We start from the raw sequence: 113,923 nt of genomic DNA, 5'->3' as shown, positions 1-113,923 counted from the left end.
AGCGCAAACATCACCGCGCCGCCGCCCGGCAGATAGAGGAAGGCCGGAATGAAGATCCAGTTCAGCAAGGCAAAGAGCAGGAAGTTGCGCCGGCGGCCGATGGCATCGCACAGATAGGCGGCGACGATATAGCCCACGAAGGAGCCCACGGTGAGGACGAACATGTGATAGCCCACGCCCACCGTGGAGATCTCCCGCACCGTCTTCAGGAAGGTCGGCAGCCAGATCACCATGGAAAAGCCGCCGGCCTGCACGCCGAAGGCCAGGAGCGAGGTCAGGCTGGTGGTGCGCAGATAGCGCCGGTGGAAGATCATCAACGGGCTGACGGGCGCTTCGCCGGCCTTCACCCTCTTCTCCCGGGCCGCCAGGAAGACGGCCGGCTCGGGCACGCCACGCAAGGCGAGCAGGACAAGGATGGCCGGCGCCGCGCCGAGCCAGAACATCCAGCGCCAGGCCTGCGTATCCGGCAGGGTCGCGAACAGGATGGAGGAGAGGATCGCGGCAATGGCATAGCCGATCGCATAGGCGCTCTGCACGGTGCCGACGGCCTTGCCGCGATATTCGGAACGGATGATCTCGCCCATCAGCACGGACCCGGCAGCCCATTCACCGCCGAAGCCGATGCCGGACAGGATGCGGGCGGCGAGCAGTTGTTCGAAGGAGTTGCAGAATCCGCTCAGCACGGTGAAAAATGAGAACCAGAGGATGGCGAGCTTCATGACGCGCACGCGCCCGATGCGGTCGCTCAGGATGCCGGCCGCCCAGCCGCCGATGGCGGAGGAGATCAGGGCCGAAGTTCCGAGAAAGCCGGCCTCGGCATTGGTCATGCCCCACACCGCGATCAGGGTGGGGATGAGAAAGCTGTAGAGCTGGGTGTCGAGCGCATCGACGGCCCAGCCGCCGAAACAGGCATAGAGCGTCTTGCGCTCGGTACGATCGAGACTGGTGAACCAAGTGAACATGCCTTCCTCCCTGCTTCCGGCCTTGTGATTGGGGCTGCACGTCCGGCCCGATGGGCAAGGCGCGAGCGATGGGGGCCGGTTATGTCTGTACGCATAGATCGACACGGCGCGGATGCAGGACAGGCGCCTGCCTTCGGCGGCCGGAAGGCGCCGCAGAGACAGACCACGCCTCAGGGCCCGCGCCTTAAGCCGCCTGGGCCACGAGTTCCTCCAGCCCGAGCACGCGTGCCGTGTTGGTCGAGACCATCCGGCGGACTGCCTCGTCGGAATAGCCGAGCTCCAGGCACAGGCGCACGCCGCGCCGGAACCCTTCCAGCGGGCGGAACACGCCGACCTGGCCGAGATCCGAACACAGGATGGTGCGGTCGATACCGGCCGCCTCGATCTGCTGGCGCAGGTCCTCCCCCGAGCGGGTCTTGAACTTGGATCCTTCCAGGAACATGCAGAGCGAATGCTCCACATAGGCTCCCATGGCGGCGATCCCCTTCACATCCTCCAGGCTCGCGCCGACGATGTCCTCGGGGTGGGTGAAGATCAGGCGCTCGACACCGCGGCGCCGCGCTTCCTCGAACAGGATCCAGGTTTCGCTGACATGCAGGTGGCCGCTGGCAAGCGCCATGCGATTGCGGGCGATGACGTCCAGAACTTCCTTCACGTCATCCAGCACCCGCCGGTTGGCATCGAGAACCGGGACCGCCCGGGCCGGCCGCATCTTCTGGGTCGAGGCCGGATGCGACCAGGCGGAGGTCTTCTCCCATTCGAGATGGTTCTCGGCGGCCAGAGTCGGCATCCAGACGATCTTGCCGCCCATCGCCGCAGTATGCTCGACGGCATAGGGGTTGATGCCCCCCACCACATTGTTCAGCACGATGCCCGAAAAGATCTTGGTGGTCAGGTCCGGATGGTGGCGGGAAATCAGGGCAGCCGTCGCCACGCCGGCATAATCGTGATCCTTGGTGACCACCGCCGCAAAACCGGCCTCCGACATCTCACGGGCCAGTTCCAGGTGGTCGAGGCCGCGCGGCGCGATCGAGGGACCGCTATGCACATGGGGATCGATCGCGCCCTTGAGCAGCACGTCGATACGCCCGTTATCCCCGGCCGATCCGGTATCGATGGTGAGTGCATCCATGCTCGTGGCTCCTTGCCTGTCGGTTCCGCCATGCGATCGCTGCTCTAGGAGCCGACGCCAGTACCCTCGGCCGGCATGGGATAGTCTGCGGCGTTCAGCACCCAGCCGGGCTTCAGCGAAAAATCCAGGCGCGGCGGGCAGAAGATGTCGACCAGCTGGTTCACCCCGGCCAGCATGCCGCGGGAGGTATGGATCGCCGGCGGCGGGATCACCATCACCGACGGCGCTTCGCAATATTCGTGCTGGTCGTCGCGCCAGGCGTTGAGATCCGTGGTCCAGGGCCAGCGCAGATGATGGGTGAAGGCTCCCTCGAGTGCGAGGGAGATCTGTTCGAAATCGTCATGGTGATGCGGCGAGAGCTTGGTGACGTCGCGCGGGCCGTGCTGTGCCGGCAGGACGTTGACCATCATGGTCGAGCCGCGCCAGATGCGCCCGAACCGCCCCGGCTCGTCTGGCACGTCGAGCGAATAGACATGAAGCCGGGGCCCGTCCGTGGCTTCCGGCCAGGGCTGGAACGGTGCGACATTGGGATGCGGCGCGGCATAGGATGCCGTGTTCGCGCAGCGCGCCACGAGATCCTCGGCCCTGGTGGTGAACAGCCGCACGACCGGCCCCGATCCCGCGATCCGGATGGCACTCGGGCCGGGCGGAACGAAGGCGATGGAATAGCCCGGCACGAGTTCCTTGCCGCCGGCGGTCTCGACCTCGGCGCTCGCGCCGGCATCGGGCAGCAGCAGCACATATTCGTCCGGCTGAGCGGAACGGATAAAACAGGCGCCATCCCGCGCTTCGCTGTAGGCGACCACGCAATGCTGGCTGCGGATGAGCCAGCTGCGGCCATTGGCATCGTCCTCCTGAGGCGCAGTCTCGTAGAACTTGCCGCAATCGGCGCCGGCGAACGCGGTCGCCACCGGCCCGGGCTGGACCGACGCCAGCGTCGAACGCGGATCCGAAGCGTCATACATGGCAACCTCCCATGAGCCGGACGCAGCTCGCGCCAAATCGGCTATTTCTTTTTTGTTTCACTAGTTGAAACGATGTTCCATTTATTTTTGAAGCAAAGTCCTCCCTTGTCAAGAGGGCCGCCAACGGCCGTCAATCGAGCACGTAGCCCAGCGCTTCGGAAACCTGCCTTGCCGCCCTGACCGTCCGCTCGATCTGCTCGGCGGTGGGCGTTTCGGTGATGTATTGCACGGAATCGACGATCGCCAGCGTCCCGACCAGGGATCCGGCGGCATCGAAGACCGGGGCAGCCAGCGCGTTCAGGCCGATCAGGATCTCGTTCGGCGCGATCGCCCAGCCGGCCTGGCGCACACGCTCGATCTCCTTGCGCAAGCCGCCGGGCGTAACGATCGTCGCCTGCGTACGGCGCTCCAGGCGCATGCCGAACACGGTGGCCCGCAAGGCGTCGTTGCCGAAGGCAAGGGCGATCTTGCCCTGAGCCGAACTGTGAAACTCCAGCAGCGATCCCGGCCGTACGCCGATTTCGACCGCGGATTTGCCCGGCACGGTGGTGAGCACGCGCACCCCATCCGCCTCGAGCTGGGCGATGACGGCGGAATGACCGAGACTGTCGCGCAAGTCCCGCAGGGCCCGCGCGCTGGCCGAGACGATGTCGCGCCCCTCCCCCACGGCCTGCCCTAGTTTGATCAGGCGGCTGCCGAGCTGATAGCGCTCCGTCTCCGGCAGCTGGACGATGTAGCCATGCTGCACCAGCGTCTGCAGATAGCGCCAGATCCGGCTCTTGGTGGTCTCCAGGGCAGCGGCCATGGCCGATACGCCCATCGGCCGCCCCTCCTCCGCCAGCAACTCCAGGATACGCATGGCCAGAACCACCGCCTGCACACCGTCACCGCCCGGACCGCTGACACGAGGCATTCTTCATTCCCTCACGAGGAAGGGCGCGCTTGGCCATTGACAAGGGTGCCCTTTGGGTTGAACCTAATTACAGAAACAATGTTTCGACTAACGAAACAAGAGAAAATGATCGCCATGCACGACAACGTCCCCGCACGCCCGGCCGAAGCCTTCCGCCAGCGCCTGCTGTCGCGAAAGGCCCTGCTCGGATCGTTTATCAAGACCCCCACCGTCCACGCGACTGAGATCCTCGGCGATCTCGGTTTCGACTTCGTTGTCGTGGACGAGGAACATGCGCCCTTCGACCGCGGCCAGACCGAACTGATATTGCTGGCCGCACGCGCGGCGGCTACCGCCGCGATCGTCCGCGTGCCCGAGATCGACCGCATCCTCGGCGCCCTCGACGACGGAGCGGCTGGGGTGCTCGTCCCGCACATTTCCACCGCAGGCAGGGCGCGGGAAGCCGCCGCGGCCTGCCGTTATCGCGGCGGCCGGCGCGGCTTTTCCAATTCGCCGCGTGCCGGGCGCTATGGCGGCCTCGGCATTTGGCCGCATGTCGACCGGCAGGACGCGCATGTCAGCCTGATCGCCATGATCGAGGATCCGGAAGCGTTGGGGGAGATCGATGTCATCCTGGCAACCGAGGGGCTCGATGCCGTCTTCATCGGTCGGGGCGATCTCACCGTGGCCCTGCAGGCCGAGAGCCCCGACGCGCCCCCTGTCCAGGCCGCCGTCGAGACGATCTGCGCCGCGGCCGGGCGGGCCGGCAAACCCGTCTGCATGATGGTGGCCAGCGCCGCCGAAGCGAAGCGCTACCATGCCCTCGGCGCCTCCGCCTTCATCATCGCTTCGGACCAGGCCTTCATGCGCAAGGCAGCGACCGAAAGCCTGGGCAGTTTTTCCAAGGAATTCGCCGCGTAACGGCGGCGCACCGCAAGGCTCCAGCCTCTTATTTGCGCCCGCCCGAGGGCGCGGATTTCAGCAGGCGCAGCACGAGCCAGACCGGAATCACGATCACCGCGCCGAGCAGGAAATAGCCGAACAGGTCCTTGATCATGCCGAAGCCCTGCGCCGACAGGCGCTCGAGGAAGTGCCGAAGCCTGGCAAGGAGCTCCCAGGGCGTCAGGTCGAGCCAGGCCAGCACGAGCCCGACGGCAACGGAAACCACCACCAGCTTGATGATCGTGCCCATCACCGAACCGCCCATGAACTTCTCCAGCCCAGCCATACCTAGCCTCCAGTCGTGTCCGCCCCTATTTCGGGCGTGACGGCCGCGCGGTCAAGCATGGCGGTGAGGCTTTCCAGCCTGTCCGCCTCGCCCGGCGGCTTGTCCCAGCGCAGGCGGGCCAGGCGAGGAAAGCGCATGGCGACGCCGGATTTATGGCGGCTGGAACGCGCCAGTCCCTCGAAGGCGACTTCCACCACCAGGCCTTTTTCGGCCGTGTGGACGACTTCCCGCACCGGCCCGAAGCGGTTCACCGTATTGTTGCGGACGAAACGGTCGATGTCGCGCAATTCCTCGTCGGTGAAGCCGAAATAAGCCTTGCCGACCGGGACCAGCTCCTCGCCCTTCCACACGCCGAACGTATAGTCGGAATAGAAGGAGGAGCGCTTGCCATGGCCGCGCTGGGCATACATCAGCACGGCGTCGATGCGGAACGGCTCGCGCTTCCATTTGAACCACAGCCCCTTCGGCCGGCCCGGCACGTAGAGGCTGTCGCGCCGCTTCAGCATCAGCCCCTCGACCGCTGCCGCATCGGGACCGGCGCCCGCACCGGCCGGATTCTCGCGAGCCAGGGCCAGGGCATCAGGCGTCGCGAAGGTTACCAACGGCGAGAGGTCGAGGCGCGGCGAAGCGAGGCGGGCCACGAAGGCTTCCAGCCGGGCTCGCCTTTCCATGAAGGGGCGGCCGCGCAGATCCTCACCCCCTTCCGCCAGCAGATCATAGGCCCTGATATGGGCCGGATAGTCGGCGATGAGCTTGGGGGTCACGCTCTTGCGATTGAGCCGCTGCTGGAGAGCGTTGAAATTCTCGATGCGGCCTTCGCCATCCTCACCGAAACGTCGCACCAGCAACTCGCCATCAATGGCGCCTTCGAAGTTGAGAGCCTCGACGAGATCGGGAAAGGCGGGCGCGATATCCTCCCCGGTGCGCGAATAAAGGCGAAGCACGGGCCCGTTGGCGGTGAGCGCTCCGACGGCCTGGACGCGAATGCCGTCCCATTTCCATTCCGCCACATGGCTGTCCGGCAGGATGGCCGCGAGGTCGCCCTCTTCCAGGGCATGGGCCAGCATCACCGGCCGGAACGGGGCGGGATTGCCGCTTTCCGGCCGCTCCCCCTTTCCTTCCGCCCAGGCGAACAGCCCCTCATAGGGCGGCTGCAGGCCCGGCCAGGCAAGCTCGATATCGTCGGCAGACAGGGAGCCCAGCGCCGCCACCGCACTCTTGGCGAGGCGGGCGGAAGCACCGATCCGGAGTGCACCCGTGATCAGCTTGAGGAAGGCCCAGCGCCCCGTCTCGTCCAGCGCGTCGAGATGGCGGGTGATCAGGGCAGGCATCTCAGAGCGCCCGGCCTGGCTGAGGGCCTCCACCACCTCCGACAAGGTGGGCGCATGATTCATGCCTGGCCGGACCGGCCACATCAGGGCGATGGTTTCGGAGAGGTCGCCGACATAGTCGTAGGACAGCGCGAAGAGTTCGGGATCGGCGCGCTCGCCGATCAGCTCGCGCAGCAGGGCCGGCTTGGCATTGCGGAAGGACAGTGCCCCGGTGATCGCCGCCAGCGCATAACCGCGGTCCGGATCGGGGGTCTCGCGGAAATAGCTGGTCAGCAGGCGCAGCTTGGCGTTGCGCCCCGGCTCATAGGCCAGGCGGTCGAGCAGTTCGGCGAAGCGGTTCATGCCTCTTCGCCCTCCTCGTCGCCATAGCCGATCATATGCAAAGGCTGCGCCTTCAGCCCCCGGCTGCGGGCCCAATGCACCAGCGCGTCCTCCTGGCCATGGGTGACCCACAGCTCCGAGCAGCCCGTCTCCAGGATGGAGCGCTGCAGGTCTGGCCAATCGGCATGGTCGGAGATCACCAGCGGCAGCTCGGCGCCGCTCTGGCGCGCCCGTGCCCGGATGCGCATCCAGCCCGACGCGTAGACGCTGAGGGGCTCCGGCATCTTGCGTGACCAGACCTCCTGGGCCGCGCTGGGCGGACAGAGAACGATGGCGCCGGCCAGCACGGCCGGCTTGACGTCGCGCACCAGCTGCAGCGCGCCGAGCTCGATGCCGAAGTCCTGGTAGAGGCGCGTCACCTTTTCCATGGCGCCATGCAGATAGATCGGCGCCTGATGCCCGGCCTGGCGGGCCATGGCGATGATGCGCTGGGCCTTGCCGAGGGAATAGGCGCCGACGAGATGAGCCCGCTCGGGAAAAAGCGCCAGCGAATCCATGAGCTTGCCGATCTCGTGCCTGGGATCGGGATGGTGGAACACCGGCAGGGCGAAGGTGGCCTCCGAAATGAAGACATCGCAGCGTATCGGCTCGAAGGGCAGGCAGGTCGGATCGGCCTGGCGTTTGTAATCCCCGGAGGCCACGATGCGCAGGCCCTGCGCCTCGAAGGCGATCTGCGCCGAGCCCAGCACGTGGCCGGCGGGATGAAAGGTCACATCAACGCCGCCGAGACCGAGCGTCTGGCCGAGGATGGCGGTCTGGCGGGTCTCGCAAAAATCATCACCATAGCGCGCCGCCATGATCGCCAGCGTCTCGGCGGTAGCCAGCACCTGGCGATGGCCGGCGCGGGCGTGATCGGAATGGGCATGGGTGATCAGAGCCCGCTCGACCGGCCTCACGGGATCGACATGGACGTCCGCCGGCGGGCAGTACAGCCCCGACGGCGTCGGAATAAGCAAGTCCGAAGGCCGCATGGCGAGAACATAGGGTGGAACAGGCAGAGGGCCAAGATGTCACCGGCAGTGCGCCTCGATCTTCGCTGGGTATGGCGTCCCGAACAGGATGACACGGCTGCGGCCATGCGATACCGGAAGAGACACTCCTGGAGGTCAAATCCCGATGCTGCTCAACCCGACGCCGACGCTGATCAATGCCCGATCGCCGGCACCGTCCGTGCGCAAACATTTTGTCGGCGTAGGCCTTGCGGCAGCCCTCGCCGTCTTCGGCAGCGGCCATGCCAGCGCCGCCGAGCGCATCGCCCCCAAGGTGATGGTGATCACCATGTTCGGCGAGGAAACCAAGCCCTGGCTGGAAGCCCGCAAGCTGACGACGAAGATCAAGGTTCCCGGCCTGTCCAAGGACTATCCCGAAGTCGCCTGCGACACGCAGGGCCTGTGCGTGATGACGACGGCCATGGGCTATGCCAACGCGGCCAGCTCGACGGCGGCGCTCGTCCTCGGCGACAAGTTCGATCTGAAGCAGACCTATTTCCTGATAGACGGCATCGCCGGCGTCGATCCCAGGGACGGTACGCTGGGATCGGCGCTGTGGGCGCGCTATGTCATCGATGGCGGGCTGCGCCACGATATCGATCCGCGCCAGATCCCGTCAGACTGGCCCGATGGCATGCTGCCGCTCGGCGCCGCCAAGCCGGGCGACAAGGCGGGCTGGAATGCCGGCACCGAGGTCTATGCGCTCAATCCGAAGCTCGCGGAAAAGGCCTTCGAGCTTACTCGCTCCGTCGAACTCGCCGACGGTAAGGAGGCCGAGACCTATCGCGCCCGCTACCAGGACGAGGCTGCCCGCGCCAAGCCGGCGGTGAAGCTGTGCGACACCGTCTCGATCGACACCTATTGGCATGGATCGAAGATCGGCGATGCCATGGAACGCTGGGCCAAGCATGCCACGGATGGCAAGGCGAACTATTGCACCACGCAAATGGAAGACAATGCCACGTTGACCGCCCTCAAGCGTGGCGCCGATGAGGGCCTGCTCGACTTCGAACGCATCGCCGTGCTGCGCACAGCTTCCAACTTCGATCGCGAAGCGCCCGGCCAGAGCGTGGCGGAATCTCTCTCGGCCAAGTCCGGCGGCTTCGGCCCGTCCGTCACCAATGCCTATCGCGTCGGTTCGGCTTTCGCCGACGCGGTCATCAAGAACTGGCCATCATGGTCGGCGGGAAAGCAATAAGCGCCTTCTGGCGCGTCCTGGGACGTCGTGGTGCTCGCAACCTTGATGAGGGCTGTGGGCATCACGATCTGTATAGGGCCCGACAGGCCGTTCTGTCCGCCCGGCTTTTTCCTGCAGCCATACCATGCTCAAAGCCCGTTCCTCCGGCAACGCCATTGCCGATCGGCGTTTCGCCTATGCCATGGACTACAAGGCGGGGGGTGATCCCCTCTCCGCTGCCGAATTGGTGATGCAGGCCCTCGATGAAGCGCCGGATTGGGCCGCCGGCTGGCTGGCTCTCGGCGATCTCAACGAAACGCTCGGACGCCGGGGCGAAGCCATCGACACCTATCGCAAGGCGCTTCATCTCGATCCGGACGATGAAGCCGGCGCCGGCGCGCGCCTGGCCCGGCTTGGCGAGATACCGGCGGATGGTGCCATGACGCCGGCCCACATCACCGCCCTGTTCGACGAATATGCCCCACGCTTCGAGCGCTCCCTGGTGGATAATCTTTCCTATCGCGGGCCTGCGCTGTTGCGCATGGCTCTGGAGAGGTCTGGACGGGACGGACCGTTCGAACGCGTCCTCGATCTGGGCTGCGGCACAGGCCTGGTGGCCGAGACCTTCCGCTCCATCTGCCGGGACATCGTCGGAGTCGACCTGTCCGCCGCCATGCTGGCCAAAGCGCGGGCCAAGCAGATCTACCGGCATCTGGAGCAAGCAGAGATCGGCGATTTTCTCCTGCGGCAGGACGCCGGCAGCGTCGACCTGATCCTGGCAGCCGACGTCTTCATCTATTTCGGTGATCTCGACGCCGTCTTCCGGCAGGCCGCGCGCGTGCTGGCGCCCGGCGGGCGTTTCGCCTTCACGGTCCAGAGCCAGGACGGACCTGCCGCCTTCATTCTCAATCACGATTTGCGGTACGCCCATTCACGCCAGGGCATCGAGGGCTGGGCGGTCGCGGCCGGCCTGCAGCTGCGCCATCTCGACGATGCCTGGGCCCGCACCGACCGAGGCGCGCCGGTGCCGGGCCTTGTGGCCGTGCTTGGGCGATAGCCGCGCCTGAGGGAAAGACAGCGGCGCCGCTCCCGGTACGCCAAGCGACTTGGCGAAATGACTTCCCCAGCGTAAGGAGGGCTCGGGGGACTTGGCCGCTTGCCGGCCAGAGGAGAGTCACGCGCTAGAGCAGGGTGATTTTTGGTTGAATCGTTGGATTCCCAAATCGATTGAGAAGTGATTCAAGATAGCTGCGGCGGAGGAGGCCGCAGCGAATGGCAGTTCCTTATTCGATGGACCTTCGTGAGCGGGTTGTTCGAGCGGTCAAGGAAGAAGGGTTTTCGCGCAACCAGGCGGCGCTGCGTTTTGGCATAGCGGTTTCGACGGCGGTGCTTTGGCTGCAGCGGGACAAGGCAAACGGCAGTGTGGCGCCGGGGAAGATGGGGGGCCATAAGCCGCGCGCGATCAGCGGTGAGCATCATGACTGGCTGGTTGGGCGCTGCCGAGACGGAAGTGCCTTCACGATCGCCAAGTTGATCAAGGAATTGGCCGAGCGCGGGCTCAAGGTCGACCATCACAGTGTGTGGAATTTCCTGCACGAGCAGAAGCTGAGTTTTAAAAAAGGACGCTGGTCGCCAGCGAGCGCAGCCGGCCCGACGTCGCCCGGCGCCGGCAGCAATGGATCAAATACCGTCCCCTGATCACCCCCGAGCGGCTTGTGTTCATCGACGAAACTTGGACCAAGACCAACATGGCCCCGCTCCGCGGCTGGAGCAAATGCGGCGAGCGGCTCGAGGCCGTCGTTCCCCATGGCCATTGGAAGACCCAGACCTTCATTGCCGCTCTGCGCCATGATCGGGTGGAAGCACCCTGGGTCCTGGATGGTCCGATCAACGGCGAGAGTTTCCGCACCTATGTGGAAACCCAACTGGTTCCAACCTTGAAGCCGGGCGACATCGTCGTCATGGACAATCTTGGCTCCCACAAGGGAAAGCAGGTACGCCAAGCCATCCGAGAGGCAGGAGCAAAGCTGCTATTTCTGCCCAAATACTCCCCCGATTTGAACCCAATCGAGCAGTTCTTCGCCAAACTCAAACACTGGCTGCGCCAAGCCGCCGCTCGTTCTCTCGATGAGCTCACGCACGCCATCCAGCACATCTTGCAGCAGACCAAACCCTGCGAATGCGCGAATTTCTTCGCTAACGCAGGATATGATCGAACCTAATTTCATAATGCTCTAGAAGGGGGTATTATGTTTTCGAGAATTTCCGTGGTCGCCTTGGCGGGTCTTGCCTGCGCAAGCTGCGCCACCAGCGATGGCCTGCAGACCCTGACGAGGACAACCGATCAGACCTCGCGCGGCCGGGTCATCAAGAACACCACCCGTATCACCAGCGGCATCCTGGCCGGCAACTTGATGGTGTCGAATTTCTACTACTGGAATCGGCCGCAACCGGTAACGGCGCCAATCCTGCGTGACATGGACATCCGGGCCCGCCGCGCCGGTTGCCTCGACGGCAATGCCCCGACGCGCAGCAGCGTCAGCGCCCGCTGGGGCACCTACACCTCGGCCTACCGCATCATCGGCCACTACGACTGCGACTGATGCCCTCGCCAGATCGCGGCAAGGCGCCTCGGGCCAAGGAGCGTGAGTAAAACTGCGTTTTCACCCAAACGCACCTTGCTTCATTCAAGCCGGCAGTGGACATCTGACCCCGGCACGCCAATATCTCCGCAGGAATCGGCGATAGTGGCATGAATGAACAGACCGGGATGCAGGAGACAGGAAATCCGGCCTCCAATGCTCCCCTCCCAACTCTTCCGGCGATCTTCGCGAACTGGTTTGCGGCCCGCGGCTGGACGCCGCGGCCGCATCAGCTCCAGCTCGTCGAGAAGGCGCGCAGCGGACGTTCGGCCCTGTTGATCGCCCCCACCGGCGCCGGCAAGACTCTGGCTGGTTTCCTGCCGAGTTTGATCGATCTCGCTCCTCGCCGCGCCAACGCCCCCTCCGCGCTCCATACCCTCTACATCTCACCGCTGAAGGCCCTCGCCGTCGACGTCGCCCGCAATCTGGAGCGCCCGGCCGGTGAGATGGGACTGCCCATCCGGATCGAGACCCGCACCGGCGACACGCCCCAGGCCAAACGCCAGCGCCAGAAGCGCGACCCGCCCGACATCCTGCTCACCACGCCCGAGCAGCTGGCTTTGCTGCTGGCAAGCCGGGAAGCCGCCGACCTGTTCGGCAGCCTCAAACGCGTGGTGCTCGACGAACTCCATTCCATCGTCACCTCCAAACGCGGCGACCTGCTTGCCCTCGGCCTGGCGCGCCTGAGACATTTCGTGCCGGACCTCGAAGTCGTCGGCCTCTCGGCCACGGTGCGCGACCCGGATGAACTCCGGCGCTGGATCGTGCCCCAGCATCCCGGGCGCCCTGATATGGCGGACCTGGTGGTCGCCGAGGGCGGTGCCGCGCCCGTGCTCGATATTCTCGAAACCGCCGAGCGTCTGCCCTGGGCCGGCCACACCGCCCGCCACGCCATGGCCGAGCTCTACGCCCTGATCAAGGCCCACAAGACCACGCTCGTCTTCGTCAACACCCGCATGCAGGCCGAGTTCGTGTTCCAGGAACTGTGGCGGGTGAACGAGGAGAGCCTCGCCATCGCACTCCATCACGGCTCGCTGGAAGTCGGCCAGCGCCGCAAGGTCGAGGAGGCCATGGCCGCCGGGCGGCTCAAGGCGGTGGTCTGTACCTCAACCCTCGACCTCGGCATCGACTGGGGCGACGTCGATCTCGTCATCAATGTCGGCGCGCCCAAGGGCGCTTCCCGCCTGCTGCAGCGCATCGGACGCGCCAATCACCGCCTGGACGAGCCCTCGCAGGCTATCCTGGTGCCGACCAACCGCTTCGAGGTGCTGGAATGCAAGGCCGCCGTCGATGCGGCCAAGGCGGGCGAGCAGGACACGCCGATCGCCCGTACAGGCGCCCTCGACGTGCTGGCCCAGCACGTGCTCGGCGTCGCCTGCGGGTCGCCCTTCGACGCCGATGCGTTGTTTCAGGAAATCGCATCCGCCGAAGCCTATGCCGGGCTCGATCGCGCGACCTTCGACGACGTGCTCGCTTTCGTGGCCACCGGCGGCTACGCCCTGAAGACCTATGACCGCTTCGCCAAGATCCGCCAAGGCAAGGATGGCCTCTGGCGGGTCGCCAATCCCATGGTGGCGCAGGCCTACCGGCTGAATGTCGGCACCATCGTCGAGGAAGCCCTGCTCAAGGTACGCCTCTCCAATCGCGGCCCGCGTGAGCCGACGCGCATGGCCGCTGACAGGCCGACGCCTTATTTGCCCTGGTTCATGGATCCGAAAGCCTCAGGCCCGCCCAAGCGCAAGCCAGGCGAGACGACGGCCCGGCGCGGCTTCGGCCGGGTGCTCGGCGAGGTCGAGGAATATTTCGCCGAGGGGCTGTCGGTCGGCGACACCTTCCTGTTCGCCGGGGAGATCCTGCGCTTCGAGGGCATCCAGGAGGAGGATGTGCTGGTCACCCGCGCTCCGCCCGGCCGGGACCCGAAGATCCCCTCCTTCGCCGGCGGCAAGTTTCCGCTCTCCACCCATCTCGCCAGCCGCGTTCGCTCGATATTGGCCGACCCCGACAGCTGGGGCGGCCTGCCCGATCAGGTCGCCGACTGGCTGCGCCTGCAGCGCGATATCTCCCGGATGCCGCCGGCCGGCGACCTTCTGGTCGAGACCTTTCCGCGCGGCAACCGCCATTACCTCGTCTGCTATCCCTTCGAGGGCCGCCTCGCCCACCAGACGCTCGGCATGCTGCTGACCCGCCGGCTGGAACGGGCGAAGCTGAAGCCCATGGGCTTCGTCGCCAACGACTATGCGCTCGCCGTGTGGGGCGTCTCGGACATGCACAGGGCCGCCATGGACCAGCTCTTCGACCAGGATATGCTCGGCGACGATCTCGAGGAATGGCTGGCGGAATCCGCGCTGATGAAGCGCATGTTCCGGACCTGCGCCATCATCTCCGGCCTGATCGAGCGCCGCGCTCCCGGCAAGGAGAAGACCGGGCGCCAGATCTCGGTGTCGACCGACCTTGTCTATGATGTGCTGCGCCAGCACGAACCCCATCACATCCTGATGCGCGCCGCCTGGGAGGATGCGCGCACCGGTCTGCTCGACCTCCAGCGTCTTTCCACCATGCTCTCGCGCATCAGGGGTCGAATCATCCATAAGAAGCTGGATCGCATTTCGCCCCTGGCGGTGCCGATCATGCTGGAGATCGGCCGGGAGCCGGTCTATGGCGAGGCGACGGACAGCGTCCTCGCCGAGGCAGCGGATGATTTGATCGCGGAGGCCATGGTTGGACGGCAGGATCGAGCCGACGATAGAGAAAGCGCCTGAGATGATCCGGCGGGACGAAGCCGTGCTGGCCGTCGCCGGCGTCGAATTCCTCGCCACCGCCGACGGCGCGCTGGTCTGGCCGGAGGAAAGCCTGGTCGTCGTATCGGACCTGCATCTTGAAAAGGGATCCTCCTTCGCCGAGCGCCGCGTGCTGCTGCCGCCCTACGATACGGCCGAGACCTTGAAGCGCCTGATACGGCTCCTGTCCCGCTTCGGCGCCAGGCGGCTGATCTTTCTCGGTGACAGCTTCCATGACCGCCGCGCCGATGCCCGCCTCGCCCCGCGCGATCGGGAAGCACTGCAGCGCTGCATCCACGGGCGCGACATATTCTGGATCGCCGGCAATCACGATCCCGATCCCCCGGCGGGCCTCGGCGGCACCGCAACGCCGGAGCTGGCGATCGGGCCGGTGCTGTTCCGCCACGAGCCGTCGGCGAGAGCCGAGCCGGGCGAGATCGCCGGCCACCTGCATCCGGTTGCGCGGGTGGCGACGCGCGGGCGCTCGCTGAGGCGGCGCTGCTTCGCCGGTGATGGCCGGCGCGCCATCCTGCCGGCCTTCGGCGCCTATGCCGGCGGGCTGAATGTGCGCGACGCCGCCTTCGCGCCGCTCTTTCCCGACGGTTTCACGGCCCATCTGATGGGCGATGAACGCGTCTTCGCCTTTCCGAAGGCGCGCTGCCTGGGCGGGTGAGAGGGTGCCATGTCCTTCCCCCTTGCGGGAGAAGGCTCGCTGCATCCCATTGTGCTGCAATAACGCCACCCTCAGCAGGGATGATGCGCAGCTTTGCCGCTATCGAGCGCTGCACGCTGCGACGGGGTCAGGCGCGGCTCGATCTCCGCCAGCTTCATCAGGGCATCGGCATCCCCCGCTGCAGCGGCCAGCGCGAGGAAGCGGTAGGAAACGGCGAGGTCCCGCGGCGTGCCGAGGCCCCGTGCGGCCAGCAGGGCATAGTTGTACTGGCTGGCGACATGGCCCTTTTCGGCGGCCTGGTGGAACCAGCGGGCCGCCTGTTCGTAATCGGGAGCGCCCATCACGGAACCATTGGCATAGAGCACGGCCAGATTGTACATCGCATTCACGGAGCCGTGCTCGGCCGCGCGCTGATACCACAGCCCCGCGAGCACGGCGTCCTGGCCAACGCCCCTGCCCTTGTCATAGGCCCGCCCCAGCAGGAACAAGGCCGGCGTATAGCCCATCTGGGCAGCCTGGCGATAAAGCCCGGCCGCCTTGGCGAGATCCTGGGTGGGAGCATCGGGCCGATCGAGCCGGCGCGCTTCTTCGAACCAGGCCAGAGCCTGACCGGCCTGCTCGGGTTTGGGAATGGCGATTGCCGGACGCATCTGGGGAGCAGCCGACGTGCTCAGGCGCGTCACGGGCCGGCTGCTGGGTGCCGCGCCGGCCTTGCCGCCCTGCAGCGCGCCCAGCATCATGGTCACGGCCGCCAGGCCCAGCAGGATCGGGCGCTTGTGCCGTTTGTAGAAAGGTTCACCGCCGGTCACGGGATCGTTCTCCTCGCGCGTGATGGCCCCCTCGGCCTCGTTTGCAGCTCGCGCCGCCCGCCGCGCTGCGGCTATGAAGGCGCTGCGTGTTCCGCCCGGTGGCGGCGAACCGCCTGCCCCGAGTGCGGAAACCTGGCTGGGGCGGCTGGAATTGTGCGGCGTGTCGGCGAATGAGCTGCGGAGCCCGTCACCCGCAAGGGACCGCGGCAAGTCATCCGACCAGGTGACGTCGTCGGGGCGTTCGCGGCCGAACAAGGGCGGGACCTCCGACAGATCCGGCGGCCCGGCCACGACCGCTCCCCCGCGGCTCCTGATCAGGTCCTCGACGGCGCTCAGACGAGTGCCGAGCTGGTGCAGCAGCGATTGCAAGGCGTCGAGAGCCGCCCGGGTGTCTCGGACATCGTCCTGCTGATACTGGCGCAGTTCGCGATAGATCCGCTGCAACTCCTCCGGCAAGGCGGCCAGCGCCGATCCAGCCAATGTCTCGCCGAATGCCTCCCGCATCTGCGCGGGACCGGGCCCGCCACCGGCGAGCCCCTCGATGCTGCCGGCCATGGCTGCGATCTGCCGTTCCAAGGCGGAGAAGGCCGCCTCGTCGACGACACGCCCATTCAGACCTTCGAGCCTGGCCATGAGCCCCGTCAGCGACGCATCGGTCGAGGATTGCATATCGTCCACGACCTGACGCAGAGCATCGATCTTCTCGTGAAGATCGTGGGCGCTCTCGGGGTGGCGGACGAGATCGCCGAGGCGGGCACGGATGTCGGCCGTCTCACGCTGAAGCGCGGCTAGCACGGCCGGATCCTGGGCCTGGCGCGCCAACAGATCGAGCTTCTTGTCGAGACGCGCAAATTGTTCCGGGGAACGGATGTTGGCAACGTGCCGACTGAGATCCGCCACCTCCGCGCGCAAGCCGGCGAGATCCTCCTGGCTGGATGCAGCCGGAGGATGACTGCGCCTGAGTTCTGCGACCTCCCGCGTCAGCGCCGCAATCTGCTCACTCAGATCATCGCGGGGCGCAGGCGAGGCCGATGGCGCGGCTACGGACGAGCCGATCCTGTCCGCCATGCCGGCAATGCGCTGCTCGAGATCCCGCGTCAAGGCATCGAGAGCGTCGTCTGCGCCGGCCGGCGCCGCAGAGGCGGGCCGGCCCGCGAAACCATCCACGAGGGCATCGACCAGGGCGGCCAACTGGGCTTCGCTCTGCTCCTGCCTGTGGATAAGCTGCTCGATCAGCCCCGCCATTCTGGCTTCGCTCGCGCGGATGTGGCGGGCGAGCACCGCCGCGCTGACTTCTACCGTCCGGCTCCCCAGCATCGGCTTTTCGGAATCACTACCTGAATACCTCCCCTCAGTCTTGGCCAGCCGCCGTGCGATCGCAGCCAAAGGCGATTCCGGCAGGTCGCTCTGCGCCTCAAAAAGCGGTGGTTCATGCAATTTCTGCTCGGCAACAGTGGTTTTGAGCCATTGCGCAAGCGTCATGCCCGAGCGGCGCGCCAGGATGGTGGCAGCCTCGCGCGTCTGGGAATCGACGCCCTCGACACTCCATGACGCTACTTGGCTCATTTGGCTTCCCATGCCGGCGAACGGCCTGATTCTCACGCCTCTCCCAGTTTTTTTCCCCGGAAAACCGGGCTGGAAACGCATGGAGAGGGCGGTACGCAGTGCCCGCAACAGCAGGTTTCGCGCAACAGGGTAAATATCCTGTTAACTCCCACTGCCCTAACGCTCTTCCCGGAGGCAACAACATTATAGAGCATCCAAAGCGCTTTTTTTACTAAAAACCTTGCTATCCAAGCTGCAAAGCAGACAGGAAAGTGGGATACCTTGCTGGAAGCGGCATTAGACTTTGCGACAGGGTCAGAATTCTGTTGATGTCCGTGTTGTTCGAAACGCTCAACGCGCCCTAATTTAATACGTTACCCTTGAAAGGAAGCAGAGCGAGGGCTATGATCTCCAAGCTGGAGATTTGGGCGTTCGCTTGGTAATATATTAATTGCTGACGCCCCCCGGATTTCGTATTATGGTACCTGTTGCAACGAATGAGTAGCGGCGCTGCTAGCCTGTAACGGGCGCGAGAGAGAGACCATGTCAAAGTTGGAAGCCAGGTCGGCGACAAACACAAAAGGCCAACCGGTGACGGTATTCGTAGCAGAAACAGAAAACGCTACGAATAGTACGACCACCTATACAATAGGTGACCTTGCGCGAGAGTTTGGCGTCACCTTGCGAACCCTGCGTTTCTATGAGGACAAGGGCCTTCTCAATCCTACGCGCGACAACCTGACTCGGCTTTATAGTGCACGTGATCGTGAGCATCTGCAACTTATCCTTAAGGGTAAGCGGCTGGGTTTTACCCTGGTGGAAATCGGCGAGATGATCGCCCATCACGGTGAAGGCAAGACGGCGAGTCTCGACATCAGCGCCAGCACCGTCCGCGAGCAGATCGAGCATCTGGAACGCCAGCGCCGTGAAATCGATGAGGCCCTGGCCGAATTGCGCCGCAGCTATGACGGATTGGCCAACGCCCTGCCGCGCTAGGTGGCCGCATTCCAGCGTCGAAAGTACCTGATCGGCAGCGCAGCCTTCCTGGTGTTTGCCGGTCTTGGTCTATGGGCTCTCTTCCTGTCCCAGCACAGGCCCATCGGCCTGATCGACAAGCCGTTCAAGCTGACGGATGCCGAGGGCCGCATTTTTGACTCCAGGGAATTGCAGGGCAAGCCGAGCCTGGTCTATTTCGGCTTCACCCACTGCCCCGACATCTGCCCGACGACCTTGTTCCTGCTCGCGCAGGTCCTGAAGAAACTCGGGCCGGATGCCGCGCGGATCAACGCCCTCTTCATCACCGTCGACCCCGACCGGGACACGCCCGAGCAATTGAAGGCAAGCCTCGCCGCTTACGACCCTCATCTGCGCGGCCTGACCGGCGATCCCGCACAACTCGCCGCGCTGCGTGTTATTTACGGCATAGATGCAAGAATTCTGGCTGGGACGGGCAGGAATTACAATATCGACCACACCAATACTGTATTCGTGCTCGACAGGGGCGGCCGCGTGCGGTCGAGCTTCGACTTGCATGCTTCTTCGGACGAAGTGGTTGCACTCCTGGAAGCTGTCATGCAGGGTCGATAGAGTGCGGGATCGAGGATCGGTCTTGCAACCGATCGCCCGGAGCGGGCCGGACGCCCCCGGCCCAGACGATGGCCGACCGAAGCCCAGCATGAACCTCGCCCGGAAACGCTGCCGGCTCCTGCTGCAATAGGAACACGAGCTGTTGAAATTCGGCGCCCTTTCGATACCCCTCTTCGCATTGATGCTCGCCATCCCTTTTCAAGGCGACGCCATGGCGGCCCAGACTTCCACCGGCCCCTTCGGCCTGTGGGATCCGCATCGGCGGCCGGAGCGGCCGGACCTGAAATCGGTACGCCGGATCCGCTTCCTGACCGAGGACGATTTTCCGCCTTTCGACTTCCAGGGCTCCAGCGGCGCCCTGGAAGGCTTCAATGTCGACCTTGCCCGCGCGGTCTGCCGGCAGTTGAAGGTCCCCTGCACCATTCAGGCCCGGCGCTGGGACACCATCGTCGCAGCTCTGGAGGAGGGCCAGGCGGATGTCATCGCCGCCTCGCTCGTGCCGAGCAAGGAAGCCCGTGAACGGCTGCAATTCTCCCAGCCCTACTATATGCGCCCCGCCCGTTTCGCCATGCGGCGCCAGGATCCGCTGCCGGCCTTCACGCCGGAGGGACTGGCCGGCCGCCGCATCGGCGTCGTCGCCGACACGGCGCATGCCGCCTATGCCAAGGCCTATCTCAAGACCGCCAGCCTTGTATCCCTGGCCAATGACACCGCACTGCGCGAAGCTCTCAAGCGCGGGGAAATCGACCTGGCCTTCGCCGACGGCATCGGCCTGTCGCTCTGGCTCAACGGCTCGGATGCCGGCAATTGCTGCACCTTCGCGGGCGGCCCCTATCTCGACAGCCACTTCTTCGGCGACGGTATCGGCATGGCGATGCGGCGCGAGGACGGTGACCTCAAGCAGGCGATCGACTACGCCCTTTTCCAGATCTGGGAGCAGGGCATCTATGCCGACCTCGTCCGCCGCTGGTTTCCTGTCGATCCCTTTGCAGACCTTCCGTGACGTAAACGGAAACTTATCGACCCTCCGCTGTTACCGAAAAGACTCACTTTGGCGCCGAAGCTGGGGAAAACGCACCCCGCCTCAGCAGGACTCTTGCGCGAGAGTCACTGCCTATTGTAGTTAAGGCTTCGTTAAGCACGACATCTCGTGCGGCGTCTCGTAACTCCTGTCAGCTCATGGCGTGCATGCGCAACGATGTTCTGTCGACATCGTGGCTGATGGGAAAGGATTCGGCGTAGCGAATTCGGGCGAAAACAAGGCGGAAGGCAGGAGAGGCTGATGCACTGGACAGACGAGCGGGTAGAACTTCTGAAAAAGCTGTGGTCAGAAGGTCTGTCTGCTAGCGCCATTGCCACAGAACTTGGCGGCGTCACACGCAATGCCGTGATCGGCAAGGTGCATAGACTCGGTTTGTCTGGCCGGGCCAAAGCTCCCGCGCCGGCACCACAGCGTCGTATCAAGCCCACGCGGGCCCCTTCGCATCCGCTCCGCACCCAGACCTCCGCACCGGTGGTGCGGGGCAACACCGCTCTCGCTCCGCAGATCATGCCGCTCGTCGCCATCGAAGAACGCCCCGAACCTGCCCTGCGCCCGGTCGAGGAAGTCGTCATCCCGATGTCCGAGCGCGTCACCATCATGGAGCTGCGCGAGCATATGTGCCGCTGGCCCCTGGGCGACCCCGGGCGTGAGGATTTCCGTTTCTGCGGCAGCCGTGTCGGGCCTTCCGGCCCCTATTGCACCCATCATGCCTCGATCGCCTATCAGCCGGTGCTCGACCGCCGGCGCGAGCGCGACAAGGAGCGGCGTGCCGCCCGCGCCTGATCGCGCCATTCCATCCGATCCATTCAGAGGCAGGGATTACCCTGCCTTTTTCTTTCCCGGCGATCGGGCCTTCTGTACCGGGACAGGCCGTGCCCGTCCGAGAGCATCGATCGTCGGACACCGAAATCGGCTCCCCGGCGCTGCCGTCAATGCCCGTTGAAAAAGGCGATCTCGGCGGCGAAGGCCTCGTGCGCCATCGGAAAGTCGAAGCCCTGGAAGACATGGCAGCCGCCCGGCCACAGCTTAAGGCTCGTGGCATTGCCGGCAGCCTCCCAGCGCGCGGCCATGAACATGCTGTCGTCGAGTACGGCGTCGTAGGTACCGACGGAAAACAGGGCCGGCGGCATGCCCTCGAGACTGCCATAGAGCGGGGAGACATCGGGCGAGCGCAGATCGACGCCGGCAGGCACGCAGGCCCGCACGAACAGCGCGATGTCGCGCGGCGTCAGGATCAGCTTGCCCCTGTCGAAACTGCGCGCGCTCGGGGTCATGCCGAGATCGTAGCAGCCGGCGATGAGGTTGGCTCCCGCGAAGGGCCGGAGGCCGTGCCGATCGCGCAGCCGCTGCAGCGTCAACACGGAGAGATGGGCGCCGGCACTCTCGCCGCCGATGAAAAAACGCTCGGTGGCAAAGCGCTTGCGACCCTCCGACACCAGCCACAGCGCCGCCGCCTCGCAATCGTCCGGCCCGGCGGGAAAGGGATGTTCCGGCGCCAGGCGGTATTCGACCGAAATGCAGGCCATGCCGGTGGCCGCGACGATCTTCTCCAGGCTCTCATCCTGGAAGTCGGACTGGTTGAACATCCAGCCGCCGCCATGGATATGCATGTAGACGCCGGTCGCAGCTTCCGGCGCGATGACACGGATCGGCACCTTGCCCTGCTTGCCCTCGATTTCCAGCACCTGCGCCCGCGGGCTCTTGGCCTGCAGCGGGAAGATCCCCCGGCCCTGGCGCCGGGTCTCGCGGATCAGTTCGGGCGGGAAGGACCACAGATCCGGCAAAGCGCTCATCTTGGCGACGATGTCGGCATTGAGGGCCGCGGTGGTCTCGGCCACGGCATCGGGAGCAAACACGGCGGGATCGACAGATGGCATGAGCTTGAATCGCCTCGATGGGATGGGGGCACAGTGCCGGGATCGCATCGGGTCGGCAAGGGCCAACCCATCCGGCCGGCCGTCTCGTCGCAAACGCCCACCAACAGGAAGGGCCGGGGCGCGGCAACTCAACCCTTCTCATCAGGCCGGAAAACCGCTATCCCTAGCACCTTGAAAGGTGGCAATAGCGAGACCCATGATTCCTGACGAGACCGAGATCGAACGCCCGCAGAACCCGCATGGTGACGCCGGCTCCGGGGACACTCGCGCCAAAACCGTCTTCATCAAGTCCTATGGCTGTCAGATGAACGTCTATGACAGCCAGCGCATGGCCGACTCGCTGGCGCCGACGGGCTATGTGGAGACCTCCAATCCCGACGAGGCCGACCTCGTCATCCTCAACACCTGCCATATCCGCGAAAAGGCCGCCGAGAAGGTCTATTCGGAGATAGGTCGCCTGCGCGTGGCCCGCGACGAGCGCCGCCGCCAGGGCGGCGACCTCAAGATCGCCGTCGCCGGCTGCGTCGCCCAGGCCGAGGGCCAGGAGATCCTAAGGCGTGCGCCCGCCGTCGACCTCGTCGTCGGCCCCCAGGCCTATCACCGCCTGCCGGACCTGCTCGCCAAGGCCGATGGCACCAGCAAGCCCGTCGACACCGATTTCCCGGTCGAGGACAAGTTCTCCATCCTGCCGCCACCGCGCCGGGACAAGACCCTCGCACGCGGCCCGTCCGCCTTCGTCACCGTGCAGGAAGGCTGCGACAAGTTCTGCACGTTCTGCGTGGTGCCGTATACGCGCGGCGCCGAGACCTCGCGTCCGGTCGCTGCCATCGTCGCCGAGGTCGAGCGCCTGGCGGAGGCCGGCGTGCGCGAGATCAGCCTGCTCGGCCAGAACGTCAACGCCTATCACGGCGAAGGCCCGGACGGGCGCGCCTGGACGCTGGGCCAGCTCGTGCATCGCCTCGCCCGTATCGAGCCGGTGGTGCGGCTGCGCTACACCACCTCCCATCCGCGCGACATGGACGACACCCTGATCGAGGCCCATCGCGATTTGCCGGCGCTGATGCCTTTCCTGCATCTTCCGGTGCAGTCCGGCTCCGACCGCATTCTGGATGTCATGAATCGCAAGCATACAGCAGCCGAATATCTCAAGCTCATCGAGAAGATTCGGCATGTCCGGCCCGACATGGCATTCTCCTCCGACTTCATCGTCGGCTTCCCCGGCGAGACCGATGCCGATTTCGAGGCGACCTTGCGACTGATCGAAGAGGTCACCTATGTCTCGGCCTATTCGTTCAAATATTCACCGCGCCCGGGTACGCCGGGGGCCGGCATGACGGATCAGGTCGACGAAGCGGTGAAGGCCGCGCGCCTCGCCAGGCTGCAGGCCCTGACCGAGGGCCAGCAGAAGACCTTCAACCAGGCCAGCATCGGCCGCACCATGGATGTGCTGTTCGATCGCAAGGGCAAGCGCCCGGGCCAAATCGCCGGCCGCACCCCCTATCTCCAGGCCGTGCAGATCGAGGCGGACGACAGCCTGATCGGCACGGTGGCTCCCGTCGAGATCACGGCCACGGGTGCCTGGTCGCTGCATGGCGTATTGGCCGGCGCCGATTTGCGGGAGGCCGTTGCTTGAAAGTGGACGAGGAACGACGGACACGCATGACAACGCAAACCCCATCTTTGCCGACGGCAGACGCCACCGCGGAAATCGTCACCGCCTTCGAGGATAATCGCCTGGCCACGCTCCTGTTCGGCCAGCATGACCAGAACCTCGCCTTCATCGAGCGCAAGCTCGGCATCGAGGCGACGGCCCGGGGCAACCATGTCGCCTTGCGCGGCGCCCGGGACAGCGTCGAGCAGGCCAAGCGCGTGCTGGAGAGCCTTTATCAGCGCCTGCGCTCCGGCCAGCAGATAGCGCTGGGCGATGTCGACGGCGCCCTGCGCATGGCCGGCTCGCAAGGCGTGCTGTTCACGCCGGAGGGCAAGCCGAAGGTGGCGCCGACCGGTGGCGCGGCCTCCGTCGGCACCCGCAAGAAGACGATTGCCGCCCGTACCTTGGCGCAGGACGCCTATATCAGGGCGCTGCAGAAGCACGAGCTCGTCTTCGCGACCGGCCCGGCCGGCACCGGCAAGACCTATCTGGCCGTCGCCCATGCCGCGGCGCTGATCGAGAAGGGCGAAGCCGACAGGCTGATCCTGTCCCGTCCCGCCGTCGAGGCGGGCGAAAGGCTCGGCTTCCTGCCCGGCGACATGCGCGAGAAGGTCGATCCCTACCTCAGGCCGCTCTATGACGCCCTCTACGACATGATGCCGCCGGAACGCGTCGAGCGCGGGCTGACTTCGGGCATGATCGAGGTGGCGCCGCTCGCCTTCATGCGCGGGCGCACGCTCGCCAATTCGGTGGTGCTGCTGGACGAGGCGCAGAACTGCACCTCGATGCAGATGAAGATGTTCCTCACCCGCCTGGGCGAGGGTTCGCGCATGATCATCACCGGCGACCCGACCCAGATCGACCTGCCGCCCGGGCAGAAATCGGGCCTGATCGAAGCGATCGACCTGTTGAAAGACATCCCCGAGATCGCCATCTGCCGATTCAACGCCGCCGATGTCGTGCGCCATGAACTGGTTGCCAAGATCGTGCGGGCCTATGAGGCCAGGGATTCCAGCAAGCCTTCGGGCGAAGCCAAGTCATGAACGATGCCATTACCATCGAGATCGCTCTCGAGAGCGATCTCTGGCAGGATACCGATGCCATCGAAGCCCTGATCACGCGCGCCGTGGCCAGGAGCGTCGATGTCGCGGCGCTTGCCCATGCGCCGGGAGCCGAACTCTCGATCGTCCTCACAGACGATGCCTCCATCCGACAAATCAATGGCGAATGGCGCGGCAAGGACAAGCCCACCAACGTGCTCTCCTTCCCGCAGGCCGTGGGAGAAGCGGTCGCGACGGCGCCGATGCTGGGCGACATCATCTTTGCCCATGAGACGATCGCGCGGGAAGCCGAGGAGGCGTCCGTGAGCTTTGCCGACCATCTCAGCCACCTCACCGTGCATGGCCTCCTGCATCTGTTCGGCCATGACCATTTGACCGATGCCGAAGCCGAGGTGATGGAGGCACTGGAAGTGCGCATTCTCGCCGATCTCGGTATCGCCAACCCCTATGCCGACGCGCCCTTGTTGCGCGAAGCCAGCTAGCGCGCAGAGCCATGTCCGACAGCAACGATCGAAGTAGCAGCCAACCCGGCGTTTCCCAGGAACCCCAGCATGAAGGCCTGTTCGGACGGATCAAGTCCGCGCTCGGGCTGAGGTCCGCCCCCTCCATCCGCGAGGACCTTGCCGACGCCCTCGAGAATACCCGCGCCGGGGAGGATTCCAGTTTCTCTCCGGAAGAGCGCGCCATGCTCAAGAACATCCTCGGCCTGCGCGGCAAGCGCGTCGACGATGTGATGGTGCCCCGCGCCGACATCGTGGCCGTACCGCTCGACATTTCCCTGGGCGACCTGCTCAAGGTGTTCCAGACCGCGGGCCATTCGCGCCTGCCTGTCTACAACGAGACGCTGGACGATCCGCGCGGCATGGTGCACATCCGCGATTTCGTGGCCTGGCTGGCGTCACGGGCCGCCATCGCCGCACGCCGGAGCCGCAAGGTCCGTGAGAGCGAAGCCGCCAGGGACGGCGAGACCGCCAAGCCCTCGCCCAAGGAAGCGGCCCTCGCCCTGGGCAACATCACCCTGTCGACCCCGCTCAGTTCTGTGAAATCCCTCACGCGCAACGTCCTGTTCGTGCCCCCTTCGATGCCTCCGATCGACCTGCTCGCCAAGATGCAGGCCACCCGCACCCAGCTCGCTCTGGTGATCGACGAATATGGCGGCACGGACGGTCTGGTCTCGATGGAAGATATCGTCGAAATCGTGCTCGGCGACATCGAGGACGAGCACGACGAGGACGATGGCGACATGATCGTCGCCTCGGGCGAAGGCATCTTCACCGCCGATGCCCGCGCCGATCTCGACGACGTCGCCGCCGCCATCGGCCTGGAGATGCACGAGGACGAGATCGAGGCCGACGTCGATACGCTCGGCGGCTGGCTGGTGACTCTGGCCGGCCGCGTGCCGGTGCGCGGCGAGATCGTGCAGGGACCGGGCCAGCTCGAATTCGAGATCCTCGACGCCGATCCGCGCCGGGTGAAGCGGGTCCGCATCCACACGGCCGGCAGCGGCATCGCCCGGCCGCGCGACGGACGAAAGCGCGAGAAGAAGGCGGCCTCCCCCGTCGGTGAAGCGGCGACTGCCGCCGGCGAGGAAAGGAGTCCGGCAAGCGAAACCAGCGGTGACGGCGCCACGTGATTGCTGCGTTTGCGTCTCGTCTGGCCGGACTGAGAGGCTGGCGGCGCATGGCCGGCGCCTTCCTGGCGGGTGCCCTTGCGTCACTGGCCATGGCTCCGTTCAATGCCTTCCCGGTGCTGGCCGTCAGCTTTCCGGTTGCGATCTGGCTGCTGGACGGTATTGCCGTCCCCACTCCGGAGAACCCGGCGCCCAGGCTGTGGCGCAGCATCGCTACGGCCGCCCGGCTCGGCTGGTGCTATGGCTTCGGCTATTTCCTTGCCGGCTTGTGGTGGATCGGCAATGCCTTCCTCGTCGATGCCGACCAATTCGCCTGGCTGCTGCCCTTCGCGGTGGTTCTGCTGCCCGCCGGCCTTGCTTTCTTCCACGCCGCCGGATTTGCCCTGGCGCGGCTCCTATGGTCGCGAGGCATGGCCCGCATCTTCGCCTTCGCCGTCGCCATGGCCGCCTTCGAATGGCTGCGCGGCCATATCCTGACCGGCTTTCCCTGGAACCTGTTCGGCTATGCCCTCGCCGAGGAACTTCATCTGGCCCAGAGCCTGTCCCTGATCGGGGCCTATGGGCTCACCCTCGTGGCACTCGTCCTGTTCTCCACGCCGGTGGCTCTCGTGCGGCGGGGCGGCTGGCGCTGGCCGGCCTTGTCCGTCGCCGTCCTGGCCGCGATGGCCGGCTTCGGCATGTGGCGCCTTGACCAACACCCCACCGGCTTCGTCGACGGGGTGCAGCTGCGCATCATGCAGCCCGATCTGCCCCAGGATGCCAAGTTCAACCCGGCCCTGCGCAATGAGGTGCTCACGCGCTATCTGGCGCTGTCGCGCCAGCCGGCCGCCGACGGCAGCGACGGCCTTGCCAAGGTCACCCATCTGATCTGGCCGGAATCGGCCTTTCCCTTCCTGGTGGCGCAGGATTCCGAGGCCCTCAAGGTGCTCGGCGATCTGGTGTCGCCCAAGGCCGTGCTATTGACCGGTGCCGGCCGGGCGGAGGAGAATCTCGACGACGGCAGCTGGCGTTTCTTCAATTCCCTGCATGTCATCGATGCCACCGGCACCATCATCGGCAATTACGACAAGGTGCACCTCGTCCCCTTTGGCGAATATCTGCCCTATCAATCCCTGCTCGAATCCCTCGGCTTCGAGCAGTTGACCCAGCAGCGCGGCGGCTTTTCGACCGGGCCCGGCCTGCGCACGCTCGACATTCCCAACGCGCCGCCCGCCGGCATCTTGATCTGCTACGAGGCGATCTTTCCGGGAGAGGTGATCGATCCGGCGAACCGCCCCGGCTGGCTGCTCAACGTCACCAACGATGCCTGGTTCGGCATGACCCCTGGCCCCTACCAGCATTTCGCCGAGGTGAGGGCGCGTGCGATCGAGGAAGGGCTGCCCGTGGTCCGTGCCGGAAACAATGGCATTTCCGCCGTGATCGACCCGGTGGGACGCATCGTCGCCAGCCTGCCGCTGGGCACCAGCGGCGTCCTCGATTCGCGGCTGCCAACCACCCTGCCACCGCCGGTCTTCGCCACGGCCGGCACAGGCATTGTTGCCGGATTGTTTCTGATTGCCTTAATCGGCGCCGGTCTCGGCTGGCTGAACCCTCGCCGACAGCCCCGGTAACACATATTTGTTACATCGGCGCCGAGCGGGAAGCGCGAGACCGACTGGATTTTCCCGCATAAGGAGGTATAGTCACCCAACTGGTTGCAGGATGCATTTGAACTACTTCAGATTGCGCTGCCGCAATTGTATCTCCGGCACGCCGTGCTTCCGCCACGTTACGGCCGCAATTCATTTTCAAATTCGTCGCTGTATTTTCAAATATTTGCTAGTGACCTGGAGTTAATATTATGATCAAGAAAGTACCCAATCCCATTGACCAGCACGTCGGCAGCCGTGTCCGTATCAGGCGTGTTCTGGTGGGCATGAGCCAGGAGAAGCTCGGCGAAGCCCTCGGCCTCACTTTTCAGCAGGTACAGAAATATGAAAAGGGCACCAATCGCATTGGTGCAAGCCGACTGCAGCAGATCGCCTCGATCCTCGGAGTCACCATTTCCTTCTTCTTCGAGGGCCTCCCGCCCGAAACCGGCGCCGTCCATGCGGCCGAACATGCCGACGAGAGCGACACCTCGCATGTCATCGAGTTCCTGTCGACCACCGAAGGCCTGCAGCTGAACAAGGCCTTTGCCCGTATCAAGGACCCGAAGGTGCGGCGCCGCGTCGTCGACCTCGTCTCTACCCTCAGCCAGGAACATGCGGCCTGAGCCGCGGAACGGGCTCGTAAAACGCCCTTTCGGTTACAATGCACCCTGTCTGGTTTGGCGATGTCGCCAAACCAGGGAGCGTGATGGAAAATCGCTCCAGCGTTCCTTTAAACGAACGAAACGTACGATTTGCCGCTTGACGGCGAACCCGGCCCTCGCCAAAACGAGACGATACCAAGTTCCATTTTGGCGTGGAGAAACATTCGTGTCCCGTTCCGACTATTTGTTTACCAGCGAGTCGGTCGCTGAAGGCCACCCCGACAAGGTCTGCGATCGCATCTCCGACGAAATCGTCGACCTGTTCTATCGCGAGGCGGCGAAGACCGGAATGGACCCCTCCCAGGTGCGCGTCGCCTGCGAAACCCTCGCCACCACCAACCGCCTGGTAATCGCCGGCGAATATCGCGGTCCCGAGACCGTCACCAAGGGCAAGATCAAGAGCGCCGCCCGCCGCGCCGTCAAGGCGATCGGCTATGAGCAGGACGGCTTCCACTGGAAGAAGGCCAAGATCGAGGTCCTGCTGCACGGCCAGTCTCCCGACATCGCCCAGGGCGTCGACATTTCCGGCAACAAGGATGAAGGCGCCGGCGATCAGGGCATCATGTTCGGCTATGCCTGCCGCGAGACGCCGGAGCTGATGCCGGCGCCGATCTACTATGCCCACAAGATTCTCGAGGACATCACCAAGGCCCGCAAGTCGGGTGAGCTCGGCATGCTCGGCCCCGATGCCAAGAGCCAGGTCACGGTGAAGTATGAGAACGGCAAGCCGGTCGGCGTGACGCAGATCGTGCTGTCCACCCAGCATCTCGACGAGAAGCTGACCTCAGGCGACATCAAAAAGCTGGTCGAGCCCTATATCCGCAAGACCCTGCCGGAAGGCTGGATCAGCAAGGATACGGTCTGGCATGTCAATCCCACCGGCAAGTTCGTGGTCGGCGGTCCGGACGGCGATTGCGGCCTGACCGGCCGCAAGATCATCGTCGACACCTATGGCGGCGCTGCTCCCCATGGCGGGGGCGCCTTCTCCGGCAAGGACCCGACCAAGGTCGACCGCTCGGCCGCCTACGCTGCGCGCTATCTCGCCAAGAACGTGGTCGCCGCCAAGCTGGCCGACCGCTGCACCATCCAGCTCGCCTACGCCATCGGCGTTTCCGAGCCGCTGGCGATCTATGTCGACCTGCACGGCACCGGCAATGTCGCCGAGGAGAAGGTGGAGAAGGCCCTGCGCGACGTGATGAGCCTGACGCCCCGCGGCATCCGCGAGCACCTCAACCTCAACAAGCCCATCTATGCCCGTACCTCCGCCTATGGCCATTTCGGCCGCAAATCGGCTCGCGACGGCGGCTTCTCCTGGGAGAAGACCGATCTGGCCGACGCGATCAAGAAGGCCGTGCGCGCCTGATCCGGAACGGATAATCGACGGAAAGCCTTTCCCGCTCGTCGGGGAAGGCTTTTTTCATAGCGTTTCGCGATTTGACGGAATCGCTTCAAATCGCAAAGACGCTCTTGCCAATCCCTCGGATTGGTTTGGAAACAGAGAGTTAGAGAAGATAAGCGTTCACGCTTGAACGTTTTGCTCTGGTGGGTGTGTGCGGTGACGCAAGACGATGAGGACAAGTCCGGCGACGGCAAGGATGCACCGCCCCGTGGCCATGGCGCCTTCTTCGGCCGCCGCAAGGGCAAGACCCTGCGGCCGGGGCATGCAGGCCTGGTGTCCGGCTCGCTGCCGCAATTGCGTCTCGACCTCACTGTCCCGGCTCCTTCGGACCTCGGTTCCCTGTTCCCGGAGCCTGTCGGCGAGGTCTGGCTCGAAATCGGCTTTGGCGGCGGCGAACACCTCACCCAGCGCGCCGGCGAGAACCCGCAAATCGGCTTCATCGGCTGCGAGGCCTATGTCAACGGCACCGCCAAGATGCTGGCCCAGATCGAGCAGAACGGGCTCGCCAATATCCGCCTGTGGGACGACGACGCCAAGGCGGTGGTGGATTGGCTGCCGGCCGGCTCGATCGCGCGCATCTACCTGCTCTATCCCGATCCCTGGCCCAAGCGCCGCCATCGCAAGCGCCGTTTCCTGGGCGAGGAGATGCTGGCGCGCCTGGCCCGCATCCTCAAGCCAGGCGGGGAGCTGCGTTTTGCCACCGACATTGACGACTATGCCGCCTATGCCCTGGCGCGGGTGGCACGCTCGTCCGAGTTCGAATGGACGGCCGAGCGCCAGGCCGACTGGCTGACGCCCTGGGAGGGCTGGCGCTCCACCCGCTATGAAGCCAAGGCGCTCAGGGAAGGCCGGCGCGGCGCCTATTTCACCTTCAGGCGAGTTTAGGTTGGTTGCGGCATCGCCGGCATTCCTGCCGGCCTCTTCGAAGCGCTGCGGTTGCGGGTTGGCAAGAGCCTGCAGGGATGCCGGCGATCCAGGATTGGTTCTTCCCGGCAAGCTGCCTATCGCTCGGTCAATCGTGCCAGGACGCCTGCCAGAGCGGCCTCGACAGCTCCATCGCCTTCCCCCTGGAGAGGCTTGTCGAGCTGTCCCGCCAGCAAGAGATGGGCATAGCCGTGCACGACCGACCAAGTATGCAGCAGGACATGAAGCTGGTCGCTCGCAAGAGGACCGTCTCCAGCCTTGGTCACCAGCCGAATGGCCGTCTCGAGTTCGGCGAACGCCTCCTGTCCGGCTGCCCGGAGGGCCGGGTCCTCGCCATTCAGCCGATGCCGGTTGAAGGCGAGCCGGAATCTCTCCGGATATTGGCGGGCGAAGGCGACATAGCCCCGCCCGATCGCCCGCAAGCGCGCTTGCGGCTCCTCGATGCCGGCCCGCGCCTCGCGCATGAAGCGCGTCAATGTTTCGAAGCCCAGGGCCGCCACGGCGGTCAGGAGGCCTGCGACATCGCCGAAATGATGCGCCGGGGCGGCATGTGACACGCCCGCCCGCCTGGCGCATTCGCGAAGGGTGAACCCCTCGACGCCGCGTTCGGCCAGGACCAGTTCGGCGGCAGCGAGCAGCGCGGCCCGCAGGTCACCATGGTGATAGCTCCCCTTCTGTGCCGTCGATCGTTGCTGCTCCACGCCGTTCCCACTCCAGCCATTCACCCACAGCCACTCGCTGTGCAGGGCAGATGCTACCATTCACCCCCATCTTGACAATGTCAAAATTACTGGCATCCTTATCTTGACACTGTCAAGTTAGAGAAGCCGACATGACTCTGGACCAAGCCTTCACGCTTAACCAAGCCTTCACGCTTGACCAAGTCTTCTCCTGGGCCGGGTTCCTCGCCCTCTTCGGCTGGGTTGCCTTGGCCCTGTCACCCCTGCGCCCTGCCCTGTCACAGGCGATTGCGGGCGCCTTCGTTCCGGCGACGCTCGCCCTTGCCTATGCCGTCCTGATCCTTCGCTTCTGGGGCGGGGCCTCGGGTGGCTTCGGTTCGCTCGAAGAGGTCGGCGCGCTGTTCGGCCATCGCGGCCTGCTTCTCGCCGGCTGGCTGCATTACCTCGCCTTCGACCTGCTGGTCGGCGCCTGGGAAGTGCGCGCGGCAAGACGCTCCGGATTACCGCATCTGGCGGTCCTGCCCTGCCTCGCCCTCACCTTCCTGTTCGGCCCGATCGGCTTCCTGATCTTCCTGGCCCTGCGCGGCTTCTGGCTGCGGGGCCTCTCGCGCCGCCAAGGAGAGCTTACATGACGACGAATGCGTCCCGCCTGCATCTTGCCCGCAGCCCCCACGAAACTGTCTGGCGCCTGGCCGACGGCCTGCTCCGGCGCGAATACAGGCTGGCGCTCGGCGGCTTCGTCATCCTCTCCCTGATGGTTCCGACCGCCATGGCCCTGGCGATCGACGACAGGACACTCAACGGCATCTCGGTCTGGATCAAGCCGCTGAAGTTCCAGCTCTCCGTCGGCCTCTATCTCCTGACACTGGCGTGGTTCGTCGGCGCCTTGCCCGTAGAGACGCGCCACGGACGGGCGGTCAGGATCCTCGTCACCCTCGCCCTTGCCACGAGCGCCTTCGAGATCGGCTACATCACCCTTCAGGCCGCCAGGGGCCTTGCCTCGCACTACAACGTGGCCGATCCCTTCTACCGGCTGATGTACACATTGATGGGTATCGGTGCGGTGACGCTCGCGGCGGCAAGTCCGGCGCTGGCGGTCCTGCTGCTGCGGCACCGCCCCCAGGCCTGGTCGACGGCCTTCTGGCTGTCGGTCCTGCTCGGGCTGACGCTCACTTTCGTGCTCGGGGCAGGCTCGGGCGGTGTTCTTTCTGCCGGCAATGGTCATTGGATCGGTGGCGTGCGCTCGGACGCCACGGGGGTGCCGATCTTCGGCTGGTCGCGCACCGGCGGCGACCTCAGGGTGGCCCACTTCCTGGGCCTGCACGCCCTGCAGATCATGCCTGTGCTGGGCCTGATCGCGGAGCGTTGGGCGCCGGGCCGGGCAGCCTCCTTCGTCGTCTGCGCCGCAGCCCTCGCCTATGGCGTGGCCACCCTCTTCGTTTTCGTCCAGGCCTTGCGGGGAATTCCCTTCATACCGGCGTGAGAACGGGCGATCGTTTCACTTCTTGCGGCCGAACCAGCCCTTCTTTTCCGGCTCGGCCGGGGCCTCCTCGCCTTCCGGCTTGGGCGAGATCGCCTGGCCGAACTTCTCGAAGAAGTCGCCGGCCAGCTTCTTGGCGGTGCCATCGATCAGGCGGGCGCCGAGCTGGGCGATCTTGCCGCCGACATCGGCCTTGGCCTCGTAATGGAGAATGGTCGCATCCTCGCCATCGGCCTCGAGGCGCACGGTGGCCCCACCCTTGGCAAAACCGGCGACACCGCCCTGCCCTTCGCCCGAAATGGTGTAGCCGTTGGGCGGATCGAGATCCGACAATGTGACCTTGCCGTTGAAGGAGGCCTTCACCGGCCCGATCTTCAGCACGGCCTTGGCGGTCATCTCGGTGGGCGAGACCTGCTCGATCGTTTCGCAGCCCGGAATACATTGCTTGAGGACCTCGGGATTGTTCAGGCCTTCCCAGACCTTCTCGCGCGAAGCCTCGATGCGCTGCGAACCGCTCATATCCATGGAACTGCTCCTCCCGGGCCATATGCCCCTTTTGATTCATAGATCATGACCGGCCGCCAGGGAGCAAGGCAAGGATGTAAATTTGAGTGCTGCCTGCTGTCATCGCGCTCGGCTTCCCGTAATCCAGTCGCAACCGTTGTTGCCTATCGATGGCCCGCAACGAGGACAGTTCGAATCATGAATCGGAACATATTGCCTGGAGAATGGGCAGCCATAGCACTCTGTTTCTTGGCCCTGTTGCCGCTGAGTGGTCCCGCTTTTGCCCAGACGGCTCCCATTTCCAGCGGTGGCGAGACCGTGACCATTGCCGGCATCGAGAATATCCTGATCCGGCATCCTCAAGCCAAAGGCAGCATCATCCTGCTCACCGGCGGCGATGGCCGGCTCGAAGTCGGGCCTAACGGCTATTTCCGCACCGGCGCCGACAATATCCTCATCCGCAATCGCGATGGCTTTGCGGCCAAGGGCTACAATGTCCTGCTGGTCGACAAGGGCACGAATCTTGCCACGGCGGTCGACACAATGGCGGGACATAAACGGCCGGTCACGATCGTGGCGACCTCGGCCGGCACGCCGCGCGCGGCAGAGGGCCTTGCGAAGGGCGCCAAGCCGGACCGGCTGGTGCTGACTTCAGGCTTCCTCAGCAAGGAGTCAGGCCCCTCTACGAGCGTCATGGCCGTCCTCGGCTCCTCCAGGCTGCTGCCTCCCACCCTGGTGGTGCATCACCGTCAGGATGGCTGCCGTTTCACCAAGCCGGCCGGCGTCGCGCCCTTTCAGGCCTGGGCCGGCGAGCGAGTCACGGTGAAATGGCTGGAGGGCGGCCGGCAAACCGGCAATCCCTGCCGGTCCCGCGCGCATCACGGCTTCAACGGTCAGGATGCGGAGCTGGTCTCGCTCGTCACTTCCTTTGCGGGACAATAGCGCCTTCAGGCAGGTCATTCGCCGAAGCCGAATGCACCTTCGGGATCCATGGCCTGATGCAGCCGCCCAGCGGCGAGGCGGGCGAGCAGCAGGGTCAGCACCTTGCGTGTCGGCGCGGCGAGCCGCTGTTCGGGGGCGTCCCGCAGCAGCGTGCCGCCATAGGCATCGGCCACGATGCTGCCGGCTTCCTCGGGAAGCAGGACCAGTGGAAAATCCGGGCCGACGGCAAAGAACAGCCGGTCGCAATAGGCGAGGTATTCCGGCCATTTGTGATCGACCTGGAAGTCCGTTACCGACGACTTGATCTCCACGATCCAGATCTCGCCCCTGCGCCCGACGGCCAGGAGATCGGCACGGCGGCCATTGGGCAGCGTCACCTCCGGCACCGGCGTCAGGCCGTATTGGCGCAGCAGCCGGCTGGCCCCACGCTGGATCGTCAGGGCCATCGCGGATTGGCGGCCATCAATGGGCAGGACCGGCAGCGACACCGTCAGGTTCCCTCGCTTCGAAAAACCGGCCATATCGGCCCGATGCAGTTCATTCAAGCGCCTTCGAGTTTGCACGACCTTGTCATTGCCGGGCTTGACCCGGCCATCCAGCTCTTCCGCCGGTTGCGCGCGTGGCTTCCGGATGGCCGGGTGTTGGGCCTCATCGTCCCGCCTTTTCCCGCCGCCGTTCCACCGAGGAGGCGATCCGCATGGATTCGCGATATTTGGCCACGGTGCGCCGGGCGATGTCGATGCCGTCCTTGCGCAGCAGCGTGACGATGGTGTCGTCGGACAGGATGGCATCGGGCGCCTCGGCGTCGATCATCTGGCGGATGCGGTGGCGCACCGCCTCGGCCGAATGCGCTTCGCCCCCTTCCGCATTCGAGATCGAGGCGGTGAAGAAATATTTGAGCTCGAACAGGCCGCGGGCGGAGGCGATGAACTTGTTGGCGGTGACACGCGACACCGTCGATTCATGCATGCCGATCGCATCCGCGACGGTCTTGAGATTGAGCGGACGCAGATATTGCACGCCGAGGGAGAAGAAGGCGTCCTGCTGGCGCACGATCTCGGTGGCGACCTTGAGGATGGTGCGCGCGCGCTGCTCCAGGCTGCGGGTCAGCCAGTTCGCCGTCTGCAGCGCTTCGGTCAGGAAGGTCTTGTCCGCCTCGCTGCGGGCCGTGCGCGCCACCCGGGCATAATAGTTCTGGTTGACCAGCACGCGCGGCAAGGTATCCGGGTTGAGCTCCACCATCCAGGTGCCATCCGGCGCCGCGCGCAACAGCACGTCCGGCACCACCGGCTGAACCGGCGTCGAGCCGAAAGCCAGGCCCGGCTTGGGGGTGAGGCCGCGCAATTCGGCGATCATCTCGGCCACATCCTCCTCGTCGACACCGCACAGGCGCCTAAGGGCCGGAATGTTGCGCTTGGCCACCAGTTCCAGATTGTCGAGCAGCGTCGCCATCGCCGGGTCGAGCCGGTTGCGCTCCTTGAGCTGGAGCGCCAGGCACTCCTTCAGCGAACGGGCGCCGACGCCGCTCGGCTCGAAGCCCTGCACGATGGCGAGCACGGCCTCCACCTCGTCCGGCGAGGCCCCCAGTCGTTCGGCGAGCTCCGTGAGATCGCCGACGAGATAGCCGGTCTCGTCGATCATATCGATGATGAAGCGGCCGATCAGCCGGCGCCCGGGATCGCGGGTCGCCAGATTGAGCTGCGTCTCCAGATGATCGGCCAATGAAAGATCGGCCGCGGCCATGCCCTCGTAATTGACGTCGTCGTCACCGCCATGCCCGCCCGCGCCGACATTCGACCAGGACGAGACATAGGGGTCGCTCCCGGCCAGTTGCTCGATCGCTGCAGGCGCTTCCTGCCTGTCGGCGGGGCGCTCATCGGGAAACACATTGTCGAGATCGGTGCCCAGCCCCTCTTCCATCGCCTTGCGGGAGGGCGCCATGTCGTCCTTGAGCCAATCCCCCGCAGCGGGATCGGCGGGTTCGGCCGCAAGCGTCTCGGGTTCACGCGAGGTCTCGCCATCGGCGCGGTCCAGGATCGGATTGCGCTCCAGCTCGGCCTCGACATAGGTGGTGAGATCGAGATTGGACAATTGCAGAAGCTTGATCGCCTGCATCAATTGCGGCGTCATCACCAGCGACTGGGTCTGGCGGAACTCAAGCCTTTGCGACAACGCCATGAACGCGCACGATCCTGATTATTGGTCTTGTTGCGGGCAGCATCCTGCATGGACGGCGGCCAGAAGCAAGTTTCACGCCAGATTTTTCGGCAGGCAAACCGGCAAAAATAGGGACACCGGCGGTCCGAGCCGGCATCGACGGCGATGAAAGGCGTGGAAGGCGCGCTATGATGCCTTACCCCAGCCGAGAAATCGGCTAGGTAAGAGCGGAATGTGAAGAAGGGAAACTCCGATGGAAGGCGTCATCGTCGTCGATCACCCGCTGGTGCAGCACAAGCTCACTTTGATGCGCGACAAGAACCGCTCGACCAAGGGGTTCCGGCAGTTGCTCAACGAGATCGGCCGCCTGCTCTGCTACGAGGTCACCCGCGACCTGCCGCTGGAGATGGTCGAGATCGAAACGCCTCTGACCAAGATGCAGGCGCCGCGCGTGGCCGGCAAGAAGCTGGTGCTGGCGCCGATCCTGCGTGCCGGCGAGGGTTTTCTCGAAGGCATGCTCGACCTCGTGCCCTCGGCGCGCGTCGCCCATATCGGGCTTTATCGCGATCCGGAAACACTGAAGGCCGTGGAATATTACTTCAAGGCGCCGCCTGATGTGGCGGAGCGCCTGGTGATCGTGCTCGACCCGATGCTGGCCACGGCCAATTCCGCCGTCGCGGCCATCGAGCGGCTGAAGGCGCGCGACGTCAAGGATATCCGCTTCGTCTGCCTGCTCGCGGCGCCCGAAGGCATCAAGCATCTGCGCGAGGCCCATCCCGACGTGACGATCTGGACGGCGGCGATCGACAGCCATCTCAATGACCACGGCTATATCGTGCCGGGCCTGGGTGATGCCGGCGACCGTATCTACGGGACGAAGTGAGGCGGGCCGCTTCCTTGATCAGCCCTTAATTGCTTGCCATCCTCGCCGAGTTCACATTGTCTTCACGGCGGCCGCATGCGCATTCTTCTGATCGAGGACGATCCGATGATCGGAAAGGCGCTGCTGCAGGCGCTTGGCGATGCCGGCATGGCGGTGGACTGGGTCCGCGACGGCCCGGACGGTGAAGCCGCCCTGCGGCAACACGGCTATTCCGTCGTGCTGCTCGACAACGGCCTGCCCGGCAAGAGCGGCTTCGAATTGCTCCGCGATCTCAGGCGGGCCGGCGACACCACGCCCGTCCTCATCATCACCGCCAGGGACGACCTCGATCATCGCGTCGACGGGCTCGACCTCGGCGCCGACGACTATATCGTCAAGCCCTTCGAGATGCGCGAACTGCAGGCCCGGATCCGCGCCGTGCTGCGCCGCCGCCATGGCGGGCAGGCCGTTTCCACGCTGGTCCATGGCGACCTCGAGCTCGATCTCGAAAGCCACCGCGTCACCTATCGCGGCCAAAGCCATGTGCTGACCGCGCGGCTGTTTTCCCTGCTGCTGGTCCTGATGGAACGCCCTGGGGCGATCGTTTCGCGCAGCCAGCTGGAGGAACGCCTCTATGGCTGGGGCGAGGAGGTCGAAAGCAACGCCGTCGAGGTGCTGATCCACGCCATCCGCAAGAAATTCGGCAAGGACATCATCCGCAATTTGCGCGGAGCCGGCTGGATGGTCGCAAAGGACGCTCCCTGATGTCGCTGCGCTGGTCGAGCCTGATCGCCATCGCCGCCGTGCTGCTGGTGGTCGGCGTCGGCGCTGCCCTCGCCTCCTACTTCGCCGTGCGGCGCGAAGCCCATCGCTTCCTCGACAAGCAGCTGCAGCAGGTCGCCGTCTACGCTCTCGATGCCCGCAGCCTGCGCCCCGCCGTCAAAAGCACGCGCAACCGCGAGGACGATCTCCTCGTCCAGGTCTGGGACGGCGCCGACCTACCGATGCGCTCGACCAATCCCGCCATCGCCATTCCGCGCAGCAGCGGCACCGGCTTCTCGAACGAGACCGTCGCCGGGCATGACTGGCGGGTCTACACCCTGGTCGAAGGACAACGCACGGCTCAGATCGCCCAACAGATCGAAGCACGCACCGAGCTGGCCGAGCATGCCGCCCTCGGTGCGGTCCTGCCGATCATCATTCTCATTCCGGTGGCCTGGCTCTTTCTTGGCCTGGTCATCTATGTGGTGATGAAACCGCTCGGCCGCGTCGCCGCCACCCTGTCCGAGAGGTCCGCGGCCGACACTACGCCCATTCCGGTCGCCGGTGTTCCCTCCGAGGTCCTGCCGCTCGTTGCCGCCATGAATGCCCTTTTGTCCCGTCTGCAACAAACACTCGAACGTCAGCGCCGTTTCATCTCCGATGCCGCGCATGAACTGCGCACCCCGCTCGCCGCGCTCACCCTGCAGATCGGCAATCTCCGCCCCCTCGCCGGCGGTGCGGCGCTGAACGCAAGGATCGACGACCTGGAGGCAGGCGCCAGGCGCGCCACCCATCTCACCAACCAGATGCTCCAGCTCGCCCGCCTGGAAGCCGGCACGGGCGGCCAGGACCGCACGCCCCTGGACTTCGGCGTACTGGCCGAGGCTTGCGTTACCGATCTCGAACCAATCGCCGAGGCCCGCGGACTGCATCTGAGTATGCAGCGACACGGTGAGGTTCCGCTTGTCGGCGACACCAGGGAATTGCGGACCCTGCTCACCAATCTGATCGACAACGCCCTGCACTACACTCCCTCGGGAGGCGAGATCATGGTCGAGACCCTCGACGACGGCCGGCGTGGCATCCGCATCACGGACACCGGGCCGGGGCTCGAGCCTGACTTGCTCGAACGTGTCTTCGAACGCTTCTTCCGGGCCGCGCCGCAGCATGTCGAAGGCACCGGATTGGGGCTGGCGATCGCCAGGTCCATCGCCGACCGCCACGGCATCGCCCTCACCCTGGCCAATCGGGCGGACCGCAGCGGGCTGGTGGCCGAGCTCGTGATCCCACGCGTGGCGGCATGGAATACAAACTCGCATAAAGTTTGACCCACCAACTCCGTCATGGCGAGCGAAGCGAAGCAATCCAGGGGTTTGAATGCGCAGAGTTTACGGCCCCTGGATTGCTTGGCTTCGCTCGCAATGACCGGCCTGTCTTTATGGCCCCCGGTATAAGTCTGCCCTAAGTCTGCAGGGCTAGAACACGCCGACGACAGATGGTCGGAGGCGAAGGTTGCGTATCGGTTCTGTGTACAAATCCCTGGGCGGGCACGGCGTAACGGCCGCTGTCCGATTGAGAGGCGTTCTCCTGGCCGCGAGCCTGGGCTGCGCTGCCATCCTGGCCGCCGGGGCGACCTATCTGGGCCTGCAATATCTCGGCGGCAATTTCCACACCGTGGTCGTCGGCGAACTCTATCGCTCCGGCCAGCCCACGCCCGGGCGTCTCAGGCATTATGTCCGCGAGACAGGTATCCGCACGGTGATCAATCTGCGCGGCAGGAATGCCGGTGCCGCCTGGTACGATGCCGAGGTCGCCGAATCGGCCCGGCTCGGCATTGCGCATATCGATTTCGCCATGTCCGCGTCACGCGAATTGAGCGGCCTCCAGGCGGACGCCCTCGTGCATGTGCTGCGCAACGCGGAAAAACCCATCCTGATTCACTGTGAAGGCGGCGCGGACCGCAGCGGCCTCGCCGCCGCGCTCTATCTCGCCGCGATCAGCAAGGCGACCGAGGCGCAGGCGGAAAGCCAGATGTCCCTGCGCTTCGGGCATTTCTCGCTGCCCTTCCTGCGCAGCTACGCCATGGACGACACCTTCGAAAACCTCGAGGCGAGCCTCGGCTATACGAAGAGCTGAGGCCGTCCGCGAGATCGGCTATACCCACTCGCCCTTGCGCATCAGCGGCTCGGCCTTGCCGTCGGCGCCGATGCCGTCGATATCGATCTCGCCGGAACCGATCATCCAGTCGATATGGATCAGGCTGTTGTTGGCGCCGCGCGCCGCCAACTCTTCCGGGCCTAGCGACCCGCCATTGACGAAGCACTGGCTGTAGGACTGTCCGAGCGCGATGTGGCTGGCGGCATTCTCGTCGAACAGCGTGTTGTAGAACAACAGGCCGCTCTGGGAGATCGGCGAGGAAAACGGTACCAGCGCGACTTCGCCCAGATGCCGGGCCCCCGCATCGGTATCCAGCACCTTGGCGAGAACATCCTTGCCGGTCGCGGCGTCGGCCTCGACGATACGCCCTTCCTCGAAACGCACGGTGATCTTGTCGATCAGCGTGCCCTGATAGGACAGGGGCTTGGTCGCGGAGACATGGCCGCTCACCCGGTCGCGATGCGGCGTGGTGAAGACTTCCTCGGTGGGGATGTTGGGATTGCAGGTGATGCCGTTCTTGGCCTTGGAGGAGCCGCCGAGCCATTCATGCCCGTCGGCAAGGCCGATGGTGAGGTCGGTACCCGGCCCGGTATAATGGAGGGCGGCATAGCGCCTGTCGTTGAGATAGGCGGCGCGGGCGTGCAGATTGCGGTTATGCTCCGCCCAGGCGGCGACCGGATCGTTCGAATCGATGCGGGAGGCGGCGAAGATGGCGTCCCACAATTTGGCGACGGCAATCTCCTCCGGCTCGTTGGGGAACACGGCCTTGGCCCAGGCGGCGGAGGCGTAGGAGACGATGTTCCAGTTGATGTCGAAGCCGACGATGCGTTTTTGCGCCGGCTTGTAGGCAGCCGAGCGCGCTTGATTGGCGCGCGCGATCCTTGCCGGATCCTGGCCCGCCAGCAGCGAGGGGTCCTCGCCGGCGATGGCGAGGCGGGCGGCGCCGCGATCGAAGGCCGCGGCCATGCCGTCGAACAGCCAGCCCGGCGCGGTGTCGAAGGCCCCGTCGGGCGCGAAGCGGTAGCGCGCCAGCGTCGATTCCTCGTCGGAGAACAGTGTGGTGACCAGGCTGGCGCCGGCCTTGTAGGCGTGTTCGGTGATCCGGCGCACCAGCGGCAGGGCCTCGATCGAGGCCGTCATCACCAATTCCTGGCCGGGCGCGAGGCCGAGGCCGACCTTCACGGCCGTCTCGGCGAGCTTGTCGAGACGCTTGGAATGGCTCTCGGAGGAACTGGACATGGCAAACCTCAAAAGGGAACAATCGAGCGGGCAGACCAGCAATGATGCCCCGCGCCGTCAAGCCCTTTGTCGCCTCGATGGCGACACGAGCGGGATTAGGCCATTTCAGGACGGTCTGGAACTTGACAGTTCCGGCTTTCGCGCGGCATTTGCGCCGGGATTATGTGAGGAGACGCCATGGAAATCGCCCGCCTGCAGACCGTGATCGACGCCGCCTGGGAAGACCGGGCCCAGTGCAATTTCGAGACCAAGGGCGAGATCCGGGCAGCCGTCAACCATACGCTCGGCCTGCTCGATGAAGGCAAGCTGCGCGTGGCCGAGAAGGTTCCCGGCGCGACCGGCCGTGAATCCTGGCACACCCATCAATGGCTGAAGAAGGCGGTGCTGCTCTCCTTCCGCCTCAATGACATGACCACCATTGCCGGCGGCCCGGGCGGCACCCTGTGGTGGGACAAGGTTCCCTCCAAGTTCGAAGGCTGGAGCGCGACCGAATTCCGCCAGGCCGGCTTCCGCGCCGTGCCCAATTGCGTGGTGCGCCACTCGGCCTATATCGCGCCGGGCGTGGTGCTGATGCCCTCCTTCGTCAATCTCGGCGCCTATGTCTCCACCGGTACCATGGTGGACACTTGGTCGACCGTCGGCTCCTGCGCCCAGATCGGCAAGAACGTGCATCTCTCCGGCGGGGTCGGCATCGGCGGCGTGCTCGAGCCGCTGCAGGCCAACCCGACCATCATCGAGGACGACTGTTTCATCGGCGCCCGTTCGGAAGTGGTCGAGGGTGTGATCATCGGCGAAGGCTCGGTGATCTCGATGGGCGTCTATATCGGCGCCTCAACCACCATCATCGATCGTGCCACCGGCCAGACCTACAAGGGCTATGTGCCGCCCTATTCGGTGGTGGTCTCCGGCAACTTGCCCGGCAAGCCCCTGCCGGACGGCCGCCCCGGCCCCTCGCTCTATTGCGCCGTGATCGTCAAGACGGTCGATGCGCAGACGCGCTCCAAGACCAGCATCAACGAATTGCTGCGCGACGGAAACCACTGATCCGCATCGGGGGGCGGGTCTTCAGACCCGCCTGGAACTGCATCATTTGTCAAGAAAGAGGCGGGTCTGAAGACCCGCCCCCCCCCAAACGCCCCATGACTGATCTCAGCTTCGATCCCCGCGATCCCGTCGCCCTCACCCAAGCCCTCATCCGTTGTCCGTCCGTCACGCCAGCCGAAGGCGGCGCCCTGACGCTGCTGGCCGATGTGCTGCAGGCAAACGGCTTCGCCACCCATCTGGTGCCGTTCAGCGACGAGGATACGCCGGATGTCCTCAATCTCTACGCCCGCGTCGGGCCGCCGGACAGGCCGGCCCTGATGTTCGCCGGCCATACCGACGTGGTGCCGCCGGGCGACGAAGCGCGCTGGCGTCATCAGCCCTTTTCGGGCGATATCGTCAACGGGCAGCTCTACGGCCGCGGCGCGGTGGACATGAAGGGCGGCGTCGCCGCCAGCGTCGCGGCGAGCCTGCGTCATCTCGATGCCCATCCCGAGGCGCCGATTGCCTTCCTGATCACCGGCGACGAGGAAGGCCCGGCCATCAACGGCACGGTGAAGCTGCTGGACTGGGCCGTCGCCAAGGGCGACCGCATCGGCCATTGCATCCTCGGCGAGCCGACCAACCCCGAGGCCCTCGGCGACATGGTCAAGATCGGCCGGCGCGGCTCGCTGTCGGGCATCATCACCGTGCATGGCAAGCAGGGGCATGTCGCCTATCCCCATCTGGCCATGAACCCCGTGCCGCAGATGGTGCGCCTGCTGGCCGCCCTCACCCAGAGCGAACTCGACCAGGGCAGCGACCATTTCGATGCTTCCAATCTCGAAGTGGTGTCGGTGGATGTCGGCAATCCAGCCTTCAACGTCATCCCAGCCGATATCAGGGCGACCTTCAATATCCGTTTCAACGATCGCTGGACCCGGCAAAGCCTGGAGGAATGGATACGCGCCAAGCTCGACGGCGCCGCCGGCAACGAGGTGGCCTACGATCTCGCCTTCGAACGCTCGGCTTCCGAATCCTTCTTCACCCCGCCCGGCGCCTTCGTCGATGCGATCGTCTCCTCGATCGAAGCGGAAACCGGCCGCCGGCCTGTGCTGTCGACCTCGGGCGGCACTTCGGATGCCCGCTTCATCAAGAATGTCTGCCCGGTGGTGGAGTTCGGCCTGGTCGGCAAGACGATGCACCAGATCGACGAGCGCGTTGATATCCTCGACCTGGAAAGCCTGACCCGGATCTATCAGCGCATTCTCGGGCAGTATTTCGCCTGAGATTCGACGCTTTCAGGTCAGATTTGTCATTGCGAGCGCAGCGAAGCAATCCAGTACCTTCAGGAACCTCGTTTCCCGGCTTCTGGATTGCTTCGCTGCGCTCGCAATGACGGCTTGGAGGCTAGTTCGTCATCCGAAGGAAATTGTAAGACTCACAGCACCTTCACCACCGGCCACGGCGCATCCACGCGCCCGATCGGATTGGCCAGGGGCAGCCCGAACGGCTCGGCCGAGATCTCGAAGACGTCGCCGGGTTCCGTCACCACGCCGTCGGAGACGCTCAGCGTCGCCGTGCCGTAATAGTGCACATTGACGTCGCCGGGCCGGCGGAAGAGCTGGTATTTGAAGTGATGGCCCTCGAGATTGGCGATGGTATGCGACATGTTCGCTTCACCGGTGAGGAAGGGCTTTTCCCAGATCACCTTGCCCTGGCGCAGGATGCGCGAGGTGCCGCGGATATCGGCGGGCGCTTCGCCGACCAGGAGCTCCGGCCCGATGGCGGAAACGCGCAGCTTGGAATGGGCGAGATAGAGATAGTTCTGCCGTTCGGTGACGTGATCGGAAAACTCGTTGCCGAGCGCGAAGCCGATGCGCCACGGCGTTCCGTCCGGGCCGTTGACATAGATGCCGGCCAGTTCCGGTTCCTCGCCGGCGTCGAGGGCGAAGGACGGCGACGGCAGACTGCCCTGCGGGGGAATCAGCGTCGAGCCATCGCCCTTGTAGAACCATTCGGGCTGCACGCCTTCCTTGCCGGGTGCCGGCCGCCCCCCGTCGAGCCCCATGCGGAACATCTTCATGGAGTCCGTGGCCTTCGACAGGTCGGCGAGGTCCTGATGCATCTTGTCGCGTCCCTCGGCGCTGCCGAGATGGGTCAAGCCGGTGCCCGCGACCATGACATGGCTGGGATCGGGGTGATCGATCGGCGCCAGCACCTCACCGGCAGCAAGAGCGGCCGCAAGGTCGACGGTTTCGCCCAGGCCGCGCTTTTCGATCTCGGCCCGCAGGCCGTGACCCGAAGCGATCGCGGCATTGGCGAGGTCCAGCACTGTCGCGGTGTCGCGAATGAGGCGCGAAACGCCTTCGCTGGTGGCGGCGACGGCGCGACGGCCCTGGTGGCGCAATTGGGCAAGGCGGAGGGGAGTAGGAGACACGCTGCGCATTCCTCAGACAAATTAGCGGACGCGCATCATAGAAAGCATTCGACAGAGCGCAACGGTAAAATGCGCGCCGGCATCAATTGCCGCCCCACGACGACGGGCCGAATTCTGATTCCGGGGAAATATTCGAAGGCGGCATCGTGTCGCGCTTTTTGATTTTGTTTAGGGTGGGCAGAAAAACAATTGCATCCCTGCTCAAATTGCGTTCAATTTGGGAACGGATCGTGTCGAATCTGCCAGCCGGCAAATGGTGGTCCTCCCTGCGTGACACGTGCCGCAGGCGACCGAGTGGGCTCCCGCGATGCGAATCCGCTGGGGTTTTCGCAGATGTTTATTCTCGATACTATGTTGAAGCGCCTGATTAATAAGGGTGCACTTACGGTTATTGATCCTGAAGGCCATATTCATACCTACGGGACCGGCCAGGGTTTTTCGAGCACCATTCGAATTGTGGACAAGGCAACAGCCTGGAAGCTTCTCACCAATCCTGAACTGGAAGTGGGCGAAGCCTTCATGGATGGACGCCTCGTCCTTGAAAAGGGCGATGTCTACGATATGCTCGCCCTGTTCATGCAGAATATCGGCTGGTCCACCTCGATCGGGCCGCTGAGCAATCTCGCCTCGACCGCCCGCAAGATCGGCCGGCGCATCGCTCAGTATAATCCGGCCGGAAAGTCGAAGAACAACGTCGCCCATCACTACGATCTCAGGGACGAGTTGTTCGACCTCTTCCTGGATGCCGACCGGCAGTATAGCTGTGCCTATTTTCCTAGCCTCGACATCACGCTGGAAGAAGCGCAGGCTTACAAGAAGCGGCATATCGCCGCCAAGCTGCTGCTCAAGCCCGGCGTGAAGGTCCTCGACATCGGCTCGGGCTGGGGCGGCATGGGCCTCTACATCTCCGATGTGACCAAGGCGGATGTCACCGGCATCACCCTGTCGGAGGAGCAGCACCGGGTTTCCAACGCCCGGGCCCAGGCCGCCGGCATTGCCGATCGCGTGCGCTTCGAGCTGATCGACTACCGCGCCCTCGACCGGAAATTCGACCGCATCGTCTCCGTCGGCATGTTCGAGCATGTCGGCGTCAACCATTACGATGCCTATTTCCGCAAGATCGCCGCCTTGCTGAACGAGGACGGTGTGGGCCTCGTGCATGCCATCGGCCGTTCCGACGGACCCGGCGCCACCAATCCTTGGATCCAGAAATATATCTTCCCCGGCGGCTATTCGCCGGCGCTTTCGGAAGTGCTGCCGGCGATCGAACGCGCCGGGCTTATCGTCACCGATATCGAGATCCTCCGGCTCCACTATGCGGAGACGCTCAAGCATTGGCGCGAGCGCTTCAACCATCATCGCGACCAGATCCGTTCCTTCTATGACGAGCGCTTCTGCCGGATGTGGGACATGTATCTGGCGGCCTCCGAGGCCACCTTCCGCTGGGGCGGCCACATGGTCTTCCAGATCCAGGTGGCGAAATCGATCAACGCCGTACCGCTGACGCGCGATTATATCGGCGAGGCCGAGCGCCGTTTGCCGCTCGACCTGCAGCCGATTCCGGCGCCGACCCGCGAGGCCGCCGAATAAACGCTCACCGATTTTCGACAGCGGGTCGTTGAAGGCCCCCTCCAGGCCATTTGCAGGAAGAGGCGGGTCTTCGGGCCCGCCTCTTCTTTCCGCTCCAGGCACATTCCTCTTTGTCGTCCAAGGCCGTGAGCGGGAGGAATGCGCAAGAAACTCCGCATACGATAGGAAGCCGCGACCGGGCTTCCGGAAAGCAGTCATGACCCAGTCCGCACCGGCCAGTTCCGCGCTGAGCCCCCACGAGATACGCTCGATCATCATCGGCGTGCTGGTGGCGATGTTCCTTGCGGCGCTCGACCAGACCATCGTCGCCACGGCGATGCCGACGATCGGCCGCGTGCTCGGCGATTTCGAGAACCTGCCCTGGGTCGTCACCATCTACCTGTTGACCTCGACGGCGGTGACGCCGCTCTACGGCAAGATGGCCGATATCGCCGGCCGCCGCGTGACGCTGCTGGTGGCGATCGGCACCTTCGTGGCGGGCTCGAGCCTGTGCGCCCTCGCCCCGACCATGCTGACCTTGATCCTGGCGCGAGCCCTGCAGGGCCTTGGCGGAGGCGGGTTGATCTCGCTGGCCCAGACCATCATCGCCGATATCATCCCGCCACGCGAGCGCGCCCGCTACCAGGCCTATTTTGCCACCGTCTTCGTCTCCTCGAGCATCGCCGGCCCCGTGCTCGGCGGTTTCATGGCCGAAAAGCTCCACTGGTCGGTGATCTTCTGGATCAATCTGCCGCTCGGCCTGCTTGCGTTCTGGATGACGAACTCGGTGCTCAGGAAACTGCCGCGCCATGAAAGGCCGCACAGGCTCGATTTTCTCGGATCGGGGCTGATGGCAGTGGCCACCATCGCCCTGCTGCTCGCCCTCAGCCTGGGCGGGCCGCATTACGCCTGGACCTCCGCGCCGATCCTCGGCCTGTTCGGCCTCTCCGCCCTGTTCTGGATCGCCTTCGTCATTCGCCTGCGCACGGCGCCGGAGCCGCTGATCCCCACCGAAATCCTCGCCAATCCGGTGGTGGCGGCGGGCACCATCGCCGCCTGTTTCGGCATGGGCGTCTTCATCGGCATGACGATCTACATGCCGATCCTGCTGGAAGGCATCTATGGCCTGACGGCGAGCCAATCGGGCCTCGCCCTGATCCCGATGATGGTCGGCACCGTCACGGGGGCAACGCTGTCGGGCCGGCTGATGGCGCGCATCACGCATTACAAGCGCCCACCGCTGATCGGGCTTGCCGTTTCGACCGTCTGCTTTGGCCTGATCGCGATCAACCCGCAGGCCCTGCCCCTGGCGGTGCTCGAGATCCTGCTGACGGCCGCCTCGCTCGGCATCGGCACCATGCTGCCGGTCACCACGGTCGCGATCCAGAACGCCGTGCTGCAGCACCAGATGGGCACGGCCACCGGGGCCATGAACTTCTTCCGCTCGCTCGGCGGCGCCCTGATCGTCGCAGTGTTCGGCGCCATCGTGATGGGAGGCCTGCCGGCCGATCTCGCCGCCAACGTCACCATCGAGACATTGGCGAAATCGATCGCTGCCGCCGGCAGCGACATCGGCTCGGTATTCCGCTGGGTGTTCCTGGCCGCGGCCTTCGGATCGCTCGCCACGCTTTGCGCTCTGCTGCGCATGGAAGAGCGGCCGCTGCGAACCAAGGTGGAACCAGCGTCGATGGCGATGGAATGACCGCCGGGGCATCTTGCGATTTGGCGCAATCGCCTCTTTTCATGCCCGCAACATGCTGTAAAAGCGCTTCCAGTCTCTTTCGGATCCCGCATCATGAGCCCTAATTTGAGCGTCCACGACAAGGCTGAAGTCCTCTCCGAAGCCCTGCCCTACATGCAGCAGCACGACGATGCCACCATCGTCGTCAAATATGGCGGCCATGCCATGGGCAGCGAACAGGTGGCCCGCGACTTCGCGCGCGACATCGTGCTGCTCGAACAGGCCGGCCTTAATCCGGTGGTGGTGCATGGCGGCGGCCCGCAGATCTCGGAAATGCTGAAGCGCCTCGGCATCCAGTCGGAATTTGCCGCCGGACACCGCATCACCGACGCCGCCAGCGTCGAGGTGGTGGAAATGGTGCTGGCAGGCTCGATCAACAAGCAGCTCGTCGGCTTCATCAACGCCGCCGGCGGCCGCGCGGTCGGCCTTTCCGGCAAGGATGGCCGCATGCTCACGGCCAAAAAGGCGACGCGCACGATCTACGACCCGGATTCCGCCATCGAGAAGGTGGTCGATCTCGGCTTCGTGGGCGAGCCGGACAAGGTCGACACCACCGTGCTCGACCAGATCATCCATTCGCAGATCATTCCGGTGCTGGCGCCGGTGGCCGCGTCGGATGACGGCGGCACCTTCAACGTCAATGCCGATACGTTCGCCGGTGCCATCGCCGGGGCGCTCGGCGCGACCCGTCTCCTGCTGATGACGGACGTGCCGGGCATTCTCGACAAGGACAAGAACCTAATCGAGGAAATCGACGTGGAAGGCATCCGCCGCCTGATCGCCGACGGCACCATCACCGGCGGCATGATCCCCAAGGTCGAAACCTGCATCTATGCCCTCGAAAAGGGCGTCGAGGCGGTGGTGATCATGGACGGCAAGGTGCCGCATGCCGTGCTGCTGGAACTCCTCACCAATCACGGCGCGGGTACGCTGATCCGGCGCTGAGGCGCGTCAGTGCCTGCTGACCCTGTCCAGCAGGCCATAGAGGCAGCCCTTGAAGAGAATGTAGCAGGCAATACTGACATAGCCATAGAATACCAGCTCTAGAAACTGCCGTATGCCGCCTTCTATCAGACCCATGACGCCATAACTCGTGATGTAATTAAAATTGGCTCGGAATAGCTCCAGCAGGTTGTAGGAGCTGACGGCGAACATCCCGCCGAAGATGCCCATGAAAGCGAAGGTGATGATGGCGTTCTTACGGAAGACGTAGAGCAGGGCCGCCTGCATAGCGTGAAGCCTTTCGACCAACCTGAGAGGACGTGGCACAACCTCAACCTGCTACGTCGAGCGGAGAAGCGTTGTTACAGGCGAAGGTTCCTGGCTATCCGCATTCGGACATTTTGGCCGGCCGCCAGGCAATCCATCCTTAACTTTGCCACCCGATGCTGCCATAAGGATGGTAGAGACGAACATGGATCAGAGCGTAGCAACAATCAGGGAAAAGCTGGCGGCGGATTTTGCCCGGGACTTCGCCCATGTCGACACATGGGTCTTCGATCTCGACAACACGCTCTATCCTCATCATGCCAATCTGTGGGAGCAGGTCGACAACCGCATCACCACCTGGATGGCGAATTACTACGGCGTCGACGGGCTCACGGCGCGCGGGCTGCAGAAATACTACTATCACCGCTACGGGACGTCGCTGCGCGGCCTGATGATCGACGAGGGTCTGGATCCCGCGCATTTCCTCGAATTCGCGCATGACATCGATCATTCGCCGCTGGAGCCCAACCCGCTGCTCGGCACAGCGCTCAGCCTGCTGCCCGGGCGCAAGCTGATCTTCACCTCGGGCACCACCCGGCACGCCCTGAACATCGTCAAACGCCTGGGCGTCGAGGAGCATTTCGCCGATGTCTTCGACATCGTCTCGGCCAATTATCTGCCCAAGCCGGCGGCCGACACCTATGCGAGCTTCTTCGCCCGCCACGACGTCGATCCCAGCCGAGCCGTGATGTTCGAAGACCTCTCCCGCAATCTGGTCGTGCCGCATGAGCGAGGCATGCGTACCGTCCTGGTGGTTCCCAAGCAGGATATCGAGATCGTGCGCGATGCCTGGGAAATCGAACGCGTGCAAGCCGAGCATATCGACTATGTCACGGATGACATTGCCGGCTTCCTGACCGATCTGTCGGCGTCGCTCTGACCCGCCATCATCGGCACCCTACCGAATAATACCGAATTAGTCGTCTTGCCCGCTTGGCGAAGAGGCCCGCGCGTTGCATTGTCGGCCCCTCGGGCCGCTCCGGCTTTCCCGCAGGGCGGCTTATACCGCATGGGGTTGCATCATGCCCTTATTTCAGCCCGGTCTGACGGGCATCCTCATTCGTATCCCGCTCCTGCGGACTTTGCTCATCGTCATCTTCGCCAGCGGCGGCATCTTCCTGCTGGCGGGCGGAGCACAGGCAGCCGTGCGGGGTTATGCCACCGCCAATGTCAATCTGCGTGCCGGCCCCGGCACCCAATATCCCGCCGTCACCACATTGCGGCCGGGCGAAGCCGTGCTCATTCATGGCTGCCTCAGCGATCGCTCCTGGTGCGACATTTCCGTGCGGGGCGAGCGGGGATGGTCGGCGAACAAATATCTGTCGGCCGCCGCGAACCGCAATGTCGGCATCGGTGCGCTGGCGATCCCTGCCATCGTCTTCAGCTATGCCTATTGGGATCGCTATTATGCGCGCCGTCCCTGGTATAACACCTGGTGGGGCCATGGCCGGCCACGGCCGCCGCATCATGGGCCGGGCTGGCGCCCACGTCCCCCCGTCATCGGTCCGCCCGGGACGCGCCCTCCGGTGGTCCGCCCGCCAGGCGTTCACCCGCCAGGCGTGAGGCCTCCCCATCATGGCGGCCCGCGGCCGAAGCCAGTCTTCCGTCCCGGCCGGCCGGGAAGGCCGATCGGCAGCACACGGCCGATCATTCCGCAATGAACCGGGCAAGGGCTACCTGAGCGGCCTTGTTATCGTCGCGGCCGCGAAAAACCCTCACGCATCCGCGTCGACACAGGCGCGGATGCCCTCGCGATAGGTCGGATAGCGCAGCGTGTAGCCAAGCTCCTCGCGAACCCGGCGGTTCGAGACACGCTTGTTCTCGCCATAGAAGGAGCGGGCCATCGGCGTCATCTGCGCCTCGTCGTAAGCGATCTCGGCCGGCGGCGTCAGGCCGAGCAATTCGGCCGCATAGGTGACCACGTCCTGGGGCGGCGCCGGCTCATTGTCGGTGACGTTGAAGGCCGGCCCCGCCAACGGCTTTTCCATGCCGGCGGCGACGGCGCCGGCGATGTCCTCGACATGGATACGGTTGAACACCTGCCCCGGCTTGACGATGCGCCGGGCGGTGCCGCGCTTCAGATTGACGACGGCGTTGCGTCCCGGCCCGTAAATGCCGGCCAGCCGGAAAAGCTGCACGGGCACGGCCTTGCCGCGGCCGAGCTCGAGCCATTCCTTCTCGACATCCACCCTCATGGCGTTGCGCGCCATGGTCGGGCGCAAAGGTGCGGCCTCATCGATCCACGCGCCGCCGGCATCGCCATAGACCCCGACGGTGGAGAGATAGCCGATCCATTGCAGCTTCGGCGCCTGCCGCAGGGCGGCAGCGAAATGCCGCAAGACGGGATCGCCGTCATCGTCGGGGGCAATGGAGGTGAGAATGTGAGTCGCTTCGGCAATCGCCGTTTCGACGGCCGGCGAGCCGGCAAGGCCGTCATAGGCCAGCCGCGTCACACCAGGCAGATCCGGCAGCTTTTCGTGGGGCGCCGTCGAGCGGAAAGTGCCGCTGATCCTGGCGAAGCGCTCGCCGTAGCGGGCAGCGAAATGCGAGGCGGTGTAGCCGAGGCCGAAAATCAGAAGATTCATGGACTTTCCCGGGAGCGCGGACTTTTCGGCGACATTCGGACATGTCGCGATATCCGCTCTTCCTCTCTTCGCAGATGCCGTGTTTCCAGGAGCGGACTGGAAGTCCGCGCTCCCAGGCTTACTGTCCGAGCCCGTCGAAGAAATCGCGGACCTTGGCAAAGAAGCCGGCGCTTTCGGGCTGGGTCTCCTTCGACGATTGCGCGTCGAACTCGGCCAGCAATTCACGCTGGCGGCGCGTGAGATTCTTGGGCGTCTCGACGAAGAGCTGCACATACATGTCGCCATGCTCGCGCGAGCGCAGCACCGGCATGCCCTTGCCGCGAAGGCGTACCTGCCGGCCGGTCTGCGTGCCCTCGGGCACCGCCACCTTGGCCTTGCCGCCATCGACAGTCGGCACCTGGAATTCGCCGCCGAGAGCCGCCGTCACCATCGAGATCGGCACGCGGCAATGCAGGTCCGCGCCGTCGCGCTGGAAGAACTCGTGGGGGGCCAGCGACAGAAAAATGTAGAGATCGCCCGATGGCCCGCCGCGCGCGCCGGCCTCGCCTTCATTGGCGAGGCGGATGCGCGTGCCGTCCTCGACGCCGGCCGGAATGTTGACCGAGAGGGTGCGCTCGCGCGTGGTGCGGCCGGCGCCGCCGCAGGAGGGACAGGGATTGTCGATGACCTCGCCGCGGCCCTGACAGGTCGGGCAGGTGCGCTCGATCGAGAAGAAGCCCTGGGTGGCGCGCACGCGGCCATGGCCGGCGCAGGTTCCGCAGGTCTTGGGCTTGGAGCCGGCCTTGGCGCCGGAACCGGAACAGGCGTCGCAGGTGACGGATGTCGGGATCTTGATGGTGGCGGTCTTGCCGTTGAAGGCCTCCTCCAGCGTGATCTCCATGTTGTAGCGCAGATCCGCGCCGCGCTCGCGCCCGCCCGAATTGCTGCGCCCGCGCCCGCGCCCGGCCAGATCCTCGAAGATGTCGTTGAAGATGTCGGAGAAGGAACCGAAGCCTCCGCCACCGCCGAAGCCGCCTCCGCCGCCGCCCATGCCGCCCTGCTCGAAAGCGGCATGGCCGAAGCGGTCATAGGCCGCGCGCTTCTGCGGGTCCTTCAGGGCTTCATAGGCCTCGTTCACTTCCTTGAACTTGGCCTCCGCTTCCTTGTCACCGGCATTGCGGTCCGGGTGATGCTTCATGGCCTGCTTGCGGAAAGCAGCCTTGAGTTCGACGTCGGTTACTTCGCGAGTAACCTCGAGCACTTCGTAATAGTCACGCTTGGCCATCGGAATCGCTCAAAGCATCCCAGCGAAAGCGTCTTGCGAAGGGCGGCAACGCGCCGGCGCTCACAAGACGTGTTGAAACAACCAGTTCGAGCGAAGGATGCTTCCGCTTGAATGCACCTTGCTCCTGAAGGTGTGCGAAAGCCCCCGCCATACCCGGCACGAACCGCGAGGGTTCGCGCCGTTTGGCGAGGGCTCACACACGATCGTCAGAGATTACGCACGCTTCTTGTCGTCGTCGACTTCCTCGAAGTCGGCGTCAACAACATCGTCGTTCTTCGTGCCGGCCTCACCCTCCGCCGCGCCGGCCGCCTGCTGCTGCTGATACAGGGCCTCGCCCAGCTTCATGGCAGCCTGCTGCAGGTCGTTGGTGCGGGTCCTGATCAACTCGGCATCCTCGCCTTCCAGCGCGGACTTCAGAGCGGTGACCGCGGACTCGACGGTCGACTTGTCGGCCTCGGAGATCTTGTCGCCAAGCTCCTTGATCGACTTCTCGGCCTGGTGCACCGCCGCATCCGCATGGTTGCGGACCTCGACGAGCTCACGCCGCTTCTTGTCTTCCTCGGCGTTGGCCTGGGCGTCCTTGACCATCTTCTCGATGTCGGCATCGGAAAGACCGCCGGAAGCCTGGATGCGGATCTGCTGCTCCTTGCCGGTCGCCTTGTCCTTGGCCGAGACATTGACGATGCCGTTGGCATCGATGTCGAAGGTCACCTCGATCTGCGGCATGCCGCGGGGCGCCGGCGGAATGCCGACGAGATCGAACTGGCCGAGAGCCTTGTTGTCGGCCGCCATTTCGCGCTCACCCTGGAAGACGCGGATGGTCACGGCCGTCTGGCCGTCCTCGGCGGTCGAGAAGGTCTGGCTCTTCTTGGTCGGGATCGTGGTGTTGCGCTCGATCAGACGGGTGAAGATGCCGCCCAGCGTTTCGATGCCCAGCGACAGCGGCGTCACGTCGAGCAGCAGCACGTCCTTGACGTCGCCCTGCAGCACGCCGGCCTGGACGGCGGCGCCGATGGCCACGACTTCGTCCGGGTTGACGCCCTTATGGGGTTCCTTGCCGAAGAACTGCTTCACGACTTCCTGGATCTTGGGCATGCGGGTCATGCCGCCGACCAGCACCACCTCGTCGATCTGGCCAGCGGCCAGACCGGCATCCTTCAAGGCCTTGCGGCATGGCTCGACCGTGCGCTGAACCAGATCGTCGACCAGGCTCTCGAACTTGGAGCGCGAGAGCTTGAGCGCCAGATGCTTCGGACCCGAAGCGTCGGCGGTGATGTAGGGCAGGTTGATCTCGGTCTGGGCGGTCGAGGACAGCTCGATCTTGGCCTTTTCAGCCGCTTCCTTCAGGCGCTGGAGAGCGAGCTTGTCCTTCCTGAGGTCGATGCCCTGCTCGCGCTTGAACTCATCCGCCAGATATTCGACCAGGCGCATGTCGAAGTCCTCGCCGCCGAGGAAGGTGTCGCCATTGGTGGACTTCACCTCGAACACGCCGTCGCCGATCTCCAGGATCGAGACGTCGAAAGTGCCGCCGCCGAGGTCATAGACCGCGATGGTGCCGGCCTTCTTCTTGTCGAGACCGTAAGCCAGCGCAGCCGCCGTCGGCTCGTTGATGATACGCAGCACTTCCAGGCCGGCGATCTTGCCGGCATCCTTGGTGGCCTGGCGCTGGGCGTCGTTGAAGTAGGCGGGAACCGTGATGACGGCCTGCGTCACCGGCTGACCCAGATGAGCCTCGGCCGTTTCCTTCATCTTCTGAAGGGTGAAGGCGGAGATCTGCGACGGGGAGTAGGACTTGCCGTCCGCCTCAACCCAGGCATCGCCATTGTTGGCCTTCACGATCTTGTAGGGCACCAGGCCGATGTCCTTCTTGGTCATCGGATCGTCATAGGTGCGGCCGATCAGGCGCTTGATCGCAAAAAAGGTGCGCTCGGGATTGGTCACAGCCTGGCGCTTGGCCGGCTGGCCGACGAGACGCTCGCCATCGTCGGTGAAGGCGACGATGGAGGGCGTGGTGCGCATGCCCTCGGAATTTTCGATGACACGGGCGCTCGTGCCTTCCATGACGGCCACGCACGAATTGGTGGTGCCGAGGTCGATACCAATAACTTTAGCCATAGTTCTCATCCTTCCTATTCAGCAGACCGGCGCGCCCCGAAGCAGCAGCGCCTAGGCCGGGAAAGCCCTCAGGAACCCGGCCGGTCCCTATCGGAAACTCCATGACTGCGTTGAGATTAATCACGGGTTCGGCGGGTATATAAGGGGGGCTTTCACAGGCCGCAAGGCGCGAAAGCTGCCTGTCCGCTAAGGAATTTGCGTCTTCGTCACAATTCTTGGACGAAGTGCCGACCGTCTCCGGCCGAGGCAAGCCAACAGGCGATATAGCGATACATCAGCCAGCATCCGCGGTCACTCGATTTTACCGCCGTCCCTGACCATGGCGTAGCGCAAAAACCGGCTTGACCATAACAATTTTGTTATATAATAAACTACTTATCAAGGAGGCGCAGCCGCGATGCCGGACCTCGATAACACCTTTGCCGCCCTGTCCGATCCGACCCGCCGGGCCATCCTCAGCCGCCTGGCACTCGGAGAAGCGACGGTGATGCAGCTGGCGGAGCCCTTCGCGATGACGCAGCCCGCCATCTCGCGCCATCTCAAGGTTCTCGAAGGCGCCGGACTGATCGTCCGCCGCGCGGAGGGAACGAGACGGCCCTGCCGGCTTGCCCCGGAAGGCATCGCAGCCATCGACCAATGGCTAGGCATGCTGCGCGAGGCCCTGGCCCGCAACTACGAACGGCTGGACGCACTCCTGGCCCAAGGACTGCCTGAAAAAGAAGAGGAAAGCCCATGACCAAGCTCACGATCCGAACCGAAGGCGAAACCCACGTCGTGGTGACCCGGCGCTTCGCCGCCCCGCCCGAGGCGGTCTATCGCGCCCACACCGAACCCAAGCTCATCCAGCAATGGATGCTGGGGCCGGACGGCTACACCATGCCCGTCTGCATCAGCGAGGCCCGGCCCGGCGGCAAAATCCGCTTCGAGTGGCAGGACGCCTCGGGGAGCGGCGGCTTCTACCTGACGGGCGAATATGTCGAACTCGAACCCTATAGGCGCATCGTGCATGTCGAGCGCATGCATCTGCCCGACCCCACGCCGGACAACCATGTCGAGACCCGCCTGGAAGCGGAAGGCGCAGGCACGCTGATGACCCTACGCATGACCCTCCCCAGCGCCGCAGTGCGCGAACAGATGCTGGCAACCGGCATGGAACATGGCATGGAAGCCAGCTATGTCCGGCTCGAGGGTATTTTGTGAGGATCGATGCTGACCTTAAGGGTCGGGCGAGATGACGGCTTCGATGCGAGAGCGCGACATTCGCCGCTCCCTCCTCAATCCACCAACTGGCCCACGATCATGTGCGCCGTCGAGGCATTTAGGGCCATGGGGATGTCGTAGACCAGCGCCAGCCGGGTCAGCGCCTTGACGTCGACATCGTGCGGCAGGGGCGAGAGCGGATCGACGAAGAAAAACAGGCCATGCACCTGCCCCTCGGCGATCAGGGCGCCGATCTGCTGGTCGCCGCCGAGCGGACCGCTCTTGAGCGGCGTCAGCGACAATTCCGGACAGGCGGCCAGCACGCGCCCGCCGGTCGTGCCGGTGGCGACGAGATTGAAGCGCGCCAGAATGGTCCGGTGCGTGCGCGCGAACTCGACCATTTCGTCCTTTTTCAGATCATGCGCGACGAGCGCCAGAGTGCGCCGGACCAGCTTTGCCATCTCATACCCTCATTTCCAACCGGCGTTTCCCCACCTGATTCCATGTGAAAATCAGGGGCAACCGCACAACGCCTCTTCTCAATAGCGCAATCGGCATGCCATGTTGACCATAAGGTCTGCACGGGAAGCCTTTCCCGCGCGGCCCCATCCAAGAGCGAGAACGAGCGCGGGAGAGCGTGATGAAATCGACCCTTCTTGGCCTGGCTGTCCTGCTGGCGGCCGGCACTGCGGGATTTGGCGCGGCACAGGCTGCCGACAAGCCTGGCCCGGCGGTCATCTATGACCTCGGCGGCAAATTCGACAAGTCCTTCAACGAGGGAGCCTATAACGGCGCCGAGCGCTGGAAGAAGGAAAGCGGCAAGACCTACCGCGACTTTGAAATCACCAATGCGTCCCAGCGCGAACAGGCGCTGCGCCGCTTTGCCAAGGACGGCAACGATCCCATCATCGTGATGGGCTTTGCCTATGAGGACGTGCTGGCGAAGGTGGCCAAGGCCTATCCGAAGGTGCATTTCGGCATCGTCGACAGCGTCGTCGACCTGCCCAACGTCGCTTCCTATGTCTACCGCGCCGACGAAGGCTCCTATCTCGCCGGCTATCTCGCCGCCAAGACCACCAAGACGGGCACGATCGGCTTCATCGGCGGCATGGACGTGCCCCTCATCCGCAATTTCGGCTGCGGCTATGTCCAGGGTGCCAAGGCCGCCAATCCGCAGATCAAGGTCATCCAGAACATGACCGGCACCACGCCCGCCGCCTGGAACGACCCCGGCCGCGGCGCCGAACTCACCAAGGCGCAGATCTCGCAGGGCGCCGACATCGTCTATGCCGCCGCCGGCCAGACGGGCCTGGGCGTGCTGCAGGCGGCTGCCGACGGCGGCAAGCTCGGCATCGGCGTCGATTCCAATCAGAACGGCCTGCATCCCGGCAAGGTGCTGACCTCGGTGCTCAAGCGGGTGGACGAGGCGATCTATCAGGGCTTCAAGGACGGCGAGGAAGGCAAGTTCAAGGCCGGCACCCACGTGCTCGGCATCAAGGACAGCGGCGTAGCCCTGGCCATGGACGACAACAACAAGCCCCTGGTCACCGACGCCAACAAGGCCGCCATCGAGGCAGTGACCAAGGACATCGCCGACGGCAAGGTGGTGGTACATAACTACGAGAAGGACAATGTCTGCCCGGTGAACTGAGCAGGCTTCAAACCGTTTTTCGTAGCGCGAAAGGCGGGTCCCCGGATTTGGTGCCGTTTACTTAAGCGTCTTCGAGTTTGCACGACCTTTGTCATTGCCGGGCTTGCCCGGCAATCCAGCTCCCCGACCGGTTGCGCGTGGGGTTCCTGGATAGCCGGATCAAGCCGGGCTAGGGCAATTCGGAGTGTTTCTCCTCAAGTGAACTGCACTGGCTCCGTGGAGCTGCCTTTCGCCGATACTCTGCCGTCTTCGCCGATCCGGGATCGGCCCCTATTGCTCCCGCGAGGCTCCCTTTGGCAACTGCCCTCGAACTGAAGCAAATCGACAAGCGTTTCGGCCCCGTCCACGCCAACAAGGCGATCGACCTCGTGGTCGAGAGAGGCACCATCCACGGCATCATCGGCGAGAACGGCGCCGGCAAATCCACGCTGATGTCGATCATCTACGGCTTCTACGAGGCCGACAGCGGCGAAATCCACGTCAACGGCGCCGCGAAGGCGATCCGCTCCTCCCAGGATGCCATCGATGCCGGCATCGGCATGGTCCACCAGCACTTCATGCTGGTGGACCCGTTCACGGTCCTGGAAAACGTCATGCTCGGCGCCGAGGGCGGCAGCCTGCTGGCAAAAGGGCGCGAGCATGCCCGCGCCGAACTGGCACGGCTGGAAAAGAGCTATCGCCTGGAGGTCGATCCGGATGCCGTGGTGGGCGAACTGCCCGTCGGCGCCCAGCAGCGGGTCGAGATCCTGAAGGCGCTCTATCGCGGCGCCGACATCCTCATCCTGGACGAGCCGACCGGTGTGCTCACTCCGGCCGAGGCCGACCAGCTCTTCGAAATCCTCAAGGTCCTGCGCGAACAGGGCAAGACCATCCTCTTGATCACCCACAAGCTGCGCGAGATTATGGCGATCACCGACCGCGTCTCCGTGATGCGGCGCGGCGAGATGGTAGCCACCGTCGATACCCCCAAGACCAATCCCACCGAGCTTGCCGAATTGATGGTGGGGCGCCGCGTGCTGCTGCGCGTCGACAAGGCAGAGGCCAAGCCTGGCGACGTCATCCTCGAGGTGAAGAACCTTACCGTGAAGGATGAAAAGGGCATTACCCGCGTCGACGACGTCTCTTTCACGGTGCGCGCCGGCGAGATCGTCGGCGTCGCGGGTGTGGCCGGCAACGGCCAGTCGGAGCTGCTGGAAGCCATTGCCGGCATCCGGCCGGTCTTTTCCGGCGAGATCAGGCTGCGGGGCAGCAATGCCGCTGCCGCGGACCCGGCGGAGCTGCGAGAGCTCGGGCTGGCCCATGTGCCCGAAGACCGCATGAAGATGGGCCTGGTCAAGCCCTTCGCCGCCTATGAAAGCGCGATCCTGGGCTATCAGAAGGACCGCAAGCTCGGCAGCGGCCCCTTCCTCAATTACCGGCGCATCATCGCCGACCTCACCGACAAGATGGAACGTTTCGACGTGCGTCCGCGCGACCCGAAACTGAAGACGGCCAATTTCTCGGGCGGCAATGCCCAGAAGATCGTGCTGGCCCGCGAGATGGAGCGCGACCCGGCCCTGCTGATCGTGGGGCAGCCGACGCGCGGTGTCGACATCGGCGCCATCGAATTCATTCACCGCCGCCTGATCGGCATGCGCGATGCCGGCAAGGGCATTCTGGTGGTCTCGGTCGAGCTCGATGAAATCATGGGCCTCAGCGACCGCATCCTGGTGATGTGCGGCGGGCGCATCACCGGCGAGTGCCTGGCCAAGGACGCCACGGAGAACGGCCTCGGCCTCCTGATGGCGGGTGTTTCGGGAGAGGCGGCATGAGCGGACAGACCACCACTGCCGGCGCCCTTCTGGGGGCGATCTTCTCCGGGCGCAGCGGCGCCAGCCTCGTCACCCTGCCCTGGTGGGCCGACACCATCATCCTGCCTCTGCTCAACGTCTTGGTGGCCTTCATCGTCTCCGGCATCGCGGTGTGGATCATCGTCGGCGCCGACCCCTTGACGGTCGGCGTCACCATGATCGACGGCGCGTTCGGCGACGCCAACGCCCTGGGCACCACTCTCTATTACGCCACCACCTTCATCTTCGCCGGCCTTGCGGTGGCAGTCGCCTTCCACGCCGGCCTGTTCAATATCGGCGCGGACGGCCAGGGCCAGATCGCCGGCATCGGCATCGCCTGGGCCTGCCTGCATCTGGGCGGCCTGCCCTGGTTCCTCGCCATCCCGCTCGGCATGGTCGCCGGCATGGTCTTCGGCGCCGCCTGGGCTTTCATTCCCGGCTATCTCCAGGCCAAGCGCGGCAGCCACGTCGTCATCACCACCATCATGTTCAACTATATCGCCACCGCGCTGGTGCAGTATCTGCTGGTGAATGTGATGATGAAGCCGGGTTCCGGCGAGCCGAGGTCCGAACTCTTCCCCGATTCGACGGGCATGCCGTTGGTCAGCGACATCCTGGCCGGCATGGGCATCGAGCTCGACCTCACCCTCGTCAATCTCGCCTTCCCGATCGCCCTGATCGCGGCCGTGCTGGTCTGGGCCCTGATCTGGCGCACGCGGCTCGGCTATGCGATGCGCACCGTCGGCCACAACCAGACGGCCGCCGTCTATGCCGGCATTTCACCCGCGAAAATCATCGTCGTCGCCATGCTGATCTCGGGAGGCCTGGCTGGCCTGATGGGCGCCAATGTGCTTATGGGCGAACAGCACCGCATGATCATCGACTATACCGCCGGCGCCGGCTTCATCGGCATCGCGGTTTCGCTGATGGGACGTTCCCATCCGGCCGGCATCGTGCTCGCCTCCATCCTGTTCGGCGCGCTGATCCAGGGCGGGCAGGAGCTCTCCTTCGAAAACCCCGTCTTCGACAAGAACATGATCGTGATGATCCAGGGCATCATCATTCTCTTCGTCGGCGCGCTCGAGACCATGTTCCGCCCGCAGCTCGCCGCCCTGTTCCGAGTGTTCACCCCCGCCGGCAAGGGAGCATGACGCCATGGATACCGTGATCATGCTCGCCAGCGTGGCGGCCGCTGCCATCCGCATTTCCACGCCCTATCTGCTCTGCGCGCTCGCCGGCCTCTATTCGGAACGTTCGGGCATCGTCGATATCGGCCTCGAAGGCAAGATGCTGGTGGGCGCCTTCGCCGCCGCAGTCACCGCGGCGACCTATGGGTCGGCATGGCTCGGCCTGATGGCCGCCATCATCGTCTCCATCGGCTTTGCGCTGCTGCACGGCATCGCCTCCATCCGCTATCGCGGCAACCAGATCGTCTCCGGCGTCGCCATCAACATCCTGGCGCTCGGCTTGACCGCCTTCATCGGCAATGCCTGGTATGGCGAGGGCGGCCGCACGCCCAGCCTCAGCGGCGATGGCCGTTTCCAGCCGATCGCGCTGCCGGGAGCGGAGGCGATCAAGGGCGTGCCGGTGATCGGCGAACTCTATGCCGACGTGCTCTCCGGCCATTCGGTCCTGGTCTATTTCGCCTTCATCTGCGTGCCGGTGACGGCCTGGGTCCTCTACAAGACCCGTTTCGGCCTGCGCCTGCGCGCCGTCGGCGAGAACCCGCAGGCCGTCGACACCGCTGGCATCTCGGTGGCCTGGCTGCGCTACCGGGCCGTGCTGATCTGCGGCCTGCTGACCGGCATCGCTGGCGCCTATCTCTCCACGGCCGACTCGGCCGCCTTCGTCTCCAACATGACCGGCGGGCGCGGCTATATGGGCTTGGCCGCCCTGATCTTCGCCAAATGGCGGCCCTGGCCCGCACTCGGCGCCTGCCTGCTCTTCGGCCTGCTCGACGCCATCTCGATCCGCATGGGCTCGGGCTTCGTCGTCGGGGGCATTGTGGTGCCCTCGGAGCTGATCTCGGCGCTGCCCTTCATTCTCACCGTGCTGATGCTGGCCGGCTTCGTCGGTGCGGCGACCCCGCCCAAGGCCGCGGGCATCCCCTACCTCAAGGAACGCTGATGGACGCGCTCGCCGATCTGTTCGAAGCCGCCAGGGCCGTGCGCGAGAAGGCGCACGCGCCCTATTCGCGCTTCAAGGTGGGAGCGGCCATCCGCAGCCGTTCGGGCCGGATCTATGCCGGCTGCAATGTCGAGAACGCCGCCTATCCCGTCGGGGCTTGCGCCGAGGGGGGCGCCATCTCGGCCATGGTGGCGGATGGCGAGACGGGAATCGCCGAAATCCTGGTGCTGGGCTGGACCGATGCCCATCCCGACGCGCCGGGCCTGACCACGCCCTGCGGGGGCTGCCGCCAGCGCATCCGCGAATTTGCTGCGCCGTCGACCCCCATTCACGTCGCCGGTCCCGAAGGCGTCCGCCGCAGCTTCACGCTCGACCAATTGCTGCCCGAGAGCTTCGGCCCTGAAAATCTGGAATAGCCTCTCATACCAATAGTCGCGATGTTTGACTCAGGCGTCATTGCGAGCGCAGCGAAGCAATCCAGGTGCCATGGCCACCACGTTTTTGGGCCCTGGATTGCTTCGCTGCGCTCGCAATGACGGTGCTCGATCGGTCGAGCATCAATAGTCGGTATCAGATCGAGACCAGATCGAGGAAGCTGGCGAACAGCAGCACGACGGTGGCGATGGCGAGCGTCAGCCCCACCCAGAACTGAGCCCTGTCTTCGGCGGAAATGCCGCCCTTGAGTACCATATGCATACGCTCGATCATCACCGACCACCTCGAAACGGGGGTCATGATGAGAGTGCGGCAGGTGCTCGGGCGTTAACGCGGCGCGATTTCGCCACGCCGTCTGGAATCATGGTTGAGAAGAGGTGAGTAAGCCTCCGGGCGCCCGCTCACCCGAAACTACAGAAACGACTTTCCGGCTCCCTGCCAATCCAGCCTGAGGTGCTCCGCCACGCTGGCGGCCATGTCGGCGAAGCTGTCGCGCCGGCCGATCGGTCCCGTACGCTTGCCGAGACGCGCCAGCACCGGCACGAATTCGCGCGTGTGGTCCGTTCCCGTCCAGGACGGGTCGCAGCCATGGTCGGCCGTGATGATCAGCAGGTCATCCTCGGCCAGCCGGGAGAGAATCTGCGGGAGGCGCATGTCGAATTGCTCCAGGGCGCCGGCATAGCCGGGAATATCGCGGCGATGGCCGTAGAGCGTGTCGAAATCGACATAATTGGCAAAGAGCAGTCCACCATCGGGCAGGCGCCCCATGGCCTCCAGCGTGCGGTCGATCAGGGCGTCGTTGCTCGGGCCCTTGACGACCTCGCCGGTGCCGCGATGCGCGAAGATGTCGCCGATCTTGCCGATGGTGATGATGCCGCGCCCGGCGCGTTCGGCCACGTCGAGCAGCGTATCGGCCGGCGGCGGCACGGCATAGTCGCGCCGGTTGGCGGTGCGGGTGAAACCGCTGGCGGCGTCGCCGACGAAAGGCCGCGCGATCACCCGGCCGATATTGAGATGGTCGACATGGCGGCGGGCGATCTCGCAGAGGGACAGCAATCTCTCCAGACCGAACGCCTCCTCATGGGCGGCGATCTGCAGCACGCTGTCGGTGGAGGTGTAGAAGATCGGCTTGCCGGTCTCGATGCTCTCTGCACCGAGCTCGGCGATGATCTCCGTCCCCGAGGCATGGCGCTGGCCGAGCACGCCGGCAAGCCCGGCCTCCTTGACGATGGCGGTGATCAGCTTGGGAGGAAAACAGGGGACCTCCTTCGGGAAATAGCCCCAGTCGAACGGCACGGGATAGCCGGCGATTTCCCAATGGCCGGAGGGCGTGTCCTTGCCCTTGGAAGTCTCGGCCGCATAGCCCCACAGGCCCTCGGCGACGCCGCCTTCCAGGCCGGGCGGCAGCGTGCCCGTCGCCGCCTGCGCCGCGGCGCCGAGGCCGAGGCTCGTGAGCACGGGCAGGCGCAGGGGGCCGGTACGATGCTCGTTCTCGCCCGCCCGTCCCGCCGCGCAGGCCGCGGCGATATGGCCGAGCGTATCGGCCCCGGCATCGCCATAGCGTTCGGCATCGTCAGCCGAGCCGATGCCAAAGGAATCCATCACCAGGACGAGTGCGCGGGCCATCTCAGCTTCCTCCGATGCGTTCGAGTACCGGCGGCAGGGCTTCCCCGTCCTCTCCGATACGATAGGCCGCGCGCAGGCCGGCTTCCGCCGCCTCGGCCGCCGCCTCGCTGCGGGCATGTACGAAGGCGAGGGGGCGGTCGGGCCCGACCTCGGCGCCGAGTTCCGCCAGGCCGGTGAGACCCACGGCATGGTCGATCGCATCCTGCGGGCGGGTGCGGCCACCGCCCAAGGCGACGACCACGAGGCCGACGGCCCTGGTATCGATGGCGCCGACCGTGCCCGCGGTCCCGGCAAAAACGGGCTTCACCACAGGGGCAGCCGGCAGATGGCGTTCGGGCTGCTCAAGGAAGTCGGCCGGGCCACCCAGCACCGCGATCATGCGGGCGAAGTGCTCGGCCGCCCGTCCGCTCGCCAAAGCCTGCTCGATGCGGGCCTGGCCCTCTGCGGTGTCCCGAGCCAGTTTGCCGAGCACCAGCATCTCGGCGCAGAGATCGACGGTGACCTCCAGCAGGCGCACGTCCCGATGCGCACCGGTGAGGAAATCCACCGCGTTCCGGACTTCCAGGGCATTGCCGGCGGCGCTGGCGAGAGGCTGGTCCATGGCAGTGATCAGCGCGGTGGTCGGCAATCCGGCGCCCGTGGCGACGGTCGCAATCGATTCGGCCAGTTCGCGCGAGCCCTCCAGGGTGGGCATGAAGGCGCCGGAACCCGTCTTCACGTCCATCACCAGGGCCTGCAGGCCCGCCGCGAGCTTCTTCGACAGGATCGAGGCGGTGATCAGCGGGATCGATTCGACCGTGGCCGTGACGTCGCGGATCGAATAGACGGTCTTGTCGGCGGGGGCGAGGTCGGCGGTCTGGCCGATGATGGCGGTGCCGGCCTCGCGTACGGCGCGGCGGAACAGGTCGAGATCAGGCTGGGTGGTGTAGCCGGGCACCGAATCGAGCTTGTCGAGCGTGCCGCCGGTATGGCCCAGGCCCCGCCCCGAAATCATCGGCACGAAGCCGCCGCAGGCAGCCACCAGTGGCCCGAGCATCAGGCTGACATTGTCGCCGACGCCGCCCGTCGAGTGCTTGTCCAACACCGGCCCCGGCAGGTCGAGGCTCCCCCAGTCGAGCACGGTGCCCGATTGGGTCATGGCCCGCGTCAGGGCGATGCGCTCATCCATCGCCATGCCACGGAAGAACACGGCCATGGCAAAGGCCGCGACCTGGGCATGGGTGACGCTGCCGGCGACCAGTCCCTGCACGAAACTCTCGATTTCAGCCGCGGATAAAGCCGCGCCATCGCGCTTCTTGCGGATGATTTCCTGGGGAAGAAGGGTCACGGAAAGGCTCCCTGGAGGCCCCGTCCCGCGCGGCCCCGGTTGATGGAGCCGGCGACGATAGCCTCCACGATCCGCGAAAGAAAGTCATGCGGAGGAAAGTGTGCGGGCAAACCGACGCCCCGGCGTCTCATGCCGGGCGACCAAAATGTGGCTTGGGTCATTGATGCCCTCATAGGCCTGTTCCCGCCGATCTGGCCAGCGCCAGGCAGGCGTGCCACAATTAATCCGGTGCTGCCGTGAATCCGGGGTGGGGCGATGATCCGGCGTTGCTTGATGCTGTTGTGTCTGTTCTGGCTGGCCGGAACCACCGCCGCGCTCGCCGACAAGCGCGTTGCCCTCGTCATCGGCAATGGCGACTATCGCACGCTCGGCCGCCTCGCCAATCCGGTCGCCGACGCCGATGCCATTGCCCGGCTGCTCGCCGGCGGCCCGCTCGGCTTCAAGGTGATCCGCGCCACCGACGCCGACCATGCCGCCATGCTCAAGGCGATGGCCGAGTTCGGCAACGAGGCTACCGACGCCGACATCGCGCTGGTGTTCTATGCCGGCCACGGCATGCAGGTCGACCAACGCAATTTCCTCATCCCCGTCGGCGCCGACATCAAAAGCCGCGTCGATCTCACCACGCAGACGATCAGGCTCGACGATATCAGCGATATCCTCAGCGCCTCCGGCGCCAAGGCCAAGATCCTGCTGGTCGATGCCTGCCGCAACAATCCGCTGCCGGCGAGCGCAAGCCGCGGCGCCTCGCGCGGCCTTGCCCGGCTCGATGCCGCCACCACCGGCACGCTGGTCGCCTTCGCCACCGGCCCCAACGCCGTCGCCGATGACGGGGACGGCGGCCACTCTCCCTTCGCAGCCGCCCTGCTGAAGCGGTTGCCGGAGCCCGGCATCGAAATTCGCCGCATGCTCGCTTTGGTGCGCCAGGACGTTCATGCCGCCACCAGCCAGCGTCAGACACCGTGGGTCGACGAAGCCCTGCTCGGCGACCTCTATCTGTCGGGCAGCGCCATGTCGACGTCGGAGCCCATCGCCACGCAGCAGCCTCCCCTGGCGCCGGGAAGCCCGATCCCCGACAGGGCGGACATGGCCGCCTGCAGCGATCTCGGCACCGATCCCACACCGATCAAGCTCGAGGCCTATCTCGACAATTTTCCGAAGGGCTATTGCGCCGCCTCGGTGCGCCGGCGGTTGGAAGCCATGGCCAAACCGGGGGGCACGCCGGCAGCGATCCCGGCCTCGCAAGCGCCCGCACCGGCCAAAGCCGACCCGCCGCCCTATACGGTCTCGAGCTATTGGAACCACAATGGTTCGCGCGTGGCGCTATCGGCGAGCGAGGGCAACCGCCTGTTCTATTACGAGGCGCCCCGCCCGGGCCTGGCCGAGGCCGGGGTCCGCAAGGGAGCCCTGCTGTTCAAGGGAACGGCCAGTGGCGGCGTCTATCGCGGCCAGGCCTATGTCTTCTCGCGCGAATGCGGGCCGATCTCCTATCCCGTCGAGGGTTCGGCGGCCGGGGAACCGCCGATCATCACTCTGCGCGGAAAGGCGCCGCGGCGCGCCAGGGATTGCGCTCAGACCGGCTGGCGCGACGATACGCTGGTATTCCGCTACGATTCGGCGGCGCGATAGCAGGCAAGGCCCTCCCGACCAGCCCGTCGGTGGTCCGACAAGACCGCTTGAGTCCTTTTTAAGGGGGCAACATCGGCCCCGCGGCGCTCCCCCCGCTTTCGGCTGCGGGATTGCTATGTTAAGGGGAGGCCGTGGAGCGGACAGGCTCGCCTGCCCGGCCACACGGTTTTGACTGGTCGATGAGGACTGAGACGCAATGGCGGAACGCCGTTCGAGCTTTGAATATGAAGATCTCCTGGCCTGCGGGCGCGGCGAGATGTTCGGTCCCGGCAATGCGCAATTGCCCCTTCCCCCCATGCTGATGTTCGATCGCATCCCGGAAATCTCCGAGACCGGCGGTCCGCACGGCAAGGGCTGCGTACGCGCCACGCTCGACGTCAAACCGGACCTGTGGTTCTTCTCCTGCCACTTCCAGGGCGATCCGGTGATGCCGGGCTGCCTCGGCCTCGACGCCCTCTGGCAGATGACCGGCTTTTTCCTGGGCTGGCTCGGCCAGTCCGGTCGGGGCCGCGCCCTCGGTGTCGGCGAGGTCAAGTTCACCGACCAGGTGCTGCCCGGCGTCAAACAGGTCGAGTATGGCGTCGACCTCAAGCGGGTTTTCAAGGGTAAATTGATTCTCGGCATCGCGGACGGCTGGCTAAAGGCCGACGGCCGCACCATCTATGAGGCCAAGGATCTGCGCGTCGGCCTGTTCCAGGCCTGATTTCTGGTAGAAAGCCTGATTTCTGGCCATGCGCAGCGCCGGTTCGGCGCATTTTCGGACGTGCCCGCTTCGGCTCGCCTATTGCAATGCGCCTTGAAACATGCAGGGTGCGGCCCCGTTGACGCTCGACGCGCCGGCGGGGGCGATGCCTTGTTGGATCGTCCATGATCGGGCTCTGCCCGTTCGTGGGCAATGAGCATAATTTCCGAGCTTGCCCAAAACCGGGCCGCTTGCGAAATTCTGCGCAAGCGTTTTGCGATGAGGCGGAGTTGCCTCAAATCGCAAAGACGCGTCGAGCCAAAGAGCTAGAGCAGACCAGCGTTTCCCTCTAAACGCGCTTTGCTCTAGGGAACGCAGTGCCGGCCCGGCGGTCTCCTCGGAGAGGATCGTGGGTGGGTGACGAAACTGGAAGGGATCGCCATGAGACGTGTCGTCGTTACCGGCATGGGTATCGTGTCTTCGATCGGCAACTCGACGCAGGAGGTTCTCTCCAGCCTGCACGAGGCCAGATCCGGTATCACGCGCGCCGAGCAATTCGCCCAATATGGCTTCCGCTCGCAGGTCTATGGTGCGCCCACGCTCGACCCCGCCTCGGTGGTCGATCGCCGCGCCATGCGCTTCCATGGCGGCGGCACCGCCTGGAACCATGTGGCCATGGAACAGGCCATCCTCGATTCCGGCCTCGAAGCCAACGAGGTCTCCAACGAGCGCACCGGCATCATCATGGGGTCTGGCGGCCCCTCCACCCGCACCATCGTCGAGGCCGCAGACAAGGCGCGCGAGTCGGGCAGTTCCAAGAAGGTCGGCCCCTTCGCCGTGCCCAAGGCAATGTCTTCCACAGCCTCCGCCACGCTCTCGACCTGGTTCAAGATCAAGGGCATCAATTATTCGATCTCCTCGGCCTGCGCGACCTCGAACCATTGCATCGGCAATGCCTATGAGCAGATCCAGTACGGCAAGCAGGACGTGATGTTCGCCGGCGGCTGCGAGGAACTCGACTGGACGCTGGCCGTGCTGTTCGACGGCATGGGCGCCATGTCGTCGAAATACAACGACACCCCCTCCACGGCCTCCCGTCCCTACGACAAGAATCGCGACGGCTTCGTGATCTCCGCCGGCGCCGGCGTGCTGGTGCTGGAAGAATTGGAGCACGCCAAGGCCCGCGGCGCCCGCATCTATGGCGAGATCGCCGGCTATGGCGCGACTTCCGACGGTCATGACATGGTCGCCCCCTCGGGCGAGGGCGCCGAGCGCTGCATGCGCATGGCCCTGGCCAACATCAAGGCGCCGATCGACTACATCAACCCGCACGCCACCTCGACGCCGGCCGGTGATCCTCCCGAGATCGAGGCCATCCGCAAGGTGTTCGGCTCGGGCGACAAATGCCCGCCGATCGCCGCGACCAAAGCGCTGACCGGCCATTCGCAGGGCGCAACGGGCGTGCAGGAAGCAATTTATTCACTCCTCATGATGAATAATGGCTTCATCTGCGAGAGCGCGCATATCGAGGAGTTGGATCCGGCCTTTGCTGACATGCCGATCGTCCGCAAGCGTATCGACAATGCCAAGCTCAGCCATGTGCTGTCCAACTCCTTCGGATTCGGCGGCACCAACGCGGCCCTGGTCTTCAAGCGCCTCGACGCCTGAGATCAGTTTCCGCCTGTTCCGGCCGGAATATCGCGTAACAAAGAGACAGATAAAGTGATCCAGGAACCAAGCAAAACCCCGGATACTTTGTCGAAACGTGGTAAAGAGGCGGAAATGCGGGCTGATCGGCCGATTCTGGTCGTATTGCGCCTGAAACGCTTTACGGTTTGACGAGATCGCGTCAAATCGCAAAGCGCGTCCCACCAAGGAGCCAGAGCAAAGCAGCGTTCATGCCGGACGCTTTGCTCCGGTCACCGATGACCAGGATTTGGAGTTGCAGGCCATGACAGGGCTCATGCAAGGTAAGCGCGGTCTGATCATGGGCGTGGCCAATGATCATTCGATCGCCTGGGGTATCGCCAAGAGCCTCGCCGACCAAGGCGCCCAGTTGGCATTCACCTATCAGGGCGAGGCCCTGCGCAAGCGCGTGGAGCCGCTGGCCAACAGCGTCGGCTCCAGCCTGCTGGTGCCCTGCGACGTCGAGGATGTCGCCTCCGTCGACGGCGTCTTTGCCACGCTGGCACGGGAATGGGGTAAGATCGACTTCCTCGTCCACGCCATCGCCTATTCGGACAAGAGCGAGCTCAAGGGCCGCTACGCCGACACCACGCGCGACAATTTCACCAAGACCATGGTGATCTCCTGCTTCTCCTTCACCGAGATCGCCAAGCGCGCCGCCGACCTGATGCATGATGGCGGCTCGATCCTCACCCTCACCTATGGCGGCTCCACGCGGGTGATGCCGAACTACAATGTCATGGGTGTCGCCAAGGCCGCGCTGGAAGCCTCGGTACGCTATCTCGCCTCCGATTTCGGCCCGCAGGGCGTTCGCGTCAATGCGATCTCGGCCGGCCCGATCCGCACCCTCGCCGGCGCCGGCATTTCCGATGCCCGGCTGATGTTCAACTATCAGCGCGCCCATGCACCGCTGCGGCGCACGGTGAGCATCGAGGAGGTCGGCGGTTCGGCACTCTACCTGCTGTCGGATCTGTCCACCGGCGTCACCGGCGAAGTGCATTTCGTCGATTCCGGCTACAACATCATCTCAATGCCCCATCCGGAGGCCCTCAAGGCCCAGGAAGCCGCCGAGGCGAGCGTGGCGACCAAGGCCGCCGCCGAATAAGCGGAGGCGTTGGCGTCGGCCCTGAGAGGCGGGCACCTCCATCGACCTCTTTTTCGAGATACGGTGTTTTCAAGAGCGGACGAGGGCGTCCGCTCTTTTGGGAAATTGTGCGCCACAGGCCGCTGTGCAGCCCGTCATTCCGCCGCAATCGACACGACTCCACCGCCGATCATCGCCAGCACATTCGCGATGAGGCGATGCCCGATCTCCGGCCTGGTCATCACCGATTCCGGGTGGAACTGCACGGCGGCGAGAGGCAGGCTGGCATGCTCCACCGCCATGATGATGCCGTTGCCGTCACGCGCGGTGACCCGCAGTTCCGCCGGCAGGACCTGCGGGTCGGCATGGATGGAGTGGTAGCGCCCCACCGAGAAGCTGCCGGGCAGGCCGGCAAAGAGCCTGCCTTTCTCGACCTCCACCCGCGAGGCTTTGCCATGCATGGGCCTGGGGAGCAGGTCGAGCCGACCACCGAAATATTCAACCATACCCTGCAGCCCGAGACAGACGCCGAAGACCGGCAGCCCGCGCTGCAAGGCAAGCTCCAGGGTTCGGTGCATGGCGAAATCCTCGGGCCGTCCGGGACCGGGCGAGAGCACGAGGAGGTCTACCGGCTCGCCATCCGCGAGCCTCTGCCGCGCCAAAGCCGGGCGCAGGGTCAGCACCTCGGCGCCCGCGGCACGGAAATAGCCGGCCAACGTGTGCACGAAACTATCCTCGTGATCGACGAGCAGGAGACGCGGTCGGGGGCCGGCCTTGCGGACCGGAGCCGTCGCTTGATCGGCCGTTGAGGTTCCCTCCTCCAACACGGCCAGCATGGCGGAGGCTTTCAGCCGGGTTTCCGCCTCTTCTTCCCACGGGTCGCTGTCATGCAGCAAGGTGGCGCCGACGCGGACTTCCGCCACGCCGTCCTGCAGGCGGATGGTGCGCAGCGTCAGGCCGGTATTCAGGGCACCGTCGAAGCCGATCGAGCCGAAGGCCCCGCCATACCAGCGCCTGGCGCTCTTCTCTTCGGCTTCGATATGGCGGATCGCACCGCGCTTGGGAGCGCCCGTCACCGTCACGGCCCAGGCATGGCTGAGAAAGGCATCGAGCGCGTCATAGCCGGGCCGCAACAGCCCCTCGACATGGTCGACGGTGTGGATCAGGCGCGAATAGAGTTCGATCTGGCGCCGGCCGATCACCTTGACGCTGCCGGGCTCGCAGATGCGCGACTTGTCGTTGCGGTCGACATCGGTGCACATGGTCAGTTCCGCCTCGTCCTTGGCGGAATTCAGGAGCTCGCGGATACGCTCGGCATCCTCCAGGGCATCGGCGCCGCGGCGGATGGTGCCCGAGATCGGACAGGTCTCGACGCGCTGGCCCTCGACCCGCACGAACATCTCCGGCGAGGCCGCCACCAGGAACTCGCCCTCGCCGAGATTGATCAGGGCGCCGAAGGGCGAGGGATTCGCATTGGCAAGCCGGCGAAAGACCGCACTCGGAGCGTCCGGGCAGGGTTTCGAAAGCAATTGCCCCAGCACCGCCTCGAACAGGTCGCCGCGCGCGAAGGCCGCTCTGGCCCGTTCGACCATGGCGGCATATTCCCCGGGTGCATGATCGCTCTCGGGTGGCAGGTCGGGACCGGAAAGCCGGCGATAGGGATGGGGCTCGGTGGCGCGGGGCAGGTTTCGGGTCGAATGCCCATCGACGCTGAAATCGTAGCTCAAGCGCTGCGCCCGCTGGCGGGCGTGGTCGACCACCACCAGCTCGTCGGGCAGATAGAGCACGAGGTCGCGCTGGTCGTCGGCCCGCGGCAATGTCAGGCTCATCGGCTCGAACTGGAAGACGAGATCGTAGCCGAACGCACCATAAAGGCCGAGATAGGGCTCATCGGGCACGGCAAAGAGCTCGATCACGACGCGGAGCAGCGAGAACAGGCTCGGCTGGCGGCTGCGCTCTTCCTCGGCAAACGCGCCTTCCGCCTCGCGCACCGCGCCTTCGAGACAGCCCTCGCTTTTGGCGAAAGCCTCCAAGAGGCCAAGCAAGCGCGGGCGCCTCTCGATCACCGGCACGAGGCAGGCACCGCGCTGGTTGAGAGCCTCGATCCGAAAGCGCCGTCCCTTACCGGTGATGGCGAGCGGCGGATCGGCAAAGCCGATTTCTCCGCGCCGATAACGCCCCGGCACCTCGTAGCTGCAGGAGAACAGCAGGCCCCGCTGCCGGTCCAGGCGTTCAGCGAGGGCCGACATGTCATGGGGGTAGTCGAGATCCTGGCAGGCGCGATGGACGCGGATGCCGCCGGCCCTGTGGTAGATATGGTCCGTCATGGAGCCAACTCCGAGTTACGGCCGTCTCGGGTTGGGTGCTCCTGCGCTGATCTTCAAAAATCAAAAGCCGCCCCTCCCGGGACGGCCAGATGAGCAATGATCATGCGTGGCCGTCCGTGCTTAGACGGGCCACCACCAGCTTGCTGAGAAAGACGAAATGCGCATGAGCGGATGCTAACAGCCATACCCCGAGAGAACAATCCCCCACCGGAAAACGAAGAGACCATTTTTGTCTATTTTATCTACCATCTTTATGTATTAATGGAGCGAGGATCCGTTTGGGAGATATGCCGTGTCCCGCCTCGCTCTGCCGACCCGCCGCCGCTTCATTGCCGGCCTTGCCTCCCTCGCCGCAGGTGGCCTTGCCGCTGCTGGGATGGCCAGGGCCTCCGACAATCCATCCGAACTGCGCATCGACTACGCGACCTACAATCCGGTCGGCCTGCTGATCCGCGACAAGGGCTGGCTGGAGGAGGAGCTCAAGGCCGATGGCATCGCGGTGCGCTGGGTCCAATCCCTGGGCTCCAACAAAGCCCTCGAATTTCTCAATGCCGGCAGCATCGATTTCGGCTCGACGGCGGGGGCGGCCGCCCTGGTCGGCCGTATCAACGGCAATCCGATCAAATCCGTCCATGTCTATTCGCGCCCCGAATGGACGGCGCTGGTGACCCGCCCCGACACCGGCATTGCCGCCATCGCCGATCTCAAGGGCCGGCGCGTAGCGGCAACGCGCGGCACCGATCCTCACATCTTCCTCATCCGCGCGCTGGCTTCCGCCGGGCTGAAGGAAAAGGACATCACGCTCGTGCCGCTTCAGCATGGCGACGGCAAAGCCGCCCTGGTCCGCGGCGATGTCGACGCCTGGGCGGGGCTCGATCCGATCATGGCCAGCGCCGAAGTCGAAAACGGGGCCAGACTCTTCTTCTGCGATCCCGCCCTCAACAGCTGGGGCGTGTTGAATGTACGCGAAGCCTTTGCTGCGGCCCATCCCGAACTGGTGCGCCGCGTGCTGGCCGTCTATGAGAAGGGTCGCCGGCACGCCCTCGCCAACCCCGCCGATCTCAAGCAGAGCCTGATCGCGGCCGCCAAGCTGCCGGATGCGGTGATCGAACGCCAGCTCACCCGTACGGACCTGTCGACCGGCACGATCGGAGACGCACAGCGGCAGACGCTGGTGGCCGCCGGGCAAGCCCTGCAGGGCGCCGGTGTTATCAAGGCCGAGCTCGACGTGCCCGCGACGGTGGATGGGCTGATCGACCCGCGTTACGGCGCCCGGACACAGTAGGCCGGGCCATGACGGCATTCGAAAGCCCGGCCACACGCGAGGCGGTGACAGAACGGCCACCGGCGACCAGGCCCTCCCTTCGCCTCGCCCGGCCTTATGCCGGGCTGCTCCTGCCGCTGACCCTCGCCCTGGCATGGGAATATGCCGTCCATGCTGGCTGGAGCGACGGGCGGCGGCTGCCGCCGCCAAGCCGCATCGCTGCGACGCTGCTGGAGCTGGCACGCAATGGCGATCTGGCCACCCACATCCTCGCCACCCTGGCCCGTGTGGGAGCCGGCTTTTTCTTCGGCTCTGCCGCCGGCATCGTGCTCGGGGCTGCCGCGGGCTATTCGTCCCTGTTCCGCACCCTGGTCGACCCTACGCTGCAGGGTCTGCGCGCCATTCCGTCCCTCGCCTGGGTGCCGCTCTTCATCCTGTGGTTCGGCATTTTCGAGGAATCAAAGATCATTCTCATCGCTGCCGGCGTGTTCTTTCCGGTCTATCTCGGCGTCTCCAGCGCGATCCGCTCGGTCGATCGCAAGATCGTCGAAGTCGGCCAGGTCTTCCGGCTGAAGGGGCCGCAGCTGGTCCGGCGCATCCTCCTGCCCGCCATCCTGCCACAGGTCGTCACGGCCCTGAGGGTTGGCCTCGGCCTCGGCTGGATGTTCGTGGTGGCCGCCGAGATCATGGGAGCCTCCGAAGGGCTCGGCTATCTGCTCGTCGATGGCCAGCAACTGGGCAAACCCGACGAGATCGTCGCCACCATCATCCTGTTCGCGTTGATCGGCAAGACGAGCGACATGTTCCTGGTTGCGCTCAGCCGCCCGTTCCTGCGCCACGAAGACAGTTTCGCCAGCAAGGGCCGCTGATGCTGTCGCTACGCAGTCTCGACAAGATCTATGCCAACGGCACGCAGGCCCTGCGCGGCATCGACCTTTCGGTCGCACCCGGCGAGGCCGTCGCCATCATCGGCGGCTCGGGAAGCGGCAAAAGCACGCTTCTGCGTCTGATCGGCGGCCTGGAAACCGCGACCCGCGGGCAGGTGGAGATCGATGGCGTACCCGTCGCCGCCCCGGCCGAGACCGTCGGTTTCGTCTTCCAGGAACCGCGCCTGCTGCCGTGGCTGAATGTCGCCGGGAACGTCGCCTTCGGCCTCGCTGGCCTGCCTCGGCATGACCGCGACAGGCGGGTGGACGAGGTCCTCGCGCGCGTCGGTCTGGAGGGACAGGGCGAAAGATGGCCCAAGGAATTGTCCGGCGGCATGGCCCAGCGCGTCGCCATCGCCCGGACCCTGGCGGCACAGCCAAGCATTCTTCTCCTTGACGAGCCCTTCTCCGCCCTCGACGCGCTGACCCGCGCCAGCCTGCAGGACCATGTCGCCAAGCTTTGGCTGGAGGACCGGCAGACGCTCCTCCTCGTCACGCATGATATCGAGGAGGCGCTGCTGCTCGCCGACCGCATCATCGTCCTCGCGCCGAGGCCAGGGCGCATCGAAGAGATGGTCACCGTCGACCTGCCCCGCCCGCGCGATCGCGATAGCCCGGCCTTCGAACAGGCCAGGCGCGATTTGCGCAAGGCGCTCGATCGCTCCCTGCACGGCCAGAGCGTTTTGCGATCAGACGGGGTCACCTAGAATCGCAAAGACGCTTCAGAACAATGAGTTAGAGCAGATAAGCGTTCACGCTTGAACGCGCTTGCTCTAGGTCCCTGCCCACGGCATGGAACCGCCCTATGCCTGAAGCCCGCGGGGAACGACTGGCCCTCCAAAAGCAGAACGCGCCACCTTCAGGGAAGAAGGCGGCGCGTTCGGAATTCGTCGGGTGACGGCTGGCGGGGTTCAGGCAGCCTTGGCACCGTAGACCTGCTGGCGAGCGTGGCGGATCATTTCCATGCGGTCGGCGCGCAGATCACGCAGATCGCGGTCGGACAGGCTGTTGATCTCATCGAGCAGGCGCAGGAACTCGGCCTGCTTGGCCATGCGGTCCTTAAAATAAGCAATGATGCTTGCGAAGATCATGATGACTACTCCTTTGTTGTCAGGGAGTATCCACCTTCCTATGTTGCGGTGCAACATCCATCGTCGCAATGCCGAATTGCATAGCTCGCATGGCTAAAGGGGTGATTATGGCGAGTTCTTAACCAATCCGCTCAACACGTATGCAATATTGCATTCCTGACACAAATCCGCAATGCAATTGACATCTTCGCAGGCAGGCCATGCCGCGCCTTGCGGCAACCTGCCACTCCAATGGCATTGCGCCTCACTGTTTGGCGGCGGCGAGCTCCGCTTCAATGGCTGCGATCGATTCCCGCAACTTGGCGACGCGTTCCTCCGCCTCGCGGGCCAGGCGCTCGTAATGGGCGCCGCGGTTCTTCTGCACCGCCAGGACCTTGGCCTGCTTCTGGATGCTGGCGATCTCGGCAAGCATACGGGCCTTCTTCATGGGCCGATCATCCATCGCGCCACTCCTTGTTTCGTTAGATCAAAGCCTTTCCTAGAGCAAAGCGCGTTTAGACGGAAACGCTGCTTTGCTCTAGCTCCATAATTCGACGCGTCTTTGCGATTCCTGGTAATTCCACCACATCGCAAAACGCTCTGGACGTCCTTGCGGCGAAAGGCACGCCCGCCGGCATAAAATTCACATCAGGCGTTGGCATTCCGCCCTCGGGGCGCTAATCCGGCGTCTGACACCTTCATGAGAGAAACGCGATGACCGATAGCCCGCCCGACCGCCTCGCCGCCAATCCCGACAGCCCCTATTTCGACCAGGCCCTGATGGAACGCGGCGTCGGCATTCGCTTCAACGGCACCGAAAAGACCAATGTCGAGGAATATTGCGTCAGCGAGGGCTGGATCCGGGTCGCCGCCGGCAATGCCAAGGATCGGCGCGGCAATCCCCTGACCATCAAGCTCAAGGGCACGGTCGAGCCCTATTTCCGCGACGAGGCGTGAGCCCGGCACCCCACCTCGTCCCCCGCCCGCACCAGATCGAGGCGAGCGAGGCCATCCTCGCCGCCCGCCGTGCCGGGCGGCCGGGCTTTCTTTTGGGGGACCTGACCGGCCTCGGCAAGACGCTGTCGGCCTGGCTGGCGCTGAGTGCCATGCCCGAAGAGGAGATCCTGGTGATCTGCCCCAAGGGCGCCATTCCGCAATGGCGCCTGACCATGGCGCAGGCCGGCCTGCCGGCCAAAACCGTCACCCTGATGAATTTCGAGCGCACGAAAACGCTGATGGCGCCGCCTGCGGTGAGCACCAAGCGCTCGACCAGGGCCAGGAACAACGAACTCGCCAAGCTCGGCACGCCCAAGCGTGTCTGGCCTCTGGTGGTGATCGATGAGGCCCATCGCATCCGCAACCCCAATTCGCAGCAGGGTCTGGTCTGCCGCCAGATGGCGGCCGCCGCCGATTTCACCCTCTATATGAGCGCAACGGCCGGGCAGGCGCCGCATGAGCTTTCCTACCTCGCCCGCTTGCTCGCGCAAGGGGGCGACAGGCGAAAGGGCGAGGGCCTCGGTGCCGATCTCGATGGTTTCCGCGCCCTGATGAAGCGGCTCGGCATCGGACGCGCCAAAGGGCGCTGGAAGAACTGGTCCTGGGAGCCGAACGAGGACGACCGCCGCACCATGTCCTCCCTGCTCTACAAGGGACCGAATGCCATCGGACTGCGCCGCCGGCCGGAGGAGATCGCCGGATGGCCGGAAGTGCAGCGCGAGATAACGCCGACCGCGCTCGATGCCGAGAGCCGTCGCCTCTACGAGGCGACCTGGCGCGAATTCCGCCGGGAACTCGGCCTGGCCGGCGGCTCGACGCGGCGGGCGGCGGGCTGGGCGGCCGATCTGCGCTTTCGTCAGAAGGGCAGCCTCATACGCATCGCCGGCACCGCCGATTTCGCCGATGATCTCATCGGCAACGGCCAGCAGGTTGCCATATCCGTCGCCTTCCTCGAGACCAGCGCCCTTCTGGTCGAAAAATTGCGGGGCCATGGCTGGCGCGTCGACGCCATCAACGGCACCCAGAGCGGCGAGCGCAACGAGGCGGTGCGCCTAGCCTTCCAGCGCGGCGAGCTCGATGCCGTGGTGTTTACCGTCACCGAGGCGATCTCCCTGCATCGCGGCGAAATGCCGGGCGGGGAACGCGAGCGTTCGCTGGTGGTGCACGACATGCGCCACAGCGCCATCCAGCTCCAGCAGATCGAGGGACGTTGCCATCGCGACGGCCAGCGCGCGGTGATCTACTACGCCTATGCCGAGAACACGGTGGAGGAAAAGATCGCCGCCACGGTGATCGGCCGCATGGCCGACATGGACGGCATGGCCGGCGACGACACCGCCATGCTCGACGCGATCGCCGGAGTGATCGAGGAAGCGGCCGAAGCGCGCTGAGAGCCGGCCATGTCCGCCGTCAGGCGAACGGATCGTAGCCGGGCTTCTTGTAGACGAGGGCCGGCTTGTCCTGGATGTCGGGAATGTAGACCTTCTGGGTCCATTCGTCCTCCGCAACGTCCTCGATCGAGACCGAGATCGACTTTTCCTGGCTGTTCAGGCTGTCGATCACGGCCTGGGTCAGGGCGTCGGCGAGCTTGCGCTTCTGCTCCTCGGACCTGCCGGGCAGCATCTTGACGATGAGGTGGGGCATGGCTCTCTCCGCTTTCCGGTGCCCCGCGATACGGGCACGATGCAGCAGCGCTCATAAACCGGTTGAGCCGGCCAGGCCAGGGCCACTTCCGACAAACGGCAGGGAGCTTGGCCGCGCTCTGATCTGATACCGGGGCTCTGCAAGGCCGGCCTGTCCGAGAGCGGCCCCTTCCCGGCAGCGCATCACGCAAAACGGGGCGCCGAAGCGCCCCGTTCACGTCAAGCCTGCATAGCTTGTCAGAGGACGAAGTACCAGTTCGCCAGCAGCACCACGGCCAGGCCGGCCGCGAGGGTGAGGTAGGGCAGGATGCCCGCCTTCTTCTGCTGCAGGTCGGCGGATTTGAGGCCGAGATCGTCCAGCATATGCTCCGGGAACTTGCCGCCGTCCTGGATGTAGTGCCGGTAGCAGAACACCGGGATAATGAGGGCGGCGGTGAAGAGGCCTGCCCACAGCGCCAGCGGGTTCCAGACCTTGGCGCCCGCCCCCATGAACATGGCGTTCACATAGGCAAAGATGGCGCCAATGGCGATGACGAAGGTCGGCGCCTTCCAGGGCCTGTTGATGTGACCGTTGTCGATACGATGGATCCAGCCGGCGTTGAGGTTGAGGAAGTTGAAGATGATGTAGCCGCAATTCGACACGGCCAGGATGAAGAAGAAGCTGGTGGCGTCCGCCGAGGCGATGGCGAGCAGCATCAGGTTGAAGATGAGGTCGGTCCACATCGCCCGCGTTGGGGCGCCGTGCGAGTTCACATAGCTCAGATATTTGGGGAGCCAGCCATCCACCGAGCCCTGGTAGAGGGTGCGGGAAGAACCGGCCATCGCGGTCATGATGGCCAGGATCAGCGCCAGGATCATCAGCATGACCAGCAACTGGCTGATGATGGCGCCGCCATGCACCATGTCGGCCATGGCCGCCGCTACGCCCGAACCGTCCACGATGGGGGTCGCCAGCATGCCGTTCAATCCGAGCACGCCCTGGAAGGTGAAAGGCACCAGGATGAAGAGCAGCATGCACAAAAGGCCGGAATAGAAGATGGCCTTGAAGGTATCCCGGCCGGGATCCTTGAACTCGCTGGTGTAGCAGACGGCCGTCTCGAACCCGTAGGTCGACCAGGCGGCAATGAACATGCCGCCGAGCACCAGGGTCCAGCCCGCGACGTTCCAACTGCCGGGCGCCGGCGCATAGGCGGTGGCGAGCGGCACCAGCGGGGAGTAATTCGCCCAGTTGATCTGCCCGGTGATGATCGGCACGATGCCGACGATCAGCATCGGGATGATGACGATCAGGCCGATGATCTTCTGGGTGTTGGCGGTGCCGAGGATGCCGCGATGCTGGATCGCGAAGGTCAGGAGCATCAACGCGGCGCCGATGAAGAACACCGAGTTGAGGGAGAAACCGAAAAGCGGGAAGGTGTGGCTGAACAGCGTCCAGGTCCGTATCGCCGGTGTCGCCGCTGCCGTTACCGCCGCGATCGCGTCAGCCGGGGCCGTGCCGGCATGAGCCGCGATATAGGCCGCGACTTCGGGCGAACTATCCGTGAAGACGGGGATTGGAAAGAGCGCATTGAGAATGTAGCCGGCAGCGATGGAACAGCCGAGTGACAGCACCGGCGACCAGGCGAACCAATTGCACCAGACCGACAACGGCGCGATGAACTTGGAGTAACGCAGCCAGGCCGTGGCGCCATAGACGGAAGAGCCGCCCGATTTGTTGGGAAACAGGCCGGCGATTTCCGCATAGGTGAAGGACTGGATGAAGCCCATGATCATGGACGCTGTCCAGATCAGGAAGGCGGGCGTGCCGGTGGTTCCGGCGATGCCTCCGATCGAGAACAGCACGAGCGGCGGCACGCCGCTTGCCACCCAGAAGGCTCCCCGCCAATCGATATGGCGCAGCAACTGGCTCTCGCCACCTGCGCTCGCGTTTACGTCAGTTGTCGCCGTCATTGTGTTCCCCGGATCTGATCGACTGCACTGGATGCTTTGGGGGCGGTATGGGCCGCGAGAGTTCCATGGCGGCTCTCGTCTTTACCCACCGTCTCTCTTTTTTCCTATGAGTGAAGATTGACACACTCTCAGGAAGCGTCAACCTTTAGTTTTTGACGGTTCCCCGTAAAATGACGGTTTTCTGCCCATTTTTTGAGCAATTCTACGAGCGGACTGAGAGAGGTAGGCAGCCGCTTCGCAAAAAGAATTCAAGCTGACAAAATTTCCTGCTGGACAAACTTGTTTCTTCTCTGGAAACTTCAGACGTCACCGCGCAGGCAAAATGCACGGGACGAACCATTCGAAGGATGCCCGTATGTCGTCACGCAAGATGTGGGGGAATGAGCCGTTCTGGGGCCTCGGTTTCGAGTGGGATCCGCAATGGATGCTGACCGACCGCCAGAAGGCCTTGCAGACCAAGCTGATAGAGCTGTGCCAGACGGAGATGCGCGCCAACGCCGTCGAGAGCGACAGGAACCGTGCGTATCCGCGCAAGAATTTCCAGATCCTGGCCGAACACGGCTTTCTGGGCCTGATCGTTCCTCGGGAGCTCGGGGGCCAGGGCGAGAATCACATCTGCGTCGCCATGGTGGTGGAGACCATTGCCCGCTATGGCTGCGCTTCCACGGCAATGTGCTACACCATGCATACCGGCGCCGTCGCCGCAGCCCTGCTGCGCCACCACGACAATGCGGCCCTGAAGGACATTCTGCGCCGTCTCGACAAGGATTGCCTGATCGGCACCCTCTCCTATTCCGATCCGGAGACCGGTTCGCATTTCTGGTATCCGATCTCCTCGGGCGCCGAGGAGACCAAGGAGGGCTGGCACGTCCGCAAGAAGGCGTCCTGGACCACCTCCGGCGGCTTTGCCGACTGGTACATCGTGCAGACGACCTCTCCCAATTTCAACGGCAACTACGCCGATCTTTCCTGCTTCCTGATCCTCGGCGACGAAATCACCAGCGATCCGGGCAGCTGGAACGGCCTTGGCCTGCGCGGCAACCAGTCCGGCCCGCTGGAAGTCAACAAGGTGGTGCCGCGCAACCGCCTGGTCGGCCCGGTCGGGGATGGCGCCCGTTCCAACGACGAGGTGGTCGATCCCTTCTTCCTGCTGTGCTCCTCGGCCTGCTGGAGTGGCATCGCCATGGGCATGATCGACATTGCCAAGGCCCACACCACCAAGAAGACCCACAAGGATGTCGGCATGCGGGTGGCCGACTATGCCACCATCCAGGACTATGTCGGCGAGGCGATCATCGACACCAATGTGGTGCGCTCGATGGATTTCCTCATCGCCAAGGCGCTGGACGACGCCACCGGCAACAATGACTGGTCGATCCACAAGAACGACGTCTCCTTCCTGCCGCGCGCCGGTCTGCTGCACTGGCTGTGGCAGCTGAAGTTCGCTGCCGCCAAGAACGTCGCCGCGGTCTCCGACAAGATGCTGCATGCCTGCGGTGGCACCGGTTACAAGCCGGAGCTGCAGATCGAGCGCTATCTGCGCGATGCCAAGGCCGGCTGGGTGATGGGCCCCACCAACGAGGTGCTGCGGCAATTCGTCGGCAAGACCTCGCTGCTCGGCTTCGAGGCGGTCGATTATTGGAACACCTCGATCAACGAGCGCGTTCTCAACAACGAGATCAAGAAGATGGATGTGGACGCCAAGCGCGCTCTGGCGGAGCGGCTTTTGGCCGAAATCAATCCCCCTGCCATTCGGAAGACGGCGTAAGATGCGGCCGGCGACGCAATCCTCGGCAGGACATGCGGTCCATTCCGGTTTCCGCATCGACGAGGCCACTATGGTTTCCGACCACCTCCCGGATTCACGCGAATCCGGGATATACCGGGGTCGGAGCGCAAGCGCCGACGTCGGTAAGGGTATGAGGCACGATGGTCCAGGGTTCTGCAACAAAGCCGGCGAAGGCGGATATCGTCCCGGAAACCATCGATCCCCTGCGCTTTCGCGGGGCGCTCGGCCTGTTCGCCACCGGCGTCACCGTGGTGACCGCCGCCCATCCGACCGCCGGGCTGATCGGCATCACCGCCAATTCGTTCTCCTCGGTTTCGCTCGATCCGCCGCTGGTGCTGTTCTCGATCGCCAACACGGCACGCAGCCTGTCGGCCTTCCTGGAAGCGCCGGGCTTCTGCGTGAACGTCTTGCGCAAGGAGCAGCGCGCCCTCTCCTCCCGCTTCGCGCGGCAGAGCCAGGACAAGTGGTCGGGCGTGGCCTATACGGCCGGGCGCTTCGGAGCACCGATCCTGCCCGAGACCATGGCGGCCTTCGACTGCCTGCATCATGCCCAGTACGAGGGTGGCGACCATCGCATCATCGTCGGCCGGGTGGTCGACATGGAGCACAATGTCGAGGGCGAGCCGCTGCTCTTCTTCGGCGGCCGCTACCGGGTGCTGGGCGAGGAAGCCGAGTGAGGGGGAATGGCGTTGGGCATCTCGCCAGCTGTTGCGCCGCCCCTCGCCCTTACCCTCTCCGCGTAGACGGGACGAGGGGGACTTTTTCGTCGCACCTCTTCTGCAGCCGTTGTTATCTCGCGCAAACGCCGACCTCCCGCACGCCCCGTTCTGACGGGGAAAGGGCATGGGCGAGGGGCAGCGCTGCCTTCGCCTGCTATGAAGTCTCCTCCTCCTATGCAACGAGGCCCCATCATGCCTGAAGCCGAAATGCTTCGTGTCGCCGGCGGATCGAGCCAGGTCTTCGCCCTCGGCAAGGGCGACCGCCTGCGCTTGACCGATCTGGAAGGTGGCCAGAATGCCCTGCTCTACGCCTTCGCGGCGCAGGAGAGCCTGCCATCGGGCCATCCAGCCGCTCCGCGCGAAGCGCTGGCCGGGCTGATCGCGGCCAATGAGAATGCCGCCGCCACCCATCACCAGCTCGCCGGCCGGGATCTGGCCAGCGCCAGCGGCATTCTGATCTCGGGACCCGATGCCCCGGCTGGTGAGGCCCTGTCGCTGTCGGCCGAGCGGGACATGACCTGCGTGCTCATCGTGCCGGCCGGCAATTCGACGGCGGATGCGGTGGTGCCCGCCACCGACTTCCACCTGGAGATCGCCCGCAGCGACGAGCCGGCGAACCGCGCACCGCGGAGCCAGCCGGCACCGCCTCTGGCCACGCCCATCCAGGACTTCCGCGTCAAGGCCGCGACCGCCGAGCGCTTCGAGGTCAAGGCCGGCCAATACATCCAGATCATGGACATCGACGGGCGCCAATGCTCGGATTTCCTCGCCTTCGACAGCGAACTGCTCAAGCAGGGCATCGAATGCGGCCTCGACGCCACCGCCACCCGCACTTTGATGGGCCGCGCCTATCCGGGTCCCGGCCTGTTTTCGAAATTCTTCGACCAGCGCATGCGCGCCACGGTGGAGGTGGTGCAGGATACCTGCGGGCGGCACGACACTTTCGGCCTCGCCTGCACCATGAAATATTACGACGACATGGGTTATCCGGGCCATGATTCCTGCTCGGAGAACTTCAACAAGGTGCTGGCGCAGGACGGCATCGCCCCGCGCCCCGGCTGGCCGGCGATCAATTTCTTCTTCAACACCCAGGTCAACCATGACGGCACCATCAGCGCCGACGAGCCCTGGTCGCGCCCGGGCGACTATGTGCTCCTGCGAGCCCTGATCGACCTCACCTGCGCCGCCTCCTCCTGTGCCGACGACATCGATCCGGCCAATGGCTGGGATCCCACCGACATCCAGGTCCGCGTCTATGACGCGCATCACGAATTCCCCAAGGCGATCGCTACGCGCATGACACCCGATTCCCCTCCGGTCTTCACCAAGGAGACGGCGTTCCATTCGAAGGTCGCTCCTCTTTCGCGCCGCATGGTCGAATATCGCGGCTATTGGCTTGCCAATTCCTTCCTCGCCGACGGCGCGGTGGCCGAATATTGGGCCTGCCGCGAAAAGGTGGCGGTGATCGATCTCTCCGCCCTGCGCAAGTTCGAGGTGCTCGGCCCCGATGCCGAGGCGCTGCTCGACTATGCCGTGACGCGCGACATCACCAAGCTTTCGGTCGGCCAGGTCGTCTACACCGCCATCTGCTATCCGCATGGCGGCATGCTGGATGACGGCACCGTCTTCCGCCTGGGGCCGCAGCAGTTCCGCCTCGTCTGCGGAGATCCCTATGTCGGCGTGCATCTGCGCCAGCTCGCCGAGGAGAAGGGCTTCAAGGTCTGGATCCGCTCCTCGACCGACCAGCTCCACAATCTAGCCGTGCAGGGCCCCAGGAGCCGTGACCTCATCGCCAAGATCATCTGGACCCCGTCGGCCCAGCCGGCTGCCAACGAGATCGGCGTGTTCCGCTCCACCGTCGGCCGCCTCGGCCATGCCCAGGGACCGGCTGTGGTGGTTTCGCGCACCGGCTATACCGGCGAACTCGGCTACGAGATCTTCTGCCACCCCCGCGATGGCGAGGCTCTCTGGGATGCCGTCTTCAAGGCCGGCAAGCCGCTGGGCGTGGTGCCCATGGGCCTGGAAGCGCTCGACATGCTGCGCATCGAGGCGGGGCTGATCTTCGCCCATTACGAATTTTCCGACGAGACCGATCCGTTCGAGGCCGGCATCGCCTTCACCGTGCCGCTGGTCTCCAAAAAGGGGGACTTCGTCGGCAGGGAGGCCCTGGTCAAGCGCAAGGCCGAGCCCCAGCGCAAGCTGGTCGGGCTGGAGATCGAGGGCCGCGAGACCGCCCATCACGGCGATCATGTCTATGCCGGGCGCGCCCGCATCGGCGTGATAACGTCGGGCATGCGTTCGCCCATCCTCGACAAGACCATCGCCCTCGCCCGCGTCGATATCGGCTCCAGCGAGATCGGCACCGAACTCGAAATCGGCAAGCTCGACGGTCACCAGAAGCGCCTCAAGGCCAAGGTCGTACGCTTTGCCCATTACGACCCCGACAAGACGAGGGTGAGGATGTAACGCGGTCATCCCGCACGCGGTGCAGCAAGCAATGCTGCTCCGCAGATGCGGGACCGCGACAAGAAGAAGGCATCACGACAACCAAACGGTCCTGTGTCTGCAACGCACCACTTCATGCTGCGACGCGCACGGGATGACAAACCATAGAAGGGAACATCCATGAGTGTCATGTCCTGGCGGCGTTCGCCGCTCGCAGCCCGTCACCGAGCCCTCGGCTCCACCCTGGAAGACTGGAACGGGATGGAGACGGCCTGGACCTATACCAAGTCGGACCTCGCCGACGAGCATGAGGCGATCCGCACCAAGGCGGCACTGATGGACGTATCCGGCCTGCGCAAGGCCCATCTGGTCGGCCCGCATTCCCACCAGGTGCTGCAGCGCCTGACCACGCGCGACGTGCGCAAGATCGTGCCCGGCAAGTCGGCCTATGCCTGCGTGCTCAACGACGCCGGCAAGTTCACCGACGACTGCATCCTCTATCGCACCGGCCCCAACAGCTGGATGACGGTCTATGGCTCCGGCACCGGCTTCGAGGACATGGCCCGCGATGCCGTCGGCAAGAACGTCGCCGTTCTCTTCGACGACGATCTGCAGGACCTGTCGCTGCAGGGCCCGCTGGCGGTGAAATACCTTGCCAAGCACGTGCCAGGCATCAAGGACCTCAAATATTTCCACCACATGCAGACAACGCTGTTCGGCAAGCCGGTGATGATCTCGCGCACCGGCTATACCGGCGAGCGCGGCTACGAGATCTTCTGCAAGGCAGAGGACGCCGTTGAGATCTGGGACATCATTCTGAAGGAAGGCAAGCGCATGGGCATCGTGCCCGCCTCCTTCACCGCGCTCGACTGGCTCAGGGTGGAGAGCTATCTGCTGTTCTATCCCTATGACAATTCGCAGATGTATCCCTTCGAAAACGAGGGCCCCGGCGACACGCTGTGGGAACTCGGCCTCACCTTCACCGTCTCGCCCGGCAAGACCGGCTTCCGCGGCGCCGAGGAGCACTATCGCCTGAAGGGCAAGGAGCGCTTCAAGATCTTCGGCGTCCTCGCCGACACCGACAAGATCCTCGACGCCGGCGACGAACTGTGGGCGAACGGCAAGAAGGTCGGCGTGGTCACCTGCGGCATGTATTCGCGCCTGACGAACCGCTCCATGGCGATCGCCCGCATGGATGTCGACGTCGCCAAGCAGGGCACCAAGCTCGAGGTCAAGGGCAAGAACGTGCAATGCCCGGCGATCGCCCACACCATTACCTTCGACGATCCGGAGAAGAAGAAGCGTACGGCGGCGTGACGCGGGCTACCCTCCCCTCGATGGGGAGGGTCGACGCGTAGCGTCGGGGTGGGGTGGTTGCGCGAGATTTACCCGTTTTGTGAAATCGCGCCTTCATTAGTCCTCGTAGCGCTTTCCACCCCACCCCGGCCTCTCAGGCCGACCCTCCCCATCGATGGGAGGGTATAGCCGGACCGCCACCATTTGGGAGACTTGCAAGAACCATGCTCGTATCCGGCATCAAGAGCCGTCCTGTCTATGGCACGCTTGCCATCCGCCCCGGCGCCAAGCGGCACCTGTTCGTGGCGGATGCCGAGGGTGGCCAGGCGATCCTCGACGCGGCCAAGACGGCCGACAACGCCTTCCTCGACAGGGCCCACATCATCTATGTGCCCGGCGGAGCCGCTCCCAAGAATCTGGGCGAGGCGCTCAGGGCACTCGGCCCCGACATGTACTATGAGGGCCCGAGCATCGCCGCCGCCCTGCCGCGCCTGGCCCAGACGCTGGCGACCGCCCATATGGGCACTCAGATCTATCTGGCCGGCACGGAAGGACTGATCGGCCAGGCCATGAAACTTGCGATCGAAGCCGGCGTCGACCATCTCTCCATCCAGACCGAGCATCGCGGCTCGCAGGAACGCCGGGTGCAATGCGTGCATTGCAAGGGCATCACCGAGCATGTGCGCACGCAGCCGGTCAAATGTGCCCATTGCGGCCTGACCCTGCTGGTGCGCGACCATTATTCGCGCCGCATCGCCGCATTCCAGGGCGTGTGCATCGACGCCGAAGAGCCCGGCGTCGTTCCGCCGACCGAGGAGGCCTTTCCATGAGTGACAAGACCCCGAAAATCGAGGTGCGCGTCAGCGAGATCCACCAGGTCACGCCCGAGATCAAGCGCTTCCATTTCAAGCCCGTCGACGGCTCGCCCCTGCCCAATTTCTCGGGCGGCGCCCATGTCGTGGTGGAGATGGAAGACGGCGCCACGCTCAGGCGCAACCCCTATTCGCTGATGAGCCGCCCGGGCGACACGGCCTGCTACACCATCAGCGTCAGGCGCGACGACAATGGCCGCGGCGGTTCGCTCTTCCTGCACGGCAGGGTCCGGCCCGGCGACATCATCCGCATCAGCCATCCGGTCAATCTCTTCCCGCCGGACCAGCGCGCCAAGAAGCACCTGCTCTTTGCCGGCGGCATCGGCATCACGCCCTTCATGGCGATGATGGCGCAGCTTTCCGACGAGGACCGCCCCTTCGAGCTGCATTACGCCGTGCGCTCGGACGAGCACGGCGCCTATCTCGCCCATCTGGCCGAGCGCTATGGCCGCCGGGTCCACATCTATCGCGACGCCAAGGGCGAGGCGATCCCGTTGGTCGACCTGCTCGCCCGCCAGCCCCTCGGTACGCATCTTTATGTCTGCGGGCCCGGCGGCATGATCAGATGGGTGCTCGACACCGCCCGCAATGAAGGCTGGCCCGAGCAGAACCTGCACAACGAGCAATTCCTCGCCCCGGCCTCCGGCAAGCCCTACGAGATCACCCTGGCCCAATCGGGCAAGCGGGCCCAGGTCGGGCCGCACCAGAGCATGCTGGAGGCGATCGAGGCTGCCGGCGTCGACGCGCCCTATCTGTGCCGCGGGGGCGCCTGCGGCCAATGCGAGACGCGGGTGCTCTCCTGCGACGGCACGCTCCTGCACAACGACCATTACCTCTCGGAAGCCGACAAGGCCTCCGGCACCAAGGTCATGCCCTGCGTCTCGCGCTTCGAGGGCCGGGAGCTGGTGTTGGATCTGTAATGCTCGTCATTGCGAGCGCAGCGAAGCAATCCAGGGGCCGGCGGTGCCCCCGACACAAGACTGGATTGCTTCGCTGCGCTCGCAATGACGGATGAGTTCGACTTTTTGCGACGATCAGGAGCTTCACCATGGGCATCCAATTCCGCCAGGAAACCTTCCGCGACGACTTCACCTTCCGCAATTCGGAAACCGCGATCCGCCGCTTTCCCTTCCCCTTCGACAAGGACACCTACATGTATGCGGTCAATATCGAACCGCATACGGCAGGCCCGAAGGGTTCGGTCTTCGAGCATCCGATCGACGTCGACGAGCACTACGCCTCCGAGATGGCCGACCGGGCGCTGGTGCTGAAGGAAGACCCGCTGCGCTGCCAGTCCCTGCCGCACATGACGCTGGCGGGCTGGGACCTGCTGGAACTGCTGATGGAGAGCATGTCGACCTCCTATCCCGAGCATTTCACGCTCGAGCGGAACGGCGACCAGTGGCACTGGATCAACCGTCCCCTTGATATCAACGACCGCTTCACCTTCGGCGACATCGCCACCCTGCCCTATGGGCCGATGGAATATATCACCCGCCAGGCCCAGGGCGATTTCTGCCTGCTCGACCAGCGCGACGGCAATCTGTGGATGGATGCCGGCATCGTCACCACCCAGGCCGACTGGTCGCTCGATTTCGACATCGGCATGAACTTCATGGAATGGCATGGCCCGGTGCCGCTGGCCCATCAGCTCGGCGTGTTCGAGCGCGCCCTCAAATTCATGCTGAACCTGCGCCAGGGCTCGCCCACGCGGCGGCTGAACTGGACGATGACGGTCAATCCGCGGCTCGATACCTCGCCCGAGAACTATCACAAATGGGGCAAGGACCGCACCACGCTGACGCTGGAGAATATCGGCAACAAGCTGCATCTGCGCGTCGAGCTGCAGAGCTTCTTCCGCCTGCCGCGCTCCAACGCCATCGTCTTCCCGATCCGCTGCTACCTGATCAAGCTGGAGGAACTGGTGACCGTGCCCAAATGGGGCCGGCGCCTGCACCGCGTGCTGCAGACCTTGCCGCCCGAACTGGTCGACTACAAGGGCCTCAGCCGTTTCCGCGACACGGCGGTGGAGTGGCTGTCGAAGTATGACGACGGCGCCGAGACCAGCCCCGGCGGCTGGCCGGATTGAGGCAGAGCACCGCGCTCACAGGACAGAAAGAGGCGGACAAGATGTCCGCAGTCCCAGCCTGGGCGATTCCAGCACGAACCTTACCGAGGTCGGGCAGGAAACAGCGCGGCTGGGACCGCGGACGTCTCGTCCGCCTCTTGACTTCAAGAGCAGTCCCGTCGCTTACCGCTTGATCGCGATGCTGCGCCCGGCATCCTTCGGCGTCGGCAGGTTGGCATGTTCCTTCAGCAGGGCCTCCAGGATCGCCGCGCTCTGCGGCAGCCAGGACGCCGCATGGGGCTGATCGGTCTGGTCGATCGACATCAGGAGCTGCTCGGAGGTCGCCACCACGAGGTTGCGCACCTTGTCGTACATGCTGAGGAAGATGCGGACGCGCTTGGCGTCGAGGTCCAACACCTGGCAGGTCACCGAGACGGGCGTGCCGAGCTTGACCTCCCACAGGAAGCGGACATGGGTCTCCATGGTGTAGATGGTGTGGCGCGTCGTCTCGCGCACCGCCGGCGTCAGGCCGACGCGTGGAAGGAACTCGTCCACGGCCTTGGCGAAGATCACCGCGTAGTAACCGTCATAGAGATGGCCGTTATAGTCGATCCATTCCGGGCGAACGGTTTCGTCGAGAAGGTGCATGACTGTCTCCGGGTGCGCGGATGTCTCGTCCGCTCTTACTGCTAACCAGCTTTCCGCTTCCAAGAGCGGACGAGACGTCCGCGCACCCGGAAACTCAAATCCGCCCCTCCAGCCCCTCGGCCTCCGGCCAGTACTTCCTGGCCAGCGCCATCACCTCGATCAGGAAGTCGTCGCGGCGGCGCTCCAGCGCCTTGATCGAGCGGCCGGCAGCCTGGTGCTCGCAGCCATCGGCGACACGGTCGATCAGTTCCTCCGTGAGTTCCGGAGCGACCAGCTTGGTCCAGGGCAGCTTCAGGGCCGGGCCGAACTGGTGCAGCATGTGACGCATGCCGCCCTCGCCGCCGGCGAGATGGAAAGTGAGGAAGGTGCCCATCAGCGACCAGCGCAGGCCGCAGCCATAGACCACGGCCGCATCGACCTCCTCGGTGGTGGCGACCCCGTCATTGACCAGCCAGAGCGCCTCGCGCCAGAGCGCCTCCATCAGCCGGTCCGCGATGAAGCCTTCGATCTCCACCCTGACATGCAAAGGGCGCATGCCGATCGCGGTGTAGAAAGCCTTGGCGGCCTCGACCGTCTCCGCCGACGTCTTCTCGCCGCCGAGCACTTCCACCAAGGGCAGGAGATAGACCGGATTGAAGGGATGACCCACCACCAGCCGGGCCGGGTCGGCCATCTTGGCCTGCAGCCGGCTCGGCAGCAGGCCCGAGGTGGAGGAGCCGATGATGGCGCCGGGCTTGGCGGCGGCATCGATCTCGGCCAGCAGGTTCTGCTTGAGTTCTTCGCGCTCCGGCGCGTTCTCCTGGATGAAATCCGCCTCCGCCACCGCTTCGGCGATCGAGCCGGCATAGCTGAGGCGCTTGCGGTCCGCTCCGGCGGCGAGCCCCTGCTTCTCCAGGGCGGGCCAGGCATTGTCGATGGCCGCGCGCAGCTTTTCCTCGGCGCCCGGCGCCGGATCGTAGGCGACGACATCCAGGCCGTGCGCGAGCGCCCGGGCCGCCCAGCCGGCACCGATGACGCCGGTACCGACGATTGCAAATGTCTTGATTGCGGACGTCTTGGCTGCTGCGGCCATGGAGTTCTCCCTCTTGCTGGTGGCGAATAGACAAGGCCTTGCCGGAAACGCCTTTGCATGGCGCGACATCGCAGGTGCCGAACGCGACGGAAAGATGGAACCTCGTCCGAAAGCGGACACCGGCATTCGGGCAACAGCAAACCGGGAGCATCGGACGCAATTTCGAAATCGCGTTCGATACCATAGTCAACCATCTGGTTGACAGTTGCCCGACTAAGGCTGATATTCAACCACATGGTTGAATATCAGGATCCTCTCGACGCCGTCTTTCATGCCCTGGCCGATCCGACCAGGCGGGCCATGCTGCGCAGCCTCGCCGCCGAGCCCCGCAAGGTGGGCGAACTCGCCCATCCCTTTGCCATCTCGCTGGCCGCCGCCTCCAAGCATATCAAGGTACTGGAGAAGGCCGGCCTGGTGGAGCGCCGTGTAGAAGGACGCACCCACACCTGCCGGCTGAACCCGCGCCCCCTGCATGCCGGCCTGGAATGGATGCGCTTCTACGAAAAACTCTGGAATCAGCGGCTCGATACGCTTGATGCCTTGCTGATCGCGGATGCGATCGCCAATCCTCAAGAGAGCTGAGACTGAAGCGTCTCGCGATTTGCCGGAATCCGTAGATTCGCAAAGACGCGTGGAAACAAAGCGTCAAAGAAAACAAGCGTTCATGAACGCGCTTTACTCTAGGGAGCTGAACCATGTCCGACTACGGCGTGATCATCGACACCGAGACCGTGCGGATCGAACGCGTTCTTTCCGGACAGATCGAACGCGTCTGGGCCTTCCTGACCGAAGCCGACAAGCGCCAGCAATGGCTGGCCGGCGGGGAGATGGAGTTGCAGCCCGGCGGACGGGTCAACCATGTCTTCCGCAATGGCGACCTCTCCTCACCCGACGACCCGCCGCCGCCCAAATATGTGCATCTGAACGGCACCGTCGAGATGCACGGACGGGTGATCGCCTGCGAACCGCCGACTTTGATCGAATATGCCTGGGGGGACGGCTCCCAGGTGCGCATCGACCTCAAGCCGGAACTCGGGCGCACCCATATCACCATCACCCATAGCCGTCTCCTCACGCGCGACGAACTGATCAGCGTCGCCGCCGGCTGGCATACCCATCTCGACATTCTCGCCGCCCGCCTCGGCGGACACGCGCCGCCGAGCTTCTGGGGCCTGCACACCCGGCTCGAGGCCGATTACGAGAGCAAGATGAGCGCGAGCTGAGCCACCAATGATCCGCGAAGACCAGTGAGCGTCATTCCGTGCGCGGCGCGAAGTGCTGCGCCGCGTCCGGGATGGCCTCCCGAGTGATTGCGGCCGCTCCATCGGATAGGTGAAGTTGTCAATGTCGTAATCGCGTGGAGCTCGGTCGGAGAATGCCGAGGCAGAGGGAGAACAGCCTGAGTGTCGCCGCCGCCATCAAGTTCTTCTTGTCGTTCAAGATAGCTTTCCTCTCTTGAACGAAGCATCGGAAACAGGGAGATTGCGGTTGACCACACCTTCATCGGCCCGTTGGGAGTGCCGCTGAAAATCATGTGAGTTGCGTCCTCCCACCCTCCGGTTCTCCGATGTCCGCCATCACCGCCTCGCCCGACGCCCGTTCCGTTCATCGGCTCGGTGTTTTTCTCGTCCTCGCCTCCGCCGTCGCCTGGAGCATCAGCGGCATCTTCGCCCGCATGCTCACGGTGGATGCCTGGACGACCGTGTCGCTGCGCGCGGCGATCGGCGGGATCTACATGGCGGTCGGTCTCGTCTATGTGCATCGCGCCGACAGCCTGGCTGCGATCCGCTCGATCGGCTGGTTCGGCCTCGTCATCGCGGCCTGCGCCTCGCTGTCGATGCTGTTCTATGTCGGCGCGCTCTACCACACCACCATCGCCAACGTATCGGTGATCTATGCCACCACGCCCTTCCTGGCGGCGGGCCTCGCCTGGCTGATCATGCGCGAAAGGGTCTCCCGGCGTACGCTGATCGCGTCCGGCGGCGCACTCGTCGGCGTCATCGTGATGGTGGGCGGCTCCTTCGGCTCCGGCCACCTCTTCGGCGACGCCATGGCCCTCGGCATGGCAGCCTCCTTTGCCGTCGTGGCGGTGGTGGCGCGGGCCCGGCCGGGGCTGGAAATGCTGCCGGTCAATTTGTTCTGCTGCCTGTTCACGGCGCTGGTGGGCCTGCCCTTCGCCTCGCCCGGCACCGCCACGGCGCAGGACTGGGTGGTGCTGACGCTGTTCGCGTTCACCTCGATTCCCCTGGCCTTCTTCATGTTCCTGGCCGGGGCACGCCGGATTCCCGCCGCCGAATCCGGCCTGATCTCCACGCTCGACGTGGTGCTGGCGCCGCTTTGGGTCTATCTGATCTTCGCCGAGGATCCGGGCCCGGCCGCCCTCATCGGCGGCGCCATCGTGCTCTCGGCCGTGATCTGGCACATTCTCGGTGGCTGGCGCCTGAAGTCGGCCTGAGCCCGTACGGTCCTGCCGGTCACACCGAGGCGCGCGCCGCCACCTCCGGCTCCTCCTCGCGGGCGAAGCTGCGCCCGAGGGCTGCGACGAGCACACCGACGAGCAGCACCGCGCCCCCCAGGACGGTGGTCAGGCGCGGCACCTCGCCGAAGAAGAGATAGACCCAGACCGGGCCGAGGATCATCTCGGTCTGGGCCAGCAGGGTAAGCTGCCCGGCCCCGACATGCCGGGCCGCCGCATTGAGCAGATACATGCCGCCGCCGATGAAGACGGCACCATGGATCATGGCATAGGTGTTTTCCAGCATCGGCGTGGCGATGGTGATGCCCCTCAGCGCCATGAAGGCGCCGCAGGTGATGATGGTCAGCACCGCCCAGCCCATCACCACACCCGACATGTCCCTGTCCCGCCCAAGCCGGGCAATGATGGAATAGAGGCCGTAGGCAAAGCCCACGCCGAAGGCGGCGAGATTGCCGATGGCATTGCCGCTGCCCAGTTCCCCCCAGGTCATGATCAGCAGGCCGGCGATTCCGACCGCAATGCCGCACCAGGTGGCGACGAGGATGCGCTCCTTCAGGATCAGGCGGGCCAATATGGCGCCGATCAGCGGCGCCGCGCTCGAAAACAGCAATGCATTGGCTATGGTGGTCGTCTTCATGGCGAAGATGAAGAGATCCGCCATCACCGTCATGCACAGCGCCCCGCCCAGGCCCAGCCAGCCACCCGAGATCATCTGGCGTAGCGGCGACTTGCCCTGCAACAGCGCCACGCCGACGACGAGCGGCAGCAGGCCGAAGCTGCGCCACATCAGATATTGAACGGCGTCCAGATGCGGCGACTCACGAATGGTGATGCTGCCGAACGAAAACACCGTCCCGGCCGCAAGGGCGAGGAACGCACCGAACAGGTGGGAGCCGCGGGAAGACATGACGAGGACGCAACCAGGAGGAAGGACATCCACAATGCCGGGAATGCGAACATCGAATGGTCCAAACGCGACATTTCTGGCTGATCCGAGCCGGAAATGAGACTCCCGGAAGCGCGGACGACTTTTCCATAGGCACAGGGTTGTTTTGCTAGGCACTGGTTCTTTACCCTTCCCTCGATGGGGAGGGTATTGTCGCGCCTCATTCGCTCTAACTTAACGCCTCTAGCGTTTTGCGATTAGACGGAGTCACCTAGAATCGCAAAGACGCGTCAGAACAATGAGTTAGAGCAAATAAGCGTTCACGCTTGAACGCGCTTTGCTCTAGGGACGGGTCGTCGCGCGCCCGGGAGTCGCGCCCTGCCTTGCCAGCCACGCCCCCTCTTTCTATTGTCCGACAAGATGGGCGCCACCAGAGCGCGATGGAAGCAAGAAACGCCATGCTGTTGGGGGCCTTCGGAGACGATTTCACCGGTGCGAGCGACCTCGCCAACACGCTGGCGCGCGCCGGCATGCGGACTTCGCTCACCCTGGGCGTTCCCGCCGGCCCTGCCCCGGCCGATGACGAAGCGGTGGTGGTCGCGCTGAAGTCCCGCTCCATCGACCCGGCCGAGGCGGTGCGGCTTTCCCTGGGTGCGACCGCCTGGCTGAAGGCGAACGGTGCCCGCCAGATCCTGTTCAAATATTGCTCGACCTTCGACTCCACGCCTTCGGGCAATATCGGTCCTGTTGCCGAAGCTGTTCTCGCCGTGCTCGACGCCCCCCTGGCGCTGGTCTGTCCCGCCTTTCCCGGCACGGGCCGCACGCTCTACCAGGGCCATCTCTTCGTCCATGATCGCCTCCTGTCGGAATCGGGCATGGAGCGTCATCCCCTCACCCCGATGACCGATCCCGATATCCGCCGCTGGCTGCAGCGCCAGACGCCGCTGAAGGTCGGCCATCTGCCGCATGCCGTGGTGCGGGACGGAACCTCGTCGATCCGGAGCGCGCTTGCGGAAGCCGCAGGCCGCGGCGAGCGCCTGGTCGTGGCGGATGCCACCAGCAATGACGATCTCATCGCGCTGGGCGCCAGTCTTCGCGACCACGCCTTCATCACCGGCGCCTCGGGCATCGCCATGGGCCTGCCGGCCAATTACGGCATCGCCCCGGACCGGGCCACGCCGGCTTTCGTCGGCGCCGAGGGCCCGGCCGTCATCCTCTCCGGCAGCTGCTCGCAGGCGACCCGCCGACAGGTCGACATCTATGCCCAGGACCATCCGCACAGGGCCATCGATGCCGATGCCGTGATGAATGGCAGCCTCAAGCTCGATGCCCTTATCGATTTCATCGAGACTCACAGGAACGCCGCGCCGATGCTCTATTCCTCGGCCGATCCGGAAGCGGTTGCAGCGGCCCAGGCCCGCCATAGCCGGCAGGTCCTGGCCGAGCGCATCGAGGGCCTGTTCGCCGAACTCGCCCGCATAGCCATCGAGCGCGGCTTTACCAGGATCATCGCCGCAGGCGGCGAGACATCGGGTGCCGTCGCCGGCACGCTCGGCAATGCCGTCCTCGCCATCGGACCGGAAATCGATCCGGGCGTGCCCGCCTTGCAGCTGCGGGGGACGAAGCCGGTTGCGATGGCACTCAAATCCGGCAATTTCGGCGCCCCGGACTTCTTTGCCAAGGCCGTGACCCTGCTGGCCGGAAAGGCGTGAGATGCCGCAAGAAGAAGATCGCCTGCGCGAACAGCTCTGCCTCCTGGCAAAATCCCTGTTCGATCGCGGCTTCACCGTGGGCTCGAGCGGCAATATCAGCGTGCGCCTGCCCGACGGCTATCTGGTGACCCCGACCAATTCCTGCCTGGGACGGCTCGACCCGGCCAGGCTATCGCGCCTCGATGCGGAATGGCGGCATCGGGATGGCGACAAGCCCACCAAGGAAATCCCCCTCCATCGCGCCATGCTCGCAGCCAGGCCGCAGGCCGGGGCGGTGGTCCATCTGCATTCGACCTATGCGACGGCCATTTCCTGCCTCGACGATGTCGATCCTGCCGATGCCCTGCCGCCGCTCACGCCCTATTTCGTCATGCGCATCGGGCACCTTGCCGTCGTACCCTATACCGCGCCCGGCGATGCGGCCGTGGAGCGCCACATCGCCGCAGCGGCGCCCCGCCACAAGGCGATCCTGCTGGCCAATCATGGCCCTGTCATCGCCGATACCACGCTGGAGGCCGCCGTCCATGCGGCGGAGGAGCTGGAGGAAAGCGCCCGCCTCTTCATCGTCACCCGCGGCATGGCGGTGCGCACCCTGACGCCGGCCCAGGTCGGTGCCCTGGAAAGCCAGTTCGGCAAGGCTTGAGGACAGCTCGTCACCCCTCGAAGCCGCGATAGCGCCGCTTGTAGTCGGTGTCGTAGAGCGCGCTCTCGCGAAAATCCTCGGTGGCCAGCGTACGCCCGATCAGGATCAAGGCGGTGCGCTCCATCGGCTCGGCCGCAATCTTCTCCTCGATATCGCCGAGCGTGCCGGTGACGGCGCGCTCATCGGGCCAGCTTGCCCGGAAGACCACCGCAACCGGGCAGGCGCTGCCGTAATGCGGCATGGTTTCGGCCACCACGCGGGCCAGCGCATGGATGGAAAGATGCACCGCCAGCGTCGCGCCTGTCTGCGAGAAAGCCTCCAGCGTCTCGCTTTCCGGCATGGCCGAGGCCCGGCCCGAGGTGCGCGTCAGCACCACGGATTGCGCCACTTCCGGCAAGGTCAGTTCCTTGCCGAGTACGGCAGCCGCCGCAGCAAAGGAGGGCACGCCCGGGGTGATGGTGTAGGGAATGCCGAGGGCGCGCAGGCGGCGCGTCTGCTCGCCCAGCGCGCTCCAGATCGACAGATCCCCCGAATGCAGTCTGGCGACATCGAGGCCCTTTTCATGCGCCCGTTCGATCTCCGCCATGATCAGGTCCAGCGTCAGCGGCGCGGTATCGACCACGCGCGCATCCGCGGGCGCCAGCGCGATGATCTCAGGCGGCACCAGCGAGCCGGCATAGAGGCAGACCGGACAGCGGGCCACGAGATCGCGGCCCCTGACGGTGATGAGGTCGGGCGCACCGGGACCGGCGCCGATGAAGTGAACGGTCATGTCAGGCCTCGTTGACGGCAATGGCGCAGGTGGCGTTCGCACTGGCGATGCGCGCCCGCTTGAGGATGGATTGCGGGCCGGCGCCGGCGAGTGCCGCCGTCTCGGCCACGCTGCCGAGGCCGGTCAGCGCGACCACGCGCTCCGAGCGGGTCAGCACCCTCGGCTCGGCTGCTTCCAACGCGGCTTGGGGGATCAGCACCAGCGGCACGCCGAGGCTGGTAGCCGCCTCAGCCAGCCCCGCCTCGCCCTGCTTGAAGGCCGGCGCGAACAGCCCCGAAAGAGCGGCAAGCTCGAAGCCTGCCTCCTGCAGGGCCAGCCGGACGAGCGCTGCGATTTCCTCGGCCCTGCAGCCCTTGCGGCAGCCGAGGCCGGCGGCAACGAACGGCTTCATGGTCCAGGATTTCCTGGCTTGACCACGCTCCATTGCGTCACCGGCATCGCCGGGCGCCAGCCATGCATGCTGCCGACGGGCACCAGCCGCTCCACACCGAGGCGGATCAGATCGCCGCCATACTGGGCAAAACGCCGGGCGAGCGCCTGCTCGCTCTCCAGCGTGACGGCATTGGCGACGAGGCGCCCGCCGGGGCGCAGGGCCGTCCAGGCCGCCTCGAACACGCCATCGTCGCCCGTGCCGCCGCCGATGAAGACGGCGTCGGGGGTCTCGAGCCCCGCCAGGGCGGCCGGCGCCGCACCTGAGACCAGGCGCAGATGCGGTACGCCGAGATTGACGGCGTTGACCAGCGCACGCGTCGCCCTGTCGGCATTCTCCTCGATGCCGACGGCACGATTGGACGGATGGCGCAGCAGCCATTCGATGGCGACCGACCCCGCCCCGAGGCCGATATCCCAGAGCAATTGCCCCCTGAGCGGAGCCAGAGCCGACAGGGTAACGGCACGGATCTCCCGTTTGGTGAGCTGGCCGTCATGCTCGAAGAATTCGTCGGGCAGGCCGCCGGCGAGCGGCAGCGGCCGGGCACCGTGGCCGGCAACCACCTCGATGGCCAGGACGTTGAGCGGATCGATGCCATCGAGATCGAAGGCATCGGCCCGGGCGGAGCGGATCCTCTCGCCGCTTCCGCCCAGGCGCTCCAGCACGGTCAGGCGGGACGGGCCGAAACCAAGCTCGGTGAGGCGGGCGGCCGCCTTGGCGGCCGTGCGGCCGTCCCAGGTCAGGGCTAGGATGCGGGCATCGGGCTGGATATGCGCCACCAGCGTCTCGAACGGCCTGCCATGCAGCGAGATCAGGGCGCAATCCTGCTGCGCCCAGCCGAGCCGCGCGGCCGCCAGGGAGAAGGATGACGGCGCGGGATGGCAGGCCATCTCCGCGGGCGGAATGAAGCGCGCCAGCGTGGCGCCGACACCCCACAGAAACGGATCCCCGGACGCCAGCACCACGACGCGGCGCCCGCGTGCCGCCTTGATCGGGTCGATGGCCCCGGTCAGCGGACTCGGCCAGACGAGCCTTTTGGCCGCTCCTTCCGGCACCATGGCCAGGTGTCTGGCGCCCCCGACCAGCAGTTCGGCCCTGCCGACCACGGCGGCGGCCAGCGGCGACAGGCCGGCCATGCCGTCTTCGCCGATGCCGACGATGGACAGCCAGCGATCCGAGTGGTTGATAGGGCTCATCCGACCCTCAAGAGACGACAATGCATTCCCATCCTAATGCAGTTCACCCATAGCCGGGTGAAGCGGCCGTAGCTCGGAGTGCCGATCTTCAGATCGACATTCTTGAAAACACCGAAAAAAGATGTCGATCTGAAGATCGACACTCATCTCCGACAAACAAGGTCTTATGAGGTCAAGCCCGGCGATGACAAAGGTCGAACCAACTTGAATGACGCTTAAGTGACCCGTACCCATTCGCGCCCCCACGTCCTGCTGCTCGGCGGCACCAGCGAGGCTTCGGCCCTGGCCAAGCTGCTGGCCGCGCGCCCCGACATTCGGGCCATGGTGTCCCTTGCCGGGCGGACGATCAATCCCACCCCGCCTCCGATCGCCCATCGCATCGGCGGCTTCGGCGGCGTCGAGGGTCTTTGCGCTTTCCTCGACCAGCATGCGGTCACCGCACTCGTCGATGCCACCCATCCCTTCGCCGAACGGATGTCGGCCAATGCCGTCGAGGCCGCCCGGCGCATGGGCGTGCCGCTGCTGGCCCTGCGGCGTCCTGCCTGGCAGGCCGAGAGCGGCGATCGCTGGAGCGAGGTGCCGGACGCCGAGGCCGCGATGCAAAGGCTCGGCACCACGCCGCGTCGCGTCTTCCTGACCACCGGCCGTCTCGAACTGCCCGCCTTCCTGGCCGCGCCCCAGCATTTCTACCTGGTCCGCTCGGTCGACCCGCCGGAGGAGCTGCCGCCGCGGGCCAGGCTGATCCTTGCCCGCGGTCCCTTCGCGGAGGCAGACGAAATCCGTCTCATGCGCGAAGAGGCCATCGACATCCTGGTCACCAAGAATTCCGGCGGCAGCGCCACTTATGGCAAGATCGCCGCCGCGCGCCGTCTCGGCCTGCCGGTCATCCTGCTGCGCCGGCCGGAGAACGCCGAGGTGGAGACAGTGGCGACGGCGCCGGAGGCCTTGGCCTGGATCGAGCGGCAGGGATCGTCCCTGGGGTCTCACGCGTCCCACCGGCGGGGTGAATAGATCCAGGGCTCGGCCTTGCCGCGCTCGATCGACCGGGTCTGGGAGGAGCCGATCAGCACCAGCGTGCGCATGTCGACCTCTTCGGGTTTCACCGCCGACAGGCTCGTCACGATGATCTCCTCGTCCGGCCGACCCACGGCCTTGGCAAGCACCACGATGCGCTCGCCCGCATGGCGGCGCAGCACGTCGAAGGCCCTGCCGATCTGGTCCGGCCGAGCCTTGGAAGCCGGGTTGTAGAAGGCGAGCACGAAATCGCCCTCGACCGCCGCGATCAGCCGCTTCTCGATGATGGACCAGGGCTTGAGATTGTCGGACAGCGAGATCACGCAGAAATCATGCCCGAGCGGTGCGCCGAGCCGCGCGGCCGCGGCGAGGACGGCGGTGACGCCGGGAACCACCGTGATATCGAGATCGCGCCAGGCTGGATCGCCCGCCTCGACTGCCTCGAAAACCGCCGCCGCCATGGCGAAGACGCCGGGGTCCCCGCCCGAAACCACGGCGACACGCGCGCCGCCGGAGGCGAGGTCGAGGGCATGGCGGGCGCGGTCGACCTCGACCCGGTTGTCGCTGGCGTGGCGTTTTGCCGGGCTCGGCGGCACGCGGTCGACATAGGGGCCGTAGCCGATGATGTCGGTCGCCTCGGCCAGCAGCGCACTGGCTTCCGGCGTAACCCATTTCGCCGGCCCCGGCCCGAGGCCGATGATCATGACGCGGCCGGTCATGAGATTTCTCCCAAGCGCATTACCTCACCCTCCTCTGGAGGGGGAGGGTATGAGATCCGTCACGCGCCCTCCTCACAGCAGCCGTCCTTGGCCGGGCACCAGCAGCATGGCGAAATAGGGCGCGCCGGTGAAATCGGCCGGCGGCAGCTTCATGATCTTCTCGCCGGCCATGGTGCCGCGCTCGACATAGACGGTGCGGGCGGCGAGGCCCAGCTCTTCCAGCACGGCTCGCACTTTTGGAAAATGCCGGCCGAGTTTCATGATCACCGCCGCGTCGGCGAGTTCGAGATGGCGCTTGAGCGCTGCCGCGTCCAGCGTCGCCGGCAGCACGGTGAGGATGTCGTCGCCATAGGTGATGGGAGTGCGGGCCCGTGTCCAGCAGCCTGCCATGCCCGAGACGCCGGCGACCACCTCGGTCTCGTAGGAGGAGGCCAGGCGATGGAAGATCGGCATGAAGGAACCGTAGAAGAAGGGATCGCCTTCCGACACCACCACGACGTCGCGGCCGGCATCGAGGTGGCCGGCCAGCCGCCGCGCCGATTCGTCATAGAAGCCGCCGAGCGCCGAATGATAGGCGGGATCGGCGGCGGGCACTTCGGTCGTCATCGGATAGGCCAGCTTTTCCTCGATGACATCCTCGGCCAGAAAGCCGTCGATGATGGTGCGGCCATGGCCGCGCTGCCCCTGCTTGCAGAAATAGGCGACGACGGGCGCCGAGCGGATGAGCCGCGCCGCCTTCAGGGTCATCAGTTCGGGATCGCCGGGGCCGACGCCGACGCCATAGAGACGACCGGCGCTCATTCGATTTCGCTCGCCAGCGCGTTGATGGCCGCCGCGGTCATGGCGCTGCCGCCCTTGCGGCCACGCACGATCAGCCAGGGTACCTTGCCCCAGGCCTTGAGCTCGTCCTTGGATTCGGCGGCGCCGACGAAGCCGACGGGAATGCCGAGAATGGCGGCGGGCCTGGGAGCGCCTTTGTCGATCATGTCCATGAGATGGTAGAGCGCGGTGGGCGCATTGCCGATGGCGACCACGGCGCCGCCGAGGCGCTCGCGCCAGAGCTCCATGGCGGCGGCGGTACGGGTGTTGCCGATCTCGCGGGCGAGCTCGGGCGTGCGTGGATCGTCCAGCGTGCAGATCACGTCATTGTCGGCCGGCAGGCGGGCACGGGTCACGCCATTGGCGACCATCTTCGAATCGCACAGCAAGGGCGCGCCGGCCCTGAGCGCGGCGCGCGCGCTCGCCACCAGGTCAGCAGACATCTCGACATCGGCGGCGACCTCGACCATGCCGCAGGCATGGATGATGCGCACGACGACGGGGGCCTCGAGGGCCGAGAAGCGCGACAGGTCGCTTTCGGCACGGATCATCGCGAAGGAGCGGCGATAGATCTCGGCACCGTCACGGATATAGTCGCGTTCAGACATGGTCACTGCTCTTGAAACTGTTCTCAGTCAGGCGCTTGGTTAAAAACGCCATCAATTCGCCCAAAGACATCGGCTCCGTCTCGCTCGGCGCCTTGCTGTCGGCGTCGAAGGCGATGCCGTAGCGTCCCCCCTGCCCCACCAACGTGATGGAAGCCGGCGCGCGGCGCGCGCAGCCCTTGGCGCAGCCCGAGACATGCACGCTCGCTCCCCTTTCGACGAAGCCGGCCAGCACCGGCGCCAGCCTTGCGGCGTCGGCCTGCGCCGGCGCTTCGCCGGATAGACAAGAAGGGCTGCCGGGGCAAGCGGCAATGGCAAGCCGGGGGTCGCCGGGGTCGACGACGAGGCCGAGGGACGACACTTGCGTCGTCACGTCGACGGCAAGCGGCGCCAGCAGGATGGAGCGCCAGGGCGTCAGGCGCAGAGTCGCGCCATGCCGCGCCGCGATGGCCGCGAGGCCCTCGAGCTGGCCGGCGTCGAGCCGCCCAAAAGGCGCCGCGGCGGTGAAGAAGCCGGCGGGGTGGGGACCGGCAAGACGGGAGGGCGCAGCTGCCTTCTTTACCAAGTGGGGAAGGTGGCGTTGCGAAGCAACGGGGGATGGGGTGTGGTCCGCTAGCAGCACCCCAACCGGAAAGGACGTTGCCAACGGACCACACCCCATCCGACCCGACTTCGTCGGGCCACCTTCCCCACTTGGTGGAGAAGGCTGTTGCGCCTCGTTCAACAACCGCCCTACCACATCGCGCATGCGGCTCTCGTCGGGCTGGCGCAGGGCGAGGAAGCGTTCGGCGACACCGAGTGCAGCCTCCAGGGCCTCCTCCGCCCTCACCCATCCGAGGGTCTCCCCGCCGGCTTCCAGGCGGAAATGCCCATCGACCTCGGCCCTCAGCGCAATATCGGCCTCGACGCCGTCGAGCGGCAGCACGCCGCCGCCATCGAGCAGGAAACCGAACTTGGCCGGCAGAAAATGGAAACGCTCGTTTCCAATCAGCCTCAGCTCCAGCGCCCGGATCAAAGGCTGTATGTCGATCGGCGCGCTCGGATCGAGCCCCGCGAGCGGGCTCGCGATCACGTTGCGGACCTGTTCGGCGGCGGCACTGGCATCGAGCAAGGAGAGCTCGGCAAGCCGGTCGAGCAGCGGTTGCAGGGTCTCGTCGCTGACACCGCGCATCTGCAGATTGGCACGGGAGGTCAGGTCGACAAGGCCGTTGCCGAAGCGCCGGGCCGCCTCGGCCAGCGCGGCCGCGCGGTCCGGGATGAGATCCCCGCCAGTCAGGCGCACGCGCACGATCAGCCCGTCCCCGGAACGCATCGGCCTGAGTGCCCCTGGGCACCAGCCCTTGATCTGGCCCGACGATCCGCTCACGCCGCTCTCCCGGTTTCATCGAGCAGGCGGCTCGCCGAATTGCGGCGCGGCTGCCACAGGCCCCGACGGATCGCCTCCGCCAGTCTCGCCCGGATCGCCCGCCCCGCTGCCGGATTGGCTGAAGCGAGGAAGGCCGCGACCTCCTCGTCCTCGACATAGGCTTCGTGCATGCGGTCGAAGGCGGCATTGGTGACGATGCCGGCCGTCGCCGAAAAGGCGAACAGGCAATCCATGGCATTGGCCATCTCGGCGGCGCCGGCATAGCCATGGACCATCATGCCGTCGATCCAGCGCCGGCTGGCGGCCCGGCCGTGCACGAGACGGCCGACCTCCTCGCCGAGGCTGCGCAGGCGGGGCTTGTCCGGGTCCGAAAGATCGGCGTGATAGAGTGCGGCCTTGGCCCCGAGCGCCTCCAGCGCGGCGGCAAAGCCGCCCTGATGGGCGGCGAAGGTGACGTCATCGAGAATGTCGATCTCGCGGTGGTCCTGGCCATGGACGTGGGCATCGGCGGAGGCGACCCGCTCGGCGAAAATGGCCGGCACGGCATCGCCCTCGATGCCGGCGCCATAGGCATGGCTGCTGGCGGCGAGATAATCGCGGCCGAGATCGGCCCTGACATCCCAGGCTCCGCGCGCAATGCGATCGGTGATGCCTGCGCCATAGGCCGATGGCGCCGCGCCGAAGATGCGCAACGGACGCTCGCCGCTCGCCTTCGCCGCGGCGGCGAGCGGGTTCCATTCGGCGCTTTCGTTGAGGGCTGCCACAGCCCTGACGGCTTCGTCGAACAGCGTGATCTGCTGGGCGAACACGTCTCGGAACAGTCCGGAGATGCGCAGGGTCACATCGACGCGCGGCCGGTCGAGCCGGGCCTGTGGCAGGATCTCGAAGCCGGAGACACGGTTGGACCCGTTGTCCCAGACCGGCCTGACGCCCAGCAGCGCCAAGGCTTGGGCGAGATCGTCGCCACCGGTGCGCATGGTGGCCGAACCCCAGAGGTCGAGCACGATATTTTTGGGATAATCGCCGTGATCCTGAAGATAACGCTGGATTACGGCATCTGCCGCACGCGATCCAATCGCGTAGGCTGCACGAGTTGGAACCGCGCGCGGATCGAGGGTGGTGAGGTTTCGCCCGGTCGGCAGCACGTCGGCGCGCCCACGCGTCGGCGCCCCGGCAGGGCCGGGCCGCACGAAGCGTCCGTCGAGGCCGGCGAGAAGGCTGGCCATCTCGCTGTCGCCGCAGCTGTCGAGACGCGAGGCCAAAACCGGCCGCTCCTCCTCGCCGCAGGAGGCGGCCAGGACATCGAGGAGGTGGGCGCTCTCTTCCGGCCGCCGCCCGAAGACATGCAGCCCGTCGCGAATCTGCAACTCCTTGACGTCGCACAGGAAGGCGTCGAGGCGCGCCAGCGTCTCGTCCTCGTCCAAGCCCGGCGCGATGCCGCATTCGGCGGTGAGACCTGAAACCATCGCCCGCTCGATGATCTCGCGCCTGAGATAGGCCATGCGACGCTGGTCAAGGCCGTCGGCGCTGGCATATTCGTCGATCAGGCGCTCGACCTCGATGGCGGCGCCGGAAAGGCCGGCTTCCCGCAGGGGCGGGGTGAGATGACCGATGGTGACGGCGCCGAGCCGGCGCTTGGCCTGCGCCGCCTCGCCTGGATTGTTGACGATAAAGGGATAGAGCACCGGCACGGCACCGGCGGCCAACTCCGGAAAGCATTGGGCGGAGAGGGCGGCGGCCTTGCCGGGCAGCCATTCGAGCGTGCCATGCGTGCCCAGATGGATCATCGCGTCGATGCCGAAAACCTGGCGCAGCCACAGATAGAAGGCGAGATAGGCATGGCGGGGCGGCAGATCGGGCGAATGATGGTCGCCCTTGCGGTCGAGGGCCGAACCGCGGTCGGGCTGCACCGCCACCGCGACGTTGCCGCAGACATGCCCCGCGAAATGGAAGGCACCGTCGTTGCAGAGGGGATCGGCCGATGGGTCGCCCCACTGGACCGCGAGCCTGTCGCGGAGGGCGGCGGGCAGGGTGTCGAGCCAGCTGGAATAAGCGGAGAGCGGGAGAGAAAGCTCTTTACCCTCCTCTCGATGGGGAGGGTAAGAATCGATATCTTCTCCCGCGTCATGCCGGTTCCGTTCCATCTCCTGATGGAGCGACGAAGATTGGTCCAACAGCTCCAGCAGATCGGCACCGCTTTTCGGCTGGTCTCCGACCGCATAGCCCTCGTCCCGCAGCTGCTCCAGGATCGCCACGGCCGAGGCGGGCGCATCGAGGCCGACGGCATGGGCGAGACGGCCCTCGGCGCCTGGATAGTTCGAGAGAATCAGGCCGAGCCTGCGCTCCGCCCGGGCCTTGGCAGCCAGCTTTGCCCAGGCAGCGGCCTTGGCGGCCACGGCGGCGATGCGCCCGTCATGCGGGGCATGGGCGAGGCGGGTGAAGGCCCCCTCCTCGCGTTCGGCCTTGAAGGAGATCACGCCGGCCGAAAGGCGGCCGTCGAGCTCCGGCAGCGCGACATGCATGGCAAGGTCGCTGGCCGACAGCCCGCGGGTCGAAGCCTCCCAGGCCTCTTCGGCCGAGGAGCAGGTGATCACCTGCAGGACCGGGCAGCCGGCCACGTCGAGCGGCGAGGCGCCGTCATCGTCCAGGGCCGAGAAGGCAGTGGCATTGAGGATCACCGCCGGCTTGAGCGCCTCAAGCTGCCGGCGCACCCATTCGGCGGTTTCTCCGTCCTTGAGCGAACCGACATAGAAGGCCGACACGGCGAGCCCCTCGGCACCGAGTGCCCGCGCCAGGGCCTCGATCGGGGCGGTGTCGGCCGAGAGCAGGATGGAGCGGTAGAAGACGATGACGGCGCGCCCATACCCTCCCCTGGAGGGGGAGGGTCGAGGCGAAGCCTCGGGGTGGGGTGGGGAGATGTCGTCCTTGCAGGTCGAGCCGCCACCCCACCCCGGACCTACGGTCCGACCCTCCCCCTCCAGGGGAGGGTGTGGCGCGAACATCCCATATTTCGGCACGGCGACCGGCTCTTCCGGCTCGCCGAGATCGAGGCCGCCCAGCCTGGCGGCGTAGAGCAGCGAGGCCCGGGCATTCCGGGGGCCGCCTTCGCGCCAATAGAGCGAGAGCTTGTCCAGGGCCTCCTGCGGCACGGTGGAGAGTTGGGACAGGCGCCCGTCCGGCCTGGCGTCGCCGGGGATCAAGGCGAGCGCGATGCCATGGGTTCGCGCCGTCGCCGCCAGTTCCTCCGCGCCATAGCGCCAATAATCGAGGCCGCCGAGCAGGCGCACCACGATCGCCCTGGCATGGCGGGCGGTCTGATCGATGTAGAGATCCGTCGACATCGGATGGCGCAGCTTCTGCAGCGGCGCCAGGCGCAGATCGTCGAGGCCGGACGCGGCGGCCAGAGCGAGGTCGCTGTCGGTCAGCGAGGCGAACACGATCGCGCCCGGCGCCTGGCCGAGATCGACGGCGGCCTCGCTGGCATCGAGCGAACGCGTATCGGCCGGCAGCAGATGCATCAGGATGGTTCCGGACCGAAGAACAACGCCCGCCACCTTGTCATTGCCGGGCTTGACCCGGCAAACCAGCTCGCGTCGGAGCCGGATGCCCGGGTCAAGCCCGGGCATGACGAACAGGCAGGCGTCAAGGTATATCTCATCTTCGCTTTACCCCTCCAGCGTCTTGCGGATGCCGGCCTGGTCGATGCCCTTCTCGCCGATGATGACGAGGCGGCTCGAACGGGTTTCCTCCGGCGCCCAGGCGCGGTCGAAATGTTGCGAGAAGCGGGCGCCGACGCCCTGGACCAGCAGGCGCATCGGCTTGCCGTCGACAGCGACGAAGCCCTTGATGCGCAGGATGTCATGCTCCTCGGCCGCAGCCTTCAGCTTGCGCACCAAGGCATCGGCGTCGCGGATGGCCGGCAGGTCGACGACGAAGGTGTCGAAATCGTCATGGTCGTGCTCGGCCTCGTGGTCGTGATGGGAGGGACGCGCCTCCAGATCGTTCTCGGCCGCGGCCCCGAGCCCGAGCAGCACGGCCGCATCGATGCGGCCCTCGGAGGTGCGCACCACCTTGACGGCGCGCGGCACGGTCTTCTCGATGTCCTTCTCCACGCCGTCGGCCTCGCCGGCGGAGAGGAGATCGGCCTTGTTGAGCACGACCAGGTCGGCGCAGAGGAGCTGGTCCTCATAGACCTCCTCGAGCGGGTTGTCGTGGTCGAGGGAAGCATCGCCCTCGGCCTGGCGCTTCAGCTCTTCCGGATCGTCGGCGAAGCGGCCGGCCGCAACCGCAGCGCCGTCGACCACGGCGATGACGCCGTCCACGGTGACGCGCGAGCGGATCGCCGGCCAGTTGAAGGCCTTGACCAGCGGCTTGGGCAGAGCGAGGCCTGAGGTCTCGATCACGATGTGCTCGGGCGCATTCGGGCGCGCCAGGAGCGTCTCCAGCGCCGGCACGAAATCGTCGGCCACGGTGCAGCAGATACAGCCATTGGCGAGCTCGACGATCGCATCTTCCGGGCAGCTCTCGATGCCGCAGGACTTCAGGATGTCGCCATCGACGCCGACATCGCCGAATTCGTTGACGATCAGCGCCAGCCTGCGGCCATTGGCGGTGGCCAGCAGGTTGCGGATCAGCGTGGTCTTGCCGGCTCCGAGAAAGCCGGTGACGATGGTGCAGGGAACTTTCGCAGTCTCTGGTTTCACGGGGGCGTTCATTCGGCGGCGTCCTTGAGGGTGGGCTTCACTACCCTCCCCTGGAGGGGGAGGGTCGAGGCGAAGCCTCGGGGTGGGGTGACTTCTTCGCGTGGGCTTGCTGCTTTTTCCATCGGGGCCGGCGTATTTTCACCCCACCCCGGCCCTGGGGGCCGACCCTCCCCCTCCAGGGGAGGGTAAAGAACCTCCTGAATGGGCAAGGGTGGGATGCGCGCGATCATGCTGCGCTTGAAGACGTCGGGACGGCCGCGCCAGGGCATCAGGCCATCGCTGGAATGGGTCAGGAGATCGATCCCCGTGAGGATGTCGGGGCCGCTCTCGGCGGTGAGATCGCCGAAGACATAGGTCCAGGTACCGGGCGCCGACAAAGCCACCGTGCAGGACCGCTTGCAATTGCCCAGGCACTCGACCGGCTGCAGCTCGACGCCTTCGGGCAGCCTGCCGGCGAGTGCATCGCGCAGCCGGGCACCCTGGCGCGGCGCCTCGGGATCATCGCCCTCGCGCCTGCAGGTCACGCAAACGAGCAGCCGGACTGGGAGAGGTGTTTGTGGCATCGGCCCTGTTCATCGCCGCCGGAGCGGATGGAGGGCGCGGGACCGACGGCAGAGCCGGTGGTCGTCCGGGAAGACGGAACCGGCCTCCGAGGCGCCCCGCCCGGACCGGTGACAACAGTGCGACCGGCAGGTCTCCTGGCTCGCGGCTCATCGCCTCCCGCCGCCTTCCCGGTTGCCCAGTGGCTTCATGGCGGGACGCTTGCCGCTTACAGTTGCGGGGGCAGCCGCGGCTTTGGCATCCAAGGCAGCCTGGACCGGCCCCTCTTCTTCCGCACCGCATTCCCTCTTCTCTCTTAACGAGAGACCGATCGTGGCTGACATAAGGCGCGCGCGGGCGGGCTTGTCAATGTTCCCGCTTCCAAAGCGCGCGCAAAATCCGGCATAAAGAGCGGCAACGCCGCCCGCACGAACGAGATTGCCATGCTTGAAGAGAAGTCGCCGCCGACAGTGCCGGAGCCGCAAAAGATCGACGTCATCTTCCGCGGCGGTTCGGTGACGGCCATCGGCGTTGTGCTCGCCTTCTCGCTCGGCTTCCTCAACAACTGGGCCTCCCAGCCGGGAAGCTGGATCCCGGAGGACCTCGCAGCCGTCGCTTTCATCGGAGGCGGCATCGTCTTCCAGGTCTGGGCGCTGGCCGGCATGCTCTCGGTCAAATCACTGGAGGTGCCGGTCTATCGCCGCATCGTGCGCCTCTTCATGATCGGCCTCATTCTCGTCTCGATCGGCGTCCTGGTCGCCATCGCCGGCGACGCGCTCGGCTACAGCAAGATCTGGTTCAAGCAATAGGCCGCGGCCAGCTGACACTATGGTCGTGATTTGGCAGGGACATTGGGCTTGCGTCATTGCGAGCGCAGCGAAGCAATCCAGGAGCCATGAGCGACGCGCTTTACCAAAACTGGATTGCTTCGCTGCGCTCGCAATGGCGGAGGAAACGTCAGCGCAGTTGTAGCGACGACTGTGGTCTTCGTTCGCATCTTCATGATCCGCTCATTTTGGTCACTCTCGACGACGGTGTTTCTCGATCGCTTCCCACTGCACAAACTCTCACGTCTGCGTTACCTGTCACCCCGGCGCCATGATTGCCGCCACAATTTGGCCTTCCCGCAATCGCCCACCAGAAGGCCGACGCCGATGGGCCCGGATCTTCTGCCCGGCATCAGCCGCTGGAAGGCTCGCCCATGGTTGCCATCACCGTCAATTCGACCGCCCACCAGCTCGACATCGAGCCGGAAACCCCTCTGCTCTGGGTCCTGCGCGATGAACTCGGCCTCACCGGTACCAAGTTCGGCTGCGGCATCGCCCAATGCGGCGCCTGCACCGTCCATGTGAATGGTGCCGCCATCCGTTCCTGCCAGACTCAGGTCGGTGACGTCGACGGCGCCACCATCACCACGATCGAGGGCCTGTCGGCGGATGGCAAGCATCCGGTCCAGCAGGCCTGGCTGGCCGAGGACGTGCCGCAATGCGGCTATTGCCAGTCGGGCCAGATCATGGCTGCCGTCGCCTTCCTGAAGGATACGCCCGCCCCGACCGACGCCGATATCGACAATGGCATCACCAATATCTGCCGCTGCGGCACCTATCCGCGCATTCGCGCGGCGATCCATCGCGCCGCCGAACTGATGAAGGGGTGAGGCCATGAACGCGATCGACCGCTCCTCGACCGCCCTGAGCCGGCGCAGCTTCCTGGCCATCGGCCTCTCGGCCGCCGGCGGCCTGATGATCGGCGGCTTCATCCCCGATGCCGCGCAGGCTCTGACCATTGCCGACCAGCCCTGGGCCGGCACGGCCACCGAAGGCGAGATCAATGCCTGGATCCTGATCGAGCCCGACGACACCGTGATCATCCGGGTGGCGCAATCGGAAATGGGCGAGGGCATCTTCACGGCCCTGCCGATGATCGTTGCCGAGGAACTCGGCTGCGACTGGGCCAAGGTGAGGCCCGAATACGCCTCGGCCAGCCGGAATTTGCGCGAGAACACCGTCTACAAGCGTATGGGCACCGGCGGCTCCGGCGCCGTGCGCCGCTCGCGCGAATTCCTGCAGGCCGCCGGCGCCAATGCCCGCGAAAGGCTGGTGCAGGCCGCCGCCGCGCGCTGGCAGGTGCCCGCCGAAAGCTGCAGCGTCGATGCCGGCAAGGTGCTGCACAAGGCGAGCAACCGCAGCTTGCGCTTCGGGGAACTGGCCGGCGAGGCCGCCAAGGTCGCACTGGCCAGGGAGCCGACGATCAAGACGCCCGAGCAGTTCACGCTGATCGGCAAGCCGCTGGCGCGCCTGGATACGCCGCCCAAGCTGACGGGGGCGGCGAAATTCGGCATCGATATCCGCCTGCCTGATATGGTCTATGCCGCTGTGGTCACCTGTCCCGTCTTTGGCGGCCGTGTGAAATCCTATGACGAGGCCGCCATCAAGGGCCGGCGCGGCATCCTGGCCGTGGTGCCGATCGAGGGCGGCCTCGCCGTGGTAGCGGACCGGTTCTGGCGCGCCAAGGAAGCGGCGCTCGCCTTGCCCGTGACATGGGACGAGGGCTCGGCCGCCGACACGGACAGCAAGCGCTTCGATGCCGACTATGTCGCCGCCCTCGACGGCCCCGCCGTCACGGCGCGCAAGGAGGGTGACGTCGACGCCGCCCTTGCCGGCGGCAAGCGTGTGGAGGCCCTCTATCAGGCGCCGCATCTGGCCCATGCGCCGATGGAGCCGCTCAATTGCACCGCCCATGTCCATGACGGCAAGGTCGAGGTCTGGATGGGCACGCAGAACCCCGACATGGCGCTCCAGCTCGCCGCCAAGGCGGCAGGCGTCGCGCCCTCCGCGGTGGAAATCCACAACTGCTTTCTCGGCGGCGGCTTCGGCCGGCGCGCCGTCAACGACGAGCTCGTGCAGGCAGTGACGGTGTCGAAGGCGGTGGGCAAGCCGGTCAAGCTGGTGTGGACGCGCGAGGAGGATATGCGCCACGACCGCTATCGCCCCCAGGCTGCCATCCGCTTCCAGGCATCCCTCGGCGAGGACGGCCTGCCGGCAGCGATCCATGTCCGCACCGCCGTCGGCTCCATCCAGCGCTCGCTCGGCTGGGGCAAGGTGGAGAACGGCGTCGAACCCTCCGCCGTCGAGGGCCTCGCCAACATGCCCTACCGCACCGGCGCGGCCCAGATCGACTGCATCCTCAAGAACACCCATGTGCCGGTGATGTTCTGGCGCTCGGTCGGCTCGTCCCAGAATGCCTTCGCCCTGGAGAGCTTCATCGATGAAATGGCGCTGGCCGCCGGCCAGGATCCCTATCGCTTCAGGCGCAAGCTGCTCGAGGGCAAGCCGGATTTTCTCGCCGTACTCGATACGCTGGCCGAGAAGAGCGACTGGGGCAAGCCGCTGCCCAAGGGCCGGGGGCGCGGCATCGCCATCCACGAATCCTTCGGCACCATCGTCGGCGAAGTGGTGGAGCTCGCCGTCAGCCCCAAGGGCGAGGTGAAGGTCCAGCGCGTGGTGGCGGCCGTCGATTGCGGCCATGTCGTCAATCCGCTCACCGTGGAGATGCAGATCGAGAGCGCGGTGGTCTATGGCCTGTCTGCCGCGCTGTTCGGCGAGATCACCATCGAAAAGGGCGCGGTGGTGCAGGGCAATTTCGACGACTATCAGGTCGCCCGCCTGGCCGATACACCGCCGATCGAGACCCATCTCGTTCTCAGCGGCGGCAAGAAATGGGGCGGCATCGGCGAGCCCGGCACGCCGCCGATCGCTCCGGCTGTCTGCAACGCGATCTTCGCCGCCACCGGCAAGCGCATCCGCAGCCTGCCGGTCAAGAACACCGACCTCAAATGGGGGCCGGTGTGAGATTGTTCAGAGCGCGGACTTTAAAAGTCCATAGGCGCTCGGTTTAAGCGAGAAGTGCGACGCCAGCCCCCCTTCGC

General features: G+C 65.4%; 106 protein-coding genes and 1 riboswitch (1 of these 107 cut by a window edge). Of the genes, 65 read left to right on the top strand and 41 right to left on the bottom strand.

Going from position 1 to position 113,923, the window contains the following annotated elements:
• From C5L14_RS23035 to C5L14_RS23020, 4 genes are all read right to left on the bottom strand, one after another.
• Positions 1–962 carry the 5' portion of an MFS transporter gene (locus C5L14_RS23035; RefSeq protein WP_105864410.1) on the bottom strand. It extends 355 nt beyond the left edge of the window, so only the first 962 of its 1,317 coding nucleotides appear in the window; its start codon is at positions 960–962; its stop codon lies beyond the left edge, outside the window.
• Between the two features lie 184 nt (positions 963–1,146).
• Positions 1,147–2,094: a DUF6282 family protein gene (locus tag C5L14_RS23030; protein ID WP_105864409.1), complete on the bottom strand. Its 948-nt coding sequence runs from the start codon at positions 2,092–2,094 to the stop codon at positions 1,147–1,149.
• Positions 2,095–2,138: 44 nt separating this feature from the next.
• Positions 2,139–3,059 (bottom strand): hypothetical protein, encoded by a 921-nt coding sequence (locus C5L14_RS23025; RefSeq protein WP_105864408.1) that lies wholly within the window; start codon positions 3,057–3,059, stop codon positions 2,139–2,141.
• A 130-nt stretch (positions 3,060–3,189) separates the two neighbouring features.
• Positions 3,190–3,972: an IclR family transcriptional regulator gene (locus tag C5L14_RS23020; RefSeq protein WP_105864407.1), complete on the bottom strand. Its 783-nt coding sequence runs from the start codon at positions 3,970–3,972 to the stop codon at positions 3,190–3,192.
• A gap of 114 nt (positions 3,973–4,086) precedes the next feature.
• On the opposite strand from C5L14_RS23020, the gene C5L14_RS23015 reads away from it, so the two are divergent.
• Positions 4,087–4,872 carry an HpcH/HpaI aldolase family protein gene (locus C5L14_RS23015; protein WP_105864483.1) on the top strand — a complete coding sequence of 262 codons (786 nt, stop codon included), beginning with the start codon at positions 4,087–4,089 and terminating at the stop codon, positions 4,870–4,872.
• A 28-nt stretch (positions 4,873–4,900) separates the two neighbouring features.
• Here C5L14_RS23015 and C5L14_RS23010 read toward each other — a convergent pair whose 3' ends face one another.
• Genes C5L14_RS23010 through C5L14_RS23000 form a run of 3 tightly spaced genes read right to left on the bottom strand, consistent with a single transcriptional unit; the run spans position 4,901 to position 7,862 of the window.
• Entirely contained in the window at positions 4,901–5,179 is a 279-nt protein-coding gene (locus tag C5L14_RS23010) for a DUF6460 domain-containing protein (protein WP_105864406.1), read from the bottom strand.
• A gap of 2 nt (positions 5,180–5,181) precedes the next feature.
• Complete coding sequence (locus tag C5L14_RS23005) at positions 5,182–6,852, bottom strand: cisplatin damage response ATP-dependent DNA ligase (RefSeq protein ID WP_105864405.1); 1,671 nt, start codon at positions 6,850–6,852, stop codon at positions 5,182–5,184.
• Positions 6,849–7,862 carry a ligase-associated DNA damage response exonuclease gene (locus C5L14_RS23000; RefSeq protein ID WP_105864404.1) on the bottom strand — a complete coding sequence of 338 codons (1,014 nt, stop codon included), beginning with the start codon at positions 7,860–7,862 and terminating at the stop codon, positions 6,849–6,851. Before C5L14_RS23000 ends, C5L14_RS23005 begins: the two co-directional genes overlap by 4 nt.
• A gap of 145 nt (positions 7,863–8,007) precedes the next feature.
• Between C5L14_RS23000 and C5L14_RS22995 the strand changes: the two genes are divergently transcribed.
• The 6 genes from C5L14_RS22995 to pdeM all read left to right on the top strand — a co-directional run bounded on the left by C5L14_RS22995 (position 8,008) and on the right by pdeM (position 15,149).
• A complete protein-coding gene (locus C5L14_RS22995; protein WP_105864403.1) occupies positions 8,008–9,078 on the top strand; it encodes a purine-nucleoside phosphorylase in 1,071 nt (356 codons plus the stop codon).
• A 124-nt stretch (positions 9,079–9,202) separates the two neighbouring features.
• Positions 9,203–10,114 (top strand): class I SAM-dependent DNA methyltransferase, encoded by a 912-nt coding sequence (locus C5L14_RS22990; protein WP_105864402.1) that lies wholly within the window; start codon positions 9,203–9,205, stop codon positions 10,112–10,114.
• Positions 10,115–10,329: 215 nt separating this feature from the next.
• Positions 10,330–11,279 (top strand): IS630 family transposase gene (locus C5L14_RS22985; RefSeq protein ID WP_105862481.1). Its coding sequence is split into 2 segments (ribosomal slippage): positions 10,330–10,677 and positions 10,680–11,279, totalling 948 coding nucleotides; the frame shifts between segments, so codons are not numbered across the junction.
• Between the two features lie 27 nt (positions 11,280–11,306).
• Complete coding sequence (locus C5L14_RS22980; RefSeq protein WP_146127000.1) at positions 11,307–11,660, top strand: hypothetical protein; 354 nt, start codon at positions 11,307–11,309, stop codon at positions 11,658–11,660.
• A gap of 167 nt (positions 11,661–11,827) precedes the next feature.
• On the top strand, positions 11,828–14,458 hold the full coding sequence (locus C5L14_RS22975; RefSeq protein ID WP_105864482.1) for a ligase-associated DNA damage response DEXH box helicase: 2,631 nt from the start codon (positions 11,828–11,830) through the stop codon (positions 14,456–14,458).
• A 1-nt stretch (position 14,459) separates the two neighbouring features.
• The gene (gene pdeM, locus C5L14_RS22970; protein WP_105864400.1) at positions 14,460–15,149 is read left to right on the top strand and encodes a ligase-associated DNA damage response endonuclease PdeM; all 690 of its coding nucleotides are present in this window, start codon (positions 14,460–14,462) and stop codon (positions 15,147–15,149) included.
• A gap of 71 nt (positions 15,150–15,220) precedes the next feature.
• On the opposite strand, the gene C5L14_RS22965 is transcribed toward pdeM, so the two are convergent.
• On the bottom strand, positions 15,221–17,524 hold the full coding sequence (locus C5L14_RS22965) for a tetratricopeptide repeat protein (RefSeq protein ID WP_181161302.1): 2,304 nt from the start codon (positions 17,522–17,524) through the stop codon (positions 15,221–15,223).
• Positions 17,525–18,046: 522 nt separating this feature from the next.
• On the opposite strand from C5L14_RS22965, the gene C5L14_RS22960 reads away from it, so the two are divergent.
• The 4 genes from C5L14_RS22960 to C5L14_RS22945 all read left to right on the top strand — a co-directional run bounded on the left by C5L14_RS22960 (position 18,047) and on the right by C5L14_RS22945 (position 20,915).
• Positions 18,047–18,499 carry a MerR family transcriptional regulator gene (locus tag C5L14_RS22960; protein WP_105864398.1) on the top strand — a complete coding sequence of 151 codons (453 nt, stop codon included), beginning with the start codon at positions 18,047–18,049 and terminating at the stop codon, positions 18,497–18,499.
• A complete protein-coding gene (locus tag C5L14_RS22955) occupies positions 18,500–19,090 on the top strand; it encodes an SCO family protein (RefSeq protein ID WP_105864397.1) in 591 nt (196 codons plus the stop codon).
• Between the two features lie 211 nt (positions 19,091–19,301).
• Positions 19,302–20,093: a transporter substrate-binding domain-containing protein gene (locus C5L14_RS22950; RefSeq protein WP_181161301.1), complete on the top strand. Its 792-nt coding sequence runs from the start codon at positions 19,302–19,304 to the stop codon at positions 20,091–20,093.
• 279 nt (positions 20,094–20,372) lie between these two features.
• Complete coding sequence (locus tag C5L14_RS22945; protein ID WP_105864395.1) at positions 20,373–20,915, top strand: GcrA family cell cycle regulator; 543 nt, start codon at positions 20,373–20,375, stop codon at positions 20,913–20,915.
• A gap of 146 nt (positions 20,916–21,061) precedes the next feature.
• On the opposite strand, the gene C5L14_RS22940 is transcribed toward C5L14_RS22945, so the two are convergent.
• Positions 21,062–22,009, bottom strand: coding sequence for an alpha/beta hydrolase (locus tag C5L14_RS22940; protein WP_245443515.1), 948 nt, complete (start codon positions 22,007–22,009; stop codon positions 21,062–21,064).
• A gap of 196 nt (positions 22,010–22,205) precedes the next feature.
• Here C5L14_RS22940 and miaB point away from each other — a divergent pair, with 196 nt between their 5' ends.
• The 8 genes from miaB (at position 22,206) to trmB (ending at position 30,928) form a co-directional block, all read left to right on the top strand.
• Positions 22,206–23,642, top strand: coding sequence for a tRNA (N6-isopentenyl adenosine(37)-C2)-methylthiotransferase MiaB (miaB, locus tag C5L14_RS22935; protein ID WP_105864394.1), 1,437 nt, complete (start codon positions 22,206–22,208; stop codon positions 23,640–23,642).
• A gap of 26 nt (positions 23,643–23,668) precedes the next feature.
• On the top strand, positions 23,669–24,703 hold the full coding sequence (locus tag C5L14_RS22930; protein ID WP_105864393.1) for a PhoH family protein: 1,035 nt from the start codon (positions 23,669–23,671) through the stop codon (positions 24,701–24,703).
• On the top strand, positions 24,700–25,203 hold the full coding sequence (gene ybeY, locus C5L14_RS22925; RefSeq protein WP_105864392.1) for an rRNA maturation RNase YbeY: 504 nt from the start codon (positions 24,700–24,702) through the stop codon (positions 25,201–25,203). The genes C5L14_RS22930 and ybeY overlap by 4 nt, the downstream gene beginning before the upstream one ends.
• A gap of 11 nt (positions 25,204–25,214) precedes the next feature.
• On the top strand, positions 25,215–26,354 hold the full coding sequence (locus C5L14_RS22920; protein ID WP_105864391.1) for a transporter associated domain-containing protein: 1,140 nt from the start codon (positions 25,215–25,217) through the stop codon (positions 26,352–26,354).
• 47 nt (positions 26,355–26,401) lie between these two features.
• Positions 26,402–27,961, top strand: a complete 1,560-nt coding sequence (gene lnt / locus C5L14_RS22915) for an apolipoprotein N-acyltransferase (protein ID WP_146126999.1) — start codon at positions 26,402–26,404, stop codon at positions 27,959–27,961.
• Between the two features lie 230 nt (positions 27,962–28,191).
• Positions 28,192–28,605: a helix-turn-helix domain-containing protein gene (locus tag C5L14_RS22910; protein ID WP_105864389.1), complete on the top strand. Its 414-nt coding sequence runs from the start codon at positions 28,192–28,194 to the stop codon at positions 28,603–28,605.
• Between the two features lie 205 nt (positions 28,606–28,810).
• On the top strand, positions 28,811–30,007 hold the full coding sequence (gene metK, locus C5L14_RS22905) for a methionine adenosyltransferase (protein ID WP_105864388.1): 1,197 nt from the start codon (positions 28,811–28,813) through the stop codon (positions 30,005–30,007).
• A 192-nt stretch (positions 30,008–30,199) separates the two neighbouring features.
• Positions 30,200–30,928, top strand: a complete 729-nt coding sequence (gene trmB, locus C5L14_RS22900) for a tRNA (guanosine(46)-N7)-methyltransferase TrmB (protein WP_428832648.1) — start codon at positions 30,200–30,202, stop codon at positions 30,926–30,928.
• A gap of 116 nt (positions 30,929–31,044) precedes the next feature.
• Here the strand turns inward: trmB and C5L14_RS22895 are convergent, their stop codons facing one another.
• Positions 31,045–31,728 (bottom strand): TetR/AcrR family transcriptional regulator, encoded by a 684-nt coding sequence (locus tag C5L14_RS22895; protein WP_105864387.1) that lies wholly within the window; start codon positions 31,726–31,728, stop codon positions 31,045–31,047.
• 71 nt (positions 31,729–31,799) lie between these two features.
• Between C5L14_RS22895 and C5L14_RS22890 the strand changes: the two genes are divergently transcribed.
• Both C5L14_RS22890 and C5L14_RS22885 read left to right on the top strand, forming a co-directional pair.
• Positions 31,800–32,279, top strand: a complete 480-nt coding sequence (locus tag C5L14_RS22890; protein WP_105864386.1) for an ABA4-like family protein — start codon at positions 31,800–31,802, stop codon at positions 32,277–32,279.
• Entirely contained in the window at positions 32,276–33,130 is an 855-nt protein-coding gene (locus tag C5L14_RS22885) for a hypothetical protein (protein ID WP_105864385.1), read from the top strand. The genes C5L14_RS22890 and C5L14_RS22885 overlap by 4 nt, the downstream gene beginning before the upstream one ends.
• Positions 33,131–33,145: 15 nt before the next feature.
• Here C5L14_RS22885 and C5L14_RS22880 read toward each other — a convergent pair whose 3' ends face one another.
• Complete coding sequence (locus C5L14_RS22880) at positions 33,146–33,652, bottom strand: SRPBCC family protein (RefSeq protein ID WP_105864384.1); 507 nt, start codon at positions 33,650–33,652, stop codon at positions 33,146–33,148.
• A 228-nt stretch (positions 33,653–33,880) separates the two neighbouring features.
• Here C5L14_RS22880 and C5L14_RS22875 point away from each other — a divergent pair, with 228 nt between their 5' ends.
• Positions 33,881–34,573 carry an alpha/beta hydrolase gene (locus C5L14_RS22875; protein ID WP_245443514.1) on the top strand — a complete coding sequence of 231 codons (693 nt, stop codon included), beginning with the start codon at positions 33,881–33,883 and terminating at the stop codon, positions 34,571–34,573.
• A gap of 14 nt (positions 34,574–34,587) precedes the next feature.
• Here C5L14_RS22875 and C5L14_RS22870 read toward each other — a convergent pair whose 3' ends face one another.
• Positions 34,588–35,094 (bottom strand): MmcB family DNA repair protein, encoded by a 507-nt coding sequence (locus C5L14_RS22870; RefSeq protein ID WP_105864478.1) that lies wholly within the window; start codon positions 35,092–35,094, stop codon positions 34,588–34,590.
• A 127-nt stretch (positions 35,095–35,221) separates the two neighbouring features.
• Positions 35,222–36,751: an RNA polymerase factor sigma-54 gene (gene rpoN, locus C5L14_RS22865; RefSeq protein WP_105864383.1), complete on the bottom strand. Its 1,530-nt coding sequence runs from the start codon at positions 36,749–36,751 to the stop codon at positions 35,222–35,224.
• 232 nt (positions 36,752–36,983) lie between these two features.
• Here rpoN and upp point away from each other — a divergent pair, with 232 nt between their 5' ends.
• The 4 genes from upp to C5L14_RS22845 all read left to right on the top strand — a co-directional run bounded on the left by upp (position 36,984) and on the right by C5L14_RS22845 (position 40,490).
• A complete protein-coding gene (gene upp, locus C5L14_RS22860) occupies positions 36,984–37,613 on the top strand; it encodes a uracil phosphoribosyltransferase (RefSeq protein ID WP_068288071.1) in 630 nt (209 codons plus the stop codon).
• 75 nt (positions 37,614–37,688) lie between these two features.
• Positions 37,689–38,357: a response regulator transcription factor gene (locus C5L14_RS22855; RefSeq protein WP_105864382.1), complete on the top strand. Its 669-nt coding sequence runs from the start codon at positions 37,689–37,691 to the stop codon at positions 38,355–38,357.
• Positions 38,357–39,682, top strand: a complete 1,326-nt coding sequence (locus C5L14_RS22850) for an ATP-binding protein (RefSeq protein ID WP_105864381.1) — start codon at positions 38,357–38,359, stop codon at positions 39,680–39,682. Before C5L14_RS22855 ends, C5L14_RS22850 begins: the two co-directional genes overlap by 1 nt.
• A 184-nt stretch (positions 39,683–39,866) precedes the next feature.
• Positions 39,867–40,490 carry a tyrosine-protein phosphatase gene (locus C5L14_RS22845; RefSeq protein ID WP_245443513.1) on the top strand — a complete coding sequence of 208 codons (624 nt, stop codon included), beginning with the start codon at positions 39,867–39,869 and terminating at the stop codon, positions 40,488–40,490.
• 18 nt (positions 40,491–40,508) lie between these two features.
• Here the strand turns inward: C5L14_RS22845 and C5L14_RS22840 are convergent, their stop codons facing one another.
• A complete protein-coding gene (locus C5L14_RS22840) occupies positions 40,509–41,750 on the bottom strand; it encodes an aminopeptidase (protein WP_105864380.1) in 1,242 nt (413 codons plus the stop codon).
• A 177-nt stretch (positions 41,751–41,927) separates the two neighbouring features.
• Here C5L14_RS22840 and dapD point away from each other — a divergent pair, with 177 nt between their 5' ends.
• Both dapD and dapE read left to right on the top strand, forming a co-directional pair.
• The gene (gene dapD / locus C5L14_RS22835) at positions 41,928–42,794 is read left to right on the top strand and encodes a 2,3,4,5-tetrahydropyridine-2,6-dicarboxylate N-succinyltransferase (RefSeq protein WP_105864379.1); all 867 of its coding nucleotides are present in this window, start codon (positions 41,928–41,930) and stop codon (positions 42,792–42,794) included.
• A gap of 95 nt (positions 42,795–42,889) precedes the next feature.
• Positions 42,890–44,059 carry a succinyl-diaminopimelate desuccinylase gene (gene dapE / locus C5L14_RS22830; protein WP_105864378.1) on the top strand — a complete coding sequence of 390 codons (1,170 nt, stop codon included), beginning with the start codon at positions 42,890–42,892 and terminating at the stop codon, positions 44,057–44,059.
• Between the two features lie 152 nt (positions 44,060–44,211).
• Here dapE and araD1 read toward each other — a convergent pair whose 3' ends face one another.
• Positions 44,212–45,210, bottom strand: coding sequence for an AraD1 family protein (araD1, locus tag C5L14_RS22825; protein WP_245443511.1), 999 nt, complete (start codon positions 45,208–45,210; stop codon positions 44,212–44,214).
• A 333-nt stretch (positions 45,211–45,543) separates the two neighbouring features.
• Here araD1 and C5L14_RS22820 point away from each other — a divergent pair, with 333 nt between their 5' ends.
• From C5L14_RS22820 to argB, 3 genes are all read left to right on the top strand, one after another.
• Positions 45,544–46,800, top strand: a complete 1,257-nt coding sequence (locus tag C5L14_RS22820; protein ID WP_105864476.1) for an SAM-dependent methyltransferase — start codon at positions 45,544–45,546, stop codon at positions 46,798–46,800.
• A 196-nt stretch (positions 46,801–46,996) separates the two neighbouring features.
• A complete protein-coding gene (locus C5L14_RS22815; RefSeq protein ID WP_105864376.1) occupies positions 46,997–48,481 on the top strand; it encodes an MDR family MFS transporter in 1,485 nt (494 codons plus the stop codon).
• A 93-nt stretch (positions 48,482–48,574) separates the two neighbouring features.
• Entirely contained in the window at positions 48,575–49,465 is an 891-nt protein-coding gene (argB, locus tag C5L14_RS22810) for an acetylglutamate kinase (protein ID WP_105864375.1), read from the top strand.
• Positions 49,466–49,471: 6 nt separating this feature from the next.
• On the opposite strand, the gene C5L14_RS22805 is transcribed toward argB, so the two are convergent.
• Positions 49,472–49,750, bottom strand: a complete 279-nt coding sequence (locus C5L14_RS22805) for a hypothetical protein (RefSeq protein WP_105864374.1) — start codon at positions 49,748–49,750, stop codon at positions 49,472–49,474.
• 184 nt (positions 49,751–49,934) lie between these two features.
• Here C5L14_RS22805 and C5L14_RS22800 point away from each other — a divergent pair, with 184 nt between their 5' ends.
• Positions 49,935–50,669 carry a pyrimidine 5'-nucleotidase gene (locus C5L14_RS22800; protein ID WP_105864373.1) on the top strand — a complete coding sequence of 245 codons (735 nt, stop codon included), beginning with the start codon at positions 49,935–49,937 and terminating at the stop codon, positions 50,667–50,669.
• 142 nt (positions 50,670–50,811) lie between these two features.
• Complete coding sequence (locus C5L14_RS30865; RefSeq protein ID WP_105864372.1) at positions 50,812–51,450, top strand: SH3 domain-containing protein; 639 nt, start codon at positions 50,812–50,814, stop codon at positions 51,448–51,450.
• A 54-nt stretch (positions 51,451–51,504) separates the two neighbouring features.
• Here the strand turns inward: C5L14_RS30865 and C5L14_RS22790 are convergent, their stop codons facing one another.
• The 3 genes from C5L14_RS22790 to dnaK all read right to left on the bottom strand — a co-directional run bounded on the left by C5L14_RS22790 (position 51,505) and on the right by dnaK (position 55,753).
• Complete coding sequence (locus C5L14_RS22790; protein ID WP_105864371.1) at positions 51,505–52,374, bottom strand: SDR family oxidoreductase; 870 nt, start codon at positions 52,372–52,374, stop codon at positions 51,505–51,507.
• Positions 52,375–52,492: 118 nt separating this feature from the next.
• The gene (gene dnaJ / locus C5L14_RS22785; protein ID WP_105864370.1) at positions 52,493–53,638 is read right to left on the bottom strand and encodes a molecular chaperone DnaJ; all 1,146 of its coding nucleotides are present in this window, start codon (positions 53,636–53,638) and stop codon (positions 52,493–52,495) included.
• Positions 53,639–53,851: 213 nt separating this feature from the next.
• Positions 53,852–55,753 (bottom strand): molecular chaperone DnaK, encoded by a 1,902-nt coding sequence (gene dnaK / locus C5L14_RS22780; protein WP_105864369.1) that lies wholly within the window; start codon positions 55,751–55,753, stop codon positions 53,852–53,854.
• A 397-nt stretch (positions 55,754–56,150) separates the two neighbouring features.
• Between dnaK and C5L14_RS22775 the strand changes: the two genes are divergently transcribed.
• Both C5L14_RS22775 and C5L14_RS22770 read left to right on the top strand, forming a co-directional pair.
• Positions 56,151–56,489, top strand: a complete 339-nt coding sequence (locus C5L14_RS22775) for an ArsR/SmtB family transcription factor (protein ID WP_105864368.1) — start codon at positions 56,151–56,153, stop codon at positions 56,487–56,489.
• On the top strand, positions 56,486–56,953 hold the full coding sequence (locus C5L14_RS22770) for an SRPBCC domain-containing protein (RefSeq protein WP_105864367.1): 468 nt from the start codon (positions 56,486–56,488) through the stop codon (positions 56,951–56,953). The genes C5L14_RS22775 and C5L14_RS22770 overlap by 4 nt, the downstream gene beginning before the upstream one ends.
• A 74-nt stretch (positions 56,954–57,027) precedes the next feature.
• Here the strand turns inward: C5L14_RS22770 and C5L14_RS22765 are convergent, their stop codons facing one another.
• Positions 57,028–57,414 carry a methylglyoxal synthase gene (locus C5L14_RS22765; protein ID WP_105864366.1) on the bottom strand — a complete coding sequence of 129 codons (387 nt, stop codon included), beginning with the start codon at positions 57,412–57,414 and terminating at the stop codon, positions 57,028–57,030.
• Positions 57,415–57,593: 179 nt separating this feature from the next.
• On the opposite strand from C5L14_RS22765, the gene C5L14_RS22760 reads away from it, so the two are divergent.
• From C5L14_RS22760 to C5L14_RS22740, 5 genes are all read left to right on the top strand, one after another.
• On the top strand, positions 57,594–58,604 hold the full coding sequence (locus tag C5L14_RS22760) for a BMP family lipoprotein (RefSeq protein ID WP_105864365.1): 1,011 nt from the start codon (positions 57,594–57,596) through the stop codon (positions 58,602–58,604).
• Positions 58,605–58,897: 293 nt separating this feature from the next.
• Positions 58,898–60,415 (top strand): ABC transporter ATP-binding protein, encoded by a 1,518-nt coding sequence (locus C5L14_RS22755; protein WP_105864364.1) that lies wholly within the window; start codon positions 58,898–58,900, stop codon positions 60,413–60,415.
• Entirely contained in the window at positions 60,412–61,584 is a 1,173-nt protein-coding gene (locus C5L14_RS22750) for an ABC transporter permease (RefSeq protein WP_105864363.1), read from the top strand. Before C5L14_RS22755 ends, C5L14_RS22750 begins: the two co-directional genes overlap by 4 nt.
• Before the next feature lie 4 nt (positions 61,585–61,588).
• Complete coding sequence (locus C5L14_RS22745; RefSeq protein WP_105864362.1) at positions 61,589–62,560, top strand: ABC transporter permease; 972 nt, start codon at positions 61,589–61,591, stop codon at positions 62,558–62,560.
• Positions 62,560–62,976, top strand: coding sequence for a cytidine deaminase (locus tag C5L14_RS22740; RefSeq protein ID WP_105864361.1), 417 nt, complete (start codon positions 62,560–62,562; stop codon positions 62,974–62,976). Before C5L14_RS22745 ends, C5L14_RS22740 begins: the two co-directional genes overlap by 1 nt.
• 154 nt (positions 62,977–63,130) lie before the next feature.
• Here C5L14_RS22740 and C5L14_RS30455 read toward each other — a convergent pair whose 3' ends face one another.
• The 3 genes from C5L14_RS30455 to deoA form a co-directional block, all read right to left on the bottom strand.
• Positions 63,131–63,268: a hypothetical protein gene (locus C5L14_RS30455; RefSeq protein WP_181161300.1), complete on the bottom strand. Its 138-nt coding sequence runs from the start codon at positions 63,266–63,268 to the stop codon at positions 63,131–63,133.
• A 138-nt stretch (positions 63,269–63,406) separates the two neighbouring features.
• Positions 63,407–64,621, bottom strand: a complete 1,215-nt coding sequence (locus C5L14_RS22735) for a phosphopentomutase (RefSeq protein WP_105864360.1) — start codon at positions 64,619–64,621, stop codon at positions 63,407–63,409.
• A 1-nt stretch (position 64,622) separates the two neighbouring features.
• Positions 64,623–65,948, bottom strand: coding sequence for a thymidine phosphorylase (gene deoA, locus C5L14_RS22730; RefSeq protein ID WP_105864359.1), 1,326 nt, complete (start codon positions 65,946–65,948; stop codon positions 64,623–64,625).
• Between the two features lie 273 nt (positions 65,949–66,221).
• On the opposite strand from deoA, the gene C5L14_RS22725 reads away from it, so the two are divergent.
• The 4 genes from C5L14_RS22725 to fabI all read left to right on the top strand — a co-directional run bounded on the left by C5L14_RS22725 (position 66,222) and on the right by fabI (position 71,050).
• Entirely contained in the window at positions 66,222–67,577 is a 1,356-nt protein-coding gene (locus C5L14_RS22725) for a caspase family protein (protein WP_245443523.1), read from the top strand.
• Between the two features lie 196 nt (positions 67,578–67,773).
• Positions 67,774–68,280 (top strand): 3-hydroxyacyl-[acyl-carrier-protein] dehydratase FabA, encoded by a 507-nt coding sequence (fabA, locus tag C5L14_RS22720; protein WP_105864357.1) that lies wholly within the window; start codon positions 67,774–67,776, stop codon positions 68,278–68,280.
• A gap of 420 nt (positions 68,281–68,700) precedes the next feature.
• Complete coding sequence (gene fabB / locus C5L14_RS22715; protein WP_105864356.1) at positions 68,701–69,927, top strand: beta-ketoacyl-ACP synthase I; 1,227 nt, start codon at positions 68,701–68,703, stop codon at positions 69,925–69,927.
• A gap of 283 nt (positions 69,928–70,210) precedes the next feature.
• Positions 70,211–71,050, top strand: a complete 840-nt coding sequence (fabI, locus tag C5L14_RS22710) for an enoyl-ACP reductase FabI (protein ID WP_105864475.1) — start codon at positions 70,211–70,213, stop codon at positions 71,048–71,050.
• Positions 71,051–71,184: 134 nt separating this feature from the next.
• Here fabI and C5L14_RS22705 read toward each other — a convergent pair whose 3' ends face one another.
• The gene (locus C5L14_RS22705) at positions 71,185–73,356 is read right to left on the bottom strand and encodes an anthranilate synthase component I (RefSeq protein WP_105864355.1); all 2,172 of its coding nucleotides are present in this window, start codon (positions 73,354–73,356) and stop codon (positions 71,185–71,187) included.
• Positions 73,357–73,732: 376 nt separating this feature from the next.
• Between C5L14_RS22705 and C5L14_RS22700 the strand changes: the two genes are divergently transcribed.
• From C5L14_RS22700 to C5L14_RS22690, 3 genes are read left to right on the top strand one after another with little or no spacing between them, the layout of a single operon-like run.
• Positions 73,733–74,641, top strand: a complete 909-nt coding sequence (locus C5L14_RS22700) for an aliphatic sulfonate ABC transporter substrate-binding protein (RefSeq protein WP_105864474.1) — start codon at positions 73,733–73,735, stop codon at positions 74,639–74,641.
• 8 nt (positions 74,642–74,649) lie between these two features.
• On the top strand, positions 74,650–75,489 hold the full coding sequence (locus C5L14_RS22695) for an ABC transporter permease (protein WP_105864354.1): 840 nt from the start codon (positions 74,650–74,652) through the stop codon (positions 75,487–75,489).
• On the top strand, positions 75,489–76,253 hold the full coding sequence (locus tag C5L14_RS22690; protein ID WP_105864353.1) for an ABC transporter ATP-binding protein: 765 nt from the start codon (positions 75,489–75,491) through the stop codon (positions 76,251–76,253). The genes C5L14_RS22695 and C5L14_RS22690 overlap by 1 nt, the downstream gene beginning before the upstream one ends.
• A gap of 204 nt (positions 76,254–76,457) precedes the next feature.
• Here C5L14_RS22690 and C5L14_RS22685 read toward each other — a convergent pair whose 3' ends face one another.
• Complete coding sequence (locus C5L14_RS22685) at positions 76,458–76,637, bottom strand: hypothetical protein (protein WP_105864352.1); 180 nt, start codon at positions 76,635–76,637, stop codon at positions 76,458–76,460.
• A gap of 244 nt (positions 76,638–76,881) precedes the next feature.
• Positions 76,882–77,079, bottom strand: a complete 198-nt coding sequence (locus C5L14_RS22680; protein WP_068287917.1) for a hypothetical protein — start codon at positions 77,077–77,079, stop codon at positions 76,882–76,884.
• Positions 77,080–77,330: 251 nt separating this feature from the next.
• On the opposite strand from C5L14_RS22680, the gene C5L14_RS22675 reads away from it, so the two are divergent.
• The gene (locus tag C5L14_RS22675) at positions 77,331–77,573 is read left to right on the top strand and encodes a DUF3297 family protein (protein ID WP_105864351.1); all 243 of its coding nucleotides are present in this window, start codon (positions 77,331–77,333) and stop codon (positions 77,571–77,573) included.
• Positions 77,570–79,003 carry a DEAD/DEAH box helicase gene (locus C5L14_RS22670; protein ID WP_105864350.1) on the top strand — a complete coding sequence of 478 codons (1,434 nt, stop codon included), beginning with the start codon at positions 77,570–77,572 and terminating at the stop codon, positions 79,001–79,003. The genes C5L14_RS22675 and C5L14_RS22670 overlap by 4 nt, the downstream gene beginning before the upstream one ends.
• A 19-nt stretch (positions 79,004–79,022) precedes the next feature.
• Here C5L14_RS22670 and C5L14_RS22665 read toward each other — a convergent pair whose 3' ends face one another.
• A complete protein-coding gene (locus tag C5L14_RS22665) occupies positions 79,023–79,256 on the bottom strand; it encodes a tautomerase family protein (RefSeq protein ID WP_105864349.1) in 234 nt (77 codons plus the stop codon).
• A gap of 236 nt (positions 79,257–79,492) precedes the next feature.
• Positions 79,493–81,205 (bottom strand): APC family permease, encoded by a 1,713-nt coding sequence (locus C5L14_RS22660; RefSeq protein WP_105864348.1) that lies wholly within the window; start codon positions 81,203–81,205, stop codon positions 79,493–79,495.
• Between the two features lie 355 nt (positions 81,206–81,560).
• On the opposite strand from C5L14_RS22660, the gene C5L14_RS22655 reads away from it, so the two are divergent.
• The 7 genes from C5L14_RS22655 (at position 81,561) to C5L14_RS22625 (ending at position 90,415) form a co-directional block, all read left to right on the top strand.
• A complete protein-coding gene (locus C5L14_RS22655) occupies positions 81,561–82,973 on the top strand; it encodes an acyl-CoA dehydrogenase family protein (RefSeq protein WP_105864473.1) in 1,413 nt (470 codons plus the stop codon).
• A 161-nt stretch (positions 82,974–83,134) separates the two neighbouring features.
• A complete protein-coding gene (locus tag C5L14_RS22650) occupies positions 83,135–83,671 on the top strand; it encodes a flavin reductase family protein (RefSeq protein ID WP_105864347.1) in 537 nt (178 codons plus the stop codon).
• A 234-nt stretch (positions 83,672–83,905) separates the two neighbouring features.
• Entirely contained in the window at positions 83,906–86,179 is a 2,274-nt protein-coding gene (locus C5L14_RS22645; RefSeq protein ID WP_245443510.1) for a DUF1989 domain-containing protein, read from the top strand.
• 168 nt (positions 86,180–86,347) lie between these two features.
• Complete coding sequence (locus C5L14_RS22640) at positions 86,348–87,475, top strand: aminomethyltransferase family protein (protein WP_105864472.1); 1,128 nt, start codon at positions 86,348–86,350, stop codon at positions 87,473–87,475.
• Positions 87,476–87,678: 203 nt separating this feature from the next.
• Entirely contained in the window at positions 87,679–88,284 is a 606-nt protein-coding gene (locus tag C5L14_RS22635; RefSeq protein ID WP_105864345.1) for a dimethylamine monooxygenase subunit DmmA family protein, read from the top strand.
• Positions 88,281–89,246 carry a PDR/VanB family oxidoreductase gene (locus C5L14_RS22630; protein WP_105864344.1) on the top strand — a complete coding sequence of 322 codons (966 nt, stop codon included), beginning with the start codon at positions 88,281–88,283 and terminating at the stop codon, positions 89,244–89,246. Before C5L14_RS22635 ends, C5L14_RS22630 begins: the two co-directional genes overlap by 4 nt.
• 128 nt (positions 89,247–89,374) lie before the next feature.
• Complete coding sequence (locus C5L14_RS22625; RefSeq protein ID WP_105864343.1) at positions 89,375–90,415, top strand: heme-dependent oxidative N-demethylase family protein; 1,041 nt, start codon at positions 89,375–89,377, stop codon at positions 90,413–90,415.
• Positions 90,416–90,577: 162 nt separating this feature from the next.
• Here C5L14_RS22625 and C5L14_RS22620 read toward each other — a convergent pair whose 3' ends face one another.
• Positions 90,578–91,042, bottom strand: a complete 465-nt coding sequence (locus tag C5L14_RS22620; protein ID WP_105864342.1) for a thioesterase family protein — start codon at positions 91,040–91,042, stop codon at positions 90,578–90,580.
• Positions 91,043–91,136: 94 nt separating this feature from the next.
• Positions 91,137–92,114: an L-carnitine dehydrogenase gene (locus C5L14_RS22615; RefSeq protein ID WP_105864341.1), complete on the bottom strand. Its 978-nt coding sequence runs from the start codon at positions 92,112–92,114 to the stop codon at positions 91,137–91,139.
• A 234-nt stretch (positions 92,115–92,348) separates the two neighbouring features.
• Between C5L14_RS22615 and C5L14_RS22610 the strand changes: the two genes are divergently transcribed.
• From C5L14_RS22610 to C5L14_RS22600, 3 genes are all read left to right on the top strand, one after another.
• On the top strand, positions 92,349–92,696 hold the full coding sequence (locus C5L14_RS22610) for an ArsR/SmtB family transcription factor (RefSeq protein ID WP_105864340.1): 348 nt from the start codon (positions 92,349–92,351) through the stop codon (positions 92,694–92,696).
• 113 nt (positions 92,697–92,809) lie between these two features.
• Positions 92,810–93,337, top strand: coding sequence for an SRPBCC family protein (locus tag C5L14_RS22605; RefSeq protein WP_105864339.1), 528 nt, complete (start codon positions 92,810–92,812; stop codon positions 93,335–93,337).
• A gap of 344 nt (positions 93,338–93,681) precedes the next feature.
• On the top strand, positions 93,682–94,569 hold the full coding sequence (locus tag C5L14_RS22600; protein WP_105864338.1) for a DMT family transporter: 888 nt from the start codon (positions 93,682–93,684) through the stop codon (positions 94,567–94,569).
• Between the two features lie 19 nt (positions 94,570–94,588).
• Here the strand turns inward: C5L14_RS22600 and C5L14_RS22595 are convergent, their stop codons facing one another.
• Positions 94,589–95,497, bottom strand: a complete 909-nt coding sequence (locus tag C5L14_RS22595; protein ID WP_105864337.1) for a DMT family transporter — start codon at positions 95,495–95,497, stop codon at positions 94,589–94,591.
• A 419-nt stretch (positions 95,498–95,916) separates the two neighbouring features.
• Here C5L14_RS22595 and otnK point away from each other — a divergent pair, with 419 nt between their 5' ends.
• Together otnK and C5L14_RS22585 are read left to right on the top strand one after the other, a co-directional pair.
• Positions 95,917–97,188: a 3-oxo-tetronate kinase gene (gene otnK / locus C5L14_RS22590; RefSeq protein ID WP_342588430.1), complete on the top strand. Its 1,272-nt coding sequence runs from the start codon at positions 95,917–95,919 to the stop codon at positions 97,186–97,188.
• Position 97,189: 1 nt separating this feature from the next.
• Positions 97,190–97,831, top strand: a complete 642-nt coding sequence (locus C5L14_RS22585; protein ID WP_105864335.1) for an aldolase — start codon at positions 97,190–97,192, stop codon at positions 97,829–97,831.
• Positions 97,832–97,841: 10 nt separating this feature from the next.
• Here C5L14_RS22585 and cobM read toward each other — a convergent pair whose 3' ends face one another.
• From cobM to cbiE, 3 genes are read right to left on the bottom strand one after another with little or no spacing between them, the layout of a single operon-like run.
• A complete protein-coding gene (gene cobM / locus C5L14_RS22580; RefSeq protein WP_105864334.1) occupies positions 97,842–98,603 on the bottom strand; it encodes a precorrin-4 C(11)-methyltransferase in 762 nt (253 codons plus the stop codon).
• 1 nt (position 98,604) lies between these two features.
• Entirely contained in the window at positions 98,605–98,994 is a 390-nt protein-coding gene (locus C5L14_RS22575; RefSeq protein ID WP_105864333.1) for a cobalamin biosynthesis protein, read from the bottom strand.
• Positions 98,991–100,229, bottom strand: coding sequence for a precorrin-6y C5,15-methyltransferase (decarboxylating) subunit CbiE (gene cbiE, locus C5L14_RS22570; RefSeq protein ID WP_105864332.1), 1,239 nt, complete (start codon positions 100,227–100,229; stop codon positions 98,991–98,993). The genes C5L14_RS22575 and cbiE overlap by 4 nt, the downstream gene beginning before the upstream one ends.
• Positions 100,230–100,448: 219 nt before the next feature.
• Here cbiE and C5L14_RS22565 point away from each other — a divergent pair, with 219 nt between their 5' ends.
• Positions 100,449–101,240 carry a cobalt-precorrin-6A reductase gene (locus C5L14_RS22565; protein WP_105864331.1) on the top strand — a complete coding sequence of 264 codons (792 nt, stop codon included), beginning with the start codon at positions 100,449–100,451 and terminating at the stop codon, positions 101,238–101,240.
• Here C5L14_RS22565 and cobJ read toward each other — a convergent pair.
• From cobJ to C5L14_RS22530, 7 genes are all read right to left on the bottom strand, one after another.
• On the bottom strand, positions 101,213–101,962 hold the full coding sequence (gene cobJ, locus C5L14_RS22560; protein ID WP_105864330.1) for a precorrin-3B C(17)-methyltransferase: 750 nt from the start codon (positions 101,960–101,962) through the stop codon (positions 101,213–101,215). The genes C5L14_RS22565 and cobJ overlap by 28 nt on opposite strands.
• A gap of 72 nt (positions 101,963–102,034) precedes the next feature.
• The gene (locus C5L14_RS22555; protein WP_105864329.1) at positions 102,035–102,763 is read right to left on the bottom strand and encodes a precorrin-2 C(20)-methyltransferase; all 729 of its coding nucleotides are present in this window, start codon (positions 102,761–102,763) and stop codon (positions 102,035–102,037) included.
• Positions 102,760–103,389, bottom strand: a complete 630-nt coding sequence (locus C5L14_RS22550) for a precorrin-8X methylmutase (RefSeq protein ID WP_105864328.1) — start codon at positions 103,387–103,389, stop codon at positions 102,760–102,762. The genes C5L14_RS22555 and C5L14_RS22550 overlap by 4 nt, the downstream gene beginning before the upstream one ends.
• Complete coding sequence (gene cobG / locus C5L14_RS22545; protein ID WP_146126998.1) at positions 103,382–104,752, bottom strand: precorrin-3B synthase; 1,371 nt, start codon at positions 104,750–104,752, stop codon at positions 103,382–103,384. Before cobG ends, C5L14_RS22550 begins: the two co-directional genes overlap by 8 nt.
• On the bottom strand, positions 104,749–108,378 hold the full coding sequence (gene cobN, locus C5L14_RS22540) for a cobaltochelatase subunit CobN (protein ID WP_342588429.1): 3,630 nt from the start codon (positions 108,376–108,378) through the stop codon (positions 104,749–104,751). The genes cobG and cobN overlap by 4 nt, the downstream gene beginning before the upstream one ends.
• Positions 108,379–108,417: 39 nt before the next feature.
• Positions 108,418–109,455: a cobalamin biosynthesis protein CobW gene (cobW, locus tag C5L14_RS22535; protein WP_245443508.1), complete on the bottom strand. Its 1,038-nt coding sequence runs from the start codon at positions 109,453–109,455 to the stop codon at positions 108,418–108,420.
• Positions 109,456–109,463: 8 nt separating this feature from the next.
• Positions 109,464–110,018: a DUF1636 family protein gene (locus C5L14_RS22530; RefSeq protein ID WP_105864325.1), complete on the bottom strand. Its 555-nt coding sequence runs from the start codon at positions 110,016–110,018 to the stop codon at positions 109,464–109,466.
• Positions 110,019–110,126: 108 nt separating this feature from the next.
• Positions 110,127–110,342: riboswitch (cobalamin riboswitch) on the bottom strand.
• Between the two features lie 96 nt (positions 110,343–110,438).
• On the opposite strand from C5L14_RS22530, the gene C5L14_RS22525 reads away from it, so the two are divergent.
• From C5L14_RS22525 to C5L14_RS22515, 3 genes are all read left to right on the top strand, one after another.
• Positions 110,439–110,804 (top strand): hypothetical protein, encoded by a 366-nt coding sequence (locus C5L14_RS22525; RefSeq protein WP_105864324.1) that lies wholly within the window; start codon positions 110,439–110,441, stop codon positions 110,802–110,804.
• Between the two features lie 392 nt (positions 110,805–111,196).
• Positions 111,197–111,652 (top strand): (2Fe-2S)-binding protein, encoded by a 456-nt coding sequence (locus tag C5L14_RS22520; RefSeq protein WP_105864323.1) that lies wholly within the window; start codon positions 111,197–111,199, stop codon positions 111,650–111,652.
• Between the two features lie 4 nt (positions 111,653–111,656).
• Positions 111,657–113,846, top strand: coding sequence for a xanthine dehydrogenase family protein molybdopterin-binding subunit (locus tag C5L14_RS22515; RefSeq protein ID WP_105864322.1), 2,190 nt, complete (start codon positions 111,657–111,659; stop codon positions 113,844–113,846).
• Positions 113,847–113,923: the final 77 nt, after the last annotated feature.

The organism is Labrys okinawensis (genome assembly GCF_002982075.1).
Lineage (GTDB): Bacteria > Pseudomonadota > Alphaproteobacteria > Rhizobiales > Labraceae > Labrys > Labrys okinawensis_A.
The sequence above is the reverse complement of the archived record's forward strand: the minus strand, read 5'-3'. Positions and strand labels throughout refer to the sequence as shown.

Coding starts and splice junctions, on each gene's coding strand:
- C5L14_RS23030 (WP_105864409.1), bottom strand. CDS start 2,094: ATGGATGCACTCACCATCGATACCGGATCGGCCGGGGATAACGGGCGT.
- C5L14_RS23025 (WP_105864408.1), bottom strand. CDS start 3,059: ATGTATGACGCTTCGGATCCGCGTTCGACGCTGGCGTCGGTCCAGCCC.
- C5L14_RS23020 (WP_105864407.1), bottom strand. CDS start 3,972: ATGCCTCGTGTCAGCGGTCCGGGCGGTGACGGTGTGCAGGCGGTGGTT.
- C5L14_RS23015 (WP_105864483.1), top strand. CDS start 4,087: ATGCACGACAACGTCCCCGCACGCCCGGCCGAAGCCTTCCGCCAGCGC.
- C5L14_RS23010 (WP_105864406.1), bottom strand. CDS start 5,179: ATGGCTGGGCTGGAGAAGTTCATGGGCGGTTCGGTGATGGGCACGATC.
- C5L14_RS23005 (WP_105864405.1), bottom strand. CDS start 6,852: ATGAACCGCTTCGCCGAACTGCTCGACCGCCTGGCCTATGAGCCGGGG.
- C5L14_RS23000 (WP_105864404.1), bottom strand. CDS start 7,862: ATGCGGCCTTCGGACTTGCTTATTCCGACGCCGTCGGGGCTGTACTGC.
- C5L14_RS22995 (WP_105864403.1), top strand. CDS start 8,008: ATGCTGCTCAACCCGACGCCGACGCTGATCAATGCCCGATCGCCGGCA.
- C5L14_RS22990 (WP_105864402.1), top strand. CDS start 9,203: ATGCTCAAAGCCCGTTCCTCCGGCAACGCCATTGCCGATCGGCGTTTC.
- C5L14_RS22980 (WP_146127000.1), top strand. CDS start 11,307: ATGTTTTCGAGAATTTCCGTGGTCGCCTTGGCGGGTCTTGCCTGCGCA.
- C5L14_RS22975 (WP_105864482.1), top strand. CDS start 11,828: ATGCAGGAGACAGGAAATCCGGCCTCCAATGCTCCCCTCCCAACTCTT.
- pdeM (WP_105864400.1), top strand. CDS start 14,460: ATGATCCGGCGGGACGAAGCCGTGCTGGCCGTCGCCGGCGTCGAATTC.
- C5L14_RS22965 (WP_181161302.1), bottom strand. CDS start 17,524: ATGAGCCAAGTAGCGTCATGGAGTGTCGAGGGCGTCGATTCCCAGACG.
- C5L14_RS22960 (WP_105864398.1), top strand. CDS start 18,047: ATGTCAAAGTTGGAAGCCAGGTCGGCGACAAACACAAAAGGCCAACCG.
- C5L14_RS22950 (WP_181161301.1), top strand. CDS start 19,302: ATGGCGGCCCAGACTTCCACCGGCCCCTTCGGCCTGTGGGATCCGCAT.
- C5L14_RS22945 (WP_105864395.1), top strand. CDS start 20,373: ATGCACTGGACAGACGAGCGGGTAGAACTTCTGAAAAAGCTGTGGTCA.
- C5L14_RS22940 (WP_245443515.1), bottom strand. CDS start 22,009: ATGCCATCTGTCGATCCCGCCGTGTTTGCTCCCGATGCCGTGGCCGAG.
- miaB (WP_105864394.1), top strand. CDS start 22,206: ATGATTCCTGACGAGACCGAGATCGAACGCCCGCAGAACCCGCATGGT.
- C5L14_RS22930 (WP_105864393.1), top strand. CDS start 23,669: ATGACAACGCAAACCCCATCTTTGCCGACGGCAGACGCCACCGCGGAA.
- ybeY (WP_105864392.1), top strand. CDS start 24,700: ATGAACGATGCCATTACCATCGAGATCGCTCTCGAGAGCGATCTCTGG.
- C5L14_RS22920 (WP_105864391.1), top strand. CDS start 25,215: ATGTCCGACAGCAACGATCGAAGTAGCAGCCAACCCGGCGTTTCCCAG.
- lnt (WP_146126999.1), top strand. CDS start 26,402: ATGGCCGGCGCCTTCCTGGCGGGTGCCCTTGCGTCACTGGCCATGGCT.
- C5L14_RS22910 (WP_105864389.1), top strand. CDS start 28,192: ATGATCAAGAAAGTACCCAATCCCATTGACCAGCACGTCGGCAGCCGT.
- C5L14_RS22895 (WP_105864387.1), bottom strand. CDS start 31,728: ATGGTAGCATCTGCCCTGCACAGCGAGTGGCTGTGGGTGAATGGCTGG.
- C5L14_RS22890 (WP_105864386.1), top strand. CDS start 31,800: ATGACTCTGGACCAAGCCTTCACGCTTAACCAAGCCTTCACGCTTGAC.
- C5L14_RS22885 (WP_105864385.1), top strand. CDS start 32,276: ATGACGACGAATGCGTCCCGCCTGCATCTTGCCCGCAGCCCCCACGAA.
- C5L14_RS22880 (WP_105864384.1), bottom strand. CDS start 33,652: ATGGATATGAGCGGTTCGCAGCGCATCGAGGCTTCGCGCGAGAAGGTC.
- C5L14_RS22870 (WP_105864478.1), bottom strand. CDS start 35,094: ATGGCCGGTTTTTCGAAGCGAGGGAACCTGACGGTGTCGCTGCCGGTC.
- rpoN (WP_105864383.1), bottom strand. CDS start 36,751: ATGGCGTTGTCGCAAAGGCTTGAGTTCCGCCAGACCCAGTCGCTGGTG.
- upp (WP_068288071.1), top strand. CDS start 36,984: ATGGAAGGCGTCATCGTCGTCGATCACCCGCTGGTGCAGCACAAGCTC.
- C5L14_RS22855 (WP_105864382.1), top strand. CDS start 37,689: ATGCGCATTCTTCTGATCGAGGACGATCCGATGATCGGAAAGGCGCTG.
- C5L14_RS22850 (WP_105864381.1), top strand. CDS start 38,357: ATGTCGCTGCGCTGGTCGAGCCTGATCGCCATCGCCGCCGTGCTGCTG.
- C5L14_RS22840 (WP_105864380.1), bottom strand. CDS start 41,750: ATGTCCAGTTCCTCCGAGAGCCATTCCAAGCGTCTCGACAAGCTCGCC.
- dapD (WP_105864379.1), top strand. CDS start 41,928: ATGGAAATCGCCCGCCTGCAGACCGTGATCGACGCCGCCTGGGAAGAC.
- dapE (WP_105864378.1), top strand. CDS start 42,890: ATGACTGATCTCAGCTTCGATCCCCGCGATCCCGTCGCCCTCACCCAA.
- C5L14_RS22820 (WP_105864476.1), top strand. CDS start 45,544: ATGTTTATTCTCGATACTATGTTGAAGCGCCTGATTAATAAGGGTGCA.
- C5L14_RS22815 (WP_105864376.1), top strand. CDS start 46,997: ATGACCCAGTCCGCACCGGCCAGTTCCGCGCTGAGCCCCCACGAGATA.
- argB (WP_105864375.1), top strand. CDS start 48,575: ATGAGCCCTAATTTGAGCGTCCACGACAAGGCTGAAGTCCTCTCCGAA.
- C5L14_RS22805 (WP_105864374.1), bottom strand. CDS start 49,750: ATGCAGGCGGCCCTGCTCTACGTCTTCCGTAAGAACGCCATCATCACC.
- C5L14_RS22800 (WP_105864373.1), top strand. CDS start 49,935: ATGGATCAGAGCGTAGCAACAATCAGGGAAAAGCTGGCGGCGGATTTT.
- C5L14_RS30865 (WP_105864372.1), top strand. CDS start 50,812: ATGCCCTTATTTCAGCCCGGTCTGACGGGCATCCTCATTCGTATCCCG.
- C5L14_RS22790 (WP_105864371.1), bottom strand. CDS start 52,374: ATGAATCTTCTGATTTTCGGCCTCGGCTACACCGCCTCGCATTTCGCT.
- dnaJ (WP_105864370.1), bottom strand. CDS start 53,638: ATGGCCAAGCGTGACTATTACGAAGTGCTCGAGGTTACTCGCGAAGTA.
- dnaK (WP_105864369.1), bottom strand. CDS start 55,753: ATGGCTAAAGTTATTGGTATCGACCTCGGCACCACCAATTCGTGCGTG.
- C5L14_RS22775 (WP_105864368.1), top strand. CDS start 56,151: ATGCCGGACCTCGATAACACCTTTGCCGCCCTGTCCGATCCGACCCGC.
- C5L14_RS22770 (WP_105864367.1), top strand. CDS start 56,486: ATGACCAAGCTCACGATCCGAACCGAAGGCGAAACCCACGTCGTGGTG.
- C5L14_RS22765 (WP_105864366.1), bottom strand. CDS start 57,414: ATGGCAAAGCTGGTCCGGCGCACTCTGGCGCTCGTCGCGCATGATCTG.
- C5L14_RS22760 (WP_105864365.1), top strand. CDS start 57,594: ATGAAATCGACCCTTCTTGGCCTGGCTGTCCTGCTGGCGGCCGGCACT.
- C5L14_RS22750 (WP_105864363.1), top strand. CDS start 60,412: ATGAGCGGACAGACCACCACTGCCGGCGCCCTTCTGGGGGCGATCTTC.
- C5L14_RS22745 (WP_105864362.1), top strand. CDS start 61,589: ATGGATACCGTGATCATGCTCGCCAGCGTGGCGGCCGCTGCCATCCGC.
- C5L14_RS22740 (WP_105864361.1), top strand. CDS start 62,560: ATGGACGCGCTCGCCGATCTGTTCGAAGCCGCCAGGGCCGTGCGCGAG.
- C5L14_RS30455 (WP_181161300.1), bottom strand. CDS start 63,268: ATGATCGAGCGTATGCATATGGTACTCAAGGGCGGCATTTCCGCCGAA.
- C5L14_RS22735 (WP_105864360.1), bottom strand. CDS start 64,621: ATGGCCCGCGCACTCGTCCTGGTGATGGATTCCTTTGGCATCGGCTCG.
- C5L14_RS22725 (WP_245443523.1), top strand. CDS start 66,222: ATGCTGTTGTGTCTGTTCTGGCTGGCCGGAACCACCGCCGCGCTCGCC.
- fabA (WP_105864357.1), top strand. CDS start 67,774: ATGGCGGAACGCCGTTCGAGCTTTGAATATGAAGATCTCCTGGCCTGC.
- fabB (WP_105864356.1), top strand. CDS start 68,701: ATGAGACGTGTCGTCGTTACCGGCATGGGTATCGTGTCTTCGATCGGC.
- fabI (WP_105864475.1), top strand. CDS start 70,211: ATGACAGGGCTCATGCAAGGTAAGCGCGGTCTGATCATGGGCGTGGCC.
- C5L14_RS22705 (WP_105864355.1), bottom strand. CDS start 73,356: ATGACGGACCATATCTACCACAGGGCCGGCGGCATCCGCGTCCATCGC.
- C5L14_RS22700 (WP_105864474.1), top strand. CDS start 73,733: ATGGCCAGGGCCTCCGACAATCCATCCGAACTGCGCATCGACTACGCG.
- C5L14_RS22695 (WP_105864354.1), top strand. CDS start 74,650: ATGACGGCATTCGAAAGCCCGGCCACACGCGAGGCGGTGACAGAACGG.
- C5L14_RS22690 (WP_105864353.1), top strand. CDS start 75,489: ATGCTGTCGCTACGCAGTCTCGACAAGATCTATGCCAACGGCACGCAG.
- C5L14_RS22685 (WP_105864352.1), bottom strand. CDS start 76,637: ATGATCTTCGCAAGCATCATTGCTTATTTTAAGGACCGCATGGCCAAG.
- C5L14_RS22680 (WP_068287917.1), bottom strand. CDS start 77,079: ATGGATGATCGGCCCATGAAGAAGGCCCGTATGCTTGCCGAGATCGCC.
- C5L14_RS22675 (WP_105864351.1), top strand. CDS start 77,331: ATGACCGATAGCCCGCCCGACCGCCTCGCCGCCAATCCCGACAGCCCC.
- C5L14_RS22665 (WP_105864349.1), bottom strand. CDS start 79,256: ATGCCCCACCTCATCGTCAAGATGCTGCCCGGCAGGTCCGAGGAGCAG.
- C5L14_RS22660 (WP_105864348.1), bottom strand. CDS start 81,205: ATGACGGCGACAACTGACGTAAACGCGAGCGCAGGTGGCGAGAGCCAG.
- C5L14_RS22655 (WP_105864473.1), top strand. CDS start 81,561: ATGTCGTCACGCAAGATGTGGGGGAATGAGCCGTTCTGGGGCCTCGGT.
- C5L14_RS22650 (WP_105864347.1), top strand. CDS start 83,135: ATGGTCCAGGGTTCTGCAACAAAGCCGGCGAAGGCGGATATCGTCCCG.
- C5L14_RS22645 (WP_245443510.1), top strand. CDS start 83,906: ATGCCTGAAGCCGAAATGCTTCGTGTCGCCGGCGGATCGAGCCAGGTC.
- C5L14_RS22640 (WP_105864472.1), top strand. CDS start 86,348: ATGTCCTGGCGGCGTTCGCCGCTCGCAGCCCGTCACCGAGCCCTCGGC.
- C5L14_RS22635 (WP_105864345.1), top strand. CDS start 87,679: ATGCTCGTATCCGGCATCAAGAGCCGTCCTGTCTATGGCACGCTTGCC.
- C5L14_RS22630 (WP_105864344.1), top strand. CDS start 88,281: ATGAGTGACAAGACCCCGAAAATCGAGGTGCGCGTCAGCGAGATCCAC.
- C5L14_RS22625 (WP_105864343.1), top strand. CDS start 89,375: ATGGGCATCCAATTCCGCCAGGAAACCTTCCGCGACGACTTCACCTTC.
- C5L14_RS22620 (WP_105864342.1), bottom strand. CDS start 91,042: ATGCACCTTCTCGACGAAACCGTTCGCCCGGAATGGATCGACTATAAC.
- C5L14_RS22615 (WP_105864341.1), bottom strand. CDS start 92,114: ATGGCCGCAGCAGCCAAGACGTCCGCAATCAAGACATTTGCAATCGTC.
- C5L14_RS22610 (WP_105864340.1), top strand. CDS start 92,349: ATGGTTGAATATCAGGATCCTCTCGACGCCGTCTTTCATGCCCTGGCC.
- C5L14_RS22605 (WP_105864339.1), top strand. CDS start 92,810: ATGTCCGACTACGGCGTGATCATCGACACCGAGACCGTGCGGATCGAA.
- C5L14_RS22600 (WP_105864338.1), top strand. CDS start 93,682: ATGTCCGCCATCACCGCCTCGCCCGACGCCCGTTCCGTTCATCGGCTC.
- C5L14_RS22595 (WP_105864337.1), bottom strand. CDS start 95,497: ATGTCTTCCCGCGGCTCCCACCTGTTCGGTGCGTTCCTCGCCCTTGCG.
- otnK (WP_342588430.1), top strand. CDS start 95,917: ATGGAAGCAAGAAACGCCATGCTGTTGGGGGCCTTCGGAGACGATTTC.
- C5L14_RS22585 (WP_105864335.1), top strand. CDS start 97,190: ATGCCGCAAGAAGAAGATCGCCTGCGCGAACAGCTCTGCCTCCTGGCA.
- cobM (WP_105864334.1), bottom strand. CDS start 98,603: ATGACCGTTCACTTCATCGGCGCCGGTCCCGGTGCGCCCGACCTCATC.
- C5L14_RS22575 (WP_105864333.1), bottom strand. CDS start 98,994: ATGAAGCCGTTCGTTGCCGCCGGCCTCGGCTGCCGCAAGGGCTGCAGG.
- cbiE (WP_105864332.1), bottom strand. CDS start 100,229: ATGAGCCCTATCAACCACTCGGATCGCTGGCTGTCCATCGTCGGCATC.
- cobJ (WP_105864330.1), bottom strand. CDS start 101,962: ATGACCGGCCGCGTCATGATCATCGGCCTCGGGCCGGGGCCGGCGAAA.
- C5L14_RS22555 (WP_105864329.1), bottom strand. CDS start 102,763: ATGAGCGCCGGTCGTCTCTATGGCGTCGGCGTCGGCCCCGGCGATCCC.
- C5L14_RS22550 (WP_105864328.1), bottom strand. CDS start 103,389: ATGTCTGAACGCGACTATATCCGTGACGGTGCCGAGATCTATCGCCGC.
- cobN (WP_342588429.1), bottom strand. CDS start 108,378: ATGCCCGGGCTTGACCCGGGCATCCGGCTCCGACGCGAGCTGGTTTGC.
- C5L14_RS22530 (WP_105864325.1), bottom strand. CDS start 110,018: ATGCCACAAACACCTCTCCCAGTCCGGCTGCTCGTTTGCGTGACCTGC.
- C5L14_RS22525 (WP_105864324.1), top strand. CDS start 110,439: ATGCTTGAAGAGAAGTCGCCGCCGACAGTGCCGGAGCCGCAAAAGATC.
- C5L14_RS22520 (WP_105864323.1), top strand. CDS start 111,197: ATGGTTGCCATCACCGTCAATTCGACCGCCCACCAGCTCGACATCGAG.
- C5L14_RS22515 (WP_105864322.1), top strand. CDS start 111,657: ATGAACGCGATCGACCGCTCCTCGACCGCCCTGAGCCGGCGCAGCTTC.